At 63.3% G+C, this 111,202-nt stretch carries 102 protein-coding genes and 1 tRNA gene (1 of these 103 cut by a window edge); 48 read left to right on the plus strand and 55 right to left on the minus strand.

Annotation, left to right across the window (positions count from 1 at the left end; translation table 11 throughout):
- From MK745_RS03235 to rarD, 9 genes are all read left to right on the plus strand, one after another.
- Positions 1–977, plus strand: partial view of a thiolase family protein gene (locus MK745_RS03235; RefSeq protein ID WP_243611825.1) — the 3' portion only. Its footprint begins 196 nt before the window's first position; 977 of the gene's 1,173 nt are visible here — the last part of the coding sequence; its start codon lies off the left edge, out of view; its stop codon occupies positions 975–977.
- Positions 978–1,043: 66 nt separating this feature from the next.
- On the plus strand, positions 1,044–2,078 hold the full coding sequence (locus MK745_RS03240; RefSeq protein ID WP_243611826.1) for an alpha/beta hydrolase: 1,035 nt from the start codon (positions 1,044–1,046) through the stop codon (positions 2,076–2,078).
- Between the two features lie 11 nt (positions 2,079–2,089).
- Complete coding sequence (locus MK745_RS03245) at positions 2,090–2,548, plus strand: GAF domain-containing protein (protein ID WP_243611827.1); 459 nt, start codon at positions 2,090–2,092, stop codon at positions 2,546–2,548.
- Positions 2,549–2,634: 86 nt separating this feature from the next.
- A complete protein-coding gene (locus MK745_RS03250; RefSeq protein ID WP_243611828.1) occupies positions 2,635–3,207 on the plus strand; it encodes a helix-turn-helix domain-containing protein in 573 nt (190 codons plus the stop codon).
- 10 nt (positions 3,208–3,217) lie between these two features.
- Positions 3,218–3,589, plus strand: coding sequence for a GFA family protein (locus MK745_RS03255; RefSeq protein WP_243611829.1), 372 nt, complete (start codon positions 3,218–3,220; stop codon positions 3,587–3,589).
- 11 nt (positions 3,590–3,600) lie between these two features.
- Positions 3,601–6,045, plus strand: coding sequence for a GcvT family protein (locus tag MK745_RS03260; RefSeq protein WP_243611830.1), 2,445 nt, complete (start codon positions 3,601–3,603; stop codon positions 6,043–6,045).
- A complete protein-coding gene (locus MK745_RS03265) occupies positions 6,042–6,947 on the plus strand; it encodes a homocysteine S-methyltransferase family protein (protein WP_243611831.1) in 906 nt (301 codons plus the stop codon). The genes MK745_RS03260 and MK745_RS03265 overlap by 4 nt, the downstream gene beginning before the upstream one ends.
- Positions 6,948–6,959: 12 nt before the next feature.
- Positions 6,960–9,407 carry a GcvT family protein gene (locus MK745_RS03270; protein ID WP_243611832.1) on the plus strand — a complete coding sequence of 816 codons (2,448 nt, stop codon included), beginning with the start codon at positions 6,960–6,962 and terminating at the stop codon, positions 9,405–9,407.
- A 101-nt stretch (positions 9,408–9,508) separates the two neighbouring features.
- Positions 9,509–10,405, plus strand: a complete 897-nt coding sequence (gene rarD / locus MK745_RS03275) for an EamA family transporter RarD (protein WP_243611833.1) — start codon at positions 9,509–9,511, stop codon at positions 10,403–10,405.
- On the opposite strand, the gene MK745_RS03280 is transcribed toward rarD, so the two are convergent.
- The 3 genes from MK745_RS03280 to MK745_RS03290 all read right to left on the minus strand — a co-directional run bounded on the left by MK745_RS03280 (position 10,356) and on the right by MK745_RS03290 (position 13,154).
- The gene (locus MK745_RS03280) at positions 10,356–11,102 is read right to left on the minus strand and encodes an SGNH/GDSL hydrolase family protein (RefSeq protein WP_243611834.1); all 747 of its coding nucleotides are present in this window, start codon (positions 11,100–11,102) and stop codon (positions 10,356–10,358) included. The genes rarD and MK745_RS03280 overlap by 50 nt on opposite strands.
- Before the next feature lie 3 nt (positions 11,103–11,105).
- Positions 11,106–12,653, minus strand: a complete 1,548-nt coding sequence (locus MK745_RS03285; RefSeq protein WP_243611835.1) for a DUF2125 domain-containing protein — start codon at positions 12,651–12,653, stop codon at positions 11,106–11,108.
- Between the two features lie 90 nt (positions 12,654–12,743).
- Entirely contained in the window at positions 12,744–13,154 is a 411-nt protein-coding gene (locus MK745_RS03290; RefSeq protein ID WP_243611836.1) for a nuclear transport factor 2 family protein, read from the minus strand.
- Positions 13,155–13,250: 96 nt separating this feature from the next.
- Here MK745_RS03290 and MK745_RS03295 point away from each other — a divergent pair, with 96 nt between their 5' ends.
- On the plus strand, positions 13,251–13,907 hold the full coding sequence (locus MK745_RS03295) for an RluA family pseudouridine synthase (protein ID WP_243611837.1): 657 nt from the start codon (positions 13,251–13,253) through the stop codon (positions 13,905–13,907).
- Positions 13,908–13,982: 75 nt separating this feature from the next.
- Here the strand turns inward: MK745_RS03295 and MK745_RS03300 are convergent, their stop codons facing one another.
- Positions 13,983–14,834: an alpha-1,2-fucosyltransferase gene (locus MK745_RS03300; protein ID WP_243611838.1), complete on the minus strand. Its 852-nt coding sequence runs from the start codon at positions 14,832–14,834 to the stop codon at positions 13,983–13,985.
- Between the two features lie 133 nt (positions 14,835–14,967).
- Between MK745_RS03300 and MK745_RS03305 the strand changes: the two genes are divergently transcribed.
- Entirely contained in the window at positions 14,968–15,639 is a 672-nt protein-coding gene (locus MK745_RS03305) for an FkbM family methyltransferase (RefSeq protein ID WP_243611839.1), read from the plus strand.
- Between the two features lie 55 nt (positions 15,640–15,694).
- On the opposite strand, the gene MK745_RS03310 is transcribed toward MK745_RS03305, so the two are convergent.
- On the minus strand, positions 15,695–17,125 hold the full coding sequence (locus MK745_RS03310) for an aldehyde dehydrogenase family protein (protein WP_243611840.1): 1,431 nt from the start codon (positions 17,123–17,125) through the stop codon (positions 15,695–15,697).
- Positions 17,126–17,356: 231 nt separating this feature from the next.
- On the opposite strand from MK745_RS03310, the gene MK745_RS03315 reads away from it, so the two are divergent.
- On the plus strand, positions 17,357–18,010 hold the full coding sequence (locus MK745_RS03315) for a peroxiredoxin (RefSeq protein WP_243611841.1): 654 nt from the start codon (positions 17,357–17,359) through the stop codon (positions 18,008–18,010).
- A 58-nt stretch (positions 18,011–18,068) separates the two neighbouring features.
- On the opposite strand, the gene MK745_RS03320 is transcribed toward MK745_RS03315, so the two are convergent.
- Both MK745_RS03320 and pnp read right to left on the minus strand, forming a co-directional pair.
- A complete protein-coding gene (locus MK745_RS03320) occupies positions 18,069–18,788 on the minus strand; it encodes a glycosyltransferase family 25 protein (RefSeq protein ID WP_243611842.1) in 720 nt (239 codons plus the stop codon).
- Between the two features lie 83 nt (positions 18,789–18,871).
- Positions 18,872–21,013 (minus strand): polyribonucleotide nucleotidyltransferase, encoded by a 2,142-nt coding sequence (pnp, locus tag MK745_RS03325; protein ID WP_243611843.1) that lies wholly within the window; start codon positions 21,011–21,013, stop codon positions 18,872–18,874.
- A gap of 323 nt (positions 21,014–21,336) precedes the next feature.
- Here pnp and MK745_RS03330 point away from each other — a divergent pair, with 323 nt between their 5' ends.
- Entirely contained in the window at positions 21,337–22,062 is a 726-nt protein-coding gene (locus MK745_RS03330; protein WP_243611844.1) for an SGNH/GDSL hydrolase family protein, read from the plus strand.
- Between the two features lie 76 nt (positions 22,063–22,138).
- Here the strand turns inward: MK745_RS03330 and rpsO are convergent, their stop codons facing one another.
- The 5 genes from rpsO to rbfA form a co-directional block, all read right to left on the minus strand.
- Positions 22,139–22,408 (minus strand): 30S ribosomal protein S15, encoded by a 270-nt coding sequence (gene rpsO / locus MK745_RS03335; protein WP_243611845.1) that lies wholly within the window; start codon positions 22,406–22,408, stop codon positions 22,139–22,141.
- A 169-nt stretch (positions 22,409–22,577) separates the two neighbouring features.
- Positions 22,578–23,591, minus strand: coding sequence for a calcium-binding protein (locus tag MK745_RS03340; RefSeq protein WP_243611846.1), 1,014 nt, complete (start codon positions 23,589–23,591; stop codon positions 22,578–22,580).
- 100 nt (positions 23,592–23,691) lie between these two features.
- Positions 23,692–24,204 (minus strand): DUF1643 domain-containing protein, encoded by a 513-nt coding sequence (locus tag MK745_RS03345; RefSeq protein WP_243611847.1) that lies wholly within the window; start codon positions 24,202–24,204, stop codon positions 23,692–23,694.
- Positions 24,201–25,106: a tRNA pseudouridine(55) synthase TruB gene (gene truB, locus MK745_RS03350; RefSeq protein WP_243611848.1), complete on the minus strand. Its 906-nt coding sequence runs from the start codon at positions 25,104–25,106 to the stop codon at positions 24,201–24,203. Before truB ends, MK745_RS03345 begins: the two co-directional genes overlap by 4 nt.
- Before the next feature lie 113 nt (positions 25,107–25,219).
- Positions 25,220–25,630: a 30S ribosome-binding factor RbfA gene (rbfA, locus tag MK745_RS03355; protein ID WP_243611849.1), complete on the minus strand. Its 411-nt coding sequence runs from the start codon at positions 25,628–25,630 to the stop codon at positions 25,220–25,222.
- Positions 25,631–25,764: 134 nt separating this feature from the next.
- Between rbfA and dapB the strand changes: the two genes are divergently transcribed.
- Entirely contained in the window at positions 25,765–26,574 is an 810-nt protein-coding gene (dapB, locus tag MK745_RS03360; protein WP_243611850.1) for a 4-hydroxy-tetrahydrodipicolinate reductase, read from the plus strand.
- A gap of 7 nt (positions 26,575–26,581) precedes the next feature.
- Here the strand turns inward: dapB and MK745_RS03365 are convergent, their stop codons facing one another.
- Positions 26,582–26,791: a DUF1674 domain-containing protein gene (locus tag MK745_RS03365; protein WP_243611851.1), complete on the minus strand. Its 210-nt coding sequence runs from the start codon at positions 26,789–26,791 to the stop codon at positions 26,582–26,584.
- A 74-nt stretch (positions 26,792–26,865) separates the two neighbouring features.
- On the opposite strand from MK745_RS03365, the gene MK745_RS03370 reads away from it, so the two are divergent.
- From MK745_RS03370 to MK745_RS03400, 7 genes are all read left to right on the plus strand, one after another.
- Complete coding sequence (locus tag MK745_RS03370; protein ID WP_243611852.1) at positions 26,866–28,134, plus strand: RsmB/NOP family class I SAM-dependent RNA methyltransferase; 1,269 nt, start codon at positions 26,866–26,868, stop codon at positions 28,132–28,134.
- Between the two features lie 100 nt (positions 28,135–28,234).
- Complete coding sequence (locus MK745_RS03375) at positions 28,235–29,980, plus strand: heparinase II/III family protein (RefSeq protein WP_243611853.1); 1,746 nt, start codon at positions 28,235–28,237, stop codon at positions 29,978–29,980.
- Positions 29,981–30,002: 22 nt separating this feature from the next.
- Positions 30,003–31,592 carry a bifunctional phosphoribosylaminoimidazolecarboxamide formyltransferase/IMP cyclohydrolase gene (gene purH / locus MK745_RS03380; RefSeq protein ID WP_243611854.1) on the plus strand — a complete coding sequence of 530 codons (1,590 nt, stop codon included), beginning with the start codon at positions 30,003–30,005 and terminating at the stop codon, positions 31,590–31,592.
- 112 nt (positions 31,593–31,704) lie between these two features.
- Complete coding sequence (lspA, locus tag MK745_RS03385) at positions 31,705–32,175, plus strand: signal peptidase II (protein WP_243611855.1); 471 nt, start codon at positions 31,705–31,707, stop codon at positions 32,173–32,175.
- Positions 32,176–32,226: 51 nt separating this feature from the next.
- Entirely contained in the window at positions 32,227–32,739 is a 513-nt protein-coding gene (locus MK745_RS03390) for a DUF3035 domain-containing protein (RefSeq protein WP_243611856.1), read from the plus strand.
- 98 nt (positions 32,740–32,837) lie between these two features.
- Positions 32,838–34,181 (plus strand): M16 family metallopeptidase, encoded by a 1,344-nt coding sequence (locus tag MK745_RS03395; RefSeq protein WP_243611857.1) that lies wholly within the window; start codon positions 32,838–32,840, stop codon positions 34,179–34,181.
- Complete coding sequence (locus MK745_RS03400; protein WP_243611858.1) at positions 34,178–35,476, plus strand: M16 family metallopeptidase; 1,299 nt, start codon at positions 34,178–34,180, stop codon at positions 35,474–35,476. Before MK745_RS03395 ends, MK745_RS03400 begins: the two co-directional genes overlap by 4 nt.
- Positions 35,477–35,482: 6 nt before the next feature.
- Here MK745_RS03400 and MK745_RS03405 read toward each other — a convergent pair whose 3' ends face one another.
- The 5 genes from MK745_RS03405 to MK745_RS03425 all read right to left on the minus strand — a co-directional run bounded on the left by MK745_RS03405 (position 35,483) and on the right by MK745_RS03425 (position 42,908).
- Positions 35,483–37,825, minus strand: coding sequence for an aldehyde dehydrogenase family protein (locus MK745_RS03405; protein ID WP_243611859.1), 2,343 nt, complete (start codon positions 37,823–37,825; stop codon positions 35,483–35,485).
- Positions 37,826–37,845: 20 nt separating this feature from the next.
- The gene (gene deoC / locus MK745_RS03410; protein WP_243611860.1) at positions 37,846–38,826 is read right to left on the minus strand and encodes a deoxyribose-phosphate aldolase; all 981 of its coding nucleotides are present in this window, start codon (positions 38,824–38,826) and stop codon (positions 37,846–37,848) included.
- Positions 38,827–38,919: 93 nt separating this feature from the next.
- Positions 38,920–40,665, minus strand: a complete 1,746-nt coding sequence (locus tag MK745_RS03415) for a SulP family inorganic anion transporter (protein WP_243611861.1) — start codon at positions 40,663–40,665, stop codon at positions 38,920–38,922.
- A 327-nt stretch (positions 40,666–40,992) separates the two neighbouring features.
- Positions 40,993–42,666: a bifunctional protein tyrosine phosphatase family protein/NAD(P)/FAD-dependent oxidoreductase gene (locus tag MK745_RS03420; RefSeq protein WP_243611862.1), complete on the minus strand. Its 1,674-nt coding sequence runs from the start codon at positions 42,664–42,666 to the stop codon at positions 40,993–40,995.
- 29 nt (positions 42,667–42,695) lie between these two features.
- Positions 42,696–42,908, minus strand: a complete 213-nt coding sequence (locus MK745_RS03425; RefSeq protein ID WP_243611863.1) for a YgaP family membrane protein — start codon at positions 42,906–42,908, stop codon at positions 42,696–42,698.
- 171 nt (positions 42,909–43,079) lie between these two features.
- On the opposite strand from MK745_RS03425, the gene MK745_RS03430 reads away from it, so the two are divergent.
- Positions 43,080–46,652: a hydantoinase B/oxoprolinase family protein gene (locus MK745_RS03430; protein ID WP_243611864.1), complete on the plus strand. Its 3,573-nt coding sequence runs from the start codon at positions 43,080–43,082 to the stop codon at positions 46,650–46,652.
- A gap of 83 nt (positions 46,653–46,735) precedes the next feature.
- Here MK745_RS03430 and MK745_RS03435 read toward each other — a convergent pair whose 3' ends face one another.
- Positions 46,736–48,088, minus strand: coding sequence for an aminotransferase class III-fold pyridoxal phosphate-dependent enzyme (locus tag MK745_RS03435; RefSeq protein WP_243611865.1), 1,353 nt, complete (start codon positions 48,086–48,088; stop codon positions 46,736–46,738).
- 157 nt (positions 48,089–48,245) lie between these two features.
- On the opposite strand from MK745_RS03435, the gene mutL reads away from it, so the two are divergent.
- The 4 genes from mutL to MK745_RS03455 all read left to right on the plus strand — a co-directional run bounded on the left by mutL (position 48,246) and on the right by MK745_RS03455 (position 52,159).
- Entirely contained in the window at positions 48,246–50,117 is a 1,872-nt protein-coding gene (gene mutL / locus MK745_RS03440; RefSeq protein ID WP_243611866.1) for a DNA mismatch repair endonuclease MutL, read from the plus strand.
- Entirely contained in the window at positions 50,114–51,265 is a 1,152-nt protein-coding gene (locus MK745_RS03445; protein WP_243611867.1) for a DNA recombination protein RmuC, read from the plus strand. Before mutL ends, MK745_RS03445 begins: the two co-directional genes overlap by 4 nt.
- A gap of 101 nt (positions 51,266–51,366) precedes the next feature.
- A complete protein-coding gene (locus MK745_RS03450; protein WP_243611868.1) occupies positions 51,367–51,732 on the plus strand; it encodes a hypothetical protein in 366 nt (121 codons plus the stop codon).
- Between the two features lie 100 nt (positions 51,733–51,832).
- Complete coding sequence (locus MK745_RS03455) at positions 51,833–52,159, plus strand: DUF3775 domain-containing protein (protein ID WP_243611869.1); 327 nt, start codon at positions 51,833–51,835, stop codon at positions 52,157–52,159.
- 67 nt (positions 52,160–52,226) lie between these two features.
- Here the strand turns inward: MK745_RS03455 and MK745_RS03460 are convergent, their stop codons facing one another.
- The 7 genes from MK745_RS03460 to MK745_RS03490 form a co-directional block, all read right to left on the minus strand.
- Positions 52,227–53,369, minus strand: coding sequence for a saccharopine dehydrogenase C-terminal domain-containing protein (locus MK745_RS03460; protein WP_243611870.1), 1,143 nt, complete (start codon positions 53,367–53,369; stop codon positions 52,227–52,229).
- A 13-nt stretch (positions 53,370–53,382) separates the two neighbouring features.
- Positions 53,383–53,643 (minus strand): SemiSWEET family sugar transporter, encoded by a 261-nt coding sequence (locus MK745_RS03465; protein WP_243611871.1) that lies wholly within the window; start codon positions 53,641–53,643, stop codon positions 53,383–53,385.
- 3 nt (positions 53,644–53,646) lie between these two features.
- Positions 53,647–54,702, minus strand: coding sequence for a saccharopine dehydrogenase (locus MK745_RS03470; protein ID WP_243611872.1), 1,056 nt, complete (start codon positions 54,700–54,702; stop codon positions 53,647–53,649).
- Between the two features lie 201 nt (positions 54,703–54,903).
- Positions 54,904–56,949, minus strand: coding sequence for a hypothetical protein (locus tag MK745_RS03475; protein ID WP_243611873.1), 2,046 nt, complete (start codon positions 56,947–56,949; stop codon positions 54,904–54,906).
- Complete coding sequence (locus tag MK745_RS03480) at positions 56,946–59,693, minus strand: DUF4159 domain-containing protein (RefSeq protein WP_431978962.1); 2,748 nt, start codon at positions 59,691–59,693, stop codon at positions 56,946–56,948. Before MK745_RS03480 ends, MK745_RS03475 begins: the two co-directional genes overlap by 4 nt.
- Entirely contained in the window at positions 59,693–60,565 is an 873-nt protein-coding gene (locus tag MK745_RS03485; protein ID WP_243611875.1) for a DUF58 domain-containing protein, read from the minus strand. The genes MK745_RS03480 and MK745_RS03485 overlap by 1 nt, the downstream gene beginning before the upstream one ends.
- A complete protein-coding gene (locus MK745_RS03490; RefSeq protein ID WP_243611876.1) occupies positions 60,562–61,569 on the minus strand; it encodes an AAA family ATPase in 1,008 nt (335 codons plus the stop codon). Before MK745_RS03490 ends, MK745_RS03485 begins: the two co-directional genes overlap by 4 nt.
- A 68-nt stretch (positions 61,570–61,637) precedes the next feature.
- On the opposite strand from MK745_RS03490, the gene MK745_RS03495 reads away from it, so the two are divergent.
- Positions 61,638–62,222, plus strand: a complete 585-nt coding sequence (locus MK745_RS03495; RefSeq protein ID WP_243611877.1) for a DUF1285 domain-containing protein — start codon at positions 61,638–61,640, stop codon at positions 62,220–62,222.
- On the opposite strand, the gene MK745_RS03500 is transcribed toward MK745_RS03495, so the two are convergent.
- A complete protein-coding gene (locus MK745_RS03500) occupies positions 62,219–63,160 on the minus strand; it encodes a DMT family transporter (protein WP_243611878.1) in 942 nt (313 codons plus the stop codon). The genes MK745_RS03495 and MK745_RS03500 overlap by 4 nt on opposite strands.
- A 165-nt stretch (positions 63,161–63,325) precedes the next feature.
- Here MK745_RS03500 and MK745_RS03505 point away from each other — a divergent pair, with 165 nt between their 5' ends.
- Positions 63,326–64,087 (plus strand): hydroxypyruvate isomerase family protein, encoded by a 762-nt coding sequence (locus MK745_RS03505; RefSeq protein WP_243611879.1) that lies wholly within the window; start codon positions 63,326–63,328, stop codon positions 64,085–64,087.
- Here MK745_RS03505 and MK745_RS03510 read toward each other — a convergent pair.
- Positions 64,084–64,989 (minus strand): cation diffusion facilitator family transporter, encoded by a 906-nt coding sequence (locus tag MK745_RS03510; RefSeq protein WP_243611880.1) that lies wholly within the window; start codon positions 64,987–64,989, stop codon positions 64,084–64,086. The genes MK745_RS03505 and MK745_RS03510 overlap by 4 nt on opposite strands.
- Positions 64,990–65,140: 151 nt before the next feature.
- On the opposite strand from MK745_RS03510, the gene MK745_RS03515 reads away from it, so the two are divergent.
- Entirely contained in the window at positions 65,141–65,371 is a 231-nt protein-coding gene (locus MK745_RS03515; RefSeq protein ID WP_243611881.1) for a DUF2798 domain-containing protein, read from the plus strand.
- On the opposite strand, the gene polA is transcribed toward MK745_RS03515, so the two are convergent.
- Positions 65,368–68,187: a DNA polymerase I gene (polA, locus tag MK745_RS03520; protein ID WP_243611882.1), complete on the minus strand. Its 2,820-nt coding sequence runs from the start codon at positions 68,185–68,187 to the stop codon at positions 65,368–65,370. The genes MK745_RS03515 and polA overlap by 4 nt on opposite strands.
- Before the next feature lie 199 nt (positions 68,188–68,386).
- On the opposite strand from polA, the gene gpmI reads away from it, so the two are divergent.
- The 4 genes from gpmI (at position 68,387) to MK745_RS03540 (ending at position 73,087) form a co-directional block, all read left to right on the plus strand.
- Positions 68,387–69,907 carry a 2,3-bisphosphoglycerate-independent phosphoglycerate mutase gene (gene gpmI, locus MK745_RS03525; protein ID WP_243611883.1) on the plus strand — a complete coding sequence of 507 codons (1,521 nt, stop codon included), beginning with the start codon at positions 68,387–68,389 and terminating at the stop codon, positions 69,905–69,907.
- The gene (locus tag MK745_RS03530; RefSeq protein ID WP_243611884.1) at positions 69,904–71,064 is read left to right on the plus strand and encodes a murein hydrolase activator EnvC family protein; all 1,161 of its coding nucleotides are present in this window, start codon (positions 69,904–69,906) and stop codon (positions 71,062–71,064) included. Before gpmI ends, MK745_RS03530 begins: the two co-directional genes overlap by 4 nt.
- Entirely contained in the window at positions 71,065–72,402 is a 1,338-nt protein-coding gene (locus MK745_RS03535; protein ID WP_243611885.1) for a S41 family peptidase, read from the plus strand.
- A gap of 202 nt (positions 72,403–72,604) precedes the next feature.
- Positions 72,605–73,087 (plus strand): RNA pyrophosphohydrolase, encoded by a 483-nt coding sequence (locus MK745_RS03540; RefSeq protein WP_243611886.1) that lies wholly within the window; start codon positions 72,605–72,607, stop codon positions 73,085–73,087.
- A 3-nt stretch (positions 73,088–73,090) separates the two neighbouring features.
- Here the strand turns inward: MK745_RS03540 and MK745_RS03545 are convergent, their stop codons facing one another.
- From MK745_RS03545 to cobA, 5 genes are read right to left on the minus strand one after another with little or no spacing between them, the layout of a single operon-like run.
- Positions 73,091–73,504, minus strand: a complete 414-nt coding sequence (locus MK745_RS03545) for a DUF934 domain-containing protein (RefSeq protein WP_243611887.1) — start codon at positions 73,502–73,504, stop codon at positions 73,091–73,093.
- Complete coding sequence (locus tag MK745_RS03550; RefSeq protein WP_243611888.1) at positions 73,501–74,226, minus strand: phosphoadenylyl-sulfate reductase; 726 nt, start codon at positions 74,224–74,226, stop codon at positions 73,501–73,503. Before MK745_RS03550 ends, MK745_RS03545 begins: the two co-directional genes overlap by 4 nt.
- On the minus strand, positions 74,210–75,865 hold the full coding sequence (locus MK745_RS03555) for a nitrite/sulfite reductase (protein ID WP_243611889.1): 1,656 nt from the start codon (positions 75,863–75,865) through the stop codon (positions 74,210–74,212). Before MK745_RS03555 ends, MK745_RS03550 begins: the two co-directional genes overlap by 17 nt.
- A complete protein-coding gene (locus MK745_RS03560; protein ID WP_243611890.1) occupies positions 75,865–76,158 on the minus strand; it encodes a DUF2849 domain-containing protein in 294 nt (97 codons plus the stop codon). Before MK745_RS03560 ends, MK745_RS03555 begins: the two co-directional genes overlap by 1 nt.
- Positions 76,158–77,222, minus strand: coding sequence for a uroporphyrinogen-III C-methyltransferase (gene cobA, locus MK745_RS03565; RefSeq protein WP_243611891.1), 1,065 nt, complete (start codon positions 77,220–77,222; stop codon positions 76,158–76,160). The genes MK745_RS03560 and cobA overlap by 1 nt, the downstream gene beginning before the upstream one ends.
- Positions 77,223–77,368: 146 nt before the next feature.
- On the opposite strand from cobA, the gene MK745_RS03570 reads away from it, so the two are divergent.
- The gene (locus MK745_RS03570) at positions 77,369–77,839 is read left to right on the plus strand and encodes an Lrp/AsnC family transcriptional regulator (protein ID WP_243611892.1); all 471 of its coding nucleotides are present in this window, start codon (positions 77,369–77,371) and stop codon (positions 77,837–77,839) included.
- A gap of 23 nt (positions 77,840–77,862) precedes the next feature.
- Here the strand turns inward: MK745_RS03570 and MK745_RS03575 are convergent, their stop codons facing one another.
- The 5 genes from MK745_RS03575 to MK745_RS03595 form a co-directional block, all read right to left on the minus strand.
- On the minus strand, positions 77,863–81,168 hold the full coding sequence (locus MK745_RS03575; RefSeq protein ID WP_243611893.1) for an error-prone DNA polymerase: 3,306 nt from the start codon (positions 81,166–81,168) through the stop codon (positions 77,863–77,865).
- On the minus strand, positions 81,165–82,619 hold the full coding sequence (locus MK745_RS03580; RefSeq protein ID WP_243611894.1) for a Y-family DNA polymerase: 1,455 nt from the start codon (positions 82,617–82,619) through the stop codon (positions 81,165–81,167). Before MK745_RS03580 ends, MK745_RS03575 begins: the two co-directional genes overlap by 4 nt.
- A complete protein-coding gene (locus MK745_RS03585; protein WP_243611895.1) occupies positions 82,534–83,112 on the minus strand; it encodes an ImuA family protein in 579 nt (192 codons plus the stop codon). Before MK745_RS03585 ends, MK745_RS03580 begins: the two co-directional genes overlap by 86 nt.
- Positions 83,113–83,206: 94 nt before the next feature.
- A tRNA-Ala gene (locus MK745_RS03590) sits at positions 83,207–83,282 on the minus strand.
- Positions 83,283–83,424: 142 nt separating this feature from the next.
- Entirely contained in the window at positions 83,425–83,751 is a 327-nt protein-coding gene (locus MK745_RS03595; protein ID WP_243611896.1) for a TIGR02300 family protein, read from the minus strand.
- Between the two features lie 108 nt (positions 83,752–83,859).
- On the opposite strand from MK745_RS03595, the gene MK745_RS03600 reads away from it, so the two are divergent.
- On the plus strand, positions 83,860–84,552 hold the full coding sequence (locus MK745_RS03600) for a M48 family metallopeptidase (protein ID WP_243611897.1): 693 nt from the start codon (positions 83,860–83,862) through the stop codon (positions 84,550–84,552).
- A gap of 31 nt (positions 84,553–84,583) precedes the next feature.
- On the plus strand, positions 84,584–85,234 hold the full coding sequence (locus MK745_RS03605; RefSeq protein ID WP_243611898.1) for a GntR family transcriptional regulator: 651 nt from the start codon (positions 84,584–84,586) through the stop codon (positions 85,232–85,234).
- A gap of 10 nt (positions 85,235–85,244) precedes the next feature.
- On the opposite strand, the gene MK745_RS03610 is transcribed toward MK745_RS03605, so the two are convergent.
- Positions 85,245–86,207 carry an acetyl-CoA carboxylase carboxyltransferase subunit alpha gene (locus tag MK745_RS03610; RefSeq protein ID WP_243611899.1) on the minus strand — a complete coding sequence of 321 codons (963 nt, stop codon included), beginning with the start codon at positions 86,205–86,207 and terminating at the stop codon, positions 85,245–85,247.
- 122 nt (positions 86,208–86,329) lie between these two features.
- Between MK745_RS03610 and MK745_RS03615 the strand changes: the two genes are divergently transcribed.
- On the plus strand, positions 86,330–86,959 hold the full coding sequence (locus MK745_RS03615; RefSeq protein ID WP_243611900.1) for a GyrI-like domain-containing protein: 630 nt from the start codon (positions 86,330–86,332) through the stop codon (positions 86,957–86,959).
- Here MK745_RS03615 and MK745_RS03620 read toward each other — a convergent pair.
- Positions 86,935–87,531, minus strand: coding sequence for a LysE family translocator (locus tag MK745_RS03620; protein ID WP_243611901.1), 597 nt, complete (start codon positions 87,529–87,531; stop codon positions 86,935–86,937). The genes MK745_RS03615 and MK745_RS03620 overlap by 25 nt on opposite strands.
- A gap of 72 nt (positions 87,532–87,603) precedes the next feature.
- Between MK745_RS03620 and MK745_RS03625 the strand changes: the two genes are divergently transcribed.
- On the plus strand, positions 87,604–88,056 hold the full coding sequence (locus MK745_RS03625) for an Lrp/AsnC family transcriptional regulator (RefSeq protein WP_243611902.1): 453 nt from the start codon (positions 87,604–87,606) through the stop codon (positions 88,054–88,056).
- 172 nt (positions 88,057–88,228) lie between these two features.
- Here MK745_RS03625 and MK745_RS03630 read toward each other — a convergent pair whose 3' ends face one another.
- From MK745_RS03630 to MK745_RS03640, 3 genes are all read right to left on the minus strand, one after another.
- Positions 88,229–88,846, minus strand: a complete 618-nt coding sequence (locus tag MK745_RS03630) for a hypothetical protein (protein WP_243611903.1) — start codon at positions 88,844–88,846, stop codon at positions 88,229–88,231.
- 102 nt (positions 88,847–88,948) lie between these two features.
- On the minus strand, positions 88,949–89,383 hold the full coding sequence (locus MK745_RS03635; RefSeq protein WP_243611904.1) for a DUF4259 domain-containing protein: 435 nt from the start codon (positions 89,381–89,383) through the stop codon (positions 88,949–88,951).
- A gap of 259 nt (positions 89,384–89,642) precedes the next feature.
- Complete coding sequence (locus tag MK745_RS03640; RefSeq protein WP_243611905.1) at positions 89,643–90,605, minus strand: L-malyl-CoA/beta-methylmalyl-CoA lyase; 963 nt, start codon at positions 90,603–90,605, stop codon at positions 89,643–89,645.
- Between the two features lie 298 nt (positions 90,606–90,903).
- Here MK745_RS03640 and dgcN point away from each other — a divergent pair, with 298 nt between their 5' ends.
- The 3 genes from dgcN (at position 90,904) to MK745_RS03655 (ending at position 93,821) form a co-directional block, all read left to right on the plus strand.
- Positions 90,904–91,905 (plus strand): N-acetyltransferase DgcN, encoded by a 1,002-nt coding sequence (gene dgcN / locus MK745_RS03645; RefSeq protein WP_243611906.1) that lies wholly within the window; start codon positions 90,904–90,906, stop codon positions 91,903–91,905.
- A gap of 79 nt (positions 91,906–91,984) precedes the next feature.
- Positions 91,985–92,950 (plus strand): N-acetyl-D-Glu racemase DgcA, encoded by a 966-nt coding sequence (dgcA, locus tag MK745_RS03650; RefSeq protein ID WP_243611907.1) that lies wholly within the window; start codon positions 91,985–91,987, stop codon positions 92,948–92,950.
- A 10-nt stretch (positions 92,951–92,960) separates the two neighbouring features.
- On the plus strand, positions 92,961–93,821 hold the full coding sequence (locus tag MK745_RS03655; RefSeq protein ID WP_243611908.1) for a D-amino-acid transaminase: 861 nt from the start codon (positions 92,961–92,963) through the stop codon (positions 93,819–93,821).
- 57 nt (positions 93,822–93,878) lie between these two features.
- Here the strand turns inward: MK745_RS03655 and MK745_RS03660 are convergent, their stop codons facing one another.
- The 3 genes from MK745_RS03660 to MK745_RS03670 form a co-directional block, all read right to left on the minus strand.
- A complete protein-coding gene (locus MK745_RS03660; RefSeq protein ID WP_243611909.1) occupies positions 93,879–94,742 on the minus strand; it encodes a DUF2189 domain-containing protein in 864 nt (287 codons plus the stop codon).
- A gap of 124 nt (positions 94,743–94,866) precedes the next feature.
- A complete protein-coding gene (rsmD, locus tag MK745_RS03665) occupies positions 94,867–95,436 on the minus strand; it encodes a 16S rRNA (guanine(966)-N(2))-methyltransferase RsmD (RefSeq protein ID WP_243611910.1) in 570 nt (189 codons plus the stop codon).
- Positions 95,433–96,641: an NAD(P)/FAD-dependent oxidoreductase gene (locus tag MK745_RS03670; RefSeq protein ID WP_243611911.1), complete on the minus strand. Its 1,209-nt coding sequence runs from the start codon at positions 96,639–96,641 to the stop codon at positions 95,433–95,435. Before MK745_RS03670 ends, rsmD begins: the two co-directional genes overlap by 4 nt.
- Before the next feature lie 88 nt (positions 96,642–96,729).
- Here MK745_RS03670 and MK745_RS03675 point away from each other — a divergent pair, with 88 nt between their 5' ends.
- Positions 96,730–97,218: a peroxiredoxin gene (locus tag MK745_RS03675; RefSeq protein WP_243611912.1), complete on the plus strand. Its 489-nt coding sequence runs from the start codon at positions 96,730–96,732 to the stop codon at positions 97,216–97,218.
- A gap of 64 nt (positions 97,219–97,282) precedes the next feature.
- Here MK745_RS03675 and MK745_RS03680 read toward each other — a convergent pair whose 3' ends face one another.
- The 6 genes from MK745_RS03680 to MK745_RS03705 all read right to left on the minus strand — a co-directional run bounded on the left by MK745_RS03680 (position 97,283) and on the right by MK745_RS03705 (position 103,187).
- Positions 97,283–97,573 carry a 4a-hydroxytetrahydrobiopterin dehydratase gene (locus MK745_RS03680; protein WP_243611913.1) on the minus strand — a complete coding sequence of 97 codons (291 nt, stop codon included), beginning with the start codon at positions 97,571–97,573 and terminating at the stop codon, positions 97,283–97,285.
- Positions 97,570–98,757, minus strand: coding sequence for a GNAT family N-acetyltransferase (locus MK745_RS03685; protein WP_243611914.1), 1,188 nt, complete (start codon positions 98,755–98,757; stop codon positions 97,570–97,572). The genes MK745_RS03680 and MK745_RS03685 overlap by 4 nt, the downstream gene beginning before the upstream one ends.
- A gap of 53 nt (positions 98,758–98,810) precedes the next feature.
- Complete coding sequence (locus tag MK745_RS03690) at positions 98,811–99,578, minus strand: glycerophosphodiester phosphodiesterase family protein (RefSeq protein ID WP_243611915.1); 768 nt, start codon at positions 99,576–99,578, stop codon at positions 98,811–98,813.
- A complete protein-coding gene (locus tag MK745_RS03695; protein WP_243611916.1) occupies positions 99,575–100,036 on the minus strand; it encodes a RidA family protein in 462 nt (153 codons plus the stop codon). Before MK745_RS03695 ends, MK745_RS03690 begins: the two co-directional genes overlap by 4 nt.
- A 113-nt stretch (positions 100,037–100,149) precedes the next feature.
- Complete coding sequence (locus MK745_RS03700; RefSeq protein WP_243611917.1) at positions 100,150–101,454, minus strand: HlyD family type I secretion periplasmic adaptor subunit; 1,305 nt, start codon at positions 101,452–101,454, stop codon at positions 100,150–100,152.
- Entirely contained in the window at positions 101,451–103,187 is a 1,737-nt protein-coding gene (locus MK745_RS03705; RefSeq protein ID WP_243611918.1) for a type I secretion system permease/ATPase, read from the minus strand. Before MK745_RS03705 ends, MK745_RS03700 begins: the two co-directional genes overlap by 4 nt.
- Before the next feature lie 187 nt (positions 103,188–103,374).
- Between MK745_RS03705 and MK745_RS03710 the strand changes: the two genes are divergently transcribed.
- Together MK745_RS03710 and MK745_RS03715 are read left to right on the plus strand one after the other, a co-directional pair.
- Positions 103,375–104,118: an MlaA family lipoprotein gene (locus MK745_RS03710; RefSeq protein WP_243611919.1), complete on the plus strand. Its 744-nt coding sequence runs from the start codon at positions 103,375–103,377 to the stop codon at positions 104,116–104,118.
- 10 nt (positions 104,119–104,128) lie between these two features.
- Positions 104,129–104,734 (plus strand): MlaC/ttg2D family ABC transporter substrate-binding protein, encoded by a 606-nt coding sequence (locus MK745_RS03715; protein WP_243611920.1) that lies wholly within the window; start codon positions 104,129–104,131, stop codon positions 104,732–104,734.
- A gap of 202 nt (positions 104,735–104,936) precedes the next feature.
- Here the strand turns inward: MK745_RS03715 and MK745_RS03720 are convergent, their stop codons facing one another.
- Positions 104,937–107,114: a transglycosylase domain-containing protein gene (locus MK745_RS03720; protein ID WP_243611921.1), complete on the minus strand. Its 2,178-nt coding sequence runs from the start codon at positions 107,112–107,114 to the stop codon at positions 104,937–104,939.
- Positions 107,115–107,371: 257 nt separating this feature from the next.
- Between MK745_RS03720 and MK745_RS03725 the strand changes: the two genes are divergently transcribed.
- The 4 genes from MK745_RS03725 (at position 107,372) to MK745_RS03740 (ending at position 109,902) form a co-directional block, all read left to right on the plus strand.
- Positions 107,372–107,710, plus strand: coding sequence for a P-II family nitrogen regulator (locus tag MK745_RS03725; protein WP_243611922.1), 339 nt, complete (start codon positions 107,372–107,374; stop codon positions 107,708–107,710).
- 22 nt (positions 107,711–107,732) lie between these two features.
- Positions 107,733–109,067, plus strand: a complete 1,335-nt coding sequence (locus MK745_RS03730) for an ammonium transporter (protein WP_243611923.1) — start codon at positions 107,733–107,735, stop codon at positions 109,065–109,067.
- Positions 109,068–109,252: 185 nt separating this feature from the next.
- The gene (gene hemP, locus MK745_RS03735) at positions 109,253–109,414 is read left to right on the plus strand and encodes a hemin uptake protein HemP (protein ID WP_243611924.1); all 162 of its coding nucleotides are present in this window, start codon (positions 109,253–109,255) and stop codon (positions 109,412–109,414) included.
- On the plus strand, positions 109,411–109,902 hold the full coding sequence (locus MK745_RS03740) for a hypothetical protein (protein WP_243611925.1): 492 nt from the start codon (positions 109,411–109,413) through the stop codon (positions 109,900–109,902). Before hemP ends, MK745_RS03740 begins: the two co-directional genes overlap by 4 nt.
- A 30-nt stretch (positions 109,903–109,932) precedes the next feature.
- Here MK745_RS03740 and MK745_RS03745 read toward each other — a convergent pair whose 3' ends face one another.
- A complete protein-coding gene (locus MK745_RS03745) occupies positions 109,933–111,117 on the minus strand; it encodes a patatin-like phospholipase family protein (RefSeq protein WP_243611926.1) in 1,185 nt (394 codons plus the stop codon).
- Between the last annotated feature and the right edge of the window lie 85 nt (positions 111,118–111,202).

Below are 111,202 nucleotides of genomic sequence, written 5' to 3' on the forward strand. Positions count from 1 at the left end.
AGGCGGGTTTCGCGGGTGGTCTTGGCGAAGAGGTTCCGGCGACCACGCTCAACAAGATGTGCGGCTCGGGCATGAAGGCAGCGATGGTGGCGTTTGACCAGATCGCGCTTGGCCATGCCAACACGATGATCGCGGGCGGCATGGAGAGCATGACCAACGCGCCCTATGTCCTTCCCAAGATGCGCAATGGCGCGCGGATCGGGCATCAGGAGGTCAAAGACCACATGTTCCTCGACGGGCTTGAAGATGCCTATGACAAGGGCCGCCTCATGGGCACCTTTGCCGAGGATTGCGCCGAGGCGTTTCAGTTCACCCGCGAAGATCAGGATCAATACGCGATTGCCTCGCTCGACAATGCGCTCGAGGCAGAGCGTTCTGGTGCCTTCGAGGGGGAGATCTGTGCCGTGACGCTTCATACGCGCACCGGCGAAGAGATCATCACCCGCGATGAACAGCCCGCCAAGGCACGCCCCGAGAAGATTCCGATGCTCAAGCCCGCCTTCCGCAAGGATGGCACGGTGACGGCGGCAAACTCCTCGTCGATTTCGGACGGGGCGGCGGCGCTTGTCATGGCGTCAGAAGAGGCGGCAGAAGCGCAGGGCCTCAAGATCCGCGCGCGCGTCCTTGGCCATGCGAGCCACGCACAGGCGCCGTCGTTGTTCCCGACCGCCCCGGTGCCTGCGGCGCGCAAGCTGCTTGAGCGGTTGGATTGGTCCGTGGGGGATGTGGACCTTTGGGAGGTCAACGAGGCCTTCGCGGTCGTGCCGATGGCCTTCATGAAAGAGATGGGGATTGCCCGCGATATCATCAACGTCAATGGCGGGGCCTGTGCCCTCGGTCATCCGATTGGCGCCTCTGGTACGCGGATCATGGTGACGCTTCTCAACGCGCTCGAAAAGCGCGGATTGAAACGCGGCGTTGCGGCGATCTGTATCGGTGGCGGCGAAGGCACTGCGATCGCGATCGAGCGCGTCTGACGCCCACTTGCACGTCATGGCATTTCGGCCCAACCTTGCGCCACGCGCGAAAGGGAGGGCCACGCCATGTCGAAACTTGCCATACTTTGGGGATTCCTGCGGCTGAATTTGCCAGAGCCGGTCGTTGCCGCGCTCTACGGCGGGCGACGCGAGGTGGTTGCGGGGCGCAGGATTGACCCCAAGGCCAAGGCGGCGTCAGACCTCGTCGCGCGGCTGCGCGATGGGCAGGCGATGCCGAGCGTCGAGGAAAGCCGTCGGCAGCTTGCCGTGATGGCGGCGAAGTTCGAGAAACCCTGCCCGGCGAGCGTGCGGGCCCGCGACATCACGTTGCCCGGCGCAGCGGGCGAGCGCCGCGCGCGGGTCTACCTGCCTGAAGGTATGTCGGAAGAGGGGGTGCCGACCCTTCTCTACCTGCATGGTGGGGGGTGGATTCAGGGCGGAATAGAGACACATGACGGTCTCTGTGGCAGGCTTGCCGAGATGGCGGGCATTCGGGTCATTTCCTATGACTACCGCCTTGCACCGGAAGATCCGTTTCCGGCGGCGGTCGATGATGTTCTGGCCTGCTACACGGCGCTTGTCGATGGCACGGCGGAGGTTCGGGCCGATGCAGACCGCCTTGTGGTGTGCGGTGATAGCGCGGGCGGGAACCTGACGGCGTGCCTTATGCATGACATCTGTCGCGGGGGGCTGCCGAAACCGGCGGCACAGGTTTTGCTCTATCCCGGCGTCGATGCGCGGTTGAAAACGGATTCGATGAATGATCTGCGCGACCAACCGCTCCTGCCGGCGTCGCGGATCGACTGGTATCTCGGGATGTATCTTCCCGAGGGGCAGGATCGCCATGATCCGCGCGTTTCCCCGATTTTCTCCGACACGCTGGGCGATCAGCCCCCGGCGCTTGTCGTAGCGGGCGGGCATGATCCGCTTTGGGACGACGCACATGCCTATGCCGAGGCGCTACGCGCGGCGGGGGCAGAGGCCGATCTCATCGCCTATCCGGGGCAGATTCATGCCTTCATGTCCTTGACGAAGGTGATCCCGCAGGGTGATGAGGCGCTTCAGGACACGGCGCGCTGGCTACGGGCGCGGTTGGGATAGGAGCGGAAGCCATGCGGATCGACTACGACGAGTTGGAACAGCGGATCACGGCGGTGGCCGAGGGCGAAACGGATGCGGTCGCTCTTATGGCGACGATGGCCTGCGAGGTGCATCATAGCGATGACCGGTTCGACTGGACCGGGTTCTACCGTGTGGTGGCGCCGGACCTGCTCAAGATCGGGCCGTATCAGGGCGGGCATGGCTGCCTTGTCATTCCTTTCTCGCGCGGCGTTTGCGGCGCGGCGGCGCGCACTGGTGAGGTGCAGCTTGTGCCGGATGTTGAAGCGTTCCCCGGCCATATCGCCTGTGCGTCCTCAACGCGTTCGGAGCTTGTCCTCCCGGTCTGGAATGGCGCGGGAGAGGTGATCGCGGTATTCGACCTCGACAGCGATCAACCCGATGCCTTCACCGAAGAAGACGCAGACCGCCTTGCCGTGATCCTTGCCAAGGTGTTCAAGAACGCGATCTGAGTGTGTTCGTGAAATTTTGCTTGGAGATTTCATGATTCTGATGCAGCGTGAAATTTATGGAAAGAATTTCACGAGACGCCCAGGCCATGAAACACGTTCATCCGACCTCTTCCGAGACGCTTGGCGCCGATCTGCGCGCCTTGCGCAAGGCGCGGGGCCTGACGCTTGTCGATATGGCGGAACAGCTTGGCCGGTCGGTCGGATGGCTCAGCCAGGTGGAGCGGGACAAGTCCGAGCCGACGATTTCCGACCTGCGCGAGATCGCTGAGGTTTTGGATGTGTCGATGTCGATGCTGTTCGGTCAGTCCCATGCGCCGATCGAAGAACAGGGTTATGTGGTGCGCGCCGGATCGCGCCGCCGCATGGGCGCGAGCGAGGAAGGCTTGATCGAGGAGCTTCTGTCGCCAGACCTCACCGACGATTTCGAGGTTCTTCATTCGACCTTTGCACCCAATTCACAAATGCAGAGCCCAACGCGACGCGCCACGCAGGAGCTTGGCTATATGGTGTCCGGCCGGATCGAGCTTCGGATCGGCGACAAAACGTTCTCCCTTGGCCCCGGCGACAGTTTCCGGGTGCGCGACGAGGAATACCACTGGACCAACCCCTATGACGAAGCCGCCGTCGCGATCTGGGTGATCGCGCCGCCGGTCTATTGAGGAGACACCAATGATCGAAGGTAGCTGCAATTGCGGGGCCATACGGTTTCGCACGGAAGCCGAGCCGCAAGGGCCGTCGATGTGCCATTGCGGGCAATGCCGCAAGCAATCGGGCGGTGTCTGGTCTTCGGCCTATGTCCCGGTCGAGGCGCTTCGGATCGAGGGCGAGGTGCGTTGGTATGACTCCAGCCCGAACGCGCATCGCGGTTTTTGTCCGACCTGTGGCTGTTTCCTGTTCTGGAAAGCGCATGACGAAGGCACGATAAGCTTTGCCCTCGGTGCGGTCGATGGGCCGACGGGGCTCCGACTCGAGAAGCATATCTTCGTGGCGGGCAAGGGGGACTATTACGACATCGCGGACGGTGTCCCGCAAAAGGACTGAGGGAGGATAGGATGGCGGATTTTCCAAACAAGGCCCGCGTGGTCATCATCGGCGGTGGTGTGGTCGGCACGTCGGCACTCTATCACCTTGCCAAGAAGGGCTGGAGCGATTGCGTCCTGCTTGAGAAGAACGAACTGACCGCAGGCAGCACATGGCACGCCGCCGGCAATGTGCCGACCTTCTCGACCTCGTGGTCGATCATGAACATGCAGCGCTACTCTACCGAGCTTTATGCGCGCCTCGGCGACGAGGTGGACTATCCGATGAACTATCACCAGACGGGATCGCTTCGCCTCGCCCATACCAAGGAGAGGGTGCAGGAGTTCGAGCGCGCCTGTTCGATGGGGCGGTATCAGGGGATCGAGATGGAGATGCTTTCGCCCGAAGAGGCGAAAGAGCGCTATCCGTTCCTTGAGACCCATGACCTCAAGGGCGGGCTCTGGGATCCATCGGACGGTGATATTGATCCGGCGCAGGTCACGCAGGCGATGGCCAAGGGCGCGCGGGACATGGGGGCGAAGATCATTCGTTTCTGTCCGGCGACGGGCGTGACTCAGGATGGCGAGGGCTGGATCGTGCACACGGATCAGGACGATATCGCCTGTGATTACGTGGTGAACGCCGCCGGGTATTACGCGCAGCGCGTGGGCGAATGGTTCAAACCCTATGGCGGACGCACCGTGCCGATGATGGTGATGAGCCACCAATATGTCCTTACCGACGAAATCCCCGAGATCGAGGCCTATTCCAAGGACACGGGCAAGAAGCTCCCTCTCCTGCGCGATGTCGATGTGTCCTATTACTTCCGGCAGGAGAAGCACGGCTTCAACATCGGCCCCTATGAGCCAAATTGCCGGGCGCATTGGGACACGCCCGAGGACGAGATGCCGGAGGATTTCTCGTTCCAGCTCTGGTCGGATGATCTTGGGCGGATCGAGGATATCGTCGCCGACTCCATGGAACGCGTGCCGCTCGCCGCGAGTGCGGGGATCAGCCGGATCATCAACGGCCCCATTCCATACGCCCCTGATGGGTTGCCTCTTATCGGGCCGATGCCGGGCGTGAAGAACGCGTTCGAGGCCTGTGTCTTTACCTTTGGCATCGCGCAGGGCGGCGGCGCGGGCAAAGTCCTTGCGGAGTGGATCGTCGATGGACAGACCGAATGGGACATGTGGTCCTGCGATCCGCGCCGCTACACCGACTACACCGATCACGCCTATTGCGTCGCCAAGGGCATGGAAGTTTATGGCAACGAATACGCCATGCATTTCCCGCATCACGAATGGCCCGCAGGGCGCGACAAGAAGCTCTCGCCTGTGCATGAGAGGGTCAAGGCGTTGGGCGGTCAGATGGGGGCCTACAACGGTTGGGAGCGGGCCAATTGGTTCGCGGGGGACGGCGACGACATCTCGGAAGCCGCCACCCATACATGGGAGCGCAACGGGCCTTGGGCCGCGCGCGTCAAGGAAGAGTGCGAGGCGGTGCGCGACCATTGCGGGGTACTCGACCTGCCGGGGTTCTCGCGGTTCGTTGTCAAAGGCGCGGGCGCGGCAGAGGCGTTGCGCGGGCTCGTGACCGGTGGCTTGCCCAAGGTGGGACGGATGAACCTCGTCTATGTCGCGAATGACAAGGGCCGCATCCTGACCGAGATGTCCTGTATGCGTCATGGCGAGGATGAGTTCGTGATGATCACGGCGGCCGCAGCGCAATGGCATGACCGCGATATCCTTCTGGCGGCGATGCCTGAAGGGGTCACGGTCGAGGACAAGACACGCGACTATGACACGCTGATCGTGACCGGGCCGAAATCGCGGGAGATTCTCGCGGGGCTTACGGATGCGGACCTGTCGCTCGGCTGGCTCAGCCATCAGGCGGCAAGCGTGGCGGGCAAGGCGGCGCATCTGGCGCGGGTGTCCTTCGCGGGTGAGCTTGGTTGGGAAATCCATGCGCTCAATGGCGATATGCCCACGATCTATGACGCGATCCTTGCCGCCGGGGCGAAACCCTTTGGCATGTATGCGCTCAACAGCCTGCGAGTCGAGAAAGGCTATCGCGCATGGAAGGGCGATCTTTCGACCGACTATAGCCTTCTCGAAGGCGGGCTGGAGAGGTTCGTCAAACTCGACAAGCCGCAGGATTTTTCCGGCAAAGCGGCGCTTCTGGCCGAGACAGAGGCCGGGGTATCGAAGCGGTTTGTGACGCTGATCGTCGAGGCGGGCGACGCGGATGCGCCCTATATGTCCTGCGTCTGGAGTGGCGACGAGATCGTCGGCGAAACCACGAGCGGCGCGTGGGGCTACCGGGTCAACGCCTCGATCGCGCTTGGCATGGTGCGGGCCGATCTGGCCACGCCGGGCACCGAGCTTGAGGTCGAGATTTACGGCACACGCTACCGCGCAGTGGTGCAGGAAGACCGCCCGCTTTGGGATCCCGAGAACGAAAGGCTACGTGCATGACGCAGATCATCCTCAAGGATGGCGGATCGGGTCAGGAACTCATCCGGCGTTCCTCTATGCCGCCGCATCCCTTGTGGTCCGCGAAGGTCATGATGGAGGAACCGCATCATGTGCAGGCCGTGCATGAGGCGTTCATCCGTGCCGGGGCAAAGCTCATCACACTCAACACCTATACCGTCACGCCAGAGCGCCTTGAGCGCGAAGGGGTGGCCGAGATGTTCGCCCCGCTTCAGGCGCAGGCGGGCGATCTCGTGCGCCGCGCGATGGATGCGGTGGGGGTTGAGGGCGTGTGCGTCGCAGGATGCCTGCCGCCGTTGCATGGATCCTACCGACCGGACATGACGCGGAGCCACGATGACCTTCTCCCCGCCTATCGCGTGGTGGCAGAGGCGCAGGCGGCGCACGCCGATGTGATGCTTTGCGAAACGCTGTCTTCGATCTCGGAGGCGACGGCGGCGACGCAGGCCGGGGTTGAAACGGGCCTGCCGACCTACGTCGCGATGACGCTCAACGATGATCTGAGCGGTACGTTGCGCTCGGGCGAGCCGCTCGAGGATGCCTTGGATGCGCTTGAGGGGATGGGACAGGCGGGGGTCTTGCTCAACTGTTCCAAGCCCGAAGTCGTAAGCCGGAACATCCATACGCTCTTGGCGCGTGGAGGTGTCGTTGGGGCCTATGCGAACGGGTTTACCGGAATCGAGGCGCTCGAAATCGGCGGCACGGTGTCGGGCCTCAAGGCGCGCACGGATGTGACGCCGGAAATCTATGCCGACTATGCCATGGGCTGGGTCGAGGAAGGCGCGCGTTTCGTGGGCGGCTGTTGCGAGGTCGGCCCGGCGCATATTGCGAAACTGGCGCGGTGTCTGCTGGACGCCGGGCATGAGACTGTTGGAAACCTCTAAGGAGCCTTTGCCATGACACTTCCTGAAAAGGCCCGTGTGGTTATCATTGGCGGCGGCGTGGTGGGCTGTTCCGTGGCCTATCACCTGACGAAACTTGGCTGGAGCGATGTGGTGCTTTTGGAGCGCAAGCAACTCACCAGCGGCACGACATGGCACGCGGCGGGGCTTATTGCTCAGCTTCGCGCGACAGCGAACATGACCAAGCTTGCCAAGTATAGCCAAGAGCTCTATGGCGCGCTGGAAGAGGAAACCGGGGTGGCGACGGGGTTCAAGCGGGTCGGGTCGATCTCGGTCGCGCTCAACGAAGAACGCAAGGAAGAGCTTTTCCGCTCGGCCGCGATGGCGCGGGCCTTTGGGGTCGAGGTTGAAGAGATCAGCCCCGAGGAGGTCAAGGGGCGCTATGAACACCTCAATATCGAGGGAGTGACGGGCGGCGTTTACCTTCCCAAGGACGGGCAGGGCGATCCTGCGAATATCGCGCTCGCGCTTGCCAAGGGGGCGCGGCAGCGCGGGGCGGTCGTCAAAGAGCGGATCTGTGTCACAGGTATCGCACGGGACGGTCGTAGGACCACGGGGGTTGATTGGGCCTCGGACGATGGCAAGGCACAGGGGCATATCGCCTGCGAGCATATCGTGAACTGCGCGGGTATGTGGGGCCGTGAGGTTGGCGAGATGGCGGGGGTGAATGTCCCGCTCCATGCCTGCGAACATTTCTATATCGTCTCGGAGCCGATCAAGGGGCTGACGCAGATGCCGGTCCTGCGGGTGCCGGACGAATGCGCCTATTACAAGGAAGACGCGGGCAAGATCATGCTTGGTGCGTTTGAGCCGAACGCGAAACCTTGGGCTATGGACGGTATCCCGAAGGACTTCGAGTTCGACCAACTGCCTGAGGATTTCGACCATTTCGAACCGATCCTCGAAGCAGCGGTCAAGCGGATGCCGATGCTGGCCGAGGCGGGGATTCATACGTTCTTTAACGGGCCAGAGAGCTTTACGCCGGACGACGCCTATCACCTTGGCCTCGCGCCGGAGATGGACAATGTCTGGGTCGCGGCCGGGTTCAATTCCATCGGCATTCAATCGGCGGGCGGCGCGGGGATGGCGCTTGCGCAGTGGATGGAGGACGGGGCGAAACCGTTTGACCTTGGCGATGTGGACATCTCTCGGATGCAGCCTTTCCAAGGCAACAAGACCTATCTCTATGAACGCTCGAAGGAGACACTCGGTCTGCTTTACGCCGATCACTTCCCCTATCGTCAGAAAGCCACGGCGCGCGGGGTGCGGCGGACGCCGTTCCATCATCACCTCGCCGAGAATGGCGCGGCGTTTGGCGAGTTGGCTGGCTGGGAGCGGGCGAACTGGTTTGCCGAGGACCGGCAAGAGCGGGAGTATCGCTATAGCTGGAAGCGACAGAACTGGTTCGAGAATGCGGCGCGCGAGCACCGTGCGGTTCGCGAGAATGTGGGCATGTATGACATGTCGTCCTTTGGCAAAATCCGTGTCGAAGGACCGGATGCCGAGGCGTTCCTGAACTACATCGGTGGCGGAGACTATTCGGTGCCGATTGGTAAGATCGTCTATACGCAATTTCTCAACCCGCGTGGCGGGATCGAGGCGGATGTGACCGTGACACGCCTGTCAGAGACGACCTATCTTGTCGTAACTCCGGCGGCGACGCGGCTTGCGGATCAGACATGGATGGCGCGCCATAAGGGCGATTTCAACGTCGTCCTCACGGATGTCACGGCGGGCGAAGGGGTCTTGGCTGTGATGGGGCCAAACGCGCGGGCCTTGATGCAGCGCGTGTCGCCCAATGATTTCTCAAACGTCGCCAACCCCTTTGGCACGGCGCAGGAGATCGAGCTTGGCATGGGCCTCGCCCGCGCGCATCGGGTCTCATATGTGGGCGAGCTTGGTTGGGAGATTTACGTCTCGTCCGACATGGCGGGCCATGCCTTCGAGACGCTTTGGGACGCGGGGAAGGACATGGGGCTCAGGCTCTGCGGGATGCACATGATGGATAGCTGTCGTATCGAAAAGGGCTTTCGCCATTTCGGCCATGACATCACCTGCGAGGATCATGTGGTGGATGCGGGGCTTGGCTTTGCCGTGAAAACCGACAAGGCCGATTTCATCGGCAAAGCGTCGGTACTTGAGCGGAAGGAAAGCGGGCCGAAAGCGCGGATGGTGCAGTTCCTCCTCGAGGATGGCGAGCCGCTTCTCTATCACAACGAGCCGATCCTGCGCGACGGCGAGATCGTGGGACACCTGTCTTCGGGGAACTACGGCCATACGCTCGGCGCGGCGGTGGGGCTTGGCTATGTGCCTTGTGCCGGAGAAAGCGCGGCGGAGGTTCTGGCCTCGCGCTATGAGATCGACGTGATGGGCGCGCGGGTGCCAGCGAAGGCCTCGCTGCGCCCGATGTATGATCCCAAGTCGGAGCGGGTCAAAGTCTAACACCGTAGGCGATCAAGCCGCGTGATGATGCGGCTCACAGAAAAGCATGGTGTGGTTCGCGAAAAGGCTGGCATAAAGCGCGGACGTAACGAGGACCACCCATGTCACAGCCCACCAACAGCGATACGCCACAAGGCCTTGTCTATGCCATTACAGCCTATGTGCTTTGGGGGTTCCTGCCGCTCTACATGAAGGGCGTGGCGCATGTGCCGTCGGTCGAGATCGTGGCGCACCGGGTGATCTGGTCCGTGCCGGTGGCGGGGGCGCTCTTGATCGCGCTCGGACGGACGCGGGATTTGCGCGAGGCGCTCCAGAGCCCGCGGATGCTTGCCATGGCGTGCCTCACTGCGGCGCTCGTGTCGATGAACTGGGCGATCTATGTCTGGGCGATTGCCTCGGGCCATGCGATCGACGCGGCGCTTGGATATTACATCAACCCGCTCTTTAGCATTCTCCTTGGCGCAGTGCTTCTTGGTGAGCGCCCCTCACGCGCGCAGATCGTCGCCATTGCGCTTGCTGCGCTGGGCGTGATCGTTCTCATTTTAGAGGCGGGCGAGGTGCCCATCGTGGCGCTTGGATTGATGCTCACATGGGGGTTCTACGCGCTGTTCAAGAAGTCCCTGCCGATTGGCCCGAACCAAGGCTTTCTCCTCGAGGTGCTTATCCTGACGCCCGTGGCACTCGCCTATCTCGGCTGGCTCGGCGCGACGGGGCAGAGCGCCTTTGGCGGCACAACCTATGACACGCTGATGCTCATGGGGGCGGGGATCGTCACGGCGGTGCCGCTTCTGTTTTATGCCAATGGGGCCAAGCAGGTGCGCCTATCGACCATCGGAATTCTTCAGTATATCGCGCCGACGATGATTTTCCTGACGGCGGTGTTCGTCTTTGGGGAAAAGATCGACCAAGGCCGCGCGATGGCCTTCCCACTGATCTGGGCGGCGCTTGTCATCTATTCCTGGTCGATGTTGCGCCAGATGCGGCGCAGCCGTCTTTGAGGATCTCCGTGGCGAGCATCTCGGACCAGAGCGCGTAGGCCGCCTCTGAAGGATGAAACCCGTCGCGCGCCACGAGATGGGGTTCGAAAGGCAAGGCAAGGGGCAAGTGCGAAACTTCTTCGCGCTCTGAGGCCAGTCGGGCCAGTTCCGCATCAAGCCGCGCCGCCTGTTGACCAAGCACCCAGCGCAGGGGCTGGGGCAGGAGCGGGAAATGCTGCATCGGCGGCACGCCGGAAAGGACAAAGCGCCCGACGCCGTGACGCGCGCGCAAGGCGTCCATGAGGGCGATCTGGCGGGCGCGGAATGTCCTGGGCGCAGTCAGGCGGGTGGTGTCGTTCACGCCATGGATCAGAAGGGCCAGATCAAAAGGCCGGTCGGGCAGCTTCGGACGTTTGGCCAGTGAGGTCTTGGTGGTAGCGCTGGTTTCTCCCTCGAGATGCCAGTCGAGTGTGACATGGGCCGACAGTGCGCGGGCGAGGCAGCCAGAGAGCGCGGTGTCTTGTGTCTCGGCCCCAACACCGGCGGCAGAGCTATCCCCAAGGATCAACAGGCGCAGAAGAGGGCCGGTGCCACGCGTTCCAGAGCGGGGACCGGGCGGTTCGGGAAGGCGTTCAGCCCGCAGGCCGACCCAAAGCGCCTGCGCCGCCAGGAGCGGCGCAAGCGGGTATCTCAGGAGGCGGTCAGCCTCAACCGCCATGGATCAGCGCAGCCGCATACCGTTGTTGAGCACCTGACCATCCGGCGTTACCTCAAGCACCGTGATGCGCGCGTCTTCGCCGCCTTCCGGGTCGTTGGCGCTAAACATGCCGAGCATCATCAGGCCGCCGTTGATCTGATCCTCGGGCATGCCGAGTTTCACAAGCTTCTGCGCCAGAGCGTTGAGTCCCTTGGCGCGCAGGGTCAGCTTGCCTTCGGGGCGCGGCAGGCCGTCAAAGCTCTGAAGGTCGGTAAGGTCAAAGGTAAACGCTCCTTCGCCCGTCACCTCGGCCCCGGCGGCGGAAATGCGCAGCTTGTTAAGTTGGGCGCTTTCGGGTTCGACGGGTAGGCCGGAGAGTGCATCAACCGCGGATTCGACATTGGCGAAGTCGAGCCATTCGACACGGTGACGGATATCTGCGGTGAGCTCGAGGCTCAGATCAGCAGGATCACGCGGCAGGATGCCGGTCGGATCGAACATGCCCCAGAGTGTCTCATCCGGTGAAAGGCCCACGAGGTCGAGCTTGACCTCGGCGGGGGCGAAAGCGTCTTCCATGAGAAGCGGCGCGCGCATGGTGCCGGACACCGAGTCGATGTTGGCGCCAAACATCATGCCGCCCATCGTCGGCATTTCGATCTCGAGGCGCAGATCTTCGGAGGGGCCTTCGATCAGGACGCCCGTGTCATCAAGCGAGAAGGTGGTCGCATAAGAGGCGGCCGTGACACGCTGGCGGGCGATCACCGCGCCGTCCTTGGCCGAGACCTGATCGGTGCGATACCCGGTCACGTCGGCGGTGCCAATCGCGGACAAACCGGAACGCAGCGCAGAGGCGAGGTTCACGAGGTCGATACCGCCTGCGGGGATCACCGTCTTGCCTTCGGCGGTCAGGCTATCGCCGCCCGAGCTGCTCTTGACTTCGACGCGACCATCCTCGTCCTCGAGAGACATGGACTGGCTGGCGGTGAATTCATGCGCGCCGATCGAGATACGCGAGTCGGCCTTGAGGCCGGACGCAAGGGTTTGCGCCGAGCTGCCCGTCACATCAGCCAGAAAACCGCTTGCGCTATAGCTCTCGAGGCCTTCGGGCAGGTTCGGCACATCGAGTTCCACGCCGATCCGGTCGGCGGCATAGTCGAACGTGATCTCGCCGGGTTGGCCAGAGGCCGTGCTGACGAAGTCTTTGAGCGTCAGATTGATGTCGCCACCAAAGGTCTCACCCTCTTTCGAGGTGTAGGTTACCTTCACCATCATCTCGGACGGATAGAGGAGTGTCACAGTGCCTCCGGATCCTTCGCGAAACTGCACGGCGCCAAGATCAAGATCGAGCTTGCCCGCGTCAAAGGGCAGGTCGAGGGCGAAATTCATGTCGCTGACGCTCAGGGTATCGCCTTGCTCGGAAGTCGCGCCCTCGAGCGTGCCGCCGTAGAGCGTGGAGACATCCTTGAAATGCTGCCAGACATCCGCCGGGGCGAGATCGGCAAGGGCAGCGCCGGGCAGGAGGGTCGCTCCGAAAAGAACGGCGCGCGGCAAAGAGGCGGAGAGGACGGTCATCGGCAGAAATCCTGTAAATCACGAGGGAAACGAATACCCTCAACCTAAGATCAGGCCGGGGCATATGCAACTCTGCGGGGCGGTGCGAAATCAGCCCAGGGCGTCTCGATAGGCGAGGAAACGCGGATCGGTCGAGATGCGCGCCATCATCGCTTCGCGTAGGGCACCGATGGATTTGTAGGGACGCATGACGACCTCGAATATCTCGATCAGCCCGTCCTCGTTCAGGGTGATGAGATCGACGCCAACCGCGTCAAGATCGCCAATGCGGCATTGAAACTCGAGCGCCCAATCTTTGCCGTCGCCCATGACACGGCGATAGGAGAAATCCTCGAAAATCTGGCCGACATGGCCAAGGATCGCGGCGGTCGGTTCGGCGCCGGTCCATGTTTTGTAGTAGGTCGGCGGCATGAAGCGGCAATCGGGCGCGAGAATCTCGATGATCTTGCTGTCATCGCCCGAGGCGACGATCTCTTTCATTCGTTCGATGGTCGGGTGCATGGGGTCTCCTCCTGCCCGTAGTCTGCCCGAGCGCCGCGTCTAGGCAAGCCTGACGTCGGGTTGCCGCGCGTCGGTGTAGTCTCTATTGCAGGCGGCATGACGCTTTCTTCGGACTATACCCCGCCACAAGGCCCGCTCGACGTGCTCCACGAGGATCACGAGTTGCTCGTGGTGAACAAGCCATCCGGCCTCTTGTCCGTGCCGGGCAAGGGAGAGCATCTTGCCGACTGCCTTCTTGCGCGGGTGCAGGTGGCCTTTCCGACGGCGCTTCTTGTGCATCGGCTTGATCGCGATACGTCAGGTGTCATGGTCTTTGGCCTGACCCCCCATGCGCAGCGTCACCTTGGGCTTCAGTTTGAGAAGCGCATGACCAAGAAAACCTATGTCGCGCGCGTCGATGGGCGGCTCGAGCCAAAGCAAGGCACGGTGGACCTGCCGCTGATCGTCGATTGGGAGCGCCGCCCGCGCCAGAGGGTCGATCACGAGAACGGCAAACAGGCGGTCACGGATTGGCGCGTGGTGAAATACGGCGAAGACGAGACCCGCGTGCGGCTCATGCCGAAGACCGGGCGCAGCCACCAGCTTCGGGTGCATATGCTTGCAATGGGGCATGTGATCCTAGGCGATCCGCTCTATGCCGAAGGCGAGGCGTTGAGCCGGGTGGACCGTCTGATGCTGCATTCCGAGGAATTGCGCTTGCGCCATCCCGATGGCGGAAATGGCATGCGGTTTCGGGCCAAGGCGCCGTTCTAAGCGGGGCTAGGGGCTTTGCCCCTCTTGGCCGCGGGGCGGCCAATTCACCCCAGGATATTTGCGGCAAGAGGAAGATCACGCCTCGGCGTGGATCGTTTTCCAGGTGGCGGGCAGAATATCGGGATTCTTCATCGACGCGACCGCGAACCACGGCGAGGGCGCGGTGACGATCTTGGCAGGGTTGTCGTTGAGCCACGCGCCCCACCAGCTAAAGGAGCTGTTGGCGATGATGTTGTGGTCGCAAAGGCTCATCAGGCGCAGGTCTTCGTAGTCCGTCGCCGGGCCATTGAGATCGACCACGATCTTTTCGCAAGGCAAAGGCAGGTTCGCCTTGGCCCAGTCGGGATCATCGGAGAAGACAAACACTGTCGGGGCGTCCTTGAGCCCTGCCGTGATGTGGGCCAGTGCGGCGTTGTAATAGGCCTCGGAACAGACCCCATGCGCCCCAAGCGCGAGGTAGTCGCCGCGCCGCACATGCAGCGAAACAGCCGTGGTCGTCGCGATCTTGTTGGCAATGGCGGCGTTTTCCGGTGAAGGGGCGGGCACAGGGCGGAACACGGTGCGGATATGATCCGCGACGGGGGCGAAATAGCGCTCGGACTGCCAATAGCCGTGCAGGTAGGTGCCATCGCCCCATGTCGCGAAACCGGGGTTGTAGCCAAGTCCGTCCTCGCGCTGAAACCGGGGATTGCGCCCGAGCGCCCGCCAGAGGCCATAGCGCAGGGCGCTTTCGTGTTTCGCGGGGGGCAGCGCCTTGGGGGGTGCGAGATCAAGGTCGAACACTTCGGTCAGGCGGCGGGTGCCGCGATGGTCGATCACCCGGAAATCCATCGCCAGATCGGTGCCAAGCCGCGCTGCGAGCGCCTTGCCTGCGGCATATTGGAACATCTGGTTGCCGAGGCCCCCGAAAGCGCGTGCGAAGATCATTGTCAGCCTGCCTTCCTATGGCGTAATACAAGGGCTTGTCGGCGCGTGTCGCGAAAAGCCCGAAGGAACGGGTTTGCACGATCCGCTTTAGCAAAACCCGCCTTGAACAGCGAGGTGGAAAACGGGGGCAGGGATGAGTATTGGCAGCGAGTTGCGGAAAGCCTGGCGGATCCTGACCGATCCGGCCTATCGCGTGTTCCGAGCGGATTACAAAGCGTTCCGGGCGGCGCATGGGCGTGGCACACCGGAGAGCTACACCGGCCTTTTGCCGGGCGATGTCGTGCTCGACGTTGGCGGCTATCATGGCGACTGGGCCGAGGCGATGGCGGCGCGCTATGCCGTCAAGGTCCATGTGTTCGAGCCGCACCCCCGGTTTGCCGAGATGATCGCGGATCGTTTCGCCGGACGTGAGGACGTGGTCGCGCATGGTTTTGCCATTGGCAGCAGCAATTGCGAATTGACCCTGTCGGACGATGAGAACGCCTCTTCCGCCTTTGTCACGGACGGGCCAACTGCCAAGGGCGTCGTGCGCGATGTACGCGAGGCGTTTGATGAGCTTGGGATAGAGCGCGTGGCGGTGGCGAAGATCAACATCGAGGGCGGGGAATACGATCTTCTTCCTGCGCTGATCGACGCCGGTCTGATTGACCGCTTCGACCGTCTCACCGTGCAGTTCCACAAGTTCAGCGAAGGCGACAGGGCGCGGCGCGATGCGATCCGCGAAGATCTCGCCAAGACCCATGATTGCGTCTGGTGCTACCCGTTCATCTGGGAAGAATGGCACCGGCAGGGGCTTGGCGTCTGAGCAAAGAAAAACGCCGGGGAAAGCCCCGGCGTTCTTGTTTTCCTGAAGGGGGGGATCATTCCCACGGACAGCCCGAGATCGCCTTGACCTCGCAGAATTCCTCGATCCCCCAGAGACCGCCTTCGCGCCCATTGCCGGACTGTTTGTAGCCCCCAAAGGGCGAGCCATTCTGACGGCCGACACCGTTGGTCTCGACCATGCCGGAGCGCACGGCGCGGGCCACGCGCAGGCGTTTGGCGTCATCGCCGCTCTGGATGTAGTTGGTCAGGCCATAGACCGTATCATTGGCCATGCTGATCGCCTCTTCCTCGCTATCGAAAGGCGACATGGCGAGAACCGGGCCAAAGATTTCTTCGCGGTAGATCGTCATGTCCGGGGTCACGTCGGCAAAGACGGTCGGGCGCACGTAATAGCCCTTGTTGACGCCCTCGGGACGGCCAAGGCCCCCCGCAACAAGGGTCGCGCCTTCCTTGATGCCAACCTCGATCAGGCCTTGGATCTTGTTGAACTGGGCCTCCGAGACGACCGGGCCGATATGGCGGCCGCTTTCGCTTGTCGGGCCGACCTGCGTCGCCTCGGCGGTGGCTTTGGCTTCTTCGACGGCTTGGGCATAGCGGTCCCGTTCGACAAGCATCCGGGTCGGCGCGTTGCAGGACTGGCCCGTGTTGTTCATGCAGTGTTGCACGCCGCGCTTGACCGCCTTCTCGTCGGCATCGGCAAAGACGATATTGGCGCCCTTTCCGCCAAGTTCGAGGCTGACACGCTTGAGCGTATCGGCAGCGGCCTTGGAAATCGCGATCCCGGCGCGGGTCGAGCCGGTGAAGGACACCATATCGACATCCGGGTGCGCGGAGAGCTGTGAGCCGACGCCGACGCCATCGCCGTTGACGAGGTTGAAGACGCCTGCCGGAATGCCCGCGTCATGCACCATCTCGGCAAAGAGAAGCGACGAAAGCGGCGCGATCTCGGACGGCTTGAGAACCACGGTGCAGCCCACGGCCAGCGCCGGGAACACCTTGAGCACGACTTGGTTCATCGGCCAGTTCCATGGCGTGATGAGCGCGCAGACGCCGATCGGCTCAAGACGGGTGCGGTCGACCTCTTTATAGGGGGTTTCGGCCTCGAAATCGGCCAGTGCCTCGAGGAAGCCGGCCATGTGCCACGCCCCTGCGCCCCATTGACCATTGGTCGCGAGATCAACCGGCGCGCCCATCTCAAGGCGCATTGCCTCGGCCATGTCGTCGCGGCGCTCTTTGTAGATCTTCGACAGCTTCTTCAGAAGTGCGATCCGTTCGCTCATCTCGAGCGCGGCCCAACCGGGGAAGGCCGTTTTCGCGGCGGCGACGGCGGCGTCGGTATCGGCTTGGTCCCCGAGGGAAATCACCGCGCAGGTGTCTTCGGTTGCGGGGTCAATCACGTCCATATCGCGCGGGGCTGCCGGGTCTACCCAGGCACCATTGATATAGAATTGGCGTTTCTCGATCATCGGGGTCTCTCCATCCATTTGCGCACAGTTTGACAGCGCCCCAAATCGCTCGCAAGGCTTGGTCACGCCGCGTCACAAATATTTTGATCAAATCATTGTGGTGATGCCTTGTTCGCGACATTGTGTCCCGATAAGCGGGAAATAGAACAGGGCGCCTATACATTGCCTGTTTAGAATGTATCTAAACAAGCAAAGGCCACCACGAACTTAACAACTTCAGGAGATCTCCACATGGGTCTGCGCATCAATGACATCGTCCCGAACTTCACCGCGGAAACCGATCACGGCACGATCACGTTCCATGACTGGATCGGCGACAGCTGGGCCATTCTCTTCTCGCACCCGAAAGACTTTACCCCGGTCTGCACGACCGAGTTCGGCGCTGTTGCACAGCTTGCCGACGAATGGGAACAGCGCGGCGCCAAGGTCATTGGTCTCTCGGTCGATAGCGCCGATGAGCACGTGAAATGGAAAGCCGACATTGAAGGCTATGCCGACGCAAAAGCGGGCTTCCCGATCATCGCTGATGAATCGCTCGAAGTGTCCAAAGCGTTCGACATGCTTCCGGCCGAAGCCTACCTTCCCGATGGCCGCACCGCTGCCGACTCTGCCTCGGTGCGTTCGGTGTTCATCATCTCGCCGGATAAGAAAGTTCAGCTCATCATGACCTACCCGATGTCGGTTGGTCGTAACTTTGCCGAAGTGCTGCGCGCCCTTGATGGCCTTCAGCGTACCTGGCAGCAGCCGCTCGCGACCCCGGCAAACTGGACCACTGGTCAGGACGTGATCGTGGCGCTTGGCCTCAACGATGAGGAAGCCAAAGCGAAATACGGTGAATTCGACGCAAAACTGCCGTACCTGCGCTTTGCCAAGAACCCCTCGTAAGTCCGGGTTTCAGGCGTGAATTGAAAGGCGGGGGCTGCGGCCCTCGCCTTTTCTTTTGTCAGGTGGTTTGTGGATGCTTGGCGATGGCGCGACGATAGCGTGCACGCAGAACCTCGGCGCGAAGTTTTTGGCCAAGACTGCGGGATTTGCTCTGCACGGTTGAGCCGGCGCTGGGAAAAACCTTCTCGGAGCAGCCATTGGGCAAGATGGTTTCGATGGTCTGTCCCGACACCCAATGCATTTGCAGGAAGCTATCCACGGGGCGGTCGATCTGCTCGGTGCAAGACAGCAGCCGTTTCGCCGCTGCGCGCCCGACAAGCTGTGCGGTGGTCTGAAGCCCGATGCGGCGCGGGGTAAAGAGCGTGAGAGCGTCTTCGCGATCCGACACCTGTGTGACCGGCTCGCGGTCTTTCGGGGGGATGCGGATGAACCGTTCGGGATCGGCGTGCCGCTCAAGTAGGCGCAAGAGGGCGTCGCGCCTCGCAGGGTCGATTTCGAGATCATCCTCTACAATCAAGGCCGCGTCCCAGCCTGCGTCCACAATCCGCTGCCACGCTTTGCGATGGCTCAGGAAACAGCCGATCTCGCCCCCGGCAATCGGAAACGGGTAGCGCGGCTTGAAAAGCGTGCCGGGTCGCACATCGACCGTTGCCTGCACCTCAGGCAGGCGCCCATCCACCGCCTCGAGCACTTCTGCCCCCGGCAGATCGGTCAGCAAACGCTCCACGGTCTCGCGGCGTGCGGTGCTTTCGGACATATGGATGATGAGGCTATGCATGTCTGCGTCTTACTCTTGCCCCGGCCAAAGAAAAAGCCCCGACCGCGTGGGCCGGGGCTTTCCTATCGCTTGGAAGGAGAGGATTAGTCCTCTTTCTTCTCGCGTTTTTCCTGAGCGATCTCTTCGCCGGTTTCCTGATCGACGACTTTCATCGACAGGCGGACCTTGCCGCGATCATCAAAGCCAAGCAGCTTCACTTTGACTTCCTGACCTTCCTTGAGAACGTCCGACGGATGGTTCAGGCGGCGGTTCTCGATCTGGCTCACGTGGACGAGGCCGTCCCGCTTGCCGAAGAAGTTCACGAAGGCGCCGAAGTCGACGATCTTCACGACCGTGCCGGTGTAGATCTCACCAACTTCCGGCTCAGCCACGATCGCGTGGATCATGTCATAGGCTTTCTGAATGGCTTCACCGTTCGGCGAGGCGATCTTGATGATGCCTTCGTCGTTGATGTCGACCTTGGCGCCGGACACTTCCACGATCTCGCGGATGACCTTACCGCCCGAGCCGATCACTTCGCGGATCTTGTCGGTCGGAATCTGCATCGTTTCGATACGCGGTGCGTGGACAGAGAAGTCCGCAGCGCCCGAAAGCGCCTTGTTCATCTCGCCAAGGATATGCATCCGGCCGTCTTTCGCCTGGGCGAGGGCCTTCTCCATGATCTCGGGCGTGATGCCTGCGACCTTGATGTCCATCTGCAGCGAGGTGATGCCGTTCTCGGTCCCTGCGACCTTGAAGTCCATGTCGCCGAGGTGATCCTCGTCGCCAAGGATGTCGGTCAGGATTGCGTAGTCGCCGCTCTCCTCGAGGATCAGGCCCATCGCCACACCGGCCACGGCCGATTTGAGCGGCACACCCGCATCCATCATCGACAGCGAGCCGCCACAGACCGACGCCATCGACGACGAGCCGTTGGATTCGGTGATCTCCGACACGATACGGATCGTGTAGGGGAAATCCGTTGCCGCAGGCAGAACCGCCTGAAGCGCGCGCCATGCGAGTTTGCCGTGACCGATCTCACGGCGACCCGGAGGGCCCACGCGACCCGCTTCACCGACCGAGTAGGGCGGGAAGTTGTAGTGCAGCAGGAAGTTCGATTTGAAGTTGCCGTGCAGCGCGTCGATGAACTGTTCGTCGTCGCCGGTGCCGAGCGTGGTCACCACGAGACCCTGGGTCTCGCCACGGGTGAACAGCGCCGAACCGTGGGTCCGCGGCAGCAGGCCGGTTTCGCAGACGATGTCACGCACCTTGTCGAGCGGGCGCCCGTCGATGCGCTTGCCGTCGTTGACGACAGAGCCGCGCAGGATCGAGGACTCGAGCTTTTTCAGCGCGGAGCCAAGGTTGGCATCCTCTTGCTGTTCTTCGCTCAGAGCTTCGATGATGGCTTGCTTGGCAGCAGCAACAGCGGCGGTGCGCTCCTGCTTGTCAAGGATCGCATAGGCGGCCTTCATCTGATCTTCGCCCGCGGCTTTCACGGCCTCGAACAGATCGGCGTAATCCGGCGGTTGGAAGTCGAACGGCTCTTTCGCGGCTTCTTCGGCGAGCGAGATGATCAGGTCGATGACCGGTTGAATCTGCTCATGTGCGAAGGTCACGGCGCCAAGCATCTCGGCTTCGGTAAGCTCGTAAGCTTCCGATTCAACCATCATGACGGCGTCTTTGGTGCCGGCGACGACGAGGTCGAGACGCTGGTCAGGGTTGTTGCGCAGATCCTGCATGTCGTCCACGGTCGGGTTCAGGACGTACTCGCCATCCTCGAAACCAACGCGGGCACCGGCGATCGGGCCCATGAACGGTGCGCCAGAGATGGTCAGCGCGGCCGAAGCGGCAATCATGGCAACGATGTCAGGATCGTTGACGAGATCGTGGCTCAGCACGGTGCACATCACGAGGACTTCGTTCTTGAAGCCGGGCACGAACAGCGGGCGGATCGGACGGTCGATCAGGCGCGCGGTCAGGGTTTCTTTCTCCGTGGGGCGGGCCTCACGTTTGAAGAAGCCGCCGGGCACCTTGCCGGCAGCGTAGTATTTTTCCTGGTAGTGGACGGTCAGGGGGAAGAAATCCTGACCCGGTTTCGGCGACTTGGCAAAAGTCACGTTGGCCATGACCGAGGTCTCGCCAAGGGTGGCGATGACCGAGCCATCGGCCTGACGGGCAACCTTGCCCGTTTCCAGCGTGAGCGTTTCTTCGCCCCACTGCATGGTCTTCTTCGTTACGTCAAACATCTAGCGTATCCTAATTGGGAGCACTCCCGGGCGTTCCCGGGTCTCCCGATTTGCATGGCGGCCCCATTGCCGCCGACCCCTTCTATCATTTCCTTCACGGTGCCGGGGTCCGGGCACCACGTCTCAGATAGCGGGGCCATATAGGAAAAAGGCCCCTTTGGAAACAGGTTTTTCCTTGTTGCCATAGTGCGCTTGCCTGTGTGGACACGCGGAAAATGGGGCGAAATTCGTGAACACTGTGTTTGCGCGAAACGGGTGGATTTTCCGCCGGGTTCTGCGGATGATGCGCGCATCGGGCAACGCTCAAGGACCAGAAGACCGCCATGAAACCCATCTATTTCGCCCTCGCTCTCGTGACGTTCGTTCTTGCGGGATGCGCCGAAACGGCCCGCGCGCCCGAGACAAGCGATACTGTGTCGCGCAACGCAAGCCCGCGCATCCTTGCCATGGGGGATAGCCTGATGGCGTGGCACGGGCTTACGGGGCAATCCATCGCCCATTCCGTCGCGCGCGAGCTTGGAGAGCCGGTGCGGAACAATGCGGTGCGTGGCGCGCATGTGCTCTATAACTTGCCGATCTCTGGCGCGATGGGCATGAAAATCGCGCGCCAGTTTGACGAAGGCGATTGGGATTGGGTCGTGTTGACCGGGGGCGGCAATGATCTTTGGCTCGGCTGTGGTTGTCGCAAATGCGAACGCAAGCTCGACAAGCTGATTTCGCGCGATGGGCGCAAGGGTGCTATTCCGGGGATGCTCGCCAAGATCCGACAGAGCGGCGCTCGCATCATCTATGTGGGCTATCTGCGCAGTCCTGGCATTGATTCCGGCGTCGATGAATGTCGCTCGGAGGGGGATGTGCTTGAGGGCCGTATCGCGCGGCTCGCTGACTATGCCGACGGTCTTTATTTCCTATCGCTTCAGGATCTCGTGCCGCATGGCGACCGGAGCTATCATGGCATCGACATGATCCACCCGTCGGTCAAGGCATCGCGCGAGATTGGCCAGCGCGTGGCCGAGTTGATCCGGCAAGAGGACGCGGCGCGCGACTGACACATCGTTGAAAGCGGCGAAACGAAAAACGCCCGCCGGAGGGGCGGGCGTTTGAAAGCTCTGTAAGCCTTGGGGCTTAGCGGCGCAGGCCAAGACGCTTGATGAGGTCTTGGTAGCGGGCTTCTTCCTTGCCCTTGAGATAGTCGAGCAGCTTACGGCGCTGAGCAACCATCTTGAGGAGGCCACGGCGACCGTGGTTGTCCTTCTTGTGGGTCTTGAAGTGCTCGGTCAGGGTCGAGATGCGCGAGGACAGGATGGCAATCTGGACCTCGGGGGAACCGGTGTCGCCCTCCTTGGTCGCGAATTCCTGCATCACGCGGGCTTTTTCTTCAGCAGTAATCGACATCGGGGTCTCCTTTAAGATTAAGGGTTAAGGGCACGAGCCGGGATGTCGTCCAGCAAGGTCCATGGAGAAATCCGCCCCGGATTCGGGACAGATGCGGGCGTATAGGCGGAATCGCTGCGAAAGAAAAGGAAAAACAAGCCCGCGCCTTTGCCACATGGGGGCGGGAAGATCAGAAACGTAGGAACTCTGCCGCGCCGGGGCTCCCCTGTGGCAAGAGCGTGATATCTGCCGGAACGAGATCGCCGCCGCCATGCACCGTCGCCACAAGCGCGCCGTTGACATAGACCGCGCCGGTGCCGGGGGTGTCTGTGCCGGTGCGGATTTCGACCTCCGGGTCCGTGCCGCCGATATCTTCGTAGAGAAGGACAAGGCTATCTTCCGCGTGGTTGTAATCCATGATCGTGGTTTCGGCACTGCCTTCTTCCCATTGCGAGAGCAGGAAGCTGTCCATTCCGTCGCCGCCATCGGCATAGTCGCCAGCACCGGCAAGGATGACATCGTCGCCATCGCCACCGTTGAGGAAATCGACCGCGCCTTCGTCGCCGGTTCCGTCGACAAGGTCGTTGCCGTCACCGCCAAAGAGCACGTCCGCGCCGGCCCCACCGATGAGCGTGTCGTCCTCTTCGCGCCCATGCAGAACATCATCGCCTGCACCGCCATCAAGCGCGTCGTGGCCGAAGCCGCCGATCAGGGAATCCTCTCCCGCGCCGCCATCGAGCAGGTCATCACCGGAATGACCAAAGAGCGTATCCGCGCCATCCTCGCCCTCAAGGTGATCAGTCCCGGCTTCGCCATGAAGGAGGTCGTCGCCGCCGCCGCCCATCAGGCTATCATCGCCCTCGTCGCCATAGAGGTGATCCTCGCCCAACATACCCGCGAGCGTGTCATCACCCTTGTCGCCATTGATCTGATCGTCCCCATCGCCGCCCGTGATCGTCTCGTCGCCCTCCTCTCCGGCGATGATCTGATCCTCGGCAAGCGGATCCTCTTCGGGGAGGTCTGTTTCGATTGGCTCAGACACGGAGTCGAGCAGGCTCGTCTCGTCGCCGGGGTCCACCTCGGCGGTGTCCTCTTCGGGGAGTGCGGCCTCATCGGCCTCGTCCCCGCCATCGTCAAAGTCAAATGTCATGATGGCCGCCGTTCCGGCAGCCATGATCCCGATCAGGCCCGCAAGCATAAACATCGCAAAACTCCACACTGCCCCACGCGATTGGGCCAGATTCCGCGCGCTGCGTAAATTACTTTTGAAAACAATGGTTAACGTGCCGTTAACGGGGACACTCTTAGGCGAGATCCCAGGGTGTCGGCTGGGTCGCGTAGGCGATGTAGAGCGGGTGGCGCGGATGTCCTGCCTTGGTCACACCGAGGCAATGGATCGGCCGCCCCGTCGCGCGCAGCACGTCGCGCATTGCTACGCCTTGTCCGAGGTGATCCCCATGCGCCCCCCACCCGGCGACGATCACATCGGCCCAGTCGCAGGCCTCGGCCACCGCGCGGTCGTTCTCTGGGCCTTGCGGCGCAGGATGGGCGCGTAGTTTCTTCGGGTCCGTCTCGCGCAGGGCGAAAATATTCACCGCGCGAAAGCCGCCAAAGCCAAGCGCCCGCGCACGGCGCTCGCAGCGTTCGATCGTCGGATCGTTCTGCGCTTCGGTCGCCTTGGAAGGGTTCAGCATGATGAAGGCCACGCGCTTGCCTTCCGGATCCCAGACGCGGGTCAGGTCATAGCGATAGGTTTCGCAGTCCGAATAGCGCGCTTCGGAGGCAGCATCGTCTTTCTGAAAGCGCCGGGTGATCACAGCACGAAAACGCGGCTCGGGTGTAGCTCTCCGGCTTTGAAGGTGCCGATGGCGACGGGCGTACCCTCGAACGAGGCCCAGCATTCTTCGCCGTATTCCACGTCATGCGCGATCACCATGCCGGGGTTGCCGTTCTTGAGGCGCACCGCGCCTTCGGGGGTGCATTTGACTTCGGGCAGGTCAGCCAGCGCGGCTTCGAGGGGGCGGATATAGGGATCGAGGTCGGGCGTCTTGGCCTTGGCGTCGATCTCCTCGATGCTGATCCCGTCGGTGGCCTCAAACGGCCCGGACCAGACCCGGCGCAATTCGCGCACATGGCCGAAACAGCCGAGCGCCGCGCCAAGATCGCGCGCGATGGAGCGCACGTAGCCGCCCTTGCCGCAGGTCAGTTCGAGCGTAACGTGATCGGCATCTTCACGGTCGAGCATCACCAGCGACTCGACCCAGAGCGGGCGGGCGGCGATCTCCACATCCTCGCCATCGCGGGCGAGCTTGTAGGCGCGCTGCCCGTCGATTTTCACCGCGCTGAACTTGGGCGGGACTTGTTCGATATCGCCGACGAACTGGCCGAGCGCGGATTTGATTTCGTCATCCGTGGGGCGCGCATCGCTTGTCGCGATCACCTCGCCCTCGGCATCGTCCGTGTTCGTCGCCTGCCCGAGTCGCACGGTGAACTCGTAGCATTTGAGATCGTCGGTGATGTAGGGGACGGTCTTGGTCGCCTCGCCAAGCGCCACGGCAAGAACGCCGGTCGCCTCCGGGTCGAGCGTGCCTGCATGGCCCGCCTTCTTCGCATCGAGCGCCCAGCGCACCTTGTTGACGACAGAGGTCGATGTCATGCCCGCCGGTTTATCGACGACGAGCCAGCCGGAGATATCACGCCCCTTGCGTTTGCGTCCCATGATCTTTTGTCCCTGAATATGAGGCCGCGGGACTAGCCCAAGCGCTCTACGCTGTCAATTTGTACAGACGCGGCGCTCTGCGAGAGCGCTTATTATTGAACTAAGAGCAGGCGTTACTCTTCCTCGTCCCCATGTTCGACATCGTGGCGCACGCGTGCGTCGTTGAGCATGCGGCGGGTGTCGTCCATCTGGTCGAAGGTCTGGTCGAGTTGGAAGCGCAGGTCCGGCGTGTATTTGAGGCCGGTCTTCTTGCCGATGGCACGGCGCAGCTCGCCCTTGTTGCGGGCCAGAAGCTTGAGCACCTCGTCTTGCCCCCTACCGCCAAGCGGCAGGACATAGGCCGTCGCGATCTTGAGGTCGGGCGAGGTGCGGACCTCGCCGACGGTGATCGACATGCGGTTCAGGTCCGGATCATGCACGTCACCTTGCGCCAGCACCTCTGCAAGGGTGCGGCGGATCAATTCGCCAACGCGAAGCTGACGCTGCGAGGGGCCGGGGCCATCGTGGAACTTGTTCTTTGCCATGCGCCCCACTTATGGGTTTCGCAAGGCTTTGCCAAGCGTCGAACCATTCGCTAAACGGGTCGAAAGAGCGTCAAAAGTCGCACTGATGCGATACAGACGTCATACCGACGCGATACAGACAGAGGAATTTCGCCATGTCAGACCTTCCGGGAATCGTCATCACCGGGGCCTCGGGCCGCATGGGCCAGATGCTTATCCGCACTGTGATCGAGAGCGACAAGGCGCGGCTTGTCGGCGCGGTCGAGCGGGAAGGCCATGAGTGGATCGGTAAAGATATCGGCGAAGCCATGGGCGGCGCAGCGCTTGGCGTGACGGTGACGGATGAGCCGCTCGAGGCCTTTGCCAAGGCGCAGGCGGTGATCGACTTTACCGCGCCTGCGGCGACCCTCGAGTTTGCCAAGCTCGCCGCACAGGCCCGTGCCGTGCATGTCATCGGCACCACCGGCATGACCGACGAAGATATTGCCCAGCTTGCGCCTTGTGCGCGCCACGCGGTGATCGTGCGGGCGGGGAACATGTCTCTCGGGGTTAACTTATTGGTTCAATTGACGAAAAAGGTCGCGGCGGCGCTTGATGAGGATTTCGATATCGAGGTGATCGAGGCGCACCATCACCACAAGGTCGACGCCCCGTCGGGCACAGCATTGATGCTTGGCGAGGCAGCGGCGGAGGGGCGTGGTGTCGATCTGGACGAGGTCTCTGACCGGGGGCGCGACGGGATCACCGGCGCGCGCAAGCGGGGCGATATCGGGTTCACGGCTATTCGCGGTGGCGACATTGTGGGCGAGCATGACGTGCTATTCGCGGCGGCGGGTGAGCGGATCACCCTGCGGCACGTGGCGACGGACCGCGCGATCTTTGCTCGTGGCGCGCTCAAGGCGGCGCTTTGGGGGCAGGATCAGAAGCCCGGCGAATACGATATGATGGACGTGCTCGGCCTCTGATCCCCGATCAGAAGTCGATCGCGATTCCCTTTTTCTCCCAATCGCCATAGCGCACAGGCTCCGGCCCGTCGCGTCCGCCAAGTTCGGTCGGCATGTCCTTGGCCGCGGCATTCTTGCGCCGCTCCTCGGCTTCGGCCAATGCGCGCAGGGCTGCCGGGGGCAGGTCGCGCTTGTCTTCGGTGGGCTCGTCCGGGCGGGTTTCGGGAGACTCGGTCATCGGGGTTCCTTTCGCTCTGCCCCCTTGATATACGCGCCCGTCCCCCATGGACAAGCGACCAAAGGAGCGTCCCCATGTCCCAGACCGGTGTTCAGGCCCGCCGCAGCGCGGTTTACCTTCTCGACAAGGTGATCGGTGAGGGACGACTGATGTCCGAACTGATTGGCGCGGGCGCGCTCGACAAGCTTGAGCCGGAAGACCGTGCACGGGCACAACGCCTTGCCCTCGAGACATTGCGCGGGATGGAGCGAGCGGACCGTATCCTGCAGAAACACCTGGCGAAATACCCGCCCCTGACCGTGCGCAACGCGCTGCGCCTTGCGACGGTGGAGCTTTGCGCAGGCGGCGCTGCGCATGGCGTCGTGAACGCGGCGGTCGAGATCGTGGGGCGCAACAAACGCACGGCCTCGATGAAGGGGTTGGTCAATGCCGTTCTGCGCAAGGTCGCGGCGGATGGACAGGATATCTGGCCGACGCTGCGTGTGCCGCGCCTGCCAAAATGGCTTCGTGGGCCGTTGGTCGAAGCCTACTCGCCCGAGATTGTCGCGGCGATGGAAGCAGCGCATTTCGAAGGCGCGCCGCTTGATCTCACAGCAAAGGGCGATCAGGGCGCGCTGCAACGGTCGCTTGGCGGGGAGCTTTTGCCGACAGGGTCTGTGCGTCTGAGTGAGGCGGGGCAGGTGACGCAACTTCCGGGTTACAAGCGCGGAAGTTGGTGGGTGCAGGATGCGGCGGCGGCCCTTCCGGTGCAGGTTCTTGCGCCGAAAGAGGGCGAGCGCGTGCTCGATCTTTGCGCCGCGCCGGGCGGCAAGACGATGCAGATCGCCGCGAAGGGCGCCGAGGTCACGGCAGTGGATGATTCCGAGGCACGGATGAAACGCCTTCGCGAAAATCTCAAGCGCACACGCCTCAAGGCCGAGACGGTTGTTGGTGATGTGATGGAACAGGAGGGGCAGTGGGACGCTGTGCTTCTTGATGCGCCCTGCTCGGCGACGGGTACGATCCGGCGGCACCCGGACCTTCCCTTTGCCAAGGATGGTAGCGACATCGGGAGCTTAATCGGGTTGCAGGCCGAGATGCTTGACCATGCGCTTGGGCTTGTGAAGCCGGGTGGGCGGCTTGTCTTCTGCACCTGTTCGCTTTTGCCTGACGAGGGGGAATGCCATATCGACGATATTCTTGCACAAAGAGACGATGTGACGGTGGACCGGAGCGCGCTTGACCTGCCCGGGATCGACCCGGCTTGGATCACTGAAGAGGGCGGTTTGCGCCTGCGCCCTGACCATTGGGCCGACAAGGGCGGTATGGACGGGTTTTACGTCGCCTGCCTGCGCAAGGCGTAACTGCGCCAAAGCCTGCCCGCGCGGATTCAATCGGTGACTTCCCGCCCCCTTGGCGGTATATTCGCGGAAAACGCCAACAGGCGGGCAGAGGCAGACAAGGATGAGCAATCCCGACGGGTATTCGGCGCGGTGGACGCGTTTCATGCACCGTGTGCATGCGCGAATCAGTGCGCGTGCACGTCCGGCGACCGGCTTTACCTCCATGCCTGAACCGCGCACCATCGGCAGTTTCGCGAAAGGGCGGCAGCTTTCGGCCGGAAATTATCAGTTTGCAGGCCATCTCGCCACGACGCCCGGCACGCCGATCTGGGAAGTCGAGATCAATGATCCGGTGTTTTGGCAGGATGTGCATGGCTGTGCCTGGCTTGACGATCTCGCGGCGGTTGGTGACGCGCCAGCGCGCAAGGCCGCGCAGGAGTGGGTTTGGCTCTGGATCGACCAATATGGGCGTGGCGCTGGACCAGGGTGGACGCCAGACCTGACCGGGCGGCGGCTCATCCGCTGGATCAACCATGCTCTCTTGCTGTTGCGTGGGCAGGAACGGGACGCCTCGGAGTCCTTCTATCGCTCGCTTGGGCAGCAGACGATTTTCCTTTCCCGACGCTGGCATAAGACCCAAGCTGGTCTGCCACGGTTCGAGGCATTGACCGGGATGATCTATGCCGGGTTGGCGCTCGAAGGGATGGAAGAACATGTCGCGCCTGCCTGTCGCGGGCTGGAACGCGAATGCGCGCAGCAGGTCAACGATGAGGGCGGTATTCCAACCCGCAATCCAGAAGAGCTTCTTGAGGTCTTTACGCTTCTGACATGGGCGGCAGCGGCGTTGACCGAGGCGGGGCACACGCCCGGCCCGGCGCATGTTGGTGCCATTGAGCGGATCGCCCCAACACTGCGTACCCTGCGCCACACTGATGGCGGCCTGGCGCGATTTCATGGGGGCGGCCGGGGGCTTGAAGGGCGGCTTGACCATGCTTTGGCCGAGAGCAAGATCCGCACGCGTCAGAATGACGGGCTTGCCATGGGATTTGCCCGCCTGTCCTCGGGCCGCACCAGTATCATCATAGACGCGAGCGTACCGCCGAAGGGCCCGGCATCGGTCAATGCCCATGCCTCGACACTGGCTTTCGAGATGACGAGCGGGCGACGGCCCGTCATTGTCAACTGTGGGTCTGGCGCGAGTTTCGGTGCAGAATGGCGACGGGCCGGCCGGGCCACGCCGTCGCATTCGGCGCTCTCGCTCGATGGGTTCTCAAGCGCGCGGCTTGGTCATGGCGGGCGTGGCGGTTGGCGTGAAGAGCAACTTGTCGACGCACCGACCGATGTGCCGATCCAGTTGAGTCAGGCACCGGACGGCATTCGGTTTCAAGGTGGGCACAATGGATTCCTTGCCACCCATGGCCTCACTCATGCGCGGACGCTCGAACTTGCCTTTGAGGGGCGCGGCATGGTGGGAGAGGATTTGCTTGTGGCGCTTGAAGATGATGCCAAGCGCGCCTTCGACAACGCGCTCGACGCCCACAGCCTTCAGGGAATCCCCTACCAAATTCGATTTCACCTGCACCCCGAGACGGATTCCACCATCGACATGGGCGGCGCGGCGGTGTCGATCGCTCTCAAGAGTGGCGAGATATGGGTCTTCCGGCACGATGCGGCGGCGAATCTGACCCTCGAACCGAGTGTTTACCTCGAAAAAACACGTCTCAAGCCCCGCGCGACAAAACAAATCGTTCTATCCGGCGTCGCAATGGAGTATGCGACCCGCATCCGGTGGTCGCTGGCCAAGGCGCAGGATTCTGCGGTGGCCATTCGCGATTTGAACCGTGATGAGCTGGATTTGACAAACTGACCCCATAGGGACCCCGAAAAATATGACCGACCTGCACCCCGTCCGCCGTGCCCTCCTTTCTGTTTCCGACAAGACCGGCCTGATCGAGCTTGCCACCGCGCTGGCCGCGCGCGGCGTTGAACTGCTCTCGACCGGCGGCAGCGCCAAGGCGATGCGTGACGCGGGTCTGGTGGTGAAGGATGTGTCAGACGTGACCGGCTTTCCAGAGATGATGGACGGTCGCGTGAAGACGCTGCACCCGAAGGTGCATGGAGGGCTTCTGGCCCTGCGGGACAACGACGCGCACGTGGCGGCCATGGACGCGCACGGTATCGGCGCCATCGACCTTCTTGTGGTGAACCTCTACCCGTTCGAGGAAACCGTCGCCAAAGGCGCGGATTATGACACCTGCATCGAGAACATTGACATTGGCGGCCCGGCCATGATCCGCGCGGCGGCGAAGAACCACGGCTTCGTCAATGTGGTGGTCGATGTTGAGGATTACGACGAACTTCTCTCGGAACTTGAAGCCAATGACGGTCAGACCTCTTATGGGTTCCGTCAGCGCCTGGCACAGATCGCCTATGCGCGCACCGGGGCATATGACGCGGCTGTGTCGACATGGATGGCTGAACAACTCGCGCTTGAAGCACCGCGCCGACGCGCCTTTGCCGGTGAGGTCAAACAGACCCTGCGCTATGGCGAGAACAGCCATCAGAAAGCGGCGTTCTACACGGATGGATCGAACCGTCCGGGGGTGGCCACAGCGGTTCAGCTTCAAGGCAAAGAACTCAGCTACAACAACATCAACGATACCGATGCGGCGTTTGAGCTGGTGGCGGAGTTTGATCCGGCCAATGGCCCGGCCTGTGCGATCATCAAGCACGCGAACCCCTGTGGCGTTGCGGTTGGTGCGACGCTGACCGAAGCCTACCAGAAGGCCTTTGATTGCGACCGCACCTCGGCCTTTGGCGGGATTGTCGCGCTGAACCAACCGCTTGATGCAGAGACCGCGAAGAAGATCGTTGAGATCTTTACCGAGGTCGTCATCGCACCGGGTGCGTCGGAAGACGCCAAAGAGATCTTCTCGGGCAAGAAGAACCTGCGCCTCCTGCTGACCGATGGTCTTCCCGATCCGCGCAAACCGATCACGGCTTATAAACAGGTCGCAGGCGGTCTTCTCGTGCAGGACAAGGATGTCGGTTATGTCGGCATGGATGATCTCAAGGTGGTGACGGAAAAAGCCCCGAGTGAGCAGGAAATGGCCGATCTTCTCTTTGCCTGGAAAGTCGCCAAGCACGTGAAGTCCAACGCCATCGTTTACGTCAAGGACGGTGCGACCGTGGGCGTCGGCGCGGGCCAGATGAGCCGCCTCGACAGTGCCAATGTCGCCGCCGCCAAGGCAGAGCGGATGGCTGCCGAGCTTGGCATGGACGAAAGCCCGGCCAAGGGGTCGGCCGTGGCGTCGGATGCGTTCTTCCCTTTCGCGGATGGTCTTCTCGAAGCTGCGGCTGCGGGCGGCAAATGCGTGATTCAACCGGGCGGCTCGATGCGCGACGATGAGGTCATCAAGGCCGCCAACGAGGCGGGCCTTGCCATGGTGTTCACTGGAATGCGCCACTTCCGCCACTAAGGCGGAGCCATAGAAAGCCCCGCGTTCGGTCTGCGCGATGCAGGGCAGTATCAATCGCCAATGTCTTGAAAGAACAAGACCTTGGCGAAATCGCAGACAAGGAGGGGCAGGGATGCGTCTTGTGTTTTGGGCCGGGTTTTGGGCCTTCATCACGGATCAGGCGAGCAAGTATCTCGTGGTTCACTACCTGAACCTGCGCGACATTCACGTGATCGAAGTCGCGCCTCCTTACCTGCGTTTCGTCATGGGATGGAACGAAGGGGTGAATTTTGGACTGTTTGCAAGTGGTTCGGAGGCGGCACGCTGGCTTCTGATCGCTATCGCGCTCGCCGTGGTGGCCTTTGTGCTTGGCTGGGTGCGACGAGATCCGCCGGGGCGCGGCGGGCTAGTCGCGGCAGGGTTGCTTGTTGGAGGCGCGTTGGCCAATGTTGTGGACCGTCTGCTCTATGGTGCGGTGGCGGATTTCCTCAACATGTCTTGTTGTGGGATCAACAATCCATTCGCTTTCAATCTCGCCGATGTTTGGATCTTCATGGGGGCTTTCGGTCTCGTGATCCTTGGTGGTACAAAAAAGCCCTCGTGACCTCGCGGCCTGGATGGGCTAAAAGCGGGGCGAAGAAGCAGGAGTAAGACGATGCGCATCATGCGTGTAGCGATGATCGGATGTGTTTTGGCGCTCGCCGCGTGCAGCAGCGACGACGGCGTCCGCGTCCTGAGTTCGAACGGCGATGGCCCTGACGAGTTCCGTATTCTACCTGCCAAACCGCTCAGTGAGCCGAAAAGCTATACTTCGCTCCCCGAGCCAACTCCGGGTGGCAAAAACCTGACGGACGTGGATCCGAAGGGGGATGCGGTGGCTGCGCTTGGCGGACGTCGCAACGCGGTCCATAGCGATACGATCGCGCGCTCGGATTCGGCGCTGGTCAACTACACTGGCCGCAACGGGCGCACCGAAGACATTCGCGGCACGCTTGCCTCTGAGGATGAGGAGTTCCGCAAGCGCCGTGGCCGCTTTGCGAATATCAAGATCGTCAAGCAAGACCGCTACAATGATGTCTATGACCGCTACCAGCTCGACCAATACCAAGAGCAGTATCGCTGGCGTCGTGGTGGTGCGACCACCCCAGCGGCTCCGCCGCGTCAGTAACTTCGCCTGACATCGTGACAAGATCGTGAGCCCCCCTTGAAGCTTCGGAGGGGGAGCGTAACTATCTGCCAAGACTACTCGTTACAGGGAGACATCGAATGATGCGTTTTCTCGCCGGCGTCGCGGCGTGCGCCATGGCTGCATTGCCTCTTCGTGCGGAAGAACAGGTCACCGATTTCCGCCTTGAGAACGGTATGCAGGTTGTCGTGATTGAAGATCACCGCGCGCCGGTTGTGATGCACATGGTCTGGTATCGGGCCGGGGCGGCGGATGAAACGCCGGGCGTCTCCGGCGTGGCGCATTTCCTCGAGCACCTTCTCTTCAAAGGAACAGAGACGCTTGAACCAGGCGAGTTTTCGGCCACGGTTGCCGCAAATGGCGGGCGCGACAACGCGTTTACGAGCTATGACTACACTGCCTATTTCCAACGGATCGCCGCTGATCGGCTTGAGCTCATGATGAAGATGGAGAGCGACCGGATGGTCAACCTCCAACTGGACGAAGAGGATATTCTGACCGAGCGTGAGGTGATTATCGAAGAGCGCAATCAACGGGTCGAAAATAGCCCTGCCGCCCTCATGAGAGAACAGCTCGACGCGGCGCAGTATCTAAATCATCGCTATGGCGTGCCGATCATCGGCTGGCGTCATGAGATGGAGACCCTCTCGCTCGAGGATGCCCTTGCTTACTACGAGAAGTTCTACGCACCCAATAACGCGATTCTCGTCGTGGCAGGCGATGTTGACCCGGACGAGGTTCATGCGCTGGCCAAGACGTACTATGGCGTCCTACCGCCGAACCCCGACCTTGGAGAGCGGGTGCGCCCCGTTGAACCACCGCAAACCGCCGCCCGGCGGATGGTCTTTGAAGACCCGCGTGTGGCACAAGACTATGTGCGCCGCTCTTACCTAGCGCCAGAGCGTGATCCCGGCGCGCAGGAGACGGCCGCGGCGCTGACAATCCTTGCCGAAATCCTTGGCGGCGGCACGACGTCGTTTTTTGCAGAGAAGCTTCAATTTGACGAACAGCTCGCGGTCTATACCGGTGCTTGGTATGGCGGCACGTCACTTGACGATACGACATTCGACCTCATCGTTGTTCCGAAGGATGGTATCGGTCTTGATGAAGCAGAAGAGGCGATGGATCGCACGCTTCGTGACTTCATGGAGACGGGGGTCGACCCCGAACAGCTTGACCGGATCAAGATGCAATTGCGGGCATCGCAGATCTATGCCCGCGATGACGTGGAGAGCATTGCCAACCGCTATGGCCGGGCGCTCACCTCGGGCCTGACGATTGCCGATGTGAAGGCGTGGCCGGAAATTCTTGAAGCGGTGACAGAGGAAGACATCCTGCAAGCCGCGGAAATGGTCTTTGCCCTCGATAACTCGGTGACTGGCTGGTTGCGTGCGCCGCAAGCTGCGATGGAGGTGAACCAATGATTCGTGTGGTTCTGACGTGTGTCCTGTTCTTTGTGGCGCTTCCGTTGCGCGCAGAGGTCGACATCAAGGAAGTGACATCGCCGGGCGGGATCAAGGCTTGGCTTGTCGAGGAACCTTCGATTCCCTTTGTCGCGCTTGAACTGCGCTTTAAGGGCGGGGCGTCATTGGATGCACCCGGCAAGCGCGGTGCGACGAACCTGATGATGGGTCTTCTCGAAGAAGGCGCGGGCGAGCTCGACGCGCGCGGTTTTGCGCGCGCAGCGGAATCTTTGGCCGCGAGCTTTAGCTATACTGCGGGCGATGATGCTGTATCCGTATCCGCGCGGTTCCTCACCGAGAACCGGGACAAGGCGGTTGATCTTCTACGTCTGTCGCTTGTGGACCCCACCTTTCCTGAGCAGGCGGTTGAGCGCGTGCGCGGGCAGGTGCTTTCGGGGTTGCGCAGCGATATGAAAGACCCGAACGCCATTGCAGGCCGGGCCTTCAAGGCGATGGCCTTTGGCGATCATCCTTATGGGACGCCCTATGAAGGCAGTTTGGAGAGCGTGTCTGCCCTGACGCGCGATGATCTCGTCGCGGCGCACAAGGCGGTTCTTGCACGTGACCGCCTCTATGTCTCTGCGGTGGGTGATATCACCGCTGAAGACCTTGGCGTCTTACTTGATACGTTGCTCGGCGACCTGCCCGAGACGGGCGCGCCCATGCCGGGGCCTGCGGAACTGCGCCTTGAGGGCGGTGTCGAGGTCGTGGAGTTCGATACGCCACAATCTGTCGCCCATTTCGGCCAGAAGGGGCTTGAGCGCGACGACGAGGACTTCTTTGCGGCCTATGTCATGAACGTGATCCTCGGCGGGGGCGGGTTCGAAAGCCGTCTGATGACCGAGGTGCGCGAGAAACGTGGCCTGACCTATGGTGTCTATTCCTACCTTGTCCCGAAAGACCACGCGGCGCTCTATCTCGGGAGCGTGGCCTCGGCCAATGACCGTATCGCCGAGGCGATTTCCGTGATCCGGGCCGAGTGGGAGCGTCTGGTCGAAGATGGTGTGACGCAGGATGAGCTCGATAAGGCCAAGGCCCTGCTAACCGGGGCTTATCCGCTTCGGTTTGACGGCAATGGTGCGATCGCGCGGATCATGGTGGGCATGCAGCTAGATGATTTGCCCATCGATTACATCAAGACGCGCAACGACAAAGTCAACGCGGTGACGCGTGAGGATGTGAACCGCGTCGCGCGCGAACTGCTCGACCCGGAAGGGCTGCAATTCGTCGTTGCGGGCAAGCCCGAAGGCCTTTGATCCCGCTCATTCGCCGTAGGGGATCCAGATGTTCTTGACCTCGGTCGCGGCCTCGAGGAACGCGCGCGTGTGATCCTCGGACCAGTCCCGCGCTTTGGCATTGTTGACCCATGTGCGCTTGAGGTTGCCCGAGCTTTCGCGCTCGATCTCGGCGGAGAGGTCGCAGGACGAGAAGGACCACACAGCGTCGATATCAAGATGCCCGGCCATCGGCGTGGCAAGGTCTTTGTGTGCGCCTGTGAGGATGTTCACGACACCGCCCGGCACGTCCGAGGTCTCCAGCACCTGATAGAAATCCGTCGCGGCAAGAGGGAACGGCTCGGACGCAGCGAGGATGATACGGTTGCCCATGGCGATGGCGGGGGCCATGACCGAGACGAGGCCGAGAAGCGGCGCCTCGTCAGGGCAGAGCGCGGCGATGACGCCCGTTGGTTCCTTTTGGGCGAGCGCGACACCGCGGATCGGGACGCCATGCACCTGCCCGTCGTATTTGTCGGCCCATGCAGCGGCCGTAAAGAGCCGGCGGATCGCGGTTTCGACCTCTTTGCCGCCAGAACGCCCGCCTGTCATGGCATTGATACGATGCGCGAATTCGCTTTCCCGGGCCGAGAGGTTTTCGGCGATATAGTAGAGCACTTGCGCGCGCTGATGGCCGGACATGCTGGACCAGGCCTTGGCGCCGCGCGCCGCTTCGACCGCGTTGCGCAGATCCTTGCGGTTGGCAAGCGGTGCTTGGCCCAAGAGATTGCCATTGCGGCCATAGACGGCACGGGAATAGCCGCCATCGGGCCGCGCCTGCTTGCCACCAATGTAGAGCTTCGTCGTGCGGTCGAGCGCATCCTCCGGTGCACCCTTGCCCTTGAACCCTTCGACCGGGGCCAAAGGCTTGGTGGTCTTGCCAATGGGTCGTGTATAGGCCGAAAGCCCCTCCCAGCCGCCTTCACGGCCATAACCGCTCTCGCGCACACCGCCGAACCCGGCGGCGGCGTCGAACATGTTGCTCCCGTTGATCCAGACCACCCCGGCGGCCAGTTGCGGCGCGACTCCGAGCGCGAGGTTGATATTCTCGCTCCAGACAGACGCGGCAAGGCCATAGCGGGTATTGTTGGCAAGCGCGACGGCTTCAGCAGGCGTTCGGAAGGTCGCGGAGACGAGGACCGGGCCAAAAATCTCTTCCTGCATGAGCGGCGAGGAGGGGGAGAGGCCGGTGATGAGGGTCGGCGGGTAGAAATGCCCCTCGACCGGCATCTCGACCTCGGCGCGGTAGGTCTCGCCTTCGCGACACCCCGCGACAAGTTCGGTCACTTTCGCCAGTTGCGTCGCGTCGATCACCGCGCCGACGTCGATGCATTTGTCGAGCGGGTTGCCGAGGCGCAGGCGGTCCATGCGGGCTTTGAGCTTGCGATGAAAGCGGTCCGCGATGCCTTCTTGCACGAGAAGGCGAGACCCGGCGCAGCAGACCTCGCCCTGATTGAACCAGATCGCATCGACAAGCCCCTCGATGGCCGAGTCGATATCAGCGTCGTCAAAGACGATGAAAGGGGATTTGCCGCCAAGCTCGAGCGTGAGCGCCTTGCCGGATCCGGCGGTCGCGGCGCGGATTTTGCGGCCAACCTCGGTCGACCCTGTGAAGGCGATCTTGTCGATCCCGTCATGTGTGACGATCCTTTCGCCCACCACGCCATCGCCGGTGACGATATTGACAACGCCGGCGGGAAGGCCCGCCTGTTGGCAGATATCGGCAAAGAGAAGCGCGGTCAGGGAGGTTTGCTCGGCTGGTTTCAAGACGACCGTGTTGCCCATTGCGAGAGCCGGGGCGATCTTCCACGCGAGCATCAGGAGCGGGAAGTTCCACGGGATGATCTGACCACAAACGCCAAGTGCCTCGCGCCCGGGCAATTCGCTCTCCATCAGCTCGGCCATGCCCGCGTGATAGTAGAAGTGACGTTGGGCAAGCGGCACGTCGATGTCACGGCTCTCGCGGATTGGTTTGCCGTTGTCGAGGGTCTCCAGAACGGCAAAGAGACGGGCATGTTTCTGCAAGAGACGGGCGATGGCGTAGAGGTGCCGCGCGCGCCCGTGACCTCCGAGTCCCGCCCATTTGCGCTGTGCCTTACGGGCGGCGGTGACGGCGGCGTCCACGTCCTCTGCCGTCGCTTGCGAGAGTTTGGCCAGCGTTTCGCCATTGGCGGGGTTGAGGGAGGGGAAATCGTCTTTTGGCTCGGTCCAGCCGCCATTGATGAAATGGCCAAACCGCGCGCCCTGATCGACGACCCAGGCCAGAGCATCGCCCGCGCTTTCGGGGGCCGGGCCGTAGTCCATGGATTGGAAAATATCTTTGACGGTCATGGTCTTGTCTCCGGTCGCCGTTACCCTATCGGGTGGCGATAGCTGGCCGAGTAGTGGCCGGTGACGTGGTGTTCGAGTTGGCGTTCGATGTCGCCGAGAAGCGAGGACGCGCCGAAGCGGAACAGGTCCGGCTGAAGCCAGCGGTGGCCCAGCTCTTCCTTGATGAGCGACAGGTAGATGAGTGCGTCCTTAGCCTTGGATATCCCGCCTGCCGGTTTGTAGCCAACGCGGTGCCCGGTGTGTTCGTAGTAGTCGCGGATGGCGCGGATCATCACGAGCGAGACGGGCAGCGTCGCGTTGACGCTTTCCTTGCCGGTCGAGGTCTTGATGAAATCCGCCCCGGCCATCATGCAGACCAGCGAGGCGCGCGCGACGTTGCGCAGGGAGCCAAGCTCGCCCGTGGCGAGGATGGCCTTCACATGGGCATCGCCACAGGCCGCGCGGAAGGCGCACATCTCGTCATAAAGCGCCTGCCAGTCGCCGGTGAGGACATGGCGGCGAGAGATAACGATGTCGATCTCGGCGGCGCCGGCCTCGACGCTGGCCTCGATCTCGGAAAGGCGGAGGTTGAAGGGAGAAAGCCCGGCGGGAAACCCTGTCGAAACGGCGGCAACTGGGATGCCAGAGCCATGCAGCGCGGCGACGGCCGGGGCGATCATCTCGTGATAGACACAGACCGCGCCGACGGTGAGCCCTTCCATGCCGAGCGCGGCGAGGAGGTCGGGGCGCACGGGTTGGCGGGCCTTGGCAGATAGGCGCGCGACGCGCCCGGGTGTGTCATCCCCGGACAGAGTTGTGAGGTCGATGCAGCTTATCGCCTTGCAGAGCCATGCGGCCTGATACTCTTTCTTGACCGAGCGGCGGCCCGGCAGGGTCGCGACGCGGCGCTCGATGGCGGAGGTATTGGCCTGCGCACGGCGCACCCAGTCGAGATCGAGCGGCATGCCCCCATTGCGCGTCTCGAGCGTTTGGGGGAGCTGATGAATGGTGTCGGAAAGCATGGTGTCCCCTGTTCGGATCGCCGTCAGGGTGTCATGCCATGCGGGGCTTGGCAAGATTGGTCAGGGCCCGTGCAACGCCGGGTAAAGCTCGGATCAGGCGGCGTTTTCGTTCGGGGTCAGGGCCACCATTGCATCATATTGCGAAAGGAAGACCCGGCCCGTCAGATCATTGATGAAATGGCTGCGCTGGAGGCGATCCATGACCGGGCCTTTGACCTCGGAGAGGTGCAGCGTGATGCCGATTTCGTGCAAGCGGCGGTTGGCTTCTTCGAGGCTTTCAAGAGCGCTCATGTCGATCTCGTTCACGGCGGAGCACATCAGAACCACATGGCGTATGTCGTTGTCTCCGACGACCCGGTCATAGAGGTAATCCTCGAGATAACGGGCATTGGCGAAATAGAGGCTTTCGTCGATGCGCAGGGTCACAAGCGATGGGTCGGTCTGCACGTCGTGGCGCAGGATGTTGCGGAAATGCTGGGTGCCGGGGACGAGGCCGACTTCGGCCACGTGGGGGCGGGAGGTCTTGTAGAGAAAGAGGCCGATGGAGATCAGCACACCTGCGGACACCCCGACCTCGACGCCGAAGCCGAGGGTCAGAAGGATCGTGGCGGCGACGGCGGAGAAGTCGACGCGCGAATAGTGCCAGGTGCGCTTGAGGATCGAGAAGTCGACGAGGCTCAGGACGGCGACGATGATCGTGGCGGCGAGGGTGGCCTTGGGCAGGAAGAAGAGAAGCGGCGTCAGCAGAAGCGCGGCTAGCGCGATGCCGACAGCGGTAAAGGCTCCGGCGGCGGGGGTTTCGGCCCCGGCGTCGAAGTTCACGACCGAGCGGGCAAAACCGCCTGTCACCGGATAACCCCCTGAAATTGCTGCGGCAATGTTGGCGGTGCCGAGGCCGACGAGTTCCTGATCGGGGATGATGCGCTGGCGCTTCTTGGCGGCGAGCGTTTGTGCGACGGAGACGGATTCGACAAAGCCGATGATCGAGATCAGCAGCGCGGAGACGAAAAGGGAGGACCAGATTTCGCCGGAAAAGCTCGGCAGGGAAAGCGGCGGCAGGCCCATCGGCACCTCGCCAACGATGCGGACGCCGTGGTTTTGGAGGCCAAAGAGCCATGTGACGAGGGTTGTCACGGCGACGGCGCCAACGGGGCCTGCCTTGGCGAGGATATCGGCCATGCGGGGCTTGAGGCCAGCGTCGAGCAGGAGCGGCTTGAGCCCCTTGCGCACCCAGAACAGGAAGCCCGTCGCCATGATGCCGATCACCAGCGTGATGAGGTTGGTTTCCGGCAGGTGGGCAAGGATCGAGCCAAGCAGAGTTGGTAGGTTGTGGCCATGCGCATCGACACCGAGGAGGTGCTTCAACTGGGACGTGGCGATGAGGACACCAGAGGCCGTGATGAACCCGGCGATCACCGGGTGCGAGAGGAAATTCGCAATGAAACCAAGGCGAAAGACCCCCATGAGTGTGAGCATCAGGCCGGAGATAAAGGCCAGCGTGATGGCGGCGGCGGCGTATTCGGCGGTGCCTTGGAGGGCGAGGTTGCCGACGGCGGCGGCGGTCATCAGGGAGACCACGGCGACCGGCCCGACGGCCAGCGCGCGGGACGTGCCGAAGACGGCGTAGGCGACGAGCGGCAGGATCGAGGCATAGAGGCCCATCTCGGGCGGGAGGCCGGCGAGGAGGGCGTAGGCGAGGGACTGCGGAATGAGCATGATCGTGACGATGACGGCGGCCACGAGATCGGAAGTCAGCGTGTCGCGGTCGTAGCTCTTGCCCCATTGCAGGATCGGCAGGTTGCGCTCGAGCGTGGCACGGGTCGGTCTGGGCAGGCGCATCTCTTGGTCCTTTCGCGTATCCCACTTCATATATTCAAACTGGTGAATAAGTGAAGGGGGTATTACCCCACTGTGCCGGAGGGTTGCCGGAAATCCGCACGAATCGGGCCAAACAAGGTGTAGCGCACTGTGGTTAATGGCGAAAACGCGGGTCGGTATCGCGTCGGTATCACGTCGGTATTGCGTAGGTGCCCCGCGCGAAAATCGCAGGTGTGAACGGGGCGCACGATGGTGAACGGGGCGTGCGCGGTTAACGAAAGGTGAAGAGCCAAGGGCCTTCGAAAGCCCTTGGAGACGAGGTTTCGAAATCGCGTGGGAAGTGGTCGGTCAGCTTGCCGAGATCTTTTCGGGTTTGGCCATCCATTCCTTGCCGCGCAACATCGCCTTCCAATAGACGGGCGGCAGGATCTGTTCCTTGAGGATCCAAGCGGCGCGGGTCGGTTTGGTGCCGTCGATCATCCACTTCGGCAGGGTCGGCAGCAGCACGCCACCATAGCCGAATTCCGCTAGAAGTATCTTGCCGCGTTCGACGGTCAGCGGGCAGGAGCCGTAGCCGTTGTAGATCGCGGTGGGCGATTTTCCGTCGATATCATCGACGAGGTTTTCGGCCACGATCGGCGCCTGCATCCGCGCGGCGGCGGCGGTCTTGGCGTTGGGGGCGTTCATCACGTCCCCGAGCGACCAGATATTGTCATACTCTGCATGGCGCAGTGTCGCCTGATCCACATCGACCCAGCCCGCGGCATCGGCCAAGGGCGAGACGCGGATGAAGTCCGGCGCGGTCTGTGGCGGGGTGACGTGCATCATGTCGAACTCGGTCATGAGGGTTTCCGGCTCGGCATCGGGGCGGTTGATGGTGAAGGTCGCCGTCTTGGCGGACCCGTCCACGGCGGTCAGGTTGTGGAAGTAGTTCACCGTCGCGCCGTAGCGGTCGATGTATTTCTCGAGGGCGGGCACGTAGTCCTTCACCCCGAAGAGGACGCCGCCTGCGTTCATGAATTGCACATCGACAGAGCCGAGGCGGCCCATGCGCTCCCAGTTGTTGGCGGAGAGGTAGAGCGCCTTTTGCGGGGCACCGGCGCATTTGATCGGCATGGGCGGCTGGGTAAAGAGGGCGCGCCCGCCTTTGAAGCCGCGCACCAGTTCCCAAGTGTAGGGGGCGAGGTCATAGCGGTAGTTCGAGGTCACGCCGTTCTTGCCGAGCGTTTCGACGAGGCCCTCGACGGCGCCCCAGTCGAGCTTCAGCCCCGGGCAGACGACGAGGCGTTTGTATTTCACCACGCGGCAGCCATCGAGGACGACGGCGTTGTCCTTGGGTTCAAACGCGGCGACGGCGGATTTGAGCCAATGCACCCCTTTGGGGATCAGAGAGCCCATGGTCTTCGCGGTGGTTTCGGCGTCGAAGATGCCGCCGCCGACCATGGTCCAGCCGGGTTGGTAGTAATGCGTGCCTGCCGGGTCGATCACGGCGATCTCGAGGCCCGAGCGGCGCGCCTTGAGCGAAGAGGCCACGGCAATGCCCGCCGCGCCACCGCCAACGATCACCACATCATAGGACGCATCGCCCGTATCGGTCGGGGTCTTGCCGCCATTGACGATGCGGCGCACGACGCCCGCCATGTCATAGCCTGCGGATTTGGTCGCGGCGAGGATGTCGGCGGTCGGTGTGTCGGCGGCCTTGGAGAGCGACCAGAGCGTCGCGCAGCGCGTGCCGGTGCGGCAATAGGCGAGGACAGGACCGGGAAGCTCCATCAGGGCGGTGCCGAAATCGGCGGCATCTGCGTCGGTGACCTTGCCGGAGACGACAGGCAGGTAGCGACAGGTCAGCCCTTCTTCGCGGGCGACGCGCTCGATCTCGTCAAAGGCGGGTTGGTCGGCGCCTTCGCCATCGGGGCGGTTACAGATGATGGCACGAAAGCCCTTTGCGGCGATGGTGCGCACGTCCTCGGCGGTAATCTGCGGCGCGACCGAGATTTGGTCGGTGATCTTCTTGGCGTCCATGGGGCGGTCCTTCGGTATCGTGAGGGGCGTCAGCGGCGGCAGGTCGAGAGGCCGAGCACCCGGTAGAGCGGGCAGAACTTGAAGGCCGATGTCCCCGCAAGGACGAGGCCGACGAGGGCGAGGCCATATTTTATCATATCGTTTTGCCACAAGGCAGCCTCAAAGGCGAAGGGCAGGATGATGAGCGCCGCGCCGAGGATCAGGCGGATGAGGCGGTCGAGATTGCCGACATTGTGGGTCATGGATGGCTCCGATTCCGGTCTGTGCGTGCCGTGTATTTTGTTCATATATTCAATATCGCGCATTCATGGAAGGATTTACGGGGCGAAGCGACGGAGGCGCGTGGTCGCAGGGCCGTTGACAATCCCTCGTCTCAAGGGTTGGGTCAGGGCCTTGAAGGACAGGAGGGCGCGATGAGTGGGGCTTGGGAATTCTGGATCGACCGGGGCGGCACGTTTACGGATATCGTCGCCCGCAGGCCTGATGGGGGTGTGGCGACGCACAAGCTCTTGTCGGAGAACCCCGAACGCTATCGCGACGCCGCCGTGCAGGGCATCCGCGAGATCATGGGCGTGGACGAGGATTTCCCGGATGGCAGTATCCGCGCGGTGAAGATGGGCACGACCGTGGCGACCAACGCGCTTCTTGAGCGCAAGGGCGAGCGCGTTCTTTTGGTCATCACCAAGGGATTCCGCGATCTTCTCGAGATCGGGTATCAGGCGCGGCCAAGGCTCTTTGATCTCGAGATCAAGCGCCCGGACCTCCTTTATGAGCGGGTCGTGGAGATGGATGAGCGGCTCGATGCGGAGGGGGCGGTGTTGCGCCCGCTCGACGAGGCGGCGCTGCGCGCAGAGATGCAGGCCGGGTTTGACGCCGGCATTCGCGCGGTGGCGATTGCCGGGCTGCATGGCTATCTCAACCCGGTGCACGAGGCGCGCGCGGCGGAAATCGCCCGCGAGATCGGATTTACGCAGGTCTCGGCCAGTGCCGAGGTCTCGCGGCTGGCGAAGCTCGTGGGGCGCGGCGATACCACGGTGGTTGATGCCTACCTGTCGCCGATCCTGCGCCGCTATGTCGAGCAGGTTGCCGGGGCGCTCGATATGGGGCGGGCCTGTGAGCGGTTGTTGTTCATGCAATCCAACGGCGGGTTGACGGATGCGAGCCTGTTTCACGGGCGCGATGCGATCCTGTCGGGGCCAGCAGGCGGCATTGTCGGGATGGTCAAGACGGCAGAGGCGGCGGGGTTTGACCGCCTTATCGGCTTTGACATGGGCGGCACCTCGACGGATGTCAGCCATTATGCCGGGGAATACGAGCGCAGTTTCGAGACCGAAGTCGCGGGCGTGCGGATGCGCGCACCGATGATGGATATTCACACGGTCGCCGCCGGGGGCGGGTCGATCTGTTCCTTCCGCGACGGCCGTTATCAGGTGGGCCCCGAAAGCGCGGGCGCCGATCCGGGGCCGGCTTGCTATCGCCGGGGCGGGCCGCTCACAGTGACCGATTGCAATGTCATGCTTGGTAAGCTCAACCCCGATCACTTCCCGCAGGTCTTTGGCCCCGAGGGGGATCAACCGCTCGACGCAGAGGTCGTGCGGGAGAAGTTTGCAGCGCTGGCAGCAGAAATCGCCGAGGCGACAGGGCAGGAGGCGCAAAGCCCCGAGGCGGTCGCCGAGGGGTTCCTGCGCATTGCGGTCGACAACATGGCCAACGCGATCAAGAAGATCAGCGTGCAGCGCGGCCATGACGTCACGCGCTATACGCTCCAGTGTTTCGGCGGTGCAGGCGGGCAGCATGCTTGTCTCGTGGCGGATGCCTTGGGCATGACACGGGTGTTCGTACATCCGCATGCGGGCGTTCTTTCGGCCTATGGTATGGGGCTTGCCGAAATTCGTGCCATGCGGGAAGTGCAGTTCGATGCGCCTGTCGCTGACGAGGCGGCGGCCCTGTCGGCCCTTGCGGAGCTTATTGCGGCGGCGGAAGACGAGGTGCGCAGCCAAGGCGTCCGAGAGGTCCGCACCGAGGCCCGGGCGCATCTGCGCTATGAAGGCTCACACCAAGCGCTTGAAGTGGCGCACGGCAGCGCCGAGGAGATGCGCGCAGCCTTCGAGGCGGCGCACCAACAGCGGTTCGGCTTTATCTCGCCCGAGCGCGGTTTGATGGTCGAGATGCTCTCGGTCGAAGCGATTGGCGAAACGGGCGAGGCACCGGGCATCGTCGATCATGCGGGCGATGGCCGCGCGATCGCGCATATTCCAGTGCACCTTGAAGAGGCGCGGCGCGATGTGCCGCTTTATGATCGCGCGACGCTTGGCACCGGCGTGAAAGTCGAGGGCCCGGCGGTTATCACCGAGGCTACCGGCACCAACATGATCGAGCCGGGCTGGCGCGCCGAGGTGGACGGTTTTGGCAATCTCGTTCTCGAACGGGTGACGGAGAAGGCGCGCGCAAGGGCGGCGGGGACCGAGGCTGATCCGGTCCTGCTTGAAGTGTTCAACAACCTCTTCATGTCGGTTGCGGACCAGATGGGCGCGACACTCGCCAACACGTCCTGGTCGGTGAACATCAAGGAACGGCTTGATTTCTCTTGTGCGATCTTCGACACGGCAGGCGATCTTGTCGCCAATGCACCGCATGTGCCGGTGCATCTTGGCTCTATGTCGGATTCCATTCGCACGGTGATGCGCGAGAACCCGGACGTGGCCGAGGGCGACGCCTTCATGCTCAATTCGCCCTATAACGGTGGCACGCATCTGCCGGATGTGACGGTCGTGACGCCGGTGTTCCATGGTGGCGAGGTGGTGTTTTGGCTCGGCTCGCGCGGGCATCATGCGGATATCGGCGGGCGCACGCCGGGATCTGGGCCGCCGGATTCCAAGCATATCGAGGAAGAGGGCGTGTTGATCGACAATGTGCGCCTCGTCGAAGCGGGCCATTTTCAGGAAGCGCGGGCGCGCGAGGTCCTGGCCAGCGGTCGGTATCCGGCGCGCAACCCGGATCAGAATATGGCCGACCTCAAGGCGCAGGTGGCGGCGAACGAGACCGGGCGGCGCGAACTGCTCAAGGTGGTGGGGCAATACGGGCTCGACGTGGTGCAGGCCTATATGGGCCATGTGCAGGACAATGCCGAAGAATCCGTGCGCCGTGTTGTGGACCGGCTTGGTGACGGGGCGTTTTCCTACGAGATGGACAATGGGGCGCGGATCGAGGTGCGGGTGTCCGTGGACCGGGACGCGCGCGAGGCGGTGATCGACTTCACCGGGACCAGCGCACAGCAAGAGGGCAACTATAACGCGCCGCTGTCGATCTGTCGGGCAGTGGTGCTCTATGTGTTCCGCACCATGGTGGGGGCCGAGATCCCGCTCAACGAGGGCTGTCTCAAGCCGCTGCGGATCACCGTGCCGGAAGGGTCGATGCTCAACCCCGGCTATCCGGCGGCGGTCATCGCGGGAAACACGGAGGTCAGCCAGGCGACTTGTAACGCGCTTTATGGGGCGCTTGGGGTGATGGCGTGTAGTCAGGCGACGATGAACAATTTCATCTGGGGCAATGACGACTTTCAGAACTACGAGACCATTGCGGGCGGCACAGGCGCAGGGCCGGGATTCCGGGGCTGCGACGCGGTGCAAAGCCACATGACCAACACGCGGATGACCGACCCGGAAATCCTCGAGAAACGCTTTCCGGTGCGGCTCGAAACCTTCCGAATTCGACCCGAGTCCGGCGGAAAAGGGCAGTGGGATGGCGGCAATGGCGCGCTTCGGACCATGCGCTTCCTCGTACCGGTGACGGTCACGACGCTGACCTCGCACCGCCGGGTGCCACCGTTTGGCGGCGATGGCGGTGGGGCCGGGGCCGTGGGCGAGAACTGGGCCGAGATGCCGGATGGAACGCGCAAGGATTTGCCGGGCAATGCCGAGATCGACCTGCCCGCGGGCAGCGTCTTTGGCATGGCCACACCGGGCGGCGGCGGTTGGGGGAGGTAAGCGGAGCGCGCCCGAGGGCGCGCGCAGGATGAGCGCCTTGCGGCGCAGATGCGAGGCGCTGCCAAAGGCAGCGCGCCTTTGGATCACGCGGCGGAGAAGCCTGCGTCGAGGGCGGAGAGGATCGTGTCGATCTCGCCTTCTGAAATGGTCAGGGGCGGTGACATCAGGATGTTGTGCATGCCGAGCCGCACCATGGCGCCCGCCTCGTAGGCGGTTTGATGGATGCGGGCCATGGTTGCGCCGTCCATCGGGGTCTTGGCGGGTTTGTCCGAGACGATCTCGATCCCGGTCATCAGCCCGTGGCCACCGCGCACATCGCCGATGATGTCGTGTTTTTCGGCGAGTTTCAGCACGCCTTCGTAAAGCTGGGTGCCGCGGGCGGCGGCGTTGCTCTTGAGGTCGAGGCGCTTGGTCTCAGCGAGGGTGGCGATCACGGCGGCGGCGCCGACCGGGTGGGCCGAATAGGTGTAGCCGTGATAGATGCCCGCTTCGCCGCTATTGTCCTTTTCAAAGACTTCGGCCACGGCCTCGCTGATGAGGCAGGCGCCGACGGGGAAGTAGCCCGAGGTGATGCCCTTGGCGGTTGTCATCAGGTCGGGTTTGACGCCCCAGTGGCGCGCGCCGGACCAGTCGCCTGTGCGGCCAAAGCCGGTGATGACCTCGTCGGAGATCATCAGGATGCCGTGGCGGTCGCAGATTTCGCGCATCAGGCCCATGAAGGAGGCGTCGGGCACGATCACGCCGCCTGCGCCCTGAATCGGTTCCATGATGAAGGCGGCGATGGTGTTCGCGCCTTGGAAGGCGATTTCGTCCTCAAAGGCGGCGGCGATGTTCTGGGCGAGTTGTGCCGGATCGGTCTCGTTGTAAGGATTGCGGTAGGTGTAGGGCGAAGGCAGGTGGAAACAGCCCGGCAGGAGCGGTTCGTAGTTGATGCGGAAGCGGTTGTTGCCGTTCACGGAGGCACCGCCGAAATGGGTGCCGTGATAGCCCTTCTTGAGCGAGATGAATTTCGTCCGGGTCGGCTCCCCGCGCAGGCGGTGATACTGGCGCGCGAGGCGCAGGGCGGTTTCGACGCTGTCGCTGCCGCCGGAGGTAAAGAAGACCCGGCCCATGCCGTCCTCGGCAAAGAATTCGCGCACCGCATAAGAAGCCTCGATCGCGGGCGGGTTCGAGGTGCCTGCGAAGGCGGAGTAATAGGGCAGGTCGTAGAGCTGTTTCGCAATCGCCTCTTTCACCACGTCGTTGGAATAGCCGAGGTTCACGCACCAGAGGCCACCCACGGCGTCGACCGTGCTATGGCCGTCGATGTCGGTGATCGAGACACCGGAGGCACCGGTGATGATTTTTGGCGTGTTGGATTGTAGGTCGCCGGGGGCGCCCATCGGGTGCCAGAGGTGGCGGGCATTGTTTTCCTTGAGGAAGTTTTCGTCTTTCATGGCGTGTCCTGACTCTCGGCCCTGATTCTCGGGATTTGTGAATTTGATCAAATCCTACGCCTCTTGTTTGCCCTGTCCAGAGTGAAGGCGAAAACGCTGCGAAAACGGCGCGGATCGCTGTGGCAGAATCGGGAGTACGCGTGCTAGGTTTTGGGTTATGCCTCAACCAGACCCCAAGATAAGCGAAAACCGCCCGGTAATTCGGCAATTGGACGATGCTGCGATCAATCGGATCGCGGCGGGCGAAGTCGTGGAGCGTCCGGCCTCTGCGGTCAAGGAACTTGTGGAGAATGCGCTCGACGCAGGCGCGCGGCGGATCGAGGTCGCCTATGGCGATGGTGGCAAGACATTGATCCGGGTGACGGATGACGGTTGCGGCATCGCGCCGGGGGATTTGCCGCTGGCGCTTGCGCGCCATGCCACGTCGAAGATCGACGGCAGCGACCTTCTTGATATTCACACCTTCGGGTTCCGGGGAGAGGCCTTGCCGTCGCTTGGCGCGGTGGGGCGGCTTAGGATCACCTCGCGGGCTGCGGGCGAGGACGCCGCCGAGATCGTGGTCGAAGGCGGCCGCATGGGGGCGGTGAAACCGGCGGCGTTGAGCAAGGGCACGCGGGTCGAGTTGCGGGATCTGTTTTATGCGACGCCCGCGCGGCTCAAGTTCATGCGCTCGGACCGGGCCGAGGCGCAGGCGATCACGGATGTGGTCAAGCGGCTGGCCATGGCAGAGCCGTTCGTGGGCTTCACGTTGCGCGATGTGACGGGCGGCGGGGAGGGGCGCGTGACCTTCCGCACGGAGCCAGAAAGCGGCGATCTTTTCGACGCGCTACACGGGCGGCTTGCAGGCATCATTGGCAAAGAGTTCGCAGAAAACGCGCTCCGGATTGATGCCGAGCGCGAGGGGCTGCACCTTGTGGGCTATGCCGCCCTGCCGACCTATTCGCGGGGATCGGCGGTCGCACAGTATCTTTTCGTCAACGGGCGGCCTGTGAAGGACAAGCTTCTCGTTGGGGCGCTTCGGGGGGCGTATTTCGATTTCCTCAGCCGCGACCGGCATCCGGCGGCGGCGTTGTTCATTGATTGCGATCCGCATCTTGTCGATGTGAACGTGCATCCGGCGAAATCGGAGGTGCGGTTCCGCGATCCGGGGATGGCGCGGGGGCTGATCGTGTCGGCGCTACGCCATGCGTTGGCGGAGGCGGGGCACCGGGCCTCGACCACCGTGGCGGGCGCGACGCTCGGGGCGTTCCGGCCCGAACCTATGGGAGATAGCACCGCGCGGGTCTATCAGATGGATCGCCCGTCGCTTGGCGCGCGCACGACAGCCTATGCAGCGCAGGCGCCGCACGCCACGCCGGGCTTTGCCGAGTTTTCGGACGCCTATAGCGCGCGGGTCGAGCCGGTTGTCGAAGAGACGGCGCCGGAGGAGGGCGCACCCCGGCTCGAGGCGCTGCCGCTAGGGGCGGCGCGGGCGCAGGTGCATGAGAATTACATCGTCGCCCAGACAGAGACGGGCATGGTCCTTGTCGATCAGCACGCGGCGCATGAACGGCTTGTCTATGAAAAGCTCAAGGCCCAGATGGCCGAGAACGGGGTTGCGGCGCAGGCGTTGCTCATCCCCGAGATTGTCGAATTGTCCGAGGGCGATTGCGCGCGGCTCCTCGCGGTGGCGGAGGAGTTGACGACGCTTGGCCTCACCATTGAGCCGTTTGGCGGCGGGGCGGTCGCGGTGCGCGAGACCCCGGCGATTCTTGGTGAGGTCAATGCGCGGGCGATGGTGCTCGATATTCTTGACGAGTTGGACGATCAGGGCGAGAGCCTGTTGGTGCGGGCCAAGATCGAGGCAATCCTGAGCCGGGTGGCCTGTCACGGGTCGATCCGGTCGGGGCGGCGGATGCGGGCGGACGAGATGAACGCCCTTCTGCGCGAGATGGAAGCGACGCCGCATTCTGGCCAGTGCAACCATGGGCGGCCGACCTATGTCGAGTTGAAACTAAGCGATATCGAGAGGCTATTCGGGCGGACATGATCCAGGTCGGTGAGTATCTTTTGGGGCCGGTGGAAGTGGTCGGTCTGGGCGCAGTGGCGCTTGTGATCCTGTTGTTGATCCTCGCGATCCGGGCGGCGGGGCGGTCGGCGCGAGTTGCCGAGCCGCTTGCGCATCAGATCGGGGCGTTGGGGCAGCGGGTCGAAACCCTCTCGGCGGGGCAGCAGCAGTTGTCGGGGGGGCTCACCCATGTGGCCGAGTCGCAGGCTGCGGCGCAGGCGAACCTCTTGCAGCACATGGAAAAGCGGCTTCAGCAGGTGAACCAGCAGATGACCGAGAACCTGCAAGGCTCGTCCCGGCGTACGGCGCATAGCTTGGGCGAGTTGCAGGAGCGGCTTAAGACCATCGACAAGGCGCAGGAAAACATCACCAAGCTCTCGGGCGATGTGCTGTCGTTGCAGGATATCCTGTCGAACAAGCAGACGCGCGGGGCGTTCGGGGAGATTCAGCTCAACGACATTGTCGGCAAGGCGCTCCCGAAGGATTCCTATGCGCTTCAGCAGACGCTTTCGAACGGGAAGCGGGCGGATTGCCTGATCCATCTGCCGAATCCGCCGGGGCCGATTGTCATCGACTCAAAATTCCCGCTCGAACCTTATGAGGCCTTGCGCCGGGCCGAGACGCAGGGGCAGCTGAACGAGGCGGCGCGGATGCTTCGGACGGCGGTGCGAGCGCATATCAAGGCGATCTCGGAGAAATATATCCTTGAGGGCGAGACGGCGGATGGGGCGTTGATGTTCCTGCCATCAGAGGCCGTCTATGCCGAGCTACACGCGAATTTCCCCGAGCTTGTGCGCGAGGGGTTTGCGGCGCGGGTCTGGATCGTGTCGCCGACGACCTGCATGGCGACACTGAACACGATGCGCGCGATCCTCAAGGACGCACGGATGCGGGAACAGGCGGGCGCGATCCGGCGCGAGCTTGGCCTGCTTTATGCGGATGTGGAGCGGCTTGGGACGCGGGTCGAGAACCTTGATCGGCATTTCGGACAGGCGGCGAAGGACCTCTCGGACATCAAGATCAGCGCCGACAAGGCGGGCCGTCGGGCACGGCGTCTCGACAATTTCGACTTTGAGGAACTGGCGCCCGAAAGCGAAGAAGCGATCCCGCTTGCCAAGCCCGAAGGCTAAAGGCGACTCCGAACGTTCAGAAGTGTGCTATCCTGCCCGCCAGTGCGGGACGAGGATATGAGGTTACCCTGAAAACACATTAAGAACGGGAAGGACGGGACATGCGCGGAGTCTCACTTTGGTTTTTCGGGCTGGCGGTTGTCAGCGCACTCTGTGGCATGGTGTGGGGCATCCAGATGTCTGCCAGCCACAATCATTCATTGTCCCCGGCTCATGCTCATCTCAATCTCATCGGTTGGGCCGGGTTTGCGATTATCGGGATCTATTATCACCTCATCCCCTCGGCGGCGGAGTCGATCATGGCGAAGGTGCATTTCGCGGTGGCGGCGGTGGGGCTTGTCCTCATTGTGCCGGGCATTGTTCAGGCGCTGCGCCAGACGGGTGAGACGCTTGCCAAGGCCGGCTCGATCCTGACGCTTTTGGGGATGGTGATCTTTGCACTCACCGTCTGGCGCAACCGGGGTTGAGAAAGACTGCACCGCGATGAATTGATTTGCGTAAGATCAAGGACCGGGTGCATGATAGCCGGGCAAGATGCGGACCAGGACAATGTCAGGAGGCGCCGAAATGCTCGAGATTACACCGTGGAAAGTTGCCCAAGTGGTGCTTATGGGGCGCGAATTGGACCGCGCCGAAGGCGAGTTGCGCGCGTTCATTGAACGTCTGAACGAGGATGAACAGGCGAGCCTTGTCGCTGTGATGTGGATCGGGCGCGAAAGTTTTACGGCCGATGAGCTTGGCGAGGCGATTGCCACGGCCAAGGCCGAGGCGACGGCGCCAACAGCGGATTACCTGCTCGGTTCGCCGCATATGTCGGATCACCTTGAGAACGGCATGGATGAGCTTGGCATGTCGCTTGCCGACGAGGAAGACGACCTCGTGCGCGGCGGATAAGCAGCGATCTTCCGGAATTGAAAAAGAGACGGCGGAGGCGACAAACCTCCGCCGTTCTTCGTATGTATCAGGCCAGATGGTCCACGATCTCGAGGTGCTGAGCCAGTGTGTCGATCTCGCTAAGCCAACGGGTGAACAGCTTGGGATCGCTTGGTGCGGCGGAGACGCCCGCGGGGATCTCGCGGTTCAGCACGGATTCGACGGCGAGAGAGACCGGGATCGAGACGAGGCGCGACATGGCGGTGCCGCGGTCGTCGCCCCAAGCGTCCATGACATAGGTCTTGTGCCAGACCTCGGCCCCGTCCTTCTCGGCGGTGAGGCCGACGCAGAGCACGACGCGGTCCGCTTCGCCTTCGTCATAGGCGTTTTCGTCCCAGAACTGGTCCGACATGTCCTTGAGCCGCGCTTCGCCCTCGGGTCCGGAGAGGGTTTCGATTTCCTTGAACACGTGGTCCCAGGCCTCGGTCCAGCCGTTGAGGCGCAGGGTGCCGCGCACGAACTGCTTCACCGACCAGTCGGGATCGAACTTGTAATCCTCCATGAAGGGGATCGAGTCGCGGTTCGGGTAGACCTCGAAGCTTTCCGGGGTCGGTAGCGGCGCGTCGTAGGAGGAGATCGCATCCCAAGGGCGGGCCACGTCGAGCGGCGCGAAATCACGGATCGAGCGGGAGGGCGAGCGCAAGGCCTTCAAGACGCCGAGCGGCGACCAGCTAAACTTGTAGCGGAAGGGGTTCGGCTCTTTCGGGATGCCGCCGCAATAGGAGATGAAGGAGAGCGTATTCCCCGCATCATAGGCCTTTGAGGCGCGATAATCGGCGATCAGCGCATGGGCCATCAGGTGGTCGATGCCCGGATCGAGGCCCACCTCGTTGACGCAGGCGACACCGGCGGCGCGGGCCTTGTCGTCAAGCGCCTTCATCTCGGGCGCGATATAGGAGGAGGAGACGAAATGTGCCTCTTTGGAAATGCAGAGCTCAGCGAGTGGCACATGCCAGTCGCCGGGCAGCATGGAGACCACCACATCGCCCTTGGCCAGTTCGGTGCCGAGCGTGTCGATGTCGAAGGCTTTGATCTTGTCGGTCAGGTCGCCCACGGCCTCGCGGGCCTTGTCGGTCGTCCGGTTCCAGACGGTGATCTCGTGGCCTGCCTCGAGCAGGCGGCGCAGGCCGGGAATGGCGGAGAGGCCGGTGCCACACCAGTGAATCGTCATCGTTTGGGTCCTTTCATCCGTATTTCAGTTTTGCGGTGACGATGGCAATCATCACCAAGGTGCCGACGGTGTTGGCGAGGATAATGGGCCAGTCCATCAGCAGAAGGCCATAGGCCAGCCATAGCATCACGTTCACGAGGAACAGGCCATTGGCGAGGAGCGACAGGTCGCGGGTATCGCCGGTGCGCCAGACGCGCACCGCTTGCGGTGCCCAACTGATCGCGCCCAGCACGGCGGCGGCGTAGCCGATCACCGGGGTCAATGTCGCCGACATGGGTCAGACCTTTGCCACATGGGTTTGGAAATCGGCCTCGGCGCGGGTCCAGACGCCACCCGAGAGGTCATCCACCGAGAGCAAGGTCGGCAGAAGCTGGGCGGCGTAGTCCTCGGAGGATTCCAGCGGCAGGAGAGAGGGCAGGTTGTCGATCGCCATCACATCGAGCGGCGGATTCTCGTGGACGCGCAGGGCCGGGGCATCCCATGTGGTCGCCTCCGCATAGACTGGGACGGGGTTATAGTCGCTGTCGGGATCGCAGGCGACATCGCCGATGGCCGAGAGGGTGCGGGGGGCGGACTTGGCGCTTGCAGGGACGAACACAGGCGTGCCGGGGCGCGCGAAGATGCAGTTCATGAAGATGTCATGGTCGAGAAGCTCTGGGAAAGGGCCGCCCGAGGCGGTTTCGGCCATGTCCCATTTGGTCACCGAGATGCCCATGGTCTCGAGCATGTCAGAGGCCCCGGTGCCGACCCGGCCCAGAGCGCCGATGACGATCGCCGTCGGCATGTCGCGGTCGAGCGTGTCGAGTCCGGCGCCGATATCGTCAAGCATGGCGTCCTTGTTGGGATAGCTCGAAACCGGGCCGCAAAGGCCGCCCGCCTGCTGTTCTATCCAGGCCTTGAGGGTCACGGCGGCGCCGGCATAGCCCGCCCAATAGCCGAAGGCGGCGACGCGGCGGCCGTCCTCGTCGACGAGATACTCGAGGTCATAGAGGGTGCCGCCCCCGGCCTTGAAGCGGCGCAGGAGGGCAGCGCCGGAGTGTTGGCCCTTGTAGGCGTGGCCGAACATGATGTGGCGATGCGGCAGGGGCGTGCCGTCTTCGGGGAGTTCCTTCAGGCCGAAAATGATCGCGTCCTGCGGGGCGGTGGGCCAGCTGTTCTCGGGTGCGATGTCGCAGCCCGCGGCGCGGTAGCCGTCAATCGGGATCGCGCGCACCGAGCTTTCCTCGACTGTGACGCGGATGCCCTTGTCCAGAAGCGCTTTTGCGCCCTCCGGTGTCAGCCCGACGCGGTCTTCGTTTGGCCTCTGTTCGGCCCGCACCCAGAGATGTGTCATGTCCGTTCCCTCGCTTTTGTCCGAATGGTAAATCAGCCCTCGCGGGGAATGACAAGCGGTTGGCGTGATCCAGCGGCGCGCCGCCGGGGCGGCGCACAGGATATGCGCCTTTGGCGCGGGGGAGGGGCCAGCCCCTCTTGGCCGCAGGGCGGCCAATTCACCCCGGGATATTGTGAGCAATAGGAAGAGTGGGGTGGGGGGTTAGCGGCGGCCTTCGCGCAGCCAGCCAAGCAGGATCAGGGAGGCGGACATGAGCAGCGTGAGCCAAGGTGGCAGGAGCGCCGTGCGGGCGATGTCGAGGGTTTCAAAGGCGCCGCGTGGCGTTATCCCCATCCAGCCGCGCCCGGCGGCGGGGCGGCCTTCGCGCACGGCGCGCAGGGTCGGCAGGCCGTCTTCGAGCGCGAAGCTGCCGCCTTGGCGGGTCTCGATCAAAGGAGCGAGCACCGTGTCGGTGGCGATGGTGCGTTCGAATTCGCGTGGGGCGGCGGGGCCGAGGCCGATCACCGCTTCATGGTCGTCATTGGCGAGGCGGTAGAGGCCGATCTCGGGGCCGGTGTAGCGGGTTTCGAACTGACCGGGGCGTGTCTCCTGCATGGGGCGTGTCTCTGTCGTGCCGGAGGGGGTCGTGATGGTCACGTCGCCCACGGTGTCGGAGAGGGAGCGGCGGATGATGCGCATGGTGCGGCCCGTGGCCTCGGCCCAGAGCGCCTCTTCCTCGAGGTCGGGTTCTCCCATCATCCAATGGGCGAGACGGCGCAGCAATTCGAGCTGTGGCCCGCCGCCCTCATAGCCGCGTGCCCAGAGCCAGGCGTGGTCGGAGGCGAGAAGCGCGACACGGCCTTCGCCAACCCGTTCGAGGACGAGGAGCGGCAGGTCGTCATGGCCGGTCATCAGCACGTTGCCCGCGCCCGGATCAACCTCGATCTGGCGCAGCCAGCGGCCCCAGTCGCCGTCCTGTGGCAGGTCGTTTGTCACCGGGTGGCGCGCGCCGAGATCGGAGACCTTGGGCGCAAAGGGCGCGTCGATCACCCGCGCGGTGGGGCGGGCAGGGAGCACCTCGCCGAGAGGTGAGCGGAAGATGGAGTCGGCGCTCGCAAAGTCTGGCCCGGCGGCGACCAGCACCGCGCCGCCGGTCTGGACATACATCGCCACGTTCTCGAGGTAGAGCGAGGGCAGGATGCCGCGACGTTGGTAGCGGTCGAAGATGATGAGGTCGAAATCCTCGATCTTGTCCATGAACAGTTCGCGCGTCGGAAAGGCGATGAGCGAGAGTTCGGAGACCGGCACGCCGTCCTGTTTTTCAGGTGGGCGCAGGATGGTGAAATGCACGAGGTCCACGGAGGCGTCGGATTTCAGAAGGTTGCGCCATGTGCGGCCGCCGGGATGCGGCTCGCCCGAGACAAGCAGGACGCGCAGGCGGTCGCGCACGCCGTTGATTTGCACCACGGCGCTATTGTTGCGGTCGGTGAGTTCGCCGGGGGCGGTCGGCACGGTGATCTGGATCACGTTGCGCCCGCCATGGGTCAGAGTCAGGGGCAGTTCGGCGGTGACGCCGACACGCAGGTCGAACCGCTGTGGCGGCGCGCCGTCGATGGAAATCTCGAGCGGGGCGGTGCCGGTCTCGGAGGCAGGCACGGCGCCACTATCCTCGATGCGCAGTGTCAGGCGGATTTCCTCGTCGAGGATAGCGAAGGCGGGGGCGCCGGTGACGGTCAGGCGGCGATCCCAGTCGGTTTCGCGTCCGGTATGGAGGAGGTGCAGGGGCGCTGGAAGGTCGGGCGCGCGGGTCATGTCGTGCACATGGCCATCGCTCAGGGCGAAGATACCAGCAATGCGGGCGCGAGGTTCTTCGGCCAGAGCTTCGGAGAGCGCGGTCATCATCTCGGTGCCGGCGTTCTCTGCGCCGTCGGGCACTGTGATGCGGCGCAGCTCGGTATTGGGGCGGGCGGTGATGCGGGCGGCCAGCGCCTCGGCGGCGGTTTCGGTTGTGGCGGCACGATCGGCGAGGCGTTGGCTCGCGCTTTGGTCCTCGAGCATGAGGACGATATCGCTCAGGGGCGCGCGGTTCTCGCGTTGCAGCACCGGGCCTGCGAGCGCGGCGAGGATGACCAGCGCGGCGAGGCCCCGGAAGGCCCAACCGGAGAGGCGGCGCCAGAAGGCCCAACCGACAAAGACCAACGCCAGCGCGGCGAGAAGCCCAAGTGCCCAGAGGGGCAGGAGGGGATCGAAGAGCACGTGTCCGGTCATTGGCCGAGCCTGTCGAGAAGGGCGGGGACATGGACCTGATCGGATTTATAGTTGCCGGTCAGCACATGCATCACGAGGTTGACGCCGAAGCGGTAGGCCAATTCGCGCTGGCGTTCGCCGCTGCGGCCCCGGCCCACGGGGTAGAGCGCGTTGCCGTTGCGATCCATGGCCCAAGCGGCGGCCCAGTCGTTGCCGCCGATGACCACAGGCGTCACACCATCGTTGAGGTTGCGGAAGGGCATGCCTTCGATCTTTTCGGCATCGGCGGGGGCGGCTTCGACCCAGACATCACGGCTCGTATAGCGGCCGGGGAAGTCCTGAAGGAGGTAGAAGGTCCGGGTCAGCACGTGGTCGCCAGGCACGGGTTCGAGTGGCGGGATGTCGAGCGGCGCGGCGAGGCGTTGGAGCTTGCGCCCATTGGGGCTTGCCGAGCCAAAGCGGGCAACATCGGCGTCGCGGGTGTCAAACAGGATCATGCCACCCGCGCGCAGGTAAGCGTTGAGCTTGGCATAGGCTTCGTCGGAGGGGATCGGCTGGTCCGGGGTGATGGGCCAGTAGAGGAGCGGGTAGAGGGCGATCTCGTCGGTTTCGAGGTTGATCGCGGCAGGCTCGGTCGGCTCCACCGAGGTTCGGAAGAAGAGGGTTTCCGACAGGCCGAGGAGGCCCGCATGGGCGGTGTCGTCGATCCGGGCGGTGCCGGTCAGGACATGGGCGAGCACCACTTCGCGGGTATCGGCAATGGCGCGGCGTTCGTCGGCACGCGCCTCGGGAATGGGCAGGGCGAGCAGCAGGACAATGCTTGTCGCCGCGCGCGCGCCACGCAGGCGACCGGAGACGGCGAGAGAGGCAAGAATGTCGAGCAGCAATAACGCCAGAGCGCCGGCAAGGAGCGGCCCGGCGAGGGGGCGTTCGGGCGCGGCTTCGAAGCCGGTGATGACGGTGCCTGCGGGCCAGTTCGCGGGGAGGAGCTCGGTCTCGGTGGCGATCACGTTGCGGGCGACAAGCCGGGCGCCGGAGCGGTAAAGGCCGGGGCGGAGCGCCGGGCCGAGGGGGGCGGTCGCAAGGTCTTCGCCGGAGACGCCCACGAGGGTGGGGTCGTCCTGTAGGCGGCCAAAGCCATCGAGGACGCGCACGGGCTGCCATGTGGTGCCGGCGAGGCGCTCTTCGTCGGAGAGTGTCGTCGCGCTCAGGATGGCGAGGCGGTCGAGCATGCGCACGAAGAGGCCGGAAAGCGGCAGGCCGGACCATTCGGCATTGGCGGTCACGTGGAAGAGAACGACCTGCCCTTCGCCGAGGCGCTTGCGGGTGACGAGGGGCGTGCCGTCTGAGAGCTCGGCGATGACGCGGGAGGCGAGGTTGGGGTCGGGCTGGGCCATGACCTGTGCCTCGATGCGAACCTCGTCAGGGACGGGGAGGCCGTGGAACGGGCTTTCGGCAGGGAAGGGGGCGAGAGCCTTCGGCTCGCCCCAGCTCATGGCGCCACCAACGCTACGGCCTCCGGCGCGCAGGCGCACGGGCAGGAGCGGGTCTTCGGAGGTGCCGCCCGCGCTGGCTGCGGCGAGGCGCGGTCCGGCAAAACGCAGCAGAAGGCCGCCCTCGGCGATCCAGTCGGAGAGATCGGCGGTTTCTCCGTCCGAGAGTGTCGCCACGTCGGCCAACACGATCACATCCGGGTTCGCGGGCAGGACATCGGAGAGCGCGCCTTCGAGGATGTCGGCATTGGGGCTCAAGGCTTGGCGCAGGTAGTGCAGCGGCGACAGGAGTTCGAGCCCTTCGCGGGATTCGCGTCCGGCGATCAGGGCGACTTCGCGGCGGCGCAGGGAGTCATCAGAGAGGGAAACGGCGGCGGCGGAGCGTTGGCCCGCGATCTCAAACCGGGAGATTCGCGCCCGCAATTCGGCAGGCAGGGAGAGGTCGGTTGATGCGGTGGCATCGCCGGGTGCGAAGGAGAGCGGCGCGGTGGCAAGGACACGGGCGGCGCCGGAGGGATCGAGGCCGTGGGCTTCGACGGTGATATCGCGCGCGAGGGGCGTGGCGGCGCGGCGGGCCTCGATGGTCAGGATACCTTCGGAGACCTCGGTCGGGGCGAGGGCGAGAGCCGCGCGGCTGCCTTCGACGATCTCGACCCGGCCCTTGTCTTCGAGCGCGGCAAGGAGCGTGCGACGTTCGGAGTTCTCAAGACCGTCGGACATCCAGAGCGTATCGAAATCGGTGTCGGGAAGGGCGTCGGCGAGGGTTGTGAGGGTGTCGGGCAGGGGTTGCCATGGGGATGGTGAAATCCCTGCGAGCTGTGCCTGCCACGTGGCTGCGGGCTGGAAGCGTGGGGTCTCGGCAGAGGTCAGTTGCACCAGCGCAACCTCGCGGCCCGCGCGGTGAGCTTCGTCGAGGCGGGTGTCGAGCATGGCCATTTGCGCACGCCAGTTCGACGCCGCGCCCCAGCCGCCGTCGAGCAGGACCAAGAGGCGGTCTTGGCGGGCGGTGTCGGTTTGCTCGGGGTTGAGGACAGGGCCAGCGAGCCCAAGGATGAGCGCGGCAATGGCAAGTGCACGCAAGAGCAAGAGCCACCACGGGGTGCGGTCGGTGACGGTATCCTCATCCGTGAGGCCGATGAGAAGCGCGACGCCGGGAAAGCGGCGCACGATCGGCGCGGGCGGGATGGCGCGCAGGAGAATCCACAAAACAGGCAGCGCCAGCAGTGCATAGAGCAGCCAGGGTGTCGTGAAGCCTATGGAAAGCGCCCCCATCATGGGCGACGTTCCAGCGCACGATAGAGCCAGAGAAGCGCCGATTGCGCCGATTGCGTCGTGTCATGCGGCGCGAATTGCCAGCCCGTTGTTGCCGCAAGCGCCTTGAGCCGGGCGCGGCGTTCGATCAGCCGCTCCATGTAGCGGTCGCGCAGGTCGGAGGCCTTGCGGGTCTCGTGGCTGAGGCTTGCGCCCATACTCTCGAAGACGGCGCGACCGTGGAAGGGAAAGCTCTCTTCGGCGGGGTCGAGCACCTGCATCATGACGCCGCGAATGCCCCGGTCGGCGGCTTTGAAGAGGGCGGCCTCGACGGCGTCGAAATCGCCAAGGAAATCCGAAATAAAGAGCGCGCGGGCATGAGGCAGCATGGCGCGAGCTTCGGGAGTTCCGAAATCCTCTCCGCTTGGCCCGAGAAGCATCTCGGTCAGGCGCAGAATCTGGCCTTCGCCCCGGCGCGGGGGCAGGGCGGTGCCTGTGAGGCCGACGCGTTCTCCGGCACGGATCAGGAGGATCGCCACCGCAAGCGCGAGGGTGCGGGCGCGGTCGCCTTTGGTCATGCCTGTCTTGAGGCTGGTGAAGTCCATCGAGGCAGAGCGGTCCACCCAGAGCATCACCGATTGCGCCACCTGCCATTCACGCTGACGCACGAATTGCGCGTCTGAGCGCGCCGAGCGGCGCCAGTCAATCATGCGCAGGGAATCACCGGGTTGGATCGGGCGGTACTGCCAGAAATCATCTCCCAAACCTGCGCGCCGCCGCCCGTGTTCACCCAAGAGCACCGTCCCGGCGAGGTGTTCGGCCTCGGCAAGGAGCGGCGGCAGGCGGGCGGCCTCGGTCTCGGCGCGCGTGCGAAGATGGGCGGTGTCCGTCACGCGGCGGCTCCGATCCCGTCCATCCCGGCGAGGGTCTCGGCGATCAGGTCGGACACGGTCTCGCCACGGGCGCGGGCCGCGAAAGTCAGCGCCATGCGGTGCGACAGGACCGGCACAGCCATCGCGGTCACGTCTTCGGCGGAGGGCACGAGGCGGCCATGCAGGAGCGCCTGCGCGCGCACCGTCAGCATCAGGGCCTGTGCGGCGCGGGGACCGGGCCCCCATGCAACGGTCTCGCGCACGGCTTCGGAGGCGGAGGGATCTTCGGGCCGGAAAGCGCGCACGAGGTCGAGGATCATTTCCACCACGCTTTCGCCGACGGGCATGCGTCGCAGAAGAGTCTGGGCGGCGATGAGGTCGGCGGCGGTAAAGACGGCGTGCGCTTCTTCCTCTTCGACGCCTGTCGTCGCGAGGAGAATGTCGCGTTCGGTGTCGCGGTCGGGATAGGGCACGTCGATCTGCACGAGGAAGCGGTCAAGCTGGGCCTCGGGGAGGGGGTAGGTGCCTTCCTGTTCGATGGGGTTCTGCGTTGCAAGCACGTGGAAGGGCGCATCGAGGGGGCGATCCTCACCCGCGACGGTTACCTTTTTCTCCTGCATCGCTTGAAGGAGGGCGGATTGGGTTCGGGGGCTGGCGCGGTTGATCTCGTCCGCCATCAGGAGCTGACAGAAGATCGGGCCGGGGACAAAACGAAACTCGCGCGTGCCGCCCTTGCCTTTCTCGAGCACCTCGGAGCCGAGAATGTCGGCAGGCATGAGATCGGGCGTGAACTGCACCCGGTTGCCATTGAGGCCCATCACGGTCGAAAGGGTTTCGACAAGCCGCGTCTTACCAAGGCCGGGAAGGCCGATCAGCAGGGCATGTCCCCCGCACAGAAGCGCCGAAAGCGTCAGGTCGACGACGCGCTCTTGACCGATGAACCGCTTGGTGATGGCGGTTTTGGCGGCTGCGAGCTGCCCGGTCAGCGCCTCGATATCCGCGACAAGATCGGCGTCTTGGGCCATGACAAGTCCTCCGCTAGGTTTATATCCTAAGAGAAACCATATCGCGGGGAACGGAAATGGCAAAAGCAATGAGCGGACAAATTCCCGTGACATCCTCGTTTGAGGGGATCGCGGAGGCGGCGCGTGATGCGGGAAAAGGCAAGACGCTCCCGCCTGTGCATCTCTGGAATCCGCCGCTTTCGGGCGATATCGACATTCGGATCGCCAAAGACGGGCGTTGGTATCACGAAGGTGGCGAAATCCGGCGCGCACCGCTGGTGCGGGTGTTCTCGACGATTCTCAAACGGGAAGGCGACGAGACCTTTCTTGTCACGCCGGTTGAGAAATGGCGGATCACGGTCGAGGACGCGGCCTTTGTCGCCGTCGATGTCGAGGCCGAGGGGCGCGGAGAGACTCAAGTCTTGCGGTTTGTGACCAATGTCGGCGACGTCGTCGAGGCTGGTGCGGAGACCCCCATCCGCGTTGAGGGTGGAGAGGAAGATCCAGCGCCTTATGTCATGGTGCGCGGTGGGCTTGAGGCGCGGATCGACCGCAAGAGTTTCTATCGCATGGTTGAGATGGGCGAGGAGGCCGAGATCGATGGTGCGCGCCATTTTGGCATCTGGTCGGGCGGCACGTTCTTTCCGCTTATCGCGGCTGAGGCGTTGGACTAGGCCGCGACGCGGCGGGTCTCGCCGCGCTGGGCGATGATGACACCGAGGATGACGATGCCTGCGCCACAGGCCTTGGTCCAGTTCCAGCCGTCCCCGAGCGCGAGCATCAAGAGCATGACGTAGAACGGCGCGACGTTGATATGAAACGAGGCGACGGCGATGCCGAGGCGACCGACCGAGGCGATCCACATCACCTGACTGAGTGCGCCGGCGGCGAGGGCATAGATCGCAAGCATGGTGATTTGGTGGGTGTCGATCACCGCGCGGGGCAGCACGTCTGTACCGATCGCATAGGCGACGAGGAAGATCGTCGCGTTGAAGACGAGCCCACCTGCAAGCGTGATCGTCGTGCGTCCGACCGGGGAAAGGTCGGAGAAGTCGCGCACGGTAAAGTGGCTTCCGAGCGCGAAGAGGAAACAGGACCCGAGCGCCGCGAGGACGCCCGCGCCGAGGGTTTCAACGCCTGTGCCGCCTGTGGCGATCACGCCGCCCGCGACGGAGGCGATCATGCCAAGAACGAAGGCCGTGTTGAGGCGTCGCCCACCGCTCCACATTTCGATCAGGGTTGCGGCGATGGGGGTGCCTGTGGCGATGATGGCGACGGTGACGGCGTCGGTCAGGGATTGCGCGAGCAGGAGGAGGTAGGTGCCGAGGCCAAAGGTCAGCCCGCCAATGAGCGTGCCGCGCCCCCAACGCGCCGAGGCAACGGCGCGGGGGCCATCAACGAGGAGCCAAAGCACCATCAGCATCGTCACAGCGAGCGCGAAACGTGCGGTGATGAGGGCCAGTGTCGGCCATGTTGCAAGCAGCACCTCTGCCGCCGGGAAACCACAGGCCCAGGCGAACATCGAGGCCACGCCAAGGGCGTTTCCGGACAGAGTCCGGCGGGTACCGCCGACCGCAATAGGCCGCACGGGATTGGGGCTTGTCGAGGACATGCCACACCTCTCCTGCAAGGTCGAAACTGATTTTGAAACGTCTCCCGGAAATACGGGCCGACCCCTCGTCCCTCGCGTGATTCGGGCGCGGTTTCTTGTTCATTTTCGACAGTGTGTCGTTTTCGGACCTTGTCTTGGGTGCGGGTCGAGGCAAGGGTGAGAGTCATGATCCGCTCTGCCGCCAATATCAGCATGCTGTTTGATGAGATGCCGTTTCTCGAAAGGTTCACGGCTGCGAAGGCGGCGGGGTTCGATGCGGTCGAGATCTTGTTTCCCTATGAGACGCCGATCGAAAGGCCTTGCGCCGCGAAGGCGGCGGCGGGGCTACCTGTCGTGCTGATCAACACGCCGCCGACGGACTGGGCCGCAGGCGCGCGGGGATGGGCCGCCGTGCCGCGGCAGGAGCGGCGGTTCCGCGAGGATTTCGAGCAGGCGCTTCGCTATGCGCGGGCGCTTGATGCGGGGATCATTCACGTGATGTCAGGCGTTGCCGAGGGCGACGCGGCGCGCGCCACTCTGGTTGAGAACCTGCGCTGGGCCACGGCAATGGCACCGGAGCAGAGGCTCAGCATCGAACCGCTCAACCCGGTGAGTATGCCGGGGTATTTCCTCAACGACTATGCGCTTGCGGTCGAGGTTATCGATGCGGTGGGGGCGGAAAACCTGACCCTGCAATACGATGCGTTTCATGCGCAGATGTTGACCGGGGATGCGCTTGCCGTGTGGCGCGCGTATGGGGCGCGGGCCGGGCATGTGCAGGTCTCTGATGTGCCGGGGCGCGTTGCGCCGGGGCTTGGTGGTGCGGTCGATTTCGACGCGCTTTTCGCGGCGTTGCGGGGGGATGGGTATGATGGGTACGTCAGCGCAGAATATCTTCCGGGCAAGGCGGGCACCGTGGCAGAGCTTGGCTGGATGAGCCGTTTTTAGTGGCCGATCCGCGCAGCGTCGGCACAGCTTTCCTCGGCGGTCTCCATCTCGATCATGCCGTGGTGGATGCCGAAACGATCAGAGAGCATCTGGCGCAGGGCCGCGCGCAATTCGGCGGGGGCTTTGCTGCCGTCAATCACCACATGGGCGTCGAGCGAGACCTCGTGTTCCTGCATGCGCCAGAGATGGACGTGGTGGATTGAGGCGACGCCGGGCATGCCTTCAAGCGCGGCGAGCACCTCTTCAAGGGGCGGATCATCAGGGCTTGCCAGCATGAGGATGCGGATCACGGGGCGCAGGCCGGTGGCGGAATGCCAGAGGATATAGCCCGCGATGACGAGCGTCAGGATCGGGTCGATCAGGCGCCAATCGTAGAGCAGGATCAAGACCCCTGCGACGATCACGGCGATGGAGCCGAGTGCGTCGGCGATATTGTGCAGAAAGGCGGCGCGCATGTTCACGCTGTCGCGTGACAGGCGCATGATGAGAAGCGCGGTGACGGCATCGACGACGAAGGCGATCCCGGCGACGATGACGACGATCCAGCCCTCGACTTCGACCGGGTTGAACAGGCGGCCGATGCCTTCTGAGACAAGATAGAGCGCGATGACGATCAGTGTCGTGTAGTTCACCAGCGCCGCCACGACCTCGGCACGACCATAGCCAAAGGTCATGTCGGCATCGGCAGGGCGCCGTGCGATCCGGCGGGCGAAAAAGGCGATGATGAGGGAGAGGGCGTCGGAGAGGTTGTGGATCGCATCGGCGATCATGGCGAGCGAGCCAGAGATCACTCCGGCGACGATCTGCGCCAGCGTCAGCGCGACATTGACAATCACAGCCCAGAGGACGCGTGTGTCTCCGGTATCGGGTAGGGCGTGGTGGTGGTGGTGATCGTGGGGCATCGGCACTCCTTGGACAGAGGGTGCGCCATGGGTGTGAGGGAGACAAGGGGCTGTGCGCTTAGGTCGCTTGTGCAGGCGTGCACAGGGGGGTGCGCGTTGCGGTGGGCAGGGGAAAGAGGGACATAGCGGCAAAACATTCCGGAGATCTTATATGTTCCCACCACGCTTTCAGCCGTTTCTCTTTGCCTTCTTCATGTCGGGTATGATGTCCTTCCTGATCATCGGTATCTCGACCCTTCGACTTGCCGGGTTCGTCGAAGGGTTCTTTGGCCTATGGGTCAGTGGCTGGCTCTCAGCCTGGGTCGTGGCGTTTCCGATCGTGCTTTTCGTGGCGCCGCTGGCGCGCAGGATCACGATGCGTCTTGTGAAACAGCCTGCCTAGTGCGCCTCGGCCCAGTTGGCGCCTTGCCCAGCGTCAACGATGAGCGGCACGTTCAGTTTCACCACCGGCTCGGCCGCGCCCTGCATGATGTCGCGAGCGACCGCGATTGTCTCGTCCACGGCGCTGTCTTCGACCTCGAAGATGAGTTCATCGTGCACCTGTAGGAGCATCTTGGCGGGCAGGTCGGCAATCGCCTCGGGCATGCGGATCATGGCGCGGCGAATGATGTCAGCGGCAGTCCCCTGAATCGGTGCGTTGATCGCGGCGCGGTTGGCAAAACCCGCGCGGGGCCCTTTGGCGTTGATCTCGGGCATATGAATTTTGCGACCAAATAGAGTTTGGACGTATTCGTGCTCTTTCGCAAACGCCTTGGTGTCGTCCATGTAGGCGCGGATACCGGGGAAGCGTTCGAAGTAGCGGTTGATGAAGTCCTGCGCCTCGCCACGTGGGATGCGCAGGTTGCGGGCGAGGCCAAAGCCGGAGATGCCGTAGATCACGCCGAAGTTGATCGCCTTGGCGCGGCGGCGCACTTCGGGGGTCATCTCGTCCAGCGGCACGTCGAACATTTCGGACGCGGTCATGGCGTGAATGTCGAGCCCGTCATGGAACGCCTGTTTCAGGGCGTCGATATCGGCGATATGGGCGAGGATGCGCAGTTCGATCTGGCTATAGTCGAGCGCGATCAGGGTTTTGCCCTCTTCCGCCACGAACGCCTCGCGGATGCGGCGGCCCTCTTCGCTGCGCACGGGGATGTTTTGCAGGTTGGGATCGGTCGAGGCAAGGCGGCCGGTATTGGCGCCGGTCTGCACGTAGGAGGTATGGACGCGGCCCGTCTCGGGGTTGATGTGGTCCTGTAGCGCGTCGGTATAGGTCGATTTCAGTTTCGAAAGCTGCCGCCAGTCGAGGATGCGGGCGGGCAGGTCATGTTCCGTCGCGAGGTCTTCGAGGACATCGGCGGGGGTCGAATACTTGCCGGTCTTGCCTTTCTTGCCGCCGGGCAGGGCCATCTTGTCGAAGAGGATTTCGCCGACCTGCGCGGGAGAGCCGACATTGAAGCTTTCACCCGCCAACTCGTGAATCTCGGCCTCGAGGCCGGCCATCTTCTGGGCGAAGGCGTTGGACATGCGGCTTAGCGTGTCGCGGTCGACCTTGACGCCGTGGCGTTCCATCTGGGCCAGCACGGGCGAGAGCGGGCGTTCGAGGGTCTCGTAGACCGTCGTCACCTGTTTCTGGTGCAGTTGCGGTTTGAAGAGTTGCCAGAGGCGGAGCGTGATGTCGGCATCCTCGGCGGCATATTTCACCGCCTCGTCGAGCGGCACCTTGTCGAAGGTGATCGCGGATTTGCCGGAGCCGAGCAGGGATTTGATCGGGATCGGCGTATGCGCGAGGTAGCGTTCGGCGAGCGTATCCATGCCGTGTCCATGCAGGCCCGCATGAAGCGCGTAGCTCAGGAGCATCGTGTCGTCGATCGGCGCGACGGTGATGCCGTAGCGCGAGAGGATCTTGGCGTCATACTTGGCGTTCTGGAAGATCTTCAGGATCGCGGGGCTTTCCAGCACGGGCTTGAGCGCGTCGATCACCTCGTTCAGGGGCAATTGCCCCTCGGCCAACTCGTCGCTGGCAAAGAGATCGTCCGTCCCGGCCTCTTTCTTGTGGCCGACGGGGATATAGCAGGCCTCGCCCGGCTCGACGGACAGGCAGATGCCGACGAGATCGACGACCATTTCGTCAAGCCCGGTGGTCTCGGTATCGACGGCGATATAGCCCCGCGCATGGGCCTTGGCGATCCACGCATCAAGGGCGGCGCGGTCCTTGACCCATTCATAGGCCTCCACGTCAAACGGCTTGTCCTCGGGCGCATCCGCGGCGCCGCCTTGTGCGGGACCGGTGGCGGCGGGGGCTTCGGGGATGACAGGGGCCTCGACGCCGAGATTGTCGGCGACGCGCTTGGAAAGGGTGCGGAACTCCATCTCGGAGAGGAATCCAAGGAGGGTCTCGGGTTCCGGGTCGCGCACCTCGAGATCCTCGATGGTGAAGTCGAGCGTCATGTCGCAGTCGAGCTGCACCAGCCGTTTCGACATCTCGATCTGCTCGCGTTTCTCGATCAGGGTCTGGCGGCGCTTGGGTTGCTTGATCTCTTCGGCGCGGTCGAGAAGCTCTTCGAGAGAGCCGAATTCATTGATGAGAAGCGCGGCGGTCTTGACGCCGATGCCGGGCGCGCCGGGGACGTTGTCGACGCTATCGCCTGCGAGCGCCTGCACATCGACGACGCGGTTCGGGCCGACGCCGAATTTCTCTTCGACGCCTTCGCTATCAATGCGTTTGTTTTTCATTGCGTCGAGCATTTCGACACCGCCGCCGACAAGCTGCATCAAGTCCTTGTCCGATGAGATGATGGTCACGCGACCCCCGGCCTCGCGGGCGCGGCACGCGAGCGTCGCGATGATGTCGTCGGCCTCGAAGCCTTCGACTTCCTTACAGGCGATGTTGAACGCTTCGGTCGCTTTGCGGGTCAGGGGGAATTGCGGCACGAGGTCTTCGGGTGCGGGCGGGCGATTGGCCTTATACAGATCGTAGAGATCGTTGCGGAAGCTCTTGCCGGAATGGTCGAAGATCACGGCGACATGTGTCGGCGCGTCGGGGCCGGTATTGGCCTCAACATAGCGGTAGAGCATGTTGCAGAAGCCCGCGACCGCCCCAATGGGAAGCCCGTCGGATTTGCGCGTCAGTGGCGGCAGGGCATGATAGGCGCGGAAGATGAAGGCCGAGCCGTCGATCAGGTGCAAATGGCAGCCCTTGCCGAATCCGGTGTCCATGTCGCGCTCCCTTGGTGTCTTGCTATGGCCCTTGTTGTGCCATGCGGGGCAGGGGCGCGCCAGATGGAAATCGGGGCAGCAGGCGCATGGGCGGGGATCGGCGGGAAAGGGGCAAATGGTGGCAGGCAGGGAGAAAGCGGTTCACGCGGGGGGCGGCAAGGGGTAGAAGGCGCTGCAAAGAGAGATGGAGCCGTCCGATATGACCACACCGAAACCTGTCGTGCTTTGTATTCTCGACGGCTGGGGACTTAGCGAGACCACGAAGGCGAACGCGCCTGCACTGGCCAACACCCCGGTCTTCGATACGATGATGGCAGAGTGTCCCAATGCGACGTTGATCACGCACGGGCCGGATGTGGGCCTGCCGAGCGGGCAGATGGGCAATTCAGAAGTTGGCCACACGAACATCGGCGCGGGCCGCGTGGTGGCGATGGACCTTGGGCAGATTGATCTTGCGATCGAGGATGGGTCGTTCTTCGAGAACGCGGCGATCAAGGATTTCTGCGAGACGCTCAAGGCGAGCGGCGGCACGGCGCATTTCATGGGCATGATCTCGGATGGTGGCGTGCATGGCCATATCGAGCATATCCTCGCGGCGATGAAAGCAGTGACAGACGCGGGCGTGCCGGTTGCTCTGCACGCGATCACGGATGGGCGCGATGTGGCGCCGAAATCGGCCTATACCTATCTTGAGACGATGGCCGAGCGGATGCCGGAGGGGGCAAAGATCGTCACGATTTCGGGTCGCTACTTTGCGATGGACCGCGACAACCGCTGGGGCCGGGTCTCGGAAGCCTATAACGCCTGGGTCAAGGGTGAGGGCAACCATGCGGCGACGGCGGTCACGGCGGTCAGCAATGCGTATAACCGCTCGGAAAGCGATGAGTTCATCACGCCGACAGTGATCGGCGACTATGCCGGGGCACTGGATGGGGATGGGTTCTTCTGTCTCAATTTCCGGGCCGACCGGGCGCGGGAAATCCTTGCCGCGATCGGGCAGCCGGATTTCGACGGGTTCGACACTGGCAAGCGCCCGAATTGGGCCGCGCTTCTGGGTATGGTGGATTACTCGGAGGAGCACAGCACCTACATGACCACCGCCTACCCGAAACAGGAGATCGTCAACACGCTTGGCGAATGGGTGGCGAAGAAGGGGCTACGTCAGTTCCACCTTGCCGAGACGGAGAAATATCCGCACGTCACTTTTTTCCTCAACGGCGGCAAGGAAGACCCGGAGCCGGGCGAAGATCGCTATATGGCGGCCTCGCCCAAGGTTGCGACCTATGACCTTCAGCCGGAGATGTCGGCAGAAGAAGTCACCGAGCATTTCGTGGGCGCGATCGAAGAGGGCTATGACCTTATCGTGACCAACTATGCCAACCCGGATATGGTCGGCCATACCGGCGACCTCAAGGCGGCGATGGCGGCGTGCGAAGCCGTGGATCAAGGGCTTGGCAAGGTGCGCGCGGCGCTTGAAAAGGCGGGCGGTGCGATGATCGTGACCGCCGATCACGGCAATTGCGAAACCATGGTGGACCCGGTGACGGGTGGGCCGCACACGGCGCATACGACGAACCCCGTGCCGGTGATCCTCGTGGGAGGGCCGGAAGGCGCGACCTTGCGCAAGGGGCGGCTTGCGGACCTCGCGCCGTCGCTGCTTGACCTGATGGGGATCGACAAGCCCGCGGAGATGACCGGGGAGAGCCTGATCCTGCGATGAAACATCTCGCCGCCGCAGCTCTGATCGCCTTCGGGTTTGCAGGCTCTGCCACGGCAGAGGGTGGGGCGAGTCCGGCAGACGCAGCACGGGCGGCCGCGCAGAAGATCGAGACCGCATCGCTTGCCTTGCAAGAGGCGGGGGATGCGCGCGATCGGGTCGCAGCCCTGACCGAGACGGTGCAGGGGTTCGAGGCCGGGTTGCAGGCAATGCGCGAAGGGTTGCGCCGGGCGGCGGCACGCGAGGCCCGGCTGCGTCGTGATCTCAAGCGCCGCGAGGGGGAGACGGCGCGTCTTCTTGGTGTGCTGCAATCGGTCGGGCGTGGCATGGGGCCGGGCGGTGGTCCGGTCATGCTTCTCCATCCGGATGGTCCGACAGGAACGGCACGGGCGGGAATGATCCTTGCCGATGTGACCCCGGCGCTCGAGGCAGGGGCGGCGCGCATTCGGGCTGACCTCGAAGAGATCGAGATCCTGCGCGCCTTGCAGGAAGACGCTGCGGAGGCCCTGCAGGATGGCCTGAGCGGTATTCAGACAGCGCGCACCGAGCTTTCGCAGGCCATCGCGGATCGCACTGATCTGCCACAGCGCTTTGCCGATGATCCGGTCAAAATCGCGCTTCTCATTGCATCGACGGAAACGCTCAACGGTTTTGCCAGCGGTCTCGTCGATATTCAGGAAACCGGAGAGAGCGCCGTGGTGCTTCCCGATCTGGATGCCCGCAAGGGCGAGCTTCCCTTGCCGGCGGAGGCGCAGGTGCTGCGCCGCGCGGGCGAAGCGGATGCGGCGGGCGTGCGCCGTCCGGGGCTTGTGCTCGCGACACGGCCCAGTGCGCTCGTGGTATCGCCGACTGCGGCGACGATCCGCTATCGCGGGCCGCTTCTCGACTATGGCAACGTGGTGATCCTCGAAGCGGAGCCGGGGCTGTTGTTCGTGCTTGCGGGCATGGAGGCGGTCTATGGCAATGCCGGTCAGGTGATCCCCGAGGGCACGCCCGTGGGTCTTATGGGCGGAAATGACCCGGAAATCGGGGCAATCCTTTCACAGGTCAGTGATGGCTCTGGTCAAGAACGGACAGAAACGCTCTATATAGAAGTCAGACAAGGCAAGACCACCGTGGACCCGGAAACGTGGTTCCGGACAGACAAGGATGAACTATAGATGAAGAAATTTGTCATTGCCGCGCTGGGTGGCACTCTCACGGGCGCGCTCTTTGCCATGCAGGTGGCCGGGCCGCTTCTTGCGCAGGAGAGCGCGAAGACCAGCAACGTCTATGAGCAGCTTGACCTGTTCGGCGATATTTTCGAGCGCATCCGTGCGCAGTATGTGGAAGAGGTCGATGAGGCAGACCTGATCGAAGCGGCGATCAACGGCATGCTGACCTCGCTTGATCCGCATTCCTCCTACCTGTCGCCGGAAGATGCCGCGGATATGCGGGTGCAAACCCGTGGCGAGTTCGGCGGGCTTGGCATTGAGGTCACGCAGGAAGACGGGTTCGTGAAGGTCGTCTCTCCGATTGATGGCACCCCGGCGGATGCCGCGGGGATCGAGGCGGGAGATTTCATCACCCATGTGGATGGGGAAAGCGTTTTGGGGATGAACCTTGACGAGGCCGTCGAGTTGATGCGTGGCCCGGTGGGATCGGAGATCGTCATCACCGTTGTGCGCGAAGGCGAGGCAGAGCCGTTCGATGTGTCGATCATCCGCGACACGATCAAGCTGACCGCTGTGCGGTCGCGCACCGAGGGCGATTCGGTGGTGCTTCGGATTACCACCTTCAACGACCAGACCACGCCGAACCTCGAGTCGGGCTTTGCCGAACAGGTCGAGGCGCTTGGTGGGATGGACAACGTCAACGGCATTGTGCTCGACCTTCGCAACAACCCCGGTGGTTTGCTGACCGAGGCGATCAAGGTCTCGGATGCCTTCCTCGAGAAGGGCGAGATCGTGTCGACCCGTGGTCGCAACCCCGCCGATGGCGACCGGTTCAACGCGACGCCGGGCGATCTTTCGGATGGCAAGCCGATCGTGGTTCTCATCAATGGCGGTTCGGCCTCGGCCTCGGAGATCGTTGCCGGTGCGCTTCAGGATCATCGTCGTGCGATCGTGGTCGGGACGAAATCTTTCGGCAAGGGCTCGGTCCAGACGGTGATGCCGCTTCGGGGTGATGGGGCGATGCGCCTGACCACGGCGCGCTATTACACGCCTTCGGGCCGGTCGATCCAGGCGCTTGGCGTGTCGCCCGATATCGTCGTTGCGCAGCCGCGCCGCAAGGACGCGAGCGAGGAAGAAGAGGACACGACCAAGCGGCGTTTCCGGTCGGAAGCGGACCTGCGGGGCAGCCTCGACAATGACAGCCTGACCGAAGATCAAATTCGCCAGATCGAGGCCGACCGCGCCAAGGCCGAGAAGGCCGCGAAGCTGCGCGAAGAGGACTATCAGCTCGCCTATGCGATCGACATCCTCAAAGGTCTTTCGAAGCTCGGCCCGGAGCAGTAAGCCCCGGCCAAATTACAGGGAGAGGGCGGGGATTTCCCCGCCCTTTTCATATGGTGCAGGGGCGCTGCCCCTCTTGCCTGCCACGGCAGGCAATTCACCCCGGGATATTTTTGGCAAGAGAAAGAGAGCGTGGCGGAAAGGCGAATTGCCTGACGGGCGCGGCTTGGGTAGGTGTTGGGTTGTGCCAAGCCGGAGATGTGCCATGACCCCTGAAGAGATCGCCAAACTGCCCTATCGCCGCAACGTGGGCGTGATGCTCGTCAATGCCGAGGGGCATGCCTTTGTCGGCCAGCGGCTCGATAGCGAGGTACCGGCCTGGCAAATGCCGCAGGGTGGGATCGATAAGGGCGAAAGCCCGAAGGAGGCGGCGCTGCGCGAGTTGGAGGAAGAGACCGGGGTGTCGGCGTCGTTGGTCACGGTTGAAGGGGAAACCGAGGGGTGGATTTCCTATGACCTGCCTGCCGATATCGTGCCGCGCATCTGGAAGGGGCGCTACAAGGGGCAGGAGCAGAAATGGTTCTTGCTGCGCTTTCACGGGACGGATCAGGACGTCAATATCGAGGTCGAGCATCCCGAGTTCTCGGAGTGGCGCTGGCTCCCGGTGGACGAGTTGATCGACAATATCGTGCCGTTCAAACGTGGCGTCTATGAGCAGGTCGTGGCGGCCTTTGCAGGCCGCCTCTAGGTTTTACGCCGCAAAGAGCCGGGTCTGGTAGCACGTGTCATGCGGCACCGCGAGCCATTGCGCCTCGGGGTTGCGGGCGGCCTGTGCGGCGGAAATCTCCACATCATCAAAGCCCGCGCGCAGGGCGGCGCGGAATTGATCGACAAGGACATGGCCGCGGGCGCGGACATGCCCTTTGAAGCCGAGCGTGCGCAGGGCGGCGGCGTGGGAAAAGCCGCGCCCATCTGCTGAGCTTGCGAAGGGGATGACCACAAGCGCGAGCGTCGAGAGATGGGGCGCGAGAGCGGACGGGTTGGCATCGACAGGCAACAGCACTGCGCCGCCGCCTGTATACTCCTCAAGCGTCGGGATGTTCGTTCCGGCAAAGCGGTCTTCGACAAAGCCTTCGCGGGTGATGATCTGGGTCGTCTCGGTCATCCGGCTTTCCTTTCGATACGTCCGTCCGGGGTGATGTGAATGCCGCATTCCTGGCGGTCTTCCTGACGCCAGCGCCCGGCGCGGGAGTCTTCGCCCGGTGCCACGGGAGTGGTGCAGGGGGCGCAGCCGATGGAGGGGAAGCCCTTGGCGACAAGCGGGTGACGCGGCAGGTCGTGGCGGTCGAGATAGGCGGCGATGTCCGCCGGGGTCCAAGCCGCGAGCGGGTTCACCTTGATCAGACCGTCTGTATCCACCTCGAAGGCGCGCATGGCGGCGCGCTGGCCGGTCTGGAACCGTTTGCGGCCAGAGATCGACGCGGTGAAAGGGCCGAGCGCGTCGCGCAGCGGTACGACCTTGCGCAGGTCGCAGCAGGCGGTGCTATCGCTCTTGTTGAGCGTACCGTCAGGATCGGCCGCGGCGACGGCTTCCGGCGCTGGGGTGATCCGGCGCACATCCGTCAGGCCGAGATGCTCGGAGAGATCTTGTTGATAGGCGATGGTCTCGGGGAAGAGCATCAGCGTATCGAGCATCAGGACCGGCACGGAAGGGTCGAGTGCGGACAGCATGTGCAAGAGCACAGCGGAATCCGCCCCGAAGGAGGACACCATTGCGATCTCTCCGTCGAAGCGATCCAGCGCCACGGCGAGGATCGTTTCGGCAGAGGCGTCACCAAAGCGCGTGTTGAGCCGCGCGGTGGGCAGGGCGTCATGCGGCCTTGGCATGTGCATCTCCATAAAGGGCGTCCTTAAACGGTGCGAGACCGAGACGGCGGTAAGCAGCGAGGAAGGTTTCCTCGGGCGAGAGGCGCTGGTCGAGATAGGCCTCGATCAGGCGCTCTACGGCGGGCACGATCTCGTCATAGGCAAATCCGGGGCCGGTGCGCGTTCCGACGGCGGCCTCTTCGGTTCCGTCTCCACCGAGCGTGATCTGGTAGTTCTCCACGCCGGCCCGGTCGAGGCCGAGAATGCCGATATGTCCGACATGGTGATGGCCACAGGCGTTGATGCAGCCCGAGATCTTGATTTTGAGCGGGCCGATATCATGCTGGGCGTCGAGGTCGGAAAAGGCCTCGCCGATTTGCTGGGCGATGGGGATCGAGCGCGCGGTTGCGAGCGCGCAGTAATCCATGCCCGGGCAGGCGATGATATCCGAGATCAGCCCGACATTGGCCGTCGCCAGTCCTGCGGCGCGCAGGGCGTCATAGACGGCGGGCAGGTCGGCGCGGTGCACATGTGGCAGGATCACGTTTTGCTCGTGGCTGATGCGCAATTCGTCATAGCCGTAGGCTTCAGCGATATCCGCCAGCGCGCGCATCTGGTCCGAGGTCGCATCGCCAGGCGTGCCGCCGATGGGTTTGATCGAAACCGTGACGCTCGCATGATCGGCGCGCGCGTGGTCGCGGGCGTTGGTGTCTAGGAAGGCGCGCAAAGCGGGCGATTGCGCTTTGTTAGGGTCGAAATCAGTGTCTTTGAACGCCGGTGTCACAAAGCTCGCGCGGACGTTGGCAACGACCTCGGGGTTGAGGTCGGGCAGCAGGCGCTTTTGGGTTGCGAACTCGGTCTCGATCCGGGACTTCAGCTCTTCCAACCCGGTCTCGTGGACGAGGATCTTGATCCGCGCTTTATACTTGTTATCGCGGCGGCCCGAGAGGTTATAGACTTTCAGGATCGCCTCGAGATAGGCGAAGAGATCGGCGCGCGGCAGGAACTCGCGCACCACTTTGCCGATCATCGGCGTGCGGCCAAGGCCACCGCCAATCACGATCTGATAGCCGACTTCGCCATCTTGTTCGCGCACGCGGATGCCGATGTCGTGAAAGCGGATCACGGCGCGGTCTTCCTCGGTGCCGGTCACGGCGAGTTTGAATTTGCGCGGGAGATAGGCGAACTCCGGGTGATCGGTCGACCATTGGCGGATCAGCTCGGCGGTGATGCGCGGATCTTCGACCTCGTCCGGCGTCGCGCCGGCGAAGTGATCGGCGGTCACGTTGCGAATGCAGTTCCCCGAGGTTTGGATCGCGTGCATATTCACATCGGCCAGCGCGTCGAGCATGTCCGGCACATCCGAAAGCTTGGGCCAGTTGAACTGAATGTTCTGGCGGGTGGTGAAGTGGCCATAGCCCTTGTCCCAACGATCTGCGATCTCGGCGAGCTTGCGCATTTGCGCCGAACGCAGGGAGCCATAGGGGATCGCCACACGCAGCATGTAAGCGTGAAGCTGCAGGTAGAGGCCGTTCATCAGGCGCAGCGGTTTGAATTCATCCTCGGTCAGAGAGCCATCGATGCGGCGCTCGACCTGATCGCGGAACTCGGCGACGCGGGCGCGCAGGAAATTGCGGTCGAAATCGGTATAGATATACATCAGTCTGCCTGCTTTCCGTGGAAGTAGTTGGAGGGGCCGCGGGTGCGGAATTCCTCGCGGAAGTGGGTTGGGATCGGGCGGCCGTCGACAAGCGCGGCGTCAGCGAGATAGACGCCAACGGTCAGGTGGGGTTCCTGCGAGGCACGCTCGAGAAGCGCGTTGGCCTCCTCCTCTGTCGTGGCGACTGCGGCATCCGTGTGTTCACGGCTCCAGCCGGGATCGGTGAAGTAGATCACGTCCCCTTCGATCAGGTGATTTGTGGTGGCGACTTTGGGGCTAAAGGGACGGGGCATCAGAGGGCCTCCTTCAAAGCGATGGCGGTGGCGTCGCGCGGGGCGAGACCGAGCATGAGAACCGCAGGGCCGGTCACGGCGTCGAGTGCTTCGGGCAGCGACAGGAGCGTCGTCGGCAGGATGCGTTGATCCGGGCGCGAGGCGTTCTCGACGATGGTCACAGGTGTTGCGTCTTCGGCGCCGTGCATGAGCAGTCGGCCCCGGAGGTAGGTGGCGGCGGATTTGCCCATGTAGATTGCGGCAACGGCGCCGGGTTCGGCCAGCGTGCGCCAGTCCTGATCCGCATATCCCTCGGTGTCATGACCGGTGATGATGCGCAGACCGGTGTTGCGTCCGCGTTTGGTCAGGCTTGCCTTGAGGGTTGCAGCGGCGGCGACAGAGGCCGTGATGCCGGGGGTGATGGTAAACGCGATGCCCGCGGCGTCGAGCGCGTCCATCTCTTCGTCGAGGCGGCCGAAGATGCCGCTATCGCCGGACTTGAGGCGCACGACACGCGCGTTCTTGCCGCGGGCGACAAGGAGGGCGTTGATGTCCTCTTGTTTCCACGAGGGGCCAAAGGCGGTCTTGCCGGTCTCGATGATCTCGGCCGCCGGGTTGGCGAGCGCGATGATCGGCGCGGGCACGAGGCGGTCATGAATGACGACCTCGGCTTCGCTCAGGAGCGTATGGGCGCGCATGGTCAGCAGTTCGGGATCACCGGGGCCAGCGCCGATGAAGAAGACATGGCCCTGTTTGGCGTTCTGCTCGGTGCCCTGCGTGACGTCCGTGCCGATCCCGGCATCTGCGCCAATGCGTGCAGCGGCAGCGTCTCCGGCGGGATTGCCGGTTGCAAGGATCAGCCCGGCGGCCCGATTTGCGTCGGCGCGGGTCAGGGCGCGGGGGATATGCGACAGCGCACCTGCCTCGGCCCAAGCGACGATCTGCGGTGCCGGGTTGGGGCCGAAGACGCGCAGGCGCGGACCGGTGCCGACACGACCGCGCAGCGCCTTGACGGCACAGTCACCGGCCCCGGCAACGAGGATGGTCTGACCGGGGATGCCGGTGCGGTTCTGGGACTCGGTCATGGCGGGCTCCGTGGGTTGAGAATTGGAAATTCGCTCGCTTTGAAGGAAAATGTGGACGGATGTTCCGGATTTGCAATTCCGGATCCTGCTGGTATGAACAGTATTCCAAATGCCGCCTCGAGGCGGAGTGCTGTTCAGGGGGTGCCATGAGCCGGGGAACGCCAGACATCGACGATGACGACCGGAAAATCCTGCGCGAAGTGCAAAAGGATACCAACCGCTCGCTCGAGCGAATCGCGACGAAGGTCGGATTGTCCAAAACCACCGTTTGGAACCGGCTTCAGCGGATGATGCAGAACGGCACGATCCTGCGCCAGGCGGCGATCTTGGACCCGCGGAAAATCGGGCTTCGGGAAACGTTTTTCGTCAGTATCCGAACCTCGGCACATGACGCGGCGTGGCTTGATGCGTTCCGCGCTGCAATCGAAGAAATGCCCGAAATTACAGAGGCTCACAGGCTTGCCGGGACGACGGATTACATCCTCAAGGTGCAGGTCGAATCCACCGAGGCGTTCGATGCGTTTTACAAGACCTTGGTGTCGCGCGTGGCGATCTATGACGTGTCCTCGAGCCTGTCGATGGAAGAGATGAAGCACGCGCTCGAACTCAAGGTCTGAGCCGCGCGGCGCGCCTTTTGGAATCAATGAAAATCCCGGCTCGGGAAGAGGCGTTTGGCCTGTTCGCGGGGGTGTCTTGCGGTGGGTTTCTGGCGCGGTCTCGGGGCGTCATCGGCCTGCGGCTGGGTCAGGCCGATTGCGTCATCGAGCGGGTGGCCAAGCTCGGACAATTTGCGGGATAAATCCTCGATATGGTCGGCGATGAGATGCACGACGATGCCTTCGCGTTCGAGATGTCCCGTCACGCGCAGGAGCCGTCCGCCCATGACGCTGCGGCGGAAACGCTCGTAAACCTTGGGCCAGACCACGACATTGGAGACGCCGGTTTCATCCTCGAGCGTGAGGAAGATCACGCCCGAGGCCGTGCCGGGGCGTTGCCGGGTGATGACGAGGCCGCAGACCGTGGTGCGCCTGAGCGGTGCGGTGGGCAGGCGATCATGCGGCGTCAGGCCCGGAATCGAAGGGCGCAAAAGCTCCATCGGGTGGGCGCGCAGCGTGAGGCGCAGGGCGACATAATCCTCGACCACCTCTTCGCCCAGATGCATGCCGGGCAGGTGCATGTCCGGCTCGTGGATGCCCTCGCCATCCATCGGATCGGAGAAGAGCGGCAGCGGTTTCGGGGCGCGGATCGCACGCACCTGCCAGAGTGCGTCGCGCCGGGTCAGGCCCATGCCGATGAAGGCATCGGCCTCGGCCAGACGTTCGAGGACGGAGGGCGATACGCCCGCGCGTAGCCAGACGCTCTCGGGGTCTTGATAGCCATTGCCGCGCGCTGCGCTGATCCATCTGGCGTCTTCTTCGCGAAAGCCCTTGATCTGGCGAAAGCCGAGCCGGAGGACGAGTGCGCCATCGGCGCGGCGTTCGAGGGCATTGTCCCAGTCGGAGCGGTTGACGCAGACGGGACGCACCTCGACTCCGTGGTCACGCAGGTCGCGCACGATCTGGGCCGGGGCATAAAAACCCATCGGCTGGGAGTTCAGCAGGGCGCAGGCAAAGATCGCCGGGTGATGGCATTTGAGCCATGAGGAGACATAGGTCAGCATGGCAAAGGCGGCGGCATGGCTTTCGGGAAAGCCGTAATCGGCAAAACCTTCGATCTGGGAAAAGCAGGCCTCGGCCACGTCCCTTGCATAGCCGTTGTCCATCATGCCCCGCACGAAACGGTCGCGGTGTTCGCCGATGGTTCCCATGCGCCGGAACGAGGCCAGAGAGCGGCGCAGCTTGTCGGCCTCTTCTGCGGTATAACCCGCGCCCACGACAGCGATCTGCATCGCTTGTTCCTGAAACAGGGGCACGCCGAGGGTCTTGCGCGTCACCTCTTCGAGGGCGGGGCCAAAGGGCTCGGGCGCCTCGAGCCCCTGTCGTCGGCGGATATAGGGTTTGACCATGCCGCCTTGGATCGGGCCGGGGCGGACGATGGCGACCTCGATCACGAGGTCATAGAAGGTCGCGGGTTTCATGCGGGGCAGGAAATTCATCTGGGCCCGACTTTCGACCTGAAACACGCCCACGGCGTCGGCGCGTTGCAGCATGTCATAGGTCGCCTTGTCCTCTTGCGGCACGGTGTCGATGGAGAGGGCGGTCTGTTCATGCTCGGCCAAAAGCGCAAAGCTCTTGCGCAGGCAGGTCAGCATCCCGAGCGAGAGGATGTCGACCTTGAGGATGCCGAGGGCGTCGATATCGTCCTTGTCCCATTCGATCACGGTGCGCCCCTCCATCGCGGCGTTCTCGATCGGGCAAAGCTCGTCGAGCCGTCCGCGGGTGATGATGAAGCCGCCGACATGCTGGCTCAGGTGGCGGGGAAAGCCGATGATCTCGCCGATGAGGGCGATGGTCTGGGCAAGGCGTTTGTCCTTGGGGTCGAGGCCAAGTTCCTTGGCGCGCTGCATGTCGGCCCCCGAGTTCGTCAGCCCCCAGATATCCGCCGAGAGACGGGCGGTGAGGTCTTGCGAGAGGCCCATGACCTTGCCAACCTCGCGGATCGCGGCGCGGGTGCGAAAATGGATCACCGTGGCGCAAAGTCCGGCGCGTTCGCGACCATATTTCTCGTAAATCCACTGGATCACCTCTTCGCGGCGTTCATGTTCGAAATCCACGTCGATATCGGGCGGCTCTCCCCGGTGGCGGGAGATGAAACGCTCGAAAACCATGCCGATTACGTCGGGGCCGACATCGGTAATGCCGAGGAGGTAGCAGAGGATGGAATTGGCCGCAGAGCCGCGCCCCTGACAGAGGATGCCGCGCGCGCGGGCCTCGGCCACGATGTCATGGACGGTGAGGAAATAGGGGGCGTAGCCAAGCTCCGCGACGAGGTTTAGTTCCTTCGTCATCAAGGCGTGGACCCGCGCCGAAGCCCCGTCCGGGTAGCGTCGCCGCAGCCCCTCGCCGGTCAGCCGCTCGAGCCGGGCCTGTGGGGTTTCGCCCTCGGACATCTCGTCGGGATATTCATAGCTCAATTCCGAGAGGTCAAAGCCACAGCGCGCCGCGATCTCAAGGCTGCGCCGGAGGGCGGCCGGGTGGCGATGGTAGAGGCGGGTCATGTCGGGCGCGCCCTTGAGGCGGCGTTCGGCATTGGGCAGGGCGCGCGTGCCGATGCGGTCGATGGTCAGCCCCTCACGCAGGCAGGTCAGCACATCGGCGAGCTTGCGGCGCTTGCCGTGATGCATCAGCACGTCGCCCACGGCCACCATTGGTGTCGAACAGCGCAAGGCGAGGGCAGCACAGGCATCGAACCACGCCTGATCCGAGCCGTCATAGCGCGGAGGGGCCCCAAGAAAGACCTGACCCGGATAGCGCCGTTGCAGCCGCTCGAGCGGGGCGCGGGCCTCGCGCAGCCTGCGCGGTGGCAGGGCGATCAGGATCATCCCGGCACAGCCCGCCTCAAGATCGGCAAGGTCGAGGTGGCACTCGGCCTTTTCCGCCCGCCGCTTGCCAAGGGTCAGGAGGCGCGAGAGGCGATGATAAGCGGCGCGGTCCGTGGGCAGGGCGATCCACTCCACTGAGCAATCGTGCAGGGCAAGACGCGCGCCGACAATGAGTTTCGGCAGGCGGGGCGTGGCCGGGGCGGGCAGGTCTTGCGGTTGCCCGAAGGACTGGCGCGAGGAGGGGTCGATCTGATGCGAGGAGCGCACGCGCAAGGATTCGGCGGCCTCGTCGCGCAGGGTCTTGAGCGCGGAATAGGCCCGCACCACCCCGGCCAGCGAATTGCGGTCGGTGATGGCAATCGCCTCAAGTCCGAGTTCCGCCGCGCGCAGCACCAGTTCCTCGGGATGGGATGCGCCGGTGAGGAAGGTGAAATTCGAGGTGATGCAAAGCTCGGCATAGCTCATGCGAATTCCCCCTGCACAAACCAGCCGGGGTTCTGCGGCGTGTAGAAGAGCCAGAGGCGACGGCCCTCGCGCGTGTCGATCTTCCAGTAATCGCGCAGCCCCGAGCGCCACGCCTCGTCCGACATCCACCATTCGGGCGCGATCCGTTCCGGCCCGATGGCGCGCCCCGTGGTGAGCGTCATGCGCCGCCAGCGAAACCGCGCGGGTGGGCGGGGGCCGGTGGCGGCAATCGCTTCCGGGGGAAAGTGGCGCAAGGGGCGTGGACGCGGTGCGGACCAGCCGTTTTGTGGCGCGCTGAAGGCGGCGGGGGCGATGGAGAAGGCGCGCTCGGGGATGTGGCTATCGGCGGGGAGGTAGCGTTGGATATTCTCCAGCCCGATGCGGGTTCCGATCCGCGTGATGAGATCGTTGAGTTGGTCAGGGGCGGCTTGGGCGCTGCCGATCTGCTGCACGGCGAGGGGTTCGACCTGCGTCGCCTCGAGGCGGATCTGGTCAATGCCAAAGCCCGCGTCGACCGCGTCCACGCCACGCCGGAACAGGGGCAATATCCGGTTTGGATCGCGCATCGGGGCGGCGAGGTGCAGTTCGACCTGCTGGCTCCCCTGATCGACGCGGCGCAGGGTCAGGCAGAGTTGGCGCGCGCCGGTCTCCTGGGCCATGAGCTTGTCGCAGAGCGGGGCGAGCAGGCGGGCGCAGACCCCCATGACATCTTCGGCAAGGCCGATCGGTTCGGGCAGGCTCATGCGGACGGCGTAATGCGGCGGCTCTTTCTCGGGGGTAACGGGTTCGGGGAGGAGCCCTGTCGCCTGGTCCAGCCGCTCCATCAGGGCCGGACCAAAGCGCCGCGCGAGCGGGGCGCGGGCGGCGGTGGTCAGGTCGCCGATGCGGCGCAGGCCGAGGCGTTGCAGGCCGGTCACCGTTTTGTCGTCAAGGCGCAGGGCGGCGACGGGCAGGTCTTCGAGCCTGTTCTGCCCCGTGCCGAAATGCGCGAATGCCCATGCTGCGCCACGGTTGTCTGCGATCCCGAGGCGCAGGGTCAGCCCCGCACGGGTGGCGCGTGCCTGCATATCCGCGAGCATCTCCTCCTCGCCGCCCCAAAGATGGGTCGCGCCGGTGACGTCGAGGGCCAATCCGTCCACCCCTTCATGTCCGACCCATGGGCAATAGCGCAGCGCCCATCGGCGCAGGGCGGTGAGGAACTGCGCGTCGAGGTCGGGGCGCGCCGGTTGGCTTAGCAGGTCGGGACAGAAGGCGCGGGCATCGGCAAGGCTCATGCCGCGGGCAAGGTCGAGCCGTTCCGCCGCTGCGTTGAGGCAATAGAGACGGTCCGTATTGCTTTCCCTCAGGGTGAGGACGAAGGGGCCATCAACCGGGCGGGCGCGCAGAACCCGGTCGCTCGCCAGCCGGGGAAACCACATGCAGACGATGCGTTTCCTGATCCCATCGAACATTCCAGGCTCCATTTGTTCCCGATTTGTTCTTAATAATTTCCCAGCGCATCAGAGTCGAGTCTTCCCTGTGCGGATCGAAGCTCGGTGTCGCCTTCCAGCGGGTTTCGGAGGCGTTCGAACCCATGCCTTCGGGGATCAGGCAAAGCCCCGTGGCCCCGCCTGCTTTGGCCGCCAGTTGCAGCCGCCGTCCTTCGCGCAGGTCCAATGGCCGGGTGATCTCGATCACAACAAAGGGCAGCGCGCCGTCCTTTAGCGCCTCTTCTGCGACGGCGAGGCCATCGGTTTGATCCTTGGGGCGGGCAAGGAGCAGGCGGGAGGGGGCGAGGAAAGGCATCAGGCCGAGCGGGTGCAGAGTCTCGGGCAGCCAGCTCTCGCGGATCCAAAGCACCGTCCCGCGCGCGGCAATCGCCGCAAAGCTCACCGCCGCCGCGCCGCAGACCTCATGGACGCGGGCAGGACGGAGGGGAAAGGCACTGTTCAGATCGACTCGCATGGGCAAGAACGTAGAGCGAACACGGAAAAATTCCAATGACGGCACGAGACCCGTATGGACCGGTCGCAATTGTTTCAGAATGTCGAGGGAAGTTTGGTGGAGCCTAGGGGAGTCGAACCCCTGACCTCTTGCATGCCATGCAAGCGCTCTCCCAACTGAGCTAAGGCCCCAAACTTGCAGGCCTATTGGCCTGTGCGCGCTTCTTTAGGCGTATGTCGGAGCGGGATCAAGCGAAAAAACCCGCTCCGAAAAATTTAAAGCGCCGTGCATGTTTCGCCTTTATCCGGTGTTCCGGCACAAAGGCGAAATGCGTTAGCTGTCGTCGTCTTCGGAGGCGACGTCGGCGATTTCGTCGAGAGAGACGTTATCGTCATCATCGTCATCGTCGAGCACGTCATCACCGAGATCGAGATCAACCGAGTCGTCATCCTCGAGCACTTCGGCATCCTCAGCGGTGGCCGCTTTGGCCTTGAGGGTTGCGGCGTCTTCGGAGTCGGCCTCGATCATCCGGCTTTTGCCGGCTTCGATTTCAACCTTCTCGCCGGTGTAGGGCGACACGATCGGGTCTTTGTTCAGGTCGTAAAAGCGTTTACCAGTGGTCGGGCATACGCGCTTAACGCCCCATTCTTCCTTGGGCATGGGATATCCCCTTCAGTATCTCATAGTCTTGTCGACGGTTCGGGCCACCTGCCATAACAATCGCGGCGTGTCAAAGGGTATAAGCGTGCGAATCTTCAGGGAGCGTATATGACGCAACATTTCCTACCCGGACTACCGGATATCCCGGTGGTTATGCGTCGGTCGTCGCGCGCGCGGCGCATTTCTCTTCGGGTGTCGCGGCTGGATGGTCGGGTAACGTTGACTTTGCCGAAGGGCGTGCGCGAACGCGAGGGGCTCGAGTTCGTGCTCGAGAAGGCGAATTGGCTGCGCAAACAGCTTGCGGATCGCCCGGATCAGGTCCGGGTCGGGCTTGGCAGCGAGGTGCTGCTCGAGGGGCGGCGGTTGCAGGTCGTGGCCGGTACGGGGCGACAGGTCCGCGTTTCGGGCGGAGAGATTGCGGTGCCGGGCGATCCGGCTCGTGTCGGTGCGCGGGTGCAGGGTTTTCTCAAGGAGCAGGCGCGCGCGCGGCTCGTGGCGGCGTCGGATCGCTATGCAGCCCGTCTTGGGCGGCCCTATGCGCGGCTGACTTTGCGCGATACGCGGTCGCGCTGGGGGTCGTGTTCATCCAAGGGGGCGCTGATGTATAGTTGGCGACTGATCATGGCTCCGGCTTCGGTCCTCGAATATGTTGCTGGCCACGAGGTCGCGCATTTGCAGGAGATGAACCACAGTGATCGCTTTTGGGATCTGGTGGAAGAGATCCATGGCCCCTATGCCGCGCCGCGCCGATGGCTGCGCGATCATGGTGAAGAATTGCATCGGTATCGTTTTGCAGATTGACCAGATTGTATTTTGTGATCACATTTAAATCATGCTGACCCAGTCCCGCTCTCAAGATATCTCAAGCTCGGCCCATGACAGGGTCTACCGACGTTTGCGCACCCGGATCATGCATGGCGAGATCGGCCCCGGCGAGGCGCTTACACTGCGCGGGATCGGGCGAGAATACGAGGTCTCCATGACGCCTGCGCGCGAAGCGGTGCGGCGGCTGGTGGCAGAGGGGGCATTGTTCCTGTCAAGTTCGGGGCGTGTCTCGACGCCGGAACTGACCAGTGAGCGGATCGAGGAACTGGCCGCGCTGCGGGCGTTGATCGAGGTGGAGCTTGCGAGCCGGGCGTTGCCACGGGCGCATATGGCGCTGATAGAACGGCTTCAGACGATCAACGGCAATGTTGCCAAGGCGGTCGAGAACCGCGATGCCGTGAGCTATATCCGGCGCAACCTTGAATTCCACCGCACGCTCTATTTGCGGGCGCAGGCGCCAGCGATGCTCGCCATGGCGGAAACGGTCTGGCTTCAGCTTGGGCCGACGATGCGGGCGCTCTACGGTAAGCTCCGCAAAACAGAGCCGCCGCACTATCATCGGCTCATCATTGCGGCGTTGCGCGCCGGCGACGAGCCGGGCTTGCGGCTTGCGGTGCGGTCGGACGTGACGCAGGGCCTGAAGCTTTTGGCGCGATAGGCCTGCCGACTTAAGCGGCGAGGCCCTTGTTGCCGAGATCGAGGAACTTCTCACGACGCATGGAAACGAGCTTTTTCGGGCTCTTGCCGTCGAGGTCTTTGAGCATGGCGTTGATCGCCTTGCCGACGGCCTCGATCGTGGCCTTGCTGTCGCGATGGGCACCGCCGCGCGGTTCGTCAACGATGCGGTCCGCGACGCCGAGCTTGTAGAGGTCCTGCGCAGTCAGGCGCAGCGCCTCGGCAGCTTCGCGCATCTTGTCGGAATCCTTCCACAGGATCGACGCGCAGCCCTCGGGCGAGATCACGGAATAGACGGAATGTTCGAGCATCGCGACACGGTTCGCGGTCGCAAAGGCCACAGCCCCGCCAGAGCCGCCCTCACCGATCACGACAGAGACCAGCGGCACGCCGATCTGCAGGCATTTCTCGGTCGAGCGCGCGATGGCCTCGGACTGGCCACGTTCTTCGGCGCCCTTGCCGGGATAAGCGCCGGGGGTATCGACGAGGGTCACCACCGGGAGGCCGAACTTGTCGGCCATTTCCATCAAGCGGATCGCCTTGCGGTAGCCTTCGGGGCGGGCCATGCCGAAGTTGCGTTCAATGCGGCTCTTGGTGTCGTCGCCTTTCTCGTGGCCGATCACCATCACGGCACGCCCATCAAGGCGCGCGAGGCCGCCCATGACCGCATGGTCATCAGCAAAGTTCCGGTCGCCTGCGAGCGGGGTATATTCGGTAAAGAGCGCGTCGATATAGTCTTTGCAATGCGGGCGCTGGGGGTGACGTGCCACCTGACATTTACGCCAGGGGGTCAGGTTGCCATAGAGTTCGTCCAGCATCTCGGACGCTTTGCGGTCCAGAGCGGCGGCCTCGTCGGCGATATCCATTTCCTCGTTTTGCCGCGCAAGGGCGCGGAGTTCTTCGGCTTTGCCTTCGATTTCGGCGAGCGGTTTTTCGAAGTCGAGGTAGTTGGTCATGGGGGTCTCCGGTCCACGTCGTCACGTCGCTATATGACGCCGGGACACGGCAATTGCAACAATAGGGACGCGTTCGGATTGGTCTGATATGATCGGGTGGCGCGTAGTCATTGGGTTGGAGCATGGACAAGCTTGATTTCAAAAAGGTCGACAAGGCGTTCTATGGCGGCAAGCAGGGGCGGTGGGACCGGATCACGCTTCCCCAGATGACGTTCCTCGCGATTGACGGGCAGGGCGATCCGAACGGGCCGGGCTATGCGGCGGCGCTCGGGGTGCTTTATCCGCTGGCCTATGGGGTCAAGTTCGCCTGCAAGTCCGAGGGCGCGGATTACGTCGTGCCGCCGCTTGAGGCGCTCTGGTGGGCCGAGGATCCGGCGGCTTTTGTCGCGGGGAATCGGGCGGCGTGGCAATGGCGGGCGATGCTTCGGATGCCGGACCGTGTCAGCAATGAGATCGTCGAGGAGGTGCGTGAGAGCGTGCGGGTCAAGCTCTTGAAAAAAGGCGTAGATATTGAGCCTTTGGCGCAGATTGCGCGGCGCGTTTTCGAAGAGGGCGCATGCCTTCAGACCCTCCATGTCGGCCCCTACACGGCGGAAGCTCCGGTTCTTGCAGACCTGCATGAGCGGGTGATGCCGGAGGCCGGGCTGGCCTTCAACGGGGCGCATCACGAGATCTATCTCTCAGACCCGAGGCGGGTTCAGCCGGAAAAGCTCCGCACGATCCTGCGTCAGCCGGTAAAGAGCACCGGATAGAGCGAGGCGACAAGAAGCGCGGCCATGGTCCAGTTGAATGCCGTGAGGCGGGTGGGTGTGCTTAGGACATGGCGCATTTGCTGGCCGAGGAGGGTCCAGCTACTGACGCAGGGCAGGTTCACCGCGCCGAAGATCGCGGCGACGAGGAGCACGGCCATCAGGGACCGGTCCGGCGCATAAAGAGCGATGGCGGTGAGCGCCATGGACCAGGCCTTGGGGTTCACCCATTGGAACAGCGCGGCCTGCAAGAAGGTCAGCGGACGGCCCTCTCCACCGCCCTCGGAGGGGGCGCTTGCATGGGCAATTTTCCAAGCAAGATAAAGGAGATAGGCGGCGCTCAGGACTTTGAGGATGGTGTGGGCGATAGGGAAGGTATCGAAGACCTGCATGAGGCCAATGCCGACAAGGATCACCATGACCACAAAGCCGACGCCGATCCCGAGCATGTGCGGGATGCTGCGCCAGAGGCCGAAATTGGCGCCGGAGGCCATCAGCATGAGGTTGTTCGGCCCCGGCGTGATCGAGGAGACGAAGGCGAAAAGCGCGAAGGCGGCGAGAAGGTCTGGTGTCATGGGGAGAGTTTGCCGCGAAATCCGCGCTATGAAATTGCCTTTTTGTGCGGAGATGGGCTATTTTTGCAATTAATGGCGAGGATGGATCATATCGACGAGCATATATTGCGCGAACTTGGCCGCGATGGGCGGGTGAGCAACCTCGAGCTTGCCGAGCGTGTCGGGCTATCGCCCTCGGCCTGCCTGCGCCGGGTGCAGGAACTTGAGCGCAGTGGAATTATCAAGGGATACCGGGCGGTTACGGATCGCGCGGCGCTTGGCGTCGGGTTCGTGGCCTATATCACGGTGGGGCTTAACGAGCATACGAAGGCGGCGCAGGAAGGGTTCGAGCGGGCGATGCAGCGGGCGCCGGAAGTGCGCGAATGCCATAATATCACGGGGTCGGTGGAGTATCTTCTTCGGGTCGAGGCGGCGGATCTTGTGGCCTATAAACGGTTCCACACGGAGGTTCTTGGGACCGTGCCGCATGTGAACGCGATCACCTCGTATGTGGTCATGGGAAGCCCGAAGGACGAGCGCGCCTGAGGCAAAAGTTAACGGCGAAAATCAACGTCGGTATTACGTCGGTATTGGGTCTGTATCGCGGTGGTGTGGATTCTTGCGCGTGGGGTTTTGTTAAGGGTTGAGGGGCGCTGCCCCTCTTGAGCCTACGGCTCAATTCACCCCGGGATATTTCGGGCAAGAGGAAGAGTGGGCGTCAGCGCGCGAGCGCGGCGCGCAGCGCGGTTTCCGGCGTGGTCAGGACGGGGGTGTCGAGATCGGAGAGCAGCGCGGCGGCGGGGGCCATGCTTGCCTGTGCGAGCAGGATGCAGGCGGGTTTGGCCGTGGGCAGGGCATCGCGGATCGCCCCGGCGATGCAGGCGGCGAAGGCGTCGCGCTCATCCGATTCGAAGAGCGGCCAGAATTGCGGCAGCGGCAGGGGGATGACGTCTGCGGTTTTGTCCGCTCGGGCCAAGGCCCGTTCGAGTGCGGCGCGCGAGGGGGCGGCGGTGCTCTCAAGCGCATAGGCCATGAGGATCGGCCCGCCGATCCGGGCGGCCTCGGTCATGGCGGGGCGGTCGATCACCAGCGCGCCCGCCGTCTCGGCCATGTCGCCGATGGTGGTGCAGGTGCAAAGCGCGGTGCCTTGCGCCGATTGGATGGCTTCGGTGATTTCTTTTATCAGCGCCTCGGTCGGGCCGGACGCGCGGGCGGTTGCGAGCCAGTCGGGGCGCACGACATGATGCAGCACCGCGCCGGGGGTAATGCGGTCGCGCAGGGCGTCGAAGGTGGCGACATGGGCCTCGGCGGTATGCAGGAGGGTGATTTGGGTCATGGGCGCGAGGGTAGGGGAAGGGAGGGGGGAGTGCAAAGTGGAGCGCGGCCCGGAAGGGGATCTTCAAGACGAATGCGGCGAAGGGTTGCTCTGAGCCCAGACCTACCACGCGCTTTGTTTCAGGGCTTTGAGCGCTGCATCCTTCGCGCGGTCCCGATTTAAACGAAAAGCCTCGCCGTCACCTGCATCATCCCACAGCACTGCTAGTTCACTTGGCTCGCCTTCCAATCGACCGAGTGCCAAGAGGACACGTTGCTCCAGATTAGGGATTTTGAGTATGCGCTCGGCATTACGCCTAATGGTCTCGCTATGTCCGGCTACTTGAGCCACTTGCCCAAACCCACCAGCAATACCAATGACTTCGCACATCGCCCAAAAGCTCTGCTCAACATCCGCGGGAATGAGCTCCTTCTTGTCGAAGTGTTCCCCGATGACGGCAAGCGGTGTTGGAATGGCAAGGAAGCCAAGCTTCTCCAAGTGAGCGAGCCAATCACTTGCAGCATCGTTTTCAAATACGCCGACACCCCACGTACCCACGGTAGAGCTCCTTCTGAAATCTCTGCTGGATGTTGCTAGCTGACTTTCGTCGAAAACGGAAGCAAAGTCCCGCATAGCAGACCTCGGTGCAGAAATTGCCAAAGGTCAGCTTTCCGCCCCCTCTACCTTTCCGATCAGCTTCGGCTGCCCAGGGCCGAAAGCCGAGGTCGGCCTGCGCAATCCGTTCCAGATCCCCCAACACAAAACGCCCCCACAGTTTCCTGCGGGGGCGTTTGCTTTTTCACCTTAACCGCCGGGATCAGCCGTTCTTGGCGATCAGCTCGGCTTGGGCGACGATGACTTCGGCTTGTTTGATCGAGGCGATGTCGACGAGGCGGCCTTTGTAGACGGTGGCGCCTTCGCCGTTGGCTTTGGCCTGTTCCATGGCGGCGAGGATTTCGCGGGCCTCGGAGACGGCTTCTTCCGACGGGGTGAAGACCTCGTTGGCCAGCGCGATTTGTTTCGGGTGGATGGCCCATTTGCCGACCATGCCGAGGGTTGCGGAGCGTTTGGCCTGGGCGATGTAGCCTTCGTCATCGGAGAAGTCGCCGAAGGGGCCATCAACGGGCAGGACGCCGTGGGTGCGGCAGGCGGCGACGATGGCGGTCTGGGCCCAGTGCCAGGGGTCGGACCAGTATTTCGCGCCGTCGTGCAGCATGAAATAGGCTTCCTGCGTGCCGCCGATGCCGGTTGTCTGCATGCCCATGGAGGCGGCGAAGTCGGCGGCGCCGAGCGACATGGCCTGAAGGCGGGGCGAGGCGGCGGCGATGGCTTCGACATGGGCGATGCCGGCGGCCGATTCGATGATGACCTCAAACGAGATCGGCTTGGCGCGGCCCTTGGCGGCCTCGATGGCGGTCACGAGGGCGTCGACGGCATAAACGTCTTCGGCACAGCCGACTTTGGGGATCATGATCTGGTCGAGGCGGTCACCGGCCTGTTCGAGGAGGTCTACCACATCGCGATACCAATAGGGGGTGTCGAGGCCGTTGATACGGACGGACATATACTTGTTGCCCCAGTCAACGGTGTTCAGGGCCTCGATGACGTTGGCGCGGGCCATGTCCTTGTCGGTCGGCGCGACGGAATCCTCGAGGTCGAGGTTGATGACGTCGGCGGCAGAGGCGGCCATCTTGGCGAAGAGCTTGGTGTTGGAACCCGGGCCGAACAGCTGGCAGCGGTTGGGACGGGCGGGGGCGGCAGGCTGAATGCGGAAGCTCATGTCGATCCTCTCGGGTAAGGAAGTTTCGATTTTTTCACGCCATTCGGTAGAATATTGCGCATGTCTTCGCAAGCGTTGTTTTGCAGGTGCAGCAATGCGAGACTGTCCCGGCGCGCGACAGGGGCCGGAGGCTGTGGTTGGATTCGGAGTGATCTGGCCCGGAGGCGTCAAGATTTTTGCGTAGAGAGCGCTTTTTGCGGGAGGATTTCTCAAACTGTTCCGAAAAGAGCGCAGCATTTGCAAAGCATTCGTGGGGCGGCTGGGGCAAGGTGAAGGAGAAAAAGACAGGATTACTGCCATGATTCAGACACCGTATCTTCTCTTCCTGGGCGACGCGCCCGACCAACTTGCCGCGAAAGTGGCGCAAGGGATCAAGGACTGGCGTCCGGAAAACGCCGTGGGCCAGTTCCGCATGGAAGGCTGCAAGGCCGATCTTGGCCTGACCGACATGACGCTGGCCGAGGCCAAGGCGGCGGGGGCGAAAACGCTCGTCATTGGCGTGGCCAACCGGGGCGGCGTCATTTCCAAGGCGTGGAAAAAGGTTCTCGTGGCGGCGCTCGAGGAAGGGTTTGACCTGGCTTCGGGCCTGCACAACCTGTTGCGCGACGAGCCGGACCTTGTGGCCGTGGCCGAGGCGACGGGGCAGAGCTTGCATGATGTGCGTATCCCGGAGGTGGATTACCCGATCGCCAACGGCAAGAAGCGCAGCGGCAAGCGGTGCCTTGCGGTGGGCACGGATTGTTCGGTCGGCAAGATGTACACGGCGCTCGCCATGGACGCGGAGATGCGCGAGCGAGGGATGAAGTCGAGCTTTCGGGCGACCGGGCAGACCGGCATTCTGATCACTGGCGACGGTGTGCCGCTCGATGCGGTGATTGCGGATTTCATGGCCGGGTCGGTGGAATGGCTCACGCCGGACAATGACGACGACCACTGGGACCTGATCGAGGGGCAGGGGAGCCTGTTCCATGTGTCCTATTCGGGGGTCACCATGGCGCTTATCCATGGCGGGCAGCCGGATGCGCTTATCCTCAGCCACGAGCCGACGCGCGAACATATGCGGGGCCTGCCGGACTATCAGCAGCCGAGCCTTGAAGAGCTGCGTGACATGGCGCTGGCGCTGGCGAAGGTGGCGAACCCAGCGTGCAAGGTTGTCGGCATCTCGGTCAACACCCAGCACATGGGTGAGGAGGAGGCGAAAGCCTACCTCGGTGGCCTCGAGGAAAGCATGGGGCTTCCGGCGACCGACCCCTATCGCTTTGGCGCGGGCAAGCTGGTCGACGCGCTGGCGGCGATGTAAGCTCGCCTGAGCAACGGGCAGGAGCGGGGGCCAGCCCCCGCACCCCCGGGATATTTTCAGCAAGAGGAAGGAGCGGGGCATGCAGGTTTCCGTCACGCGGGACGTTTTCAAGCTGGCGCAGGTGTTCACCATTTCGCGGGGGTCACGGACCGAGGCGAAGGTGCTCACGGTGCGGATCGAGGAGAACGGTGTCACGGGATGGGGCGAATGCGTGCCCTATGCGCGTTACGATGAGACGCTCGAGAGTGTGACCGCGGAGATCGAGGGCTTGCCCGCGACGTTCGACCGGGTGGCGCTTTATGATCTTCTGCCTGCGGGCGCGGCGCGCAATGCGGTTGATTGCGCGCTTTGGGATCTCGAGGCGAAACAGGCGGGCAAGCGCGTTTGGGAGCTTGCGGGTCTACCAAAGCCGGGGCCGGAGATCACGGCCTATACGCTCTCGCTCGACACACCCGAAAAGATGCAGGCGCAGGCGGCGGAAAACGCGTTTCGCCCGCTCCTCAAGATCAAGCTCGGCACGCCCGATGACATGCCGCGCCTTGAGGCGGTGCGCGCGGGCGCGCCGAAATCGACCATCATTGTCGATGCCAACGAGGGGTGGAGCGCCGAGGTCTATGCCGATCTCGCACCGCATCTTGTGCGGCTTGGCGTGGCGCTTGTGGAGCAGCCCTTGCCCGCGGGAGAGGATGACGCGCTATTGGGCATGGAGCGGCCGGTGCCGGTTTGTGCCGATGAGAGCTGTCACGACCGGGGGAGCCTTGCGGCGCTCAAGGGCAAGTATGACGTTGTGAATATCAAGCTCGACAAGACGGGCGGCCTCACCGAGGCGCTTGCGCTGCGCGCGGCGGCGCTTGCCGAGGGCTATAAGGTTATGGTCGGATGCATGGTGGGATCGTCGCTTGCGATGGCGCCGGCGACGCTTGTGGCGCAAGGCGCGATGGTGACGGACCTTGACGGGCCGCTTCTTCTCGCAGAAGACCGTCCGCAACCTTTGATTTTTGACGATTCCGGGGTGCACCCGCCTGTGGCGGCGCTCTGGGGCTAAGGAGACGGAAATGACCCGCACTGTATTTGTAAACGGAGAGTACCTGCCCGAGGGTGAGGCAACGGTGTCGATCTTTGACCGGGGCTTCCTCATGGCGGATGCGGTTTATGAGGTCACCTCGGTTCTTGGTGGCAAGCTCATAGACTTTGACGGCCATGCGGTGCGGCTTGAGCGGTCGCTCAAGGAGCTCGACATGCAGGCGCCGTGCACGAAGGAGGAGCTTCTCGAGATTCACCGCAAGCTTGTTGAGTTGAACGGGATCGAAGAGGGGATGATCTATCTTCAGGTCACGCGCGGATCGGATGGCGACCGGGATTTTGTCTTTCCGTCGGAAGACACCAAGCCGACCCTCGTTCTTTTCACCCAGAACAAGCCGGGCCTTGCCAATGCGCCAGCGGCGCAGGAAGGGATCAAGGTTATCTCGATCGAGGATATCCGCTGGGGTCGTCGCGACATCAAGACGGTGCAGCTTCTTTATCCGTCGATGGGCAAGATGATGGCCAAGAAGGCGGGTGCGGATGACGCGTGGATGGTCGAGGATGGCTATGTCACTGAAGGCACGTCCAACAACGCCTATTTCGTCAAGGACGGCAAGATCGTGACCCGCCCGCTTTCGAACGACATTCTGCACGGGATCACCCGCAAGGCGGTTCTGCGGATGGCGGAAGAGGCGCAGATGGAAATCGAAGAGCGTCTTTTCACAATTGAAGAGGCGAAGGACGCGGACGAGGCGTTTGTGACCTCTGCGAGTGCCTTCGTGATGCCGGTTGTGGAGATCGACGGGGCAACGGTTGGCGACGGGGTGCCGGGGCGGATCGCCAAGCGCCTGCGCGAGATTTACCTCGACGAGAGCATGAAGGCCGCGATCTAACAGGTTCGGCAAGACGGATTGGAAAGGCGCGACCGGGAAGGCCGCGCCTTTTTCGTGTCAGTCGTCGAAGTCGATGGCGAGGCGGTAGAGGTGCCATGTGCCATGCCCAAGGACCGGAAGCACCACGATCAGCCCGAGGAAGAGCGGTAGGCTTCCCAAAAGGAGGAGCGCCGCGACCACGATGCCCCATGCGATGACGGCAAGCGGGTTCTTGCGGGCGACGCGCAGGGATGCGGCGACTGCGACGGGCAGGCCAACGGGGCGGTCGATCAGCATCGGCAGGCTTGTGAGCGTGGTCACAAGGACGATTAGGGCGAAAATGCCACCGACGCCGATGCCGAGCCATGCGAGGGTCCAGCCTTCTGCGGTTGTCAGCACGTCCCGGGCGAATCCCATCACGCTCGTTGGCATGGCGGGGCCGAGGGTCACGTTGTAGATCGCAAGGGCCGAGGCGACCCAGAGCGTAAACAGCGCCAATAGGTAGAGACCCATCGTCAGCACCGGGCCGATCATGTGACCGTCCAATGAGGCGAACGCGGTGCCCCAGCGCGGGGCGGGATCGGTTTCAGCGTGTCGGCTCATGGCATAGAGGCCGATGGCGGCGATGGGGCCAAGCAGCGCAAAGCCCGAAACCAGCGGGAAGAGAAGCGGCAGAAGCGCGGCGTGAAAGGCAAAGCCCGCCAGAAGCAGCCCCACAATGGGGTAGATCACCACGAGCATCAGCACGTCGCTTCGCAGGTGCAGGAAATCGCGCCAGCCGAGGCGCAGAGCAAGTCCGACCTCTCGTAGGCCGATTGTGTTCACGCGGGGCGACACGTTGGGGTCGCTGCGCATCCCCGAGGTGGCCCCGGCAAGCGCGTGGCCTGTGCCGACCGCTGCCTGAGCGCCCCAACTGAGCGGGTTACCGATTGTCTGAACCATGGCGTCCTCCCTAATGGTCTAGGGCAGGCGCGTGGCACATGGGACATGAATGTGCAGAGCCCTGTGCCGAAGGCGGCGGCCTGCCGTGTCCCTTGAGAGTATCACAAATGCGCCGTCCGCGCCCTCACGATTGCGAGATAGGGGCGAGGAAGGTCACATGAGTGTCGCCGTATTTGCGGCAATCGAGAAGGTCGAAGCCCTCGGGCGCGGGCTGGGGCGCGTTTTCTTCCCAGACGATGAGGGCGTCGGGCGCGATCCAGTTTCCCGCCCGTGCGGCGGCGAGCGCGGTGGTGCCGAGGCCCTTGCCATAGGGCGGATCAAGGAAGATCAGATCATAGGGCGCGCCGGTGTTGGCGGGTAGGCGTGTGGCGTCGCGGGCAATGAGGGTCGTCGCGGCTTTGCTGCGCGTCAGGCGGATGTTCTCGCGGATGAGGCTTTGGGATTTGCGACCGTCATCGACGAAGGTTGTGCAGGTAGCGCCACGCGACAGCGCCTCGAGGCCAAGCGCGCCGGTGCCTGCGAAAAGGTCGAGGGTGCGCGCGCCGGTGATGGGGTCGCCGAACTTGCCGCCCATGAGGACGTTGAACAGGCTTTCGCGGACGCGGTCCGTTGTCGGGCGCAGATGCGCGCCCGCGTCCCCCTTGCCGACACTGGCCAGCGCCGTGCCGCGACATGTTCCGGCGATGATCCTCACAGCTTCATCAGGGCCTTCATGTCGGTTTCCGGGTCAGCGATGAGCGAGGGCGCAGGCGATTTGCCGCCTTCGATCAGGCGTTTGCCGATCATGTAATCGCGCGGTGCGTTCATGGCGTCGACGGCGAGGAGCGTGTCGCCCGCGTAATACCAGAAGGAGACGGAGTCGCCTTCGCCCGCGCGGGTTACGACGCTGTCATAGCCCGTGTTGAGGCCCGCGATCTGGAGCTTGATGTCGTATTGATCGGACCAGAACCACGGCTTGGCGGTATAGTCCTTGCCCGCGCCCATGATGTTTTCGGCAACGCATTCGGCCTGATCAATGGCGTTGGGCACACTTTCAAGGCGGATGCGCCCCCCCTTGTATGGGAAGGAGGCGCAATCACCCGCGGCCCAGACATGGGGGGTTGAGGTGCGGCCCTGTGCGTCGGTCTTGATGCCGTTCTCGATCTCGATCCCGGCCTCTTCGGCGAGGGTCGTGGCGGGGGTGATGCCGACGCCGACAATGACGAAATCCACATCGATCTCGCGCCCATCGCTTAGGCGCGCACCAGTGACGCGGGTGTCGCCGACGAGGGTTTCGAGGCCCACGCCTTCGATGATCTCGACCCCATGGCGGGCGTGCATCTCGCGGAAGTAGGCGGAGGTTTCGGGCGCGGCGACACGTTGCAGGATGCGGTCGGCCATTTCAACCAGCGTGACCTTGAGCCCGCGTGAGGCGGCGACGGCGGCGGCTTCGAGGCCGATATATCCCCCGCCCACGATGAGCGCGTGGCGGCCTTCGACGAAGTCCGGCGCCATGGTGTCCACGTCGCGCAGGTCACGCACCACATGGACGCCTTCGAGCAGGCCGCCGATGGCGGGCGGCAGGCGGCGGGGGACAGAGCCGGTCGTCAGGACCAGCTCGTCATAGTCGATCCGGTGCCCGCCCGCGATCACGGCCTTGTCGGCAGTGTCGATGGATTGCACGGTTTCGTTCAGGTGCAGGTCGATGCCGTTCTCGGAATAGAAGCTTTCGGGGCGCAGATAGAGCCGTTCGAGCTCCATCTCGCCAAGCAGGTATTTCTTGGACAGTGGCGGGCGTTGATAGGGGGGCACAGGTTCCTCACCGATCAGCGTCACCTTGCCGTCGAACCCGCTATTGCGCAGCTTTGCGACGAGGGCCGAACCCGCCTGTCCTGCACCGATCACCACGACATGCGTCATGTCCTCACCTCGATATCACCTGTTTCCTTTTCAGGGATGGAGCCTATATCTGGGACTTGGGAAAACGCAATTGAACAAAGGACAAGAGATGACGATTTCTGTGGGCGATAAGCTACCCGAAGGCAACTTGATGCGTCTTGGTGAAGGCGGACCCGAGCCGGTCGCCCTTGAGGGGCTGGTGAAGGGGCGCAAGATCGCGCTTTTTGGCCTGCCGGGGGCGTTCACCTCGACCTGTTCCAACGCGCATTTGCCGAGCTTTACGCGCAATGTCGAGGCGATCAAAGCCAAGGGCGTGGACGAGATCATTTGTATTTCGGTGAATGACCCTTGGGTCGTGAAGGCGTGGGACGATGTCACGGGAGCAAGCGGCGATGGCGTCACGCTCCTCAGCGACCCGGACGCGTCGATCACGCTTGCCATGGGTCTTGAGTTTTCGGCGCCGCCGGTCGGCTTCGTCAACCGCACCCGCCGCTTTGCCGCCATCGTCGAGGACGGTGAGGTCACCTGGATTCAGGAAGAAGAGAAAGCCGGCGTGTTCGAACGCACCTCCGGCGAGGAGCTGCTCGCGGCGCTTTGAGGGCGATCCGCGAGACGAAAAAACGGGCCGGTTGCGGCCCGTTTTGCCTTTGTGAGAGCCTGTTTTAGAGACTATCCATCTTCCGCGCGAGTTTGGCGTCGAGGGCGCTTAGCCCGTCGACATCGTGAGTTGTCAGGGTGACTTCGACGCGGTTGTAGGTGTTGCTCCATTCCGGGTGATGGTCCCATTTCTCGGCCCAGAGGGCGGCGCGGGTCATCCAGCCGAAGGCGTCTGTGAAACTCTCGAATTTGAACTGTTTATGGATCGCGTCGCGGCCCTCAACGAGGGTCCAGCCGGAGGCGAGAAGCGGGGCCAGAAGGGCCTCGCGGGCGGTGTCGCTTAGTCTTTCGCTCATTCGTGATCCTCTCGTGTGTCTTGTCGGAACGGACCCCAGGAGGTCAGCACCTCTATTTCCTCGCTCACGGCGCGGCGTTCGGCCTCAAGATACTCTTCCACGGCGCGGGCGAAACCCTGATCCGCGATCCAGTGCAGGGAATGAGTCTCGACCGGCAGGTATCCGCGCGCGAGTTTGTGTTCGCCCTGTGCGCCCGCTTCGACGCGGGACAGGCCATGCGTGAGCGCCCAGTCCATCGCCTGATAATAGCACAGTTCGAAATGCAGGCAGGCATGGTCCTCGATGCAGCCCCAGTAGCGCCCGAAGAGCGTGTCGCGGCCGATCAGGTTCATCGCGCCAGCGATGGGCTGGCCATATCGCTCGGCGAAGATCAGGAGGATGTCGTCGCGCATCGTGTCGTGCAGGAGGTCGAAGAAAGCGCGGGTGAGGTAGGGCGTGCCCCATTTGCGGGCGCCCGTGTCCTGATAGAACATCCACATGGCATCCCAGTGTTCGGGGCGGATTTGGTCGCCTGTGAGGGTCACGATCTCGCCGCCGAAACCTTGCGCGCGGGCGCGTTCCTTGCGGATGTTTTTGCGTTTGCGCGAGGAGAGCGAGGCGAGGAAGCCGTCGAAGGTCTCGTAGCCTTGGTCGATCCAATGGAACTGTTGCCCGGTGCGGTGCTGGAGGCCCATTTGCCGCCCGGCCTCGGCCTCTGCTTCGGTGCAGAAGGTCAGGTGGAGGGAGGAAAGTCCGTTGTCGGCGCCGATCTGCACCGCGCCTTGGACGAGGGCGGAGGCGCCCGTGGTCTCAAAGCCCGGACGGGTCAGGAGACGGCGGCCCGTGACGGGGGTAAAGGGCACGGCGATCTGCAGTTTCGGGTAGTAGCGCCCGCCCGCGCCCTCGTAGGCATGGGCCCAGCTATGGTCAAAGACGTATTCGCCCTGGCTATGGGATTTGACGTAGAGCGGGGCGCAGGCGATGACCTCGCCGTCGCGCCGGGCGGTGAGGTAACGGGGCCCCCAGCCGGTGCCGGGGCCGACCGAGCCGCTTTGTTCGAGAGCGGAAAGGAAGCGGTAGGTCGTAAAGGGATCGGCGGGGCGGGTGCCATCCGCGGCCTCAGGGCAGGCGCAGGCGTCCCAGTCGGCTTGGCCGATGCTGGAAATCGTCTCGGATAGGCTGATCTCGATCTGTGCGCCGTCCATGTGCGGCTCTCCCTCGTTCGCCTTTTGACTATGTGGGGCGCGGCGGGGGCGGATCAAGCGGGGATCGGTGCGGCGTAGCCTTCGAAGGTGATGTTGTCGGCGACGCGGCGGGCTTCTGCCTCCTCGGCGGGCGAGCGCACGGTCCAGCACAGCACAGGCGCGCCGCTGGCCTTGATCTCGGCGACGCGGGGGCGGGAGAGGTCGGCTGCGCGGTGGCTTATGAAGCTTGCGCCGGTGCGGTCGAAATCGGGGATGGCGCGCAACTCGTCGCGGCGCGCGGGTGGCACGAGAGGCCAGCCTTTGTCGTCATAGGCATCCGTCACGAGGCCACGCGGTACGTGGGGCGCGAGGGAGGCCAGTGCGGCGACGGAATGGGGATTGAAGGACATGAAGGCGAGCGGGCCATCATAACCCGCGACATCGCGCGCCGCGGCCTCTTCAAGCGCGCCAATATTGGGGCCGAGTACGCCGTCCTGATCCTTGATCTCGACCAGAAGCGGCACCCGGCCCGCAACAAGGGCGAGCACCTCGGCGAATGTCGGGATGCCCTCGTCGCCGCCAAGGAGGGCGATCCCGCCGAGGGTTTTGGCGGGTTGCGTGCTTATCGTGCCCTCCTGACCGGTCAGGCGTTTCAGGGCGTAGTCGTGAAACACCATGGCGCGCCCGTCCGAGGAGGGCTGAAGGTCGATCTCGATGCCATAGCCGGCCTCAATCGCGGCACGGATGGCGGCGCGGCTGTTTTCCGGGCGGCCATCGGCCAGATCATGCAGGGCACGGTGGGCGATGGGCGCGGCGAGGAAGGCCGGGGGCAGCGGGGTCATTTGATTTCGAAGATGCCTTCGATTTCGACGGCCACGCCAAGCGGCAGCGCGGCGGCGGAGACGGCGGAACGCGCATGGCGGCCGGCCTCGCCGAGGGCTTCGACGAAGAAGTCGGAGGCTCCGTTGATGACCTTGGGTTGGTCGGTGTAATCGCCGGTCGAATTTACAAAGCCGGTCAGTTTGACCACCCGTACCAGGCGCTCGAGGTCGCCATCGCACGCTTTCTTCACTTGGGCGAGGAGGCCGATGGCACAGGTCTTGGCGGCGGCGGCGCCCGCCTCGGTGTCCATGTCGTCACCAAGTTTGCCAATGATGAGACCCTCTTCGTTCATGGAAATCTGACCCGAGACATAGACGGTATTTCCGGTCTGGACATAAGGCACGTAGTTGGCGGCCGGGGCCGGGGCGTCGGGCAGCGTCACGCCGAGGTCGGCGAGGCGGGTTTCGATTGTGCTCATGGGGTCATCCTTTCCTGTACGACTTGCCGCGACGCTAGACCGGGCCGGGCGGCAAGGAAAGGCTAAAATCGGCGTGCCGGAGGACAGGACCGGCACGCGTTTGACCAATGGTCTTATTCGCGGAACGCCTTGACGAAATAGTCGGTCAGCGGCTTCAGCAGATAGGCGATCGGGGCATGGTCGCCGGTGCGCAGATAGGTCTCGGCGGGCATGCCGGGGACGAGGCGCGCGTTGTCCGGTAGTTTCTCGATTTCCCCATCTTGGAGGACGATCTCGGTCCGGTAATAGGAGATGCCGGTCTGTTCGTCGGTGAAGGCGTCGGCAGAGACTTTGGTCACCGCGCCGAAGAGTTCGGGGGTGTTGCGCTGATCGAGGGCGGAGAAGCGCAGGATGACCTCTTGTCCGGTAAAGACCTTATCGACGTGGATCGTCGGCACTTGGGCGGCGATCACGAGGGGGCGGTCCTGCGGCACGATGAACAGCACCGGATCGGCAGCACGGATCACAGAGCGCGGCGTAAAGACCCGCAGCCCGTAGACGATTCCGGACACGGGCGCGGTGATGTCGAGGCGGGCGAGTTGTTCGCGCAGGGCGCGGCGTTGCTCGGCCAGTTCAAGCTCGCGGTATTGCAGGTCGCGCAGGCGGGTGATGGCCTCTTCGCGGCGGCGGGTCGAGAGCTTGATAATCTCGATTTCGATCTCGGTGATGCGGCCCAAGGCCTGTGCGCGGGTGGCGGCAAGCTCTCCAACGCGACCGCTTAGCGAGGCTTCTTCGCGTTGCAAGGACAGGACGCGGCTTGCCTGTGCGAGCCCTTTGGCGAGGAGGCTACGCTGATCCACGAGTTCTTCGACGATGAGCGCAAGCTGCACTTCGAGGGCTTCCTGCTGGGCCTCGATGCCGCGCACCTGATCGGCGATCTGACCGCGGCGTTTGCCGAGTTGATCGACTTCGCGATCCAGCGAGTCGAGCCGGGCGCGGAACAGACGGCGCTGGCCATCGAGGATATCCTGCACGTTGGGATTGTTGCGGGCGATCTCGAGAAGTTCGTCGTCAAAGACCACCTCAGCACTCTCGTCGCGTTCGGCGGTGAGACGTCCGCGGCGCGCCATCAGCTCATAGAGCTGTCCCTCGACGATGGCGAGGTTGGAGGCGAGAAGGGTCGAATCCAGCCGGATCAGGGTCTGTCCTGCCTCGATCAAGTCGCCTTCATCGACGAGGATTTCTTCGACCACGCCACCATCCGGGTGTTGCACCACCTGCCGGTTCTGATCGACCTCGATGCGCCCGCTGGCGATCACCGCGCCAGAGAGTTCGGAAAACACCGACCAAGAGCCGAAGCCCCCGACCAGGATCAGGAGCGCAACGAATCCGATGGTCAGCGGGGTGCGGGCAGACCAGGTTGTCTTGGGGTCGCTCATTGGACACCGCCTCCCTTACCGGTCGCTTGCTGAATCTGTTGATGATTGACGACCATGTTGCGCAGTACCTCATCCTTGGGTCCGAAGGCCGTGCGCAGGCCTCCGTCGATGACGAGCAAAAGATCGCATTCCTGGATCGCGGCGGGGCGGTGCGCCATGATGAGCACCGATTTGCCCGCGGCCTTCATGGCCTTGATCGCGCCGTTGAGCGCAACAGAGCCTTCGTTGTCGAGGTTGGAATTCGGCTCGTCCAGCACGAGGATCACCGGATCGGCGTAGAGGGCGCGGGCGAGGCCGATGCGCTGAATTTGACCGCCGGAGAGGCGCCCACCACCCTGCGAAATGCGGGTGTCATAGCCATCGGGAAGACGCACGATCATGTCATGTGCTGCGGCTTTCTTCGCGGCGGCGACCACCTTCTCGGCATCGGGCGCGCCCGAGAGGCGGGCGATGTTCTCGGCGATGCTACCTTCGAAGAGCTGCACGCGCTGGGGCAGGTAGCCGATATATTCGCCGAGACGGTCGGGATCATATTGATCAAGCGTCGCGCCATCGAGGCGGATCTTCCCTGCGGCCGGGGGCCAGACTCCGGTCAGGGCGCGTGCCAGCGTCGATTTGCCTGCGCCGGAGGGACCGATCACGCCAAGCGCCTGTCCGGGTTGCAGCGCGAAGGTCACGCCGCGCAAGGCCGCCTGTTTCTCGCCGGGGGGGAAGACCGTGAGCTGATGCACGTCGAGATGTGCTTTGGGGGCAGGCAGTTCGGTGCGCGCGCCTTCCGGAGGCACGGCAGACAGCAATTCGGAAAGGTTGTTCCAGCCCTGCCGTGCGCGTTGCACCGTTTGCCATTGCGCAATGGCCAGTTCGATGGGCGCCAAGGCGCGTCCGAGCAGGATTGAGCCTGCGATCATCGCGCCAGGAGTCAGTTCACCGAGAAGAACAAGATAGGCCCCGAGGCCGAGCATCGCGGATTGCAGGAAAAGGCGGAATGTCTTGGTCGTGGAGGTGAAGCCACCGCTCAGGTCGGAGGCGGCCACCTGTGCCTTGAGCGAGGCATCGCGCGCGCTCTGCCAGCGGTCAAAGGCGGCGGTGCGCATCCCCATGGCCTGCACCATCTCGGATTCGGTCCGAATCTGTTCGCCGAGCATTTCGGCACGATGCGTGCGCGTGCTGGCTTTGAGCAGCGGAGAGCGCGTCACCGACTGGTTCAGGTAGGTCGCAGCAATCAGCAGCCCCCCACCACCGATCGCAAGCAGGCCAAGCCAGGGGTGAAACAGGGCGATCCCGGCGAGGAAGAACGGGGTCCACGGGATGTCAAAGGCCGAGATCAGGACCGGAGAGGACATCAGCCGCTGAATCGATTCGAGATCGCGCAGGCCGGTTTGGGCGTTGGCATCGGGCGCAACGGCGGATTTGCGCAGCACTGCATCGAACACGCGTCGATCCAGCCGGGTTTGAAAGCGGGCGCCGACGCGGGCCAGAATACGGCCGCGTGAGAAATCGAGAAGCCCCATGACCCCATAAAGAAAGGCCACCAACACCGAAAGCGCGAGCAGTGTCGCCTCGGAGCGGCTTCCGAGGACGCGATCATAGACCTGCAACATGTAAAGCGGCCCGGTGAGCATCAGAAGGTTGGCAAAGAAGCTAAACACCCCCACACCCCAGTAGAGTCGGCGGCTTTCGCGGCGCGCGGCGCGGAGTTCTTCGAGGCCTTTCTGGTTGGAGGTTTGCTTCATGGATGTTTTACCTGCCGTCTAAATCGCTTTAGTCTCGACCTGATCGCCGGGAAATGCCCGATTCTGTCGCTCCTGCGCCACAGGTGGTGATGAAAGAGGGCGAAAACGTTTCGACCCGCGCCCTGATTGGTCTAAATGACCTGATACGAAGTTCAAAGATAGAATACCAATAATAACTGGTGCCTTAATGTCTCGCCTGACTTACATCATTCGCGCGTCTTTCCTGGGGGTAGGGCTGCTGCTATCGGCCTGTGCCACGGTTGATCCGGAGGTTTCGACTCAAGGGGTCAGCGACCCGCGTGAGGCCGAGAACCGTCAAATGCACGCCTTCAACAAGGACGTGGACCGGGTGCTCTTTTCTCCGGTCGCGGACGGCTACGGGATGATCGTTCCGAAACCCGTGCGCAACAGCGTGAGTCGGTTTGCCGATCACCTGTCGCTTCCCAATGACGTGATGAACAACCTTTTGCAGGCCGATATCGGCGGTGCGATGCACAATACCTTCCGGTTCGCGGTCAACACGATCGTCGGGCTTGGCGGGTTCTTCGATCCGGCCACGGCGATGGGCGTGCAGCGCGCAGACACCGATTTCGGCGAAACGCTTCACAAGTGGGGCGCACCGGAAGGCAACTATGTCGAATTGCCGTTGTTCGGCCCGTCGACAACTCGCGATACGGTCGGGCTCGTGGTTGACCTCGTGACCGATCCGGTGACGGTCGCGCTTGAGGCGCCGGAGCGGTATCTTGGCACTGGGGCCTATGTGCTGAACAAGCTTGGCAACCGCTATGACTATGACGCGACCATCGACTCGCTCCTATATGAGAGCGCCGACAGCTATGCGCAGGCGCGCAGCATCTACATTCAGAACCGGCGCTTCGACCTCGGGATCACCTCGGGCGATGCGTATGCCGACCCCTATCTCGAACCCTAAGGAGACCCTTATGCAGAGTGAGACGACACGGCGCATGTTTCTTGGGGGCGTTGCGGCCAGCGGCCTTGTGGCCCTGACCCCCGCACGGGCTCTCGCGCTGAGCGATGCGCAGGCCACGCAGCTTGTCGACCGCGTGGTCGCCGACATTAACAAAGTCATCGCGAGCGGCGGATCCCTGTCGCAGATGATTAGCCAGTTCGAGCGTATTTTCGCCCGTTACGCTGATGTGCCGATCATTGCGCGTTCGGCGCTGGGCGTGGATGCGCGGCGGGCCTCGTCGGGCCAGCTTCGGGCCTATACCTCGGCTTTCCAAGGCTATATCGCGCGCAAATACGGCAAGCGCTTTGAGGAGTTCGTGGGCGGCGAGATCACCGTTCAGGGCACCCGCCAGGTCAAGAGTTTTCATGAGGTGCGTGCTTCGGTGAAGCTGCGCGGGCAGTCGCCTTTTCAGGTCAACTTCCTTGTTTCGGACAAGTCGGGCAAGCCGCGCTTCTTCGACATGATCATCGAGGGGATTTCGCTGCGCCTGAGCGAGAAGGAAGAGATCGGCGCGATGCTCGACCGTCGCAAGGGCAATATCGACCAGCTTGTTGCGGATCTGAAATCCGCCGGGTGAGACCCGCAGATGTTTGGATTTGAAGGCGCGTCCCGAGCGGGGCGCGCTTTTTTCGTGGCCGGAGCTATTCAGCGGTGCGCGCCTTCGGGCGCGCGCAGGACATGCGCCCCGAGGGGCGCGGATCAGGGGCGCTGCCCCTCTTGGCCGCAGGCGGCCCATTCACCCCGGAGTATTTCCACAAAGGTGAAGGTTTGGGGGGCAGTCAGCGGCCGCCGAAGATGTCCCGGATGATCCCGTCGAGCACCCCTTCGATACCGCCACCGGGGCGACGCTCGGGGGTGTCGGGCTTGGGTTTGGGGACAAAGGCCGGGAGCGGTGTTGGGGCGATCCCGTCGTGCACGCGCACCATCGCCTCGTGCCAGATTTCGGCGGGCAGGCCGCTTCCGGTCACGCCGGTGAGGGGGGTGTTGTCATCGTAGCCCATCCAGACCCCGGCAACATACTCCGCGGTGAAGCCGATGAACCAGGCATCGCGGGCGGCCTGAGTGGTGCCGGTCTTGCCCGCCACCTGCCAGCCGTTGAGGGCGGCGCGGCGGCCTGTGCCTTCGCTCACCACCTTGGACATCATGTAGGTCAGTTCGCGCGCGGCGCTTTCCGTGATGACGCGTTCACCGATGCCGCCGCCAGTGCCCATGAGGGGATCGCTCTCGCCCTGAAGGCGCAGTTCGATGAGGCCGTAGGGTGTCACGGAGGAGCCGCCGTTGAGGATACCGGCATAGGCGCCTGTCATCTCGAGAAGCGAGCTTTCGGAAGCACCGAGGGCCAGTGCCGGGCCAGCGGCGAGATCGCTTTCGATGCCAAAGCCGCTTGCCACGGCGCGCACGTTTTCACGGCCCACCGCCTCGGAGATTTTCACCGCAGGGATGTTGAGCGAGTTCTTCAGCGCGAAGGTCAGCGGCACCTGGCCGTAGTGTTTGCCGGTATAGTTCTTCGGACACCATTCGCCAGAGCCAGGGATATTGAGACAATAGGGGGCGTCTTCGACCAGATCGTCATAGGCATAGCCGAGGTCGAGCGCGGCGGCGTAGACGAAGGGTTTGAAGGCCGAGCCGGTTTGGCGCTTGGCCTGAACGGCGCGGTTGAAAGCGCCGCTTGCCTCGACGTCGCGGCCACCGACCATGGCGCGCACGGCGCCGTCGGCGCTCATCACGACGATGGCCGCCTGTGCCTTGGAGCCGTCGCGGACCTTATTCTCGAAGATCTCGCGCAGACCGTCTTCGGCGGCTTTCTGGATCCGGGGATCGAGCGTGGTGCGTAGGATCACGTCCTCTGTGGTGTTGCGGGTGAAGAATTCGGGGCCGGAGGCCATGACCCAATCGGCGAAATAGCCGCCCGTGCTTGCCTTGGCGGCTTGGCTCAGGGTTGCGGGGTGTTCCTGCCAATAGGCCGTTTCTTCGTCGCTGAGGTAGTCCTGTTCATTCATCAGGCGCAGCACGGTGGCAGCGCGGTCCTGCGACCGTTTGAGGTTCGATGTCGGGGCGAGGGAGGAGGGTGCGGTCAGCAGGCCGGCGAGCATGGCGCTCTCGGCGGCGTTGACCACGGCGGCGTGTTTGCCGAAATAGCGTTGGGCTGCTGCCTCGGCGCCATAGGCCCCGCCGCCCATATAGGCCCGGTTGAGGTAGATCGAGAGGATCTCGTCCTTGGTATATTTGACCTCCATAGACAGCGCGAAGACCGCTTCCTTGGCTTTGCGCCAGAGGGTCGTGCGGCGGCAATCGCGCACGTAGTCGGCCTCGCTCTCCCATTGTTCGGGGTCATAGGCGACGCCGAGGCAGAGGAGCTTGGCGGTTTGCTGGGTGATGGTTGAGCCGCCGTGACCGGACAGGGGGCCGCGTCCTTCGCTCAGATTGATGCGCACGGCGCTGGCGATGCCGCGGGGGCTTATGCCGAAATGGCGGTAGAAGCGTTTGTCTTCGGTGGCGACCACGGCATTGCGCAGGTCGGGCGAGACGCTTTCGGCGGTGACCACGCCGCCGAACTGATCGCCGCGCCAGGCAAAGACATCGCCGTTGCGGTCGAGGAGTGTCACCGAGCCGCGGGCCCGTCCGTCCAAGAGCTCGGCCGGGTCGGGCAGTGTCGTATAGAGATATCCAATGGCGATCGCGAGAATGAGAGCGCAGACCATGCCCGTGCGCCATGTCACGGCCCAGATCAGGCGTCCGATCCAGCGTAGAAGAGACAGCACGAGCCGGGCCAGACGGGCGAAGGGGCCGCCACTTGGGCGTTTGCCACCACGCCGGGCCTTGGGTTTCAAGCGGGACTTGGCCGCGGTTTTGCGTGTCGGCTTGGGTTTGGCCCGCGGTTTGGGTGCGGGTTTGGGTTTCCGCCCATAGCGGTTCTCCGCCACGAGGGGCGGTTTCTTACGACCTGAATCACTCATCTGCTGCTCTGCCCGGCATTCTCTGTTGCGGTCACTTTAACCGGGTTCGGTGCGAATGTTGAGCCGATCAGTCCGGGTGACGCGTTTTTGATTTGCCTAAATTTTGTGCGGCGACCCTGTGGTGATTAAAATTTGTGCACTAAGGACGATTTAAGCGGCGGAATCTTAGGCGGAGTCTTCGTTTTGGACCTGATTCAGGGGTTTTCTGCATCTGCACAGACGCAGGGACAAACCCTGTACCAAGAAAGGGGAAAACGGTGAAACTGATTATTGCAACGATCAAACCGTTCAAGCTCGAGGAGGTCCGCGAGGCGCTGACCGGAATCGGCGTGCGCGGCATGATGGTCACGGAAATTAAGGGCTTCGGCTCTCAGTCGGGCCACACAGAAATCTATCGCGGCGCGGAATACGCTGTGAATTTCGTGCCCAAGATCAAACTCGAAATCGTCGTTCCGGCCTCCATGGCCGATCAGGTCGCGGAAACCATCACCAAGACGGCCCAGACCGGCAAAATCGGCGACGGCAAAATCTTCGTGCTCGACGTGCAGCAAGCGATCCGCGTGCGCACCGGCGAAACAGACGCAGACGCACTCTAATCGGTGCAGGAGGACAAAAGAAATGACGAAACTTACGAAATTTGCCCTGCCCATCGCGCTTAGCGCGATGCCGGTGATGGGTCTTGCCCAGGAAGGTCCGGCTGCGGGTGTGAACCCGTCGACCGATACCGTGTTTATCCTGAACTCGCTGCTGTTCCTTGTGGGCGGCTTCCTCGTGTTCTTCATGGCAGCCGGTTTTGCCATGCTCGAGGCGGGCCTCGTGCGCTCCAAGAACGTCACCATGCAGCTCACCAAGAACATGGCGCTGTTCGGTCTCGCGTCGATCTTCTACTACCTGATCGGCTACAACCTGATGTACCCGCTCGGCACCTGGTCGGTCGAAGGCGTGCTGTCGGGCGTTTGGGGCCCCGGTGTTCTCGAAGCCGTTGGCGTGACCGCCGACGCGGCAGACGACTATTCCTATGCCTCGACTGGTTCGGACTTTTTCTTCCAGCTGATGTTCTGCGCGGCAACCGCGTCGATCGTCTCTGGTACGCTTGCTGAGCGTATCAAGCTGTGGCCGTTCCTTGTCTTCACGATCCTGCTCACCGGTATCATCTATCCGCTGACCGCGTCGTGGACCTGGGGTGGTGGCTTCGTGGGCGAAGCTGGCTTCTCGGACTTCGCTGGCTCGACCATCGTGCACTCCGTGGGTGGCTGGGCCGCTCTGACCGGCGCGATCATCCTTGGCCCGCGTATCGGCAAGTACAAAGACGGCAAGACCATCCCGATGCCGGGTTCGAACCTGACCCTCGCAACGCTGGGTACGTTCATCCTGTGGCTCGGCTGGTTCGGCTTCAACGGTGGCTCGCAGCTCGCAATGGGCTCGGTCGGTGATGTGGCTGACGTGTCGCGTATCTTCTCGAACACCAACACCGCAGCAGCAGGCGGCGCCATCGCGGCCCTGATCCTGACGCAGATCTTGTACAAGAAGCCGGACCTCACCATGGTTCTCAACGGCGCCCTGGCTGGTCTCGTGTCGATCACCGCTGAGCCGCTCACCCCGACCCTCGGCGCAGCGACGCTGATCGGTGCAGTTGGTGGTGTGATCGTGGTCTTCGCGGTTCCGTTCCTCGACAAGCTCAAGATCGACGACGTTGTCGGCGCGATCCCGGTTCACCTCATCGCAGGTATCTGGGGCACCATCGCGGTTGTCTTCACCAACGGTGACGCGTCCATCGGTGCACAGCTCTACGGTATCGTGGTCATCGGCGGCGCAACCGTGATCCTCTCGGGCATCTGCTGGTTCGTCCTCAAGGCCATCATGGGTCTGCGGGTCGATGAAGAAACCGAGATCAACGGTCTCGACATGGCAGAGCTCGGCATGGAAGCCTACCCCGAGTTCACCAACGGCTAAGCCGCTGGCACATCGAAGAAAAACAGGCCCGGGCGGAGACGCCCGGGCTTTTCTTTTGGACCCTTGAAAAACCCGCTTGATTAATCTGACTAAAAAAGTCAGATTAAGCGCAGCCACGCCAGCGTCCCGGCCAGCCATTCGTCACATCATCGATTCGACTGCATGACCCGAAGAGGGGACCTGACATGACTATTCAAACGCCCATGACTGCCGACTCGCTGCGCAGCCTGCCCTTGCATGATGCCGAGCGCCTGACCGGTGAAAACGGCCTTGCGCATATCCGGCTGAACGATCAGCTTTACACGCTGCGCATTACGCGCGCGGGCAAGCTCATCCTGACGAAATGACCCGGCATACCGTCATTGCGCAGCGCGGCGCACGGCGGGTGGGGGTCCTTGCCGATCTTAGCCCGGTGGAGCAACTTGCCGTGTCCTGTCTGCGCATCTGGTCGCTGGACCCGGCAAGTCAGACGCGCCTTCTTGCGATCTTGGCACATGGGCTTGGTGCGGTGCGTGCGCGTGCGGCGCTCGAGGTCATGAACGAGATGATGCATATCGCAAGTCGGTATGGCCGCCGTCCGTTCATACGCCACGCGCCGGATTGCGATTGCCTTGGTGCCGATGAGGCCGTGTTCGCGGGGTTGATCGAGGCAGCACTCGACGATGATCCGGATGAGGCTGGGCTTTTTGCGGCCTTGGTCGTGCGTCCGGACGTGGCGCGGCCTTTCGCCGGACTCGCTATGGAGCTCGCGGTCGCCTTGTCCAGCTTGCTGCGAGACGCACCGCAGATGATGAGGCGTCAAACCCACCCGGAACCACAAACGGCGATGCATTAGATGGATTTTCCCCATCTGGGGTGATTCCGATTATTTGAAGCGGCGTTGGGCGTTGCGGTTCCATTGATCGCCGGACTTGCCGATCTCAAAGCCGAGGTCGAACAGCTTCCCCATGAATTCCGGGTCAAAGACCTCTTCGGGTTCCGCGTCGAACCGCGCGGGAATGGCGAGGGTGTGGGCGTTGAAACCGTCGCGCGCGGCGAGCGAGAGGATAAAGTCCTCGTCGCCGATGCTCTGGCTCTGCAGTAGAAGATCATAGGTCCGCTTGCCCATCCTGGCGATGCCAACGCTCTGGGCCTCGAAGCGGCGTTTGATTCGTTGGTTTTGCAGAAGCCAGATTTCGTTGCGTTTGCCAGACGCTCCCATCTCGCGGAGCAGGCGGCGCATGTCGAGATTGCCGGGGTAGACGAAGATTTGGCGCGTGAGGCCGCCATCGACATGCAATTCCTCGCGCAAGAGGGTGCCATCGGTGACGGGGATGCGGACAGGTTCAAAGGCGATCGGGATTGCGGCGGAGGCGAGCAGCACGCGGCGGATCATGGCGTGGGCCTCGGGGGTGTCGACCTGCGCCATGGCACCGATATCCCAGATCACCGGGCGCTCGGCGTCGATATTCGTCGTCCCGATCAGGAGAGACCGCCCAGAGCGGGCTTCGCGGGCGATGGCGCGGATCAGGTCAGCGTCTAGTTCGCGTTCAATGGCGGCGGCGAGAGGCGCGGTCGAGGCGACGGCTCCGCGCCCTCCGAATAGGCCCGCGATATTGATCGAGAGAATGTCCTTGGTGGAGGTCTGGGTATAGAACCGCTTGAGGCGGTCGTCATAGTCGGGGCCGAGAAAGGCGAAGGGCGCGATCAGGGCGCCGGTTGAGACACCGGTGACCATGTCGAAGCGGGGGCGGGTGCCGGCCTCGGTCCATCCTGCAAGAACGCCTGCGCCGAAGGCGCCGTACTGGCCGCCGCCGGACAGGGCGAGGATGTCGAGACCACGGCGCGACCCCGGCCAATGCGCGGCCCAGTCGCGATAAGAGCCGAGCAGGGCTTCGAGATCTTCGCCGCGGGCGTCGTCATACATGCGGATCGGGCGGTCAAAGCCAACCGGCTGAAATTCTTCATAGCGATCTGCCGGAGGGACGACAGCGCTACGGTCATAGAGAGCGGCGCAGCCGGAGAGGGCGAAGACTGCCGAAAGGCAGAGTGCCAGAATGGGTCTCAACATGACCATTACCCTTGTGCCGCGCGTGTCGTTGCCGCGACCCTATACCAAGCGCGTGTCGCGCCAAAGACAAAGGCCGCCCATGTCG

This window comes from Shimia aestuarii (genome assembly GCF_022814865.1).
GTDB classification, from domain to species: Bacteria; Pseudomonadota; Alphaproteobacteria; order Rhodobacterales; family Rhodobacteraceae; genus Shimia; species Shimia aestuarii_A.

What these genes read in the sequence shown, in the direction of transcription:
- MK745_RS03240 (WP_243611826.1), top strand. Translation starts at nt 1,044, where the DNA reads ATGTCGAAACTTGCCATACTTTGGGGATTCCTGCGGCTGAATTTGCCA.
- MK745_RS03245 (WP_243611827.1), top strand. Translation starts at nt 2,090, where the DNA reads ATGCGGATCGACTACGACGAGTTGGAACAGCGGATCACGGCGGTGGCC.
- MK745_RS03250 (WP_243611828.1), top strand. Translation starts at nt 2,635, where the DNA reads ATGAAACACGTTCATCCGACCTCTTCCGAGACGCTTGGCGCCGATCTG.
- MK745_RS03255 (WP_243611829.1), top strand. Translation starts at nt 3,218, where the DNA reads ATGATCGAAGGTAGCTGCAATTGCGGGGCCATACGGTTTCGCACGGAA.
- MK745_RS03260 (WP_243611830.1), top strand. Translation starts at nt 3,601, where the DNA reads ATGGCGGATTTTCCAAACAAGGCCCGCGTGGTCATCATCGGCGGTGGT.
- MK745_RS03265 (WP_243611831.1), top strand. Translation starts at nt 6,042, where the DNA reads ATGACGCAGATCATCCTCAAGGATGGCGGATCGGGTCAGGAACTCATC.
- MK745_RS03270 (WP_243611832.1), top strand. Translation starts at nt 6,960, where the DNA reads ATGACACTTCCTGAAAAGGCCCGTGTGGTTATCATTGGCGGCGGCGTG.
- rarD (WP_243611833.1), top strand. Translation starts at nt 9,509, where the DNA reads ATGTCACAGCCCACCAACAGCGATACGCCACAAGGCCTTGTCTATGCC.
- MK745_RS03280 (WP_243611834.1), bottom strand. Translation starts at nt 11,102, where the DNA reads ATGGCGGTTGAGGCTGACCGCCTCCTGAGATACCCGCTTGCGCCGCTC.
- MK745_RS03285 (WP_243611835.1), bottom strand. Translation starts at nt 12,653, where the DNA reads ATGACCGTCCTCTCCGCCTCTTTGCCGCGCGCCGTTCTTTTCGGAGCG.
- MK745_RS03290 (WP_243611836.1), bottom strand. Translation starts at nt 13,154, where the DNA reads ATGCACCCGACCATCGAACGAATGAAAGAGATCGTCGCCTCGGGCGAT.
- MK745_RS03295 (WP_243611837.1), top strand. Translation starts at nt 13,251, where the DNA reads ATGACGCTTTCTTCGGACTATACCCCGCCACAAGGCCCGCTCGACGTG.
- MK745_RS03300 (WP_243611838.1), bottom strand. Translation starts at nt 14,834, where the DNA reads ATGATCTTCGCACGCGCTTTCGGGGGCCTCGGCAACCAGATGTTCCAA.
- MK745_RS03305 (WP_243611839.1), top strand. Translation starts at nt 14,968, where the DNA reads ATGAGTATTGGCAGCGAGTTGCGGAAAGCCTGGCGGATCCTGACCGAT.
- MK745_RS03310 (WP_243611840.1), bottom strand. Translation starts at nt 17,125, where the DNA reads ATGATCGAGAAACGCCAATTCTATATCAATGGTGCCTGGGTAGACCCG.
- MK745_RS03315 (WP_243611841.1), top strand. Translation starts at nt 17,357, where the DNA reads ATGGGTCTGCGCATCAATGACATCGTCCCGAACTTCACCGCGGAAACC.
- MK745_RS03320 (WP_243611842.1), bottom strand. Translation starts at nt 18,788, where the DNA reads ATGCATAGCCTCATCATCCATATGTCCGAAAGCACCGCACGCCGCGAG.
- pnp (WP_243611843.1), bottom strand. Translation starts at nt 21,013, where the DNA reads ATGTTTGACGTAACGAAGAAGACCATGCAGTGGGGCGAAGAAACGCTC.
- MK745_RS03330 (WP_243611844.1), top strand. Translation starts at nt 21,337, where the DNA reads ATGAAACCCATCTATTTCGCCCTCGCTCTCGTGACGTTCGTTCTTGCG.
- rpsO (WP_243611845.1), bottom strand. Translation starts at nt 22,408, where the DNA reads ATGTCGATTACTGCTGAAGAAAAAGCCCGCGTGATGCAGGAATTCGCG.
- MK745_RS03340 (WP_243611846.1), bottom strand. Translation starts at nt 23,591, where the DNA reads ATGTTTATGCTTGCGGGCCTGATCGGGATCATGGCTGCCGGAACGGCG.
- truB (WP_243611848.1), bottom strand. Translation starts at nt 25,106, where the DNA reads ATGGGACGCAAACGCAAGGGGCGTGATATCTCCGGCTGGCTCGTCGTC.
- rbfA (WP_243611849.1), bottom strand. Translation starts at nt 25,630, where the DNA reads ATGGCAAAGAACAAGTTCCACGATGGCCCCGGCCCCTCGCAGCGTCAG.
- dapB (WP_243611850.1), top strand. Translation starts at nt 25,765, where the DNA reads ATGTCAGACCTTCCGGGAATCGTCATCACCGGGGCCTCGGGCCGCATG.
- MK745_RS03365 (WP_243611851.1), bottom strand. Translation starts at nt 26,791, where the DNA reads ATGACCGAGTCTCCCGAAACCCGCCCGGACGAGCCCACCGAAGACAAG.
- MK745_RS03370 (WP_243611852.1), top strand. Translation starts at nt 26,866, where the DNA reads ATGTCCCAGACCGGTGTTCAGGCCCGCCGCAGCGCGGTTTACCTTCTC.
- MK745_RS03375 (WP_243611853.1), top strand. Translation starts at nt 28,235, where the DNA reads ATGAGCAATCCCGACGGGTATTCGGCGCGGTGGACGCGTTTCATGCAC.
- purH (WP_243611854.1), top strand. Translation starts at nt 30,003, where the DNA reads ATGACCGACCTGCACCCCGTCCGCCGTGCCCTCCTTTCTGTTTCCGAC.
- lspA (WP_243611855.1), top strand. Translation starts at nt 31,705, where the DNA reads ATGCGTCTTGTGTTTTGGGCCGGGTTTTGGGCCTTCATCACGGATCAG.
- MK745_RS03390 (WP_243611856.1), top strand. Translation starts at nt 32,227, where the DNA reads ATGCGCATCATGCGTGTAGCGATGATCGGATGTGTTTTGGCGCTCGCC.
- MK745_RS03395 (WP_243611857.1), top strand. Translation starts at nt 32,838, where the DNA reads ATGATGCGTTTTCTCGCCGGCGTCGCGGCGTGCGCCATGGCTGCATTG.
- MK745_RS03400 (WP_243611858.1), top strand. Translation starts at nt 34,178, where the DNA reads ATGATTCGTGTGGTTCTGACGTGTGTCCTGTTCTTTGTGGCGCTTCCG.
- MK745_RS03405 (WP_243611859.1), bottom strand. Translation starts at nt 37,825, where the DNA reads ATGACCGTCAAAGATATTTTCCAATCCATGGACTACGGCCCGGCCCCC.
- deoC (WP_243611860.1), bottom strand. Translation starts at nt 38,826, where the DNA reads ATGCTTTCCGACACCATTCATCAGCTCCCCCAAACGCTCGAGACGCGC.
- MK745_RS03415 (WP_243611861.1), bottom strand. Translation starts at nt 40,665, where the DNA reads ATGCGCCTGCCCAGACCGACCCGTGCCACGCTCGAGCGCAACCTGCCG.
- MK745_RS03420 (WP_243611862.1), bottom strand. Translation starts at nt 42,666, where the DNA reads ATGGACGCCAAGAAGATCACCGACCAAATCTCGGTCGCGCCGCAGATT.
- MK745_RS03425 (WP_243611863.1), bottom strand. Translation starts at nt 42,908, where the DNA reads ATGACCCACAATGTCGGCAATCTCGACCGCCTCATCCGCCTGATCCTC.
- MK745_RS03430 (WP_243611864.1), top strand. Translation starts at nt 43,080, where the DNA reads ATGAGTGGGGCTTGGGAATTCTGGATCGACCGGGGCGGCACGTTTACG.
- MK745_RS03435 (WP_243611865.1), bottom strand. Translation starts at nt 48,088, where the DNA reads ATGAAAGACGAAAACTTCCTCAAGGAAAACAATGCCCGCCACCTCTGG.
- mutL (WP_243611866.1), top strand. Translation starts at nt 48,246, where the DNA reads ATGCCTCAACCAGACCCCAAGATAAGCGAAAACCGCCCGGTAATTCGG.
- MK745_RS03445 (WP_243611867.1), top strand. Translation starts at nt 50,114, where the DNA reads ATGATCCAGGTCGGTGAGTATCTTTTGGGGCCGGTGGAAGTGGTCGGT.
- MK745_RS03450 (WP_243611868.1), top strand. Translation starts at nt 51,367, where the DNA reads ATGCGCGGAGTCTCACTTTGGTTTTTCGGGCTGGCGGTTGTCAGCGCA.
- MK745_RS03455 (WP_243611869.1), top strand. Translation starts at nt 51,833, where the DNA reads ATGCTCGAGATTACACCGTGGAAAGTTGCCCAAGTGGTGCTTATGGGG.
- MK745_RS03460 (WP_243611870.1), bottom strand. Translation starts at nt 53,369, where the DNA reads ATGACGATTCACTGGTGTGGCACCGGCCTCTCCGCCATTCCCGGCCTG.
- MK745_RS03465 (WP_243611871.1), bottom strand. Translation starts at nt 53,643, where the DNA reads ATGTCGGCGACATTGACCCCGGTGATCGGCTACGCCGCCGCCGTGCTG.
- MK745_RS03470 (WP_243611872.1), bottom strand. Translation starts at nt 54,702, where the DNA reads ATGACACATCTCTGGGTGCGGGCCGAACAGAGGCCAAACGAAGACCGC.
- MK745_RS03475 (WP_243611873.1), bottom strand. Translation starts at nt 56,949, where the DNA reads ATGACCGGACACGTGCTCTTCGATCCCCTCCTGCCCCTCTGGGCACTT.
- MK745_RS03480 (WP_431978962.1), bottom strand. Translation starts at nt 59,693, where the DNA reads ATGGGGGCGCTTTCCATAGGCTTCACGACACCCTGGCTGCTCTATGCA.
- MK745_RS03490 (WP_243611876.1), bottom strand. Translation starts at nt 61,569, where the DNA reads ATGGCCCAAGACGCCGATCTTGTCGCGGATATCGAGGCGCTGACCGGG.
- MK745_RS03495 (WP_243611877.1), top strand. Translation starts at nt 61,638, where the DNA reads ATGAGCGGACAAATTCCCGTGACATCCTCGTTTGAGGGGATCGCGGAG.
- MK745_RS03500 (WP_243611878.1), bottom strand. Translation starts at nt 63,160, where the DNA reads ATGTCCTCGACAAGCCCCAATCCCGTGCGGCCTATTGCGGTCGGCGGT.
- MK745_RS03505 (WP_243611879.1), top strand. Translation starts at nt 63,326, where the DNA reads ATGATCCGCTCTGCCGCCAATATCAGCATGCTGTTTGATGAGATGCCG.
- MK745_RS03510 (WP_243611880.1), bottom strand. Translation starts at nt 64,989, where the DNA reads ATGCCCCACGATCACCACCACCACCACGCCCTACCCGATACCGGAGAC.
- MK745_RS03515 (WP_243611881.1), top strand. Translation starts at nt 65,141, where the DNA reads ATGTTCCCACCACGCTTTCAGCCGTTTCTCTTTGCCTTCTTCATGTCG.
- polA (WP_243611882.1), bottom strand. Translation starts at nt 68,187, where the DNA reads ATGGACACCGGATTCGGCAAGGGCTGCCATTTGCACCTGATCGACGGC.
- gpmI (WP_243611883.1), top strand. Translation starts at nt 68,387, where the DNA reads ATGACCACACCGAAACCTGTCGTGCTTTGTATTCTCGACGGCTGGGGA.
- MK745_RS03530 (WP_243611884.1), top strand. Translation starts at nt 69,904, where the DNA reads ATGAAACATCTCGCCGCCGCAGCTCTGATCGCCTTCGGGTTTGCAGGC.
- MK745_RS03535 (WP_243611885.1), top strand. Translation starts at nt 71,065, where the DNA reads ATGAAGAAATTTGTCATTGCCGCGCTGGGTGGCACTCTCACGGGCGCG.
- MK745_RS03540 (WP_243611886.1), top strand. Translation starts at nt 72,605, where the DNA reads ATGACCCCTGAAGAGATCGCCAAACTGCCCTATCGCCGCAACGTGGGC.
- MK745_RS03545 (WP_243611887.1), bottom strand. Translation starts at nt 73,504, where the DNA reads ATGACCGAGACGACCCAGATCATCACCCGCGAAGGCTTTGTCGAAGAC.
- MK745_RS03550 (WP_243611888.1), bottom strand. Translation starts at nt 74,226, where the DNA reads ATGCCAAGGCCGCATGACGCCCTGCCCACCGCGCGGCTCAACACGCGC.
- MK745_RS03555 (WP_243611889.1), bottom strand. Translation starts at nt 75,865, where the DNA reads ATGTATATCTATACCGATTTCGACCGCAATTTCCTGCGCGCCCGCGTC.
- MK745_RS03560 (WP_243611890.1), bottom strand. Translation starts at nt 76,158, where the DNA reads ATGCCCCGTCCCTTTAGCCCCAAAGTCGCCACCACAAATCACCTGATC.
- cobA (WP_243611891.1), bottom strand. Translation starts at nt 77,222, where the DNA reads ATGACCGAGTCCCAGAACCGCACCGGCATCCCCGGTCAGACCATCCTC.
- MK745_RS03570 (WP_243611892.1), top strand. Translation starts at nt 77,369, where the DNA reads ATGAGCCGGGGAACGCCAGACATCGACGATGACGACCGGAAAATCCTG.
- MK745_RS03575 (WP_243611893.1), bottom strand. Translation starts at nt 81,168, where the DNA reads ATGAGCTATGCCGAGCTTTGCATCACCTCGAATTTCACCTTCCTCACC.
- MK745_RS03580 (WP_243611894.1), bottom strand. Translation starts at nt 82,619, where the DNA reads ATGTTCGATGGGATCAGGAAACGCATCGTCTGCATGTGGTTTCCCCGG.
- MK745_RS03585 (WP_243611895.1), bottom strand. Translation starts at nt 83,112, where the DNA reads ATGCGAGTCGATCTGAACAGTGCCTTTCCCCTCCGTCCTGCCCGCGTC.
- MK745_RS03595 (WP_243611896.1), bottom strand. Translation starts at nt 83,751, where the DNA reads ATGCCCAAGGAAGAATGGGGCGTTAAGCGCGTATGCCCGACCACTGGT.
- MK745_RS03600 (WP_243611897.1), top strand. Translation starts at nt 83,860, where the DNA reads ATGACGCAACATTTCCTACCCGGACTACCGGATATCCCGGTGGTTATG.
- MK745_RS03605 (WP_243611898.1), top strand. Translation starts at nt 84,584, where the DNA reads ATGCTGACCCAGTCCCGCTCTCAAGATATCTCAAGCTCGGCCCATGAC.
- MK745_RS03610 (WP_243611899.1), bottom strand. Translation starts at nt 86,207, where the DNA reads ATGACCAACTACCTCGACTTCGAAAAACCGCTCGCCGAAATCGAAGGC.
- MK745_RS03615 (WP_243611900.1), top strand. Translation starts at nt 86,330, where the DNA reads ATGGACAAGCTTGATTTCAAAAAGGTCGACAAGGCGTTCTATGGCGGC.
- MK745_RS03620 (WP_243611901.1), bottom strand. Translation starts at nt 87,531, where the DNA reads ATGACACCAGACCTTCTCGCCGCCTTCGCGCTTTTCGCCTTCGTCTCC.
- MK745_RS03625 (WP_243611902.1), top strand. Translation starts at nt 87,604, where the DNA reads ATGGCGAGGATGGATCATATCGACGAGCATATATTGCGCGAACTTGGC.
- MK745_RS03630 (WP_243611903.1), bottom strand. Translation starts at nt 88,846, where the DNA reads ATGACCCAAATCACCCTCCTGCATACCGCCGAGGCCCATGTCGCCACC.
- MK745_RS03640 (WP_243611905.1), bottom strand. Translation starts at nt 90,605, where the DNA reads ATGAGCTTCCGCATTCAGCCTGCCGCCCCCGCCCGTCCCAACCGCTGC.
- dgcN (WP_243611906.1), top strand. Translation starts at nt 90,904, where the DNA reads ATGATTCAGACACCGTATCTTCTCTTCCTGGGCGACGCGCCCGACCAA.
- dgcA (WP_243611907.1), top strand. Translation starts at nt 91,985, where the DNA reads ATGCAGGTTTCCGTCACGCGGGACGTTTTCAAGCTGGCGCAGGTGTTC.
- MK745_RS03655 (WP_243611908.1), top strand. Translation starts at nt 92,961, where the DNA reads ATGACCCGCACTGTATTTGTAAACGGAGAGTACCTGCCCGAGGGTGAG.
- MK745_RS03660 (WP_243611909.1), bottom strand. Translation starts at nt 94,742, where the DNA reads ATGGTTCAGACAATCGGTAACCCGCTCAGTTGGGGCGCTCAGGCAGCG.
- MK745_RS03670 (WP_243611911.1), bottom strand. Translation starts at nt 96,641, where the DNA reads ATGACGCATGTCGTGGTGATCGGTGCAGGACAGGCGGGTTCGGCCCTC.
- MK745_RS03675 (WP_243611912.1), top strand. Translation starts at nt 96,730, where the DNA reads ATGACGATTTCTGTGGGCGATAAGCTACCCGAAGGCAACTTGATGCGT.
- MK745_RS03680 (WP_243611913.1), bottom strand. Translation starts at nt 97,573, where the DNA reads ATGAGCGAAAGACTAAGCGACACCGCCCGCGAGGCCCTTCTGGCCCCG.
- MK745_RS03685 (WP_243611914.1), bottom strand. Translation starts at nt 98,757, where the DNA reads ATGGACGGCGCACAGATCGAGATCAGCCTATCCGAGACGATTTCCAGC.
- MK745_RS03690 (WP_243611915.1), bottom strand. Translation starts at nt 99,578, where the DNA reads ATGACCCCGCTGCCCCCGGCCTTCCTCGCCGCGCCCATCGCCCACCGT.
- MK745_RS03695 (WP_243611916.1), bottom strand. Translation starts at nt 100,036, where the DNA reads ATGAGCACAATCGAAACCCGCCTCGCCGACCTCGGCGTGACGCTGCCC.
- MK745_RS03700 (WP_243611917.1), bottom strand. Translation starts at nt 101,454, where the DNA reads ATGAGCGACCCCAAGACAACCTGGTCTGCCCGCACCCCGCTGACCATC.
- MK745_RS03705 (WP_243611918.1), bottom strand. Translation starts at nt 103,187, where the DNA reads ATGAAGCAAACCTCCAACCAGAAAGGCCTCGAAGAACTCCGCGCCGCG.
- MK745_RS03710 (WP_243611919.1), top strand. Translation starts at nt 103,375, where the DNA reads ATGTCTCGCCTGACTTACATCATTCGCGCGTCTTTCCTGGGGGTAGGG.
- MK745_RS03715 (WP_243611920.1), top strand. Translation starts at nt 104,129, where the DNA reads ATGCAGAGTGAGACGACACGGCGCATGTTTCTTGGGGGCGTTGCGGCC.
- MK745_RS03720 (WP_243611921.1), bottom strand. Translation starts at nt 107,114, where the DNA reads ATGAGTGATTCAGGTCGTAAGAAACCGCCCCTCGTGGCGGAGAACCGC.
- MK745_RS03730 (WP_243611923.1), top strand. Translation starts at nt 107,733, where the DNA reads ATGACGAAACTTACGAAATTTGCCCTGCCCATCGCGCTTAGCGCGATG.
- hemP (WP_243611924.1), top strand. Translation starts at nt 109,253, where the DNA reads ATGACTATTCAAACGCCCATGACTGCCGACTCGCTGCGCAGCCTGCCC.
- MK745_RS03740 (WP_243611925.1), top strand. Translation starts at nt 109,411, where the DNA reads ATGACCCGGCATACCGTCATTGCGCAGCGCGGCGCACGGCGGGTGGGG.
- MK745_RS03745 (WP_243611926.1), bottom strand. Translation starts at nt 111,117, where the DNA reads ATGTTGAGACCCATTCTGGCACTCTGCCTTTCGGCAGTCTTCGCCCTC.